The organism is Bacillus sp. sid0103 (assembly GCF_019219025.1).
In genome coordinates this window covers 1-110,032 of the sequence record NZ_JAHUWN010000025.1, presented here as the reverse complement: position 1 = coordinate 110,032, position 110,032 = coordinate 1, and the positions used below count along the sequence as shown (strand labels likewise).

Annotated in this window: 97 protein-coding genes and 8 pseudogenes; 82 read left to right on the top strand and 23 right to left on the bottom strand. The window is 38.7% G+C overall.

Going from position 1 to position 110,032, the window contains the following annotated elements; translation table 11 throughout:
- The first annotated feature begins 260 nt into the window (after positions 1 to 260).
- The 11 genes and pseudogenes from KW850_RS24085 (at position 261) to argC (ending at position 7,940) form a co-directional block, all read left to right on the top strand.
- A complete protein-coding gene (locus KW850_RS24085; protein WP_218350290.1) occupies positions 261 to 722 on the top strand; it encodes a hypothetical protein in 462 nt (153 codons plus the stop codon).
- Positions 723 to 1,050: 328 nt separating this feature from the next.
- Positions 1,051 to 1,515: a MarR family winged helix-turn-helix transcriptional regulator gene (locus KW850_RS24080; RefSeq protein ID WP_218350289.1), complete on the top strand. Its 465-nt coding sequence runs from the start codon at positions 1,051 to 1,053 to the stop codon at positions 1,513 to 1,515.
- A gap of 163 nt (positions 1,516 to 1,678) precedes the next feature.
- Positions 1,679 to 2,434, top strand: coding sequence for an SDR family oxidoreductase (locus KW850_RS24075; protein WP_218350288.1), 756 nt, complete (start codon positions 1,679 to 1,681; stop codon positions 2,432 to 2,434).
- 234 nt (positions 2,435 to 2,668) lie between these two features.
- Entirely contained in the window at positions 2,669 to 3,838 is a 1,170-nt protein-coding gene (locus KW850_RS24070; protein WP_218350287.1) for a YhgE/Pip domain-containing protein, read from the top strand.
- A 7-nt stretch (positions 3,839 to 3,845) separates the two neighbouring features.
- Positions 3,846 to 4,283, top strand: coding sequence for an Asd/ArgC dimerization domain-containing protein (locus KW850_RS24065; RefSeq protein WP_218350286.1), 438 nt, complete (start codon positions 3,846 to 3,848; stop codon positions 4,281 to 4,283).
- A gap of 82 nt (positions 4,284 to 4,365) precedes the next feature.
- Positions 4,366 to 4,542, top strand: a pseudogene (locus KW850_RS34335) (TetR family transcriptional regulator C-terminal domain-containing protein); the annotation flags it as partial.
- Positions 4,543 to 4,663: 121 nt separating this feature from the next.
- Entirely contained in the window at positions 4,664 to 4,807 is a 144-nt protein-coding gene (locus KW850_RS24060) for a hypothetical protein (RefSeq protein ID WP_218350285.1), read from the top strand.
- On the top strand, positions 4,804 to 4,959 hold the full coding sequence (locus KW850_RS34330) for a hotdog family protein (protein ID WP_374226386.1): 156 nt from the start codon (positions 4,804 to 4,806) through the stop codon (positions 4,957 to 4,959). Before KW850_RS24060 ends, KW850_RS34330 begins: the two co-directional genes overlap by 4 nt.
- A 21-nt stretch (positions 4,960 to 4,980) precedes the next feature.
- Entirely contained in the window at positions 4,981 to 6,324 is a 1,344-nt protein-coding gene (locus tag KW850_RS24055) for an SCP2 sterol-binding domain-containing protein (RefSeq protein WP_256358416.1), read from the top strand.
- Positions 6,309 to 6,659, top strand: coding sequence for a TetR family transcriptional regulator C-terminal domain-containing protein (locus KW850_RS24050; RefSeq protein ID WP_218350284.1), 351 nt, complete (start codon positions 6,309 to 6,311; stop codon positions 6,657 to 6,659). The genes KW850_RS24055 and KW850_RS24050 overlap by 16 nt, the downstream gene beginning before the upstream one ends.
- Before the next feature lie 225 nt (positions 6,660 to 6,884).
- Complete coding sequence (argC, locus tag KW850_RS24045) at positions 6,885 to 7,940, top strand: N-acetyl-gamma-glutamyl-phosphate reductase (protein WP_218350283.1); 1,056 nt, start codon at positions 6,885 to 6,887, stop codon at positions 7,938 to 7,940.
- Positions 7,941 to 8,783: 843 nt separating this feature from the next.
- On the opposite strand, the gene KW850_RS34075 is transcribed toward argC, so the two are convergent.
- Positions 8,784 to 9,833, bottom strand: a complete 1,050-nt coding sequence (locus tag KW850_RS34075) for a tyrosine-type recombinase/integrase (protein WP_308128843.1) — start codon at positions 9,831 to 9,833, stop codon at positions 8,784 to 8,786.
- 691 nt (positions 9,834 to 10,524) lie between these two features.
- Between KW850_RS34075 and KW850_RS24035 the strand changes: the two genes are divergently transcribed.
- Both KW850_RS24035 and KW850_RS24030 read left to right on the top strand, forming a co-directional pair.
- Positions 10,525 to 11,088, top strand: a complete 564-nt coding sequence (locus tag KW850_RS24035) for a recombinase family protein (protein WP_218350281.1) — start codon at positions 10,525 to 10,527, stop codon at positions 11,086 to 11,088.
- A 252-nt stretch (positions 11,089 to 11,340) separates the two neighbouring features.
- Positions 11,341 to 11,907 carry an MOSC domain-containing protein gene (locus tag KW850_RS24030; RefSeq protein ID WP_218350280.1) on the top strand — a complete coding sequence of 189 codons (567 nt, stop codon included), beginning with the start codon at positions 11,341 to 11,343 and terminating at the stop codon, positions 11,905 to 11,907.
- A 349-nt stretch (positions 11,908 to 12,256) separates the two neighbouring features.
- Here KW850_RS24030 and KW850_RS24025 read toward each other — a convergent pair.
- Positions 12,257 to 12,838 (bottom strand): annotated as a pseudogene (locus KW850_RS24025) (NmrA family NAD(P)-binding protein); the annotation flags it as partial.
- Positions 12,839 to 12,865: 27 nt separating this feature from the next.
- Here KW850_RS24025 and KW850_RS24020 point away from each other — a divergent pair.
- Together KW850_RS24020 and KW850_RS24015 are read left to right on the top strand one after the other, a co-directional pair.
- The gene (locus KW850_RS24020; protein WP_218350278.1) at positions 12,866 to 13,153 is read left to right on the top strand and encodes an SDR family oxidoreductase; all 288 of its coding nucleotides are present in this window, start codon (positions 12,866 to 12,868) and stop codon (positions 13,151 to 13,153) included.
- Positions 13,154 to 13,275: 122 nt separating this feature from the next.
- A pseudogene (locus KW850_RS24015) lies at positions 13,276 to 13,497 on the top strand (HAD hydrolase-like protein); the annotation flags it as partial.
- Between the two features lie 347 nt (positions 13,498 to 13,844).
- Here KW850_RS24015 and KW850_RS24010 read toward each other — a convergent pair.
- The 6 genes from KW850_RS24010 to KW850_RS23985 form a co-directional block, all read right to left on the bottom strand.
- On the bottom strand, positions 13,845 to 15,176 hold the full coding sequence (locus tag KW850_RS24010; protein WP_256358415.1) for an MFS transporter: 1,332 nt from the start codon (positions 15,174 to 15,176) through the stop codon (positions 13,845 to 13,847).
- 162 nt (positions 15,177 to 15,338) lie between these two features.
- Entirely contained in the window at positions 15,339 to 16,100 is a 762-nt protein-coding gene (locus tag KW850_RS24005; RefSeq protein ID WP_218350276.1) for an IclR family transcriptional regulator, read from the bottom strand.
- Between the two features lie 90 nt (positions 16,101 to 16,190).
- Positions 16,191 to 17,495, bottom strand: coding sequence for an MFS transporter (locus KW850_RS24000; protein ID WP_218350275.1), 1,305 nt, complete (start codon positions 17,493 to 17,495; stop codon positions 16,191 to 16,193).
- A gap of 416 nt (positions 17,496 to 17,911) precedes the next feature.
- The gene (locus KW850_RS23995) at positions 17,912 to 18,148 is read right to left on the bottom strand and encodes a CDGSH iron-sulfur domain-containing protein (protein ID WP_218350274.1); all 237 of its coding nucleotides are present in this window, start codon (positions 18,146 to 18,148) and stop codon (positions 17,912 to 17,914) included.
- Between the two features lie 47 nt (positions 18,149 to 18,195).
- Positions 18,196 to 18,552 (bottom strand): cupin domain-containing protein, encoded by a 357-nt coding sequence (locus KW850_RS23990; protein ID WP_218350273.1) that lies wholly within the window; start codon positions 18,550 to 18,552, stop codon positions 18,196 to 18,198.
- A 39-nt stretch (positions 18,553 to 18,591) separates the two neighbouring features.
- Positions 18,592 to 19,074, bottom strand: coding sequence for a flavin reductase family protein (locus tag KW850_RS23985; protein WP_256358414.1), 483 nt, complete (start codon positions 19,072 to 19,074; stop codon positions 18,592 to 18,594).
- Between the two features lie 321 nt (positions 19,075 to 19,395).
- On the opposite strand from KW850_RS23985, the pseudogene KW850_RS23980 reads away from it, so the two are divergent.
- Positions 19,396 to 19,725: pseudogene (locus tag KW850_RS23980) on the top strand (IS6 family transposase); the annotation flags it as partial.
- Between the two features lie 206 nt (positions 19,726 to 19,931).
- Here the strand turns inward: KW850_RS23980 and KW850_RS23975 are convergent.
- Positions 19,932 to 20,444 carry a flavin reductase family protein gene (locus KW850_RS23975; protein WP_218350272.1) on the bottom strand — a complete coding sequence of 171 codons (513 nt, stop codon included), beginning with the start codon at positions 20,442 to 20,444 and terminating at the stop codon, positions 19,932 to 19,934.
- Positions 20,445 to 20,712: 268 nt separating this feature from the next.
- On the opposite strand from KW850_RS23975, the gene KW850_RS23970 reads away from it, so the two are divergent.
- The 15 genes and pseudogenes from KW850_RS23970 to KW850_RS23900 all read left to right on the top strand — a co-directional run bounded on the left by KW850_RS23970 (position 20,713) and on the right by KW850_RS23900 (position 40,948).
- Positions 20,713 to 21,459 (top strand): IclR family transcriptional regulator, encoded by a 747-nt coding sequence (locus KW850_RS23970; RefSeq protein WP_218350271.1) that lies wholly within the window; start codon positions 20,713 to 20,715, stop codon positions 21,457 to 21,459.
- A gap of 439 nt (positions 21,460 to 21,898) precedes the next feature.
- Positions 21,899 to 22,441: a 3-hydroxyanthranilate 3,4-dioxygenase gene (locus KW850_RS23965; RefSeq protein ID WP_374226385.1), complete on the top strand. Its 543-nt coding sequence runs from the start codon at positions 21,899 to 21,901 to the stop codon at positions 22,439 to 22,441.
- The gene (locus KW850_RS23960; RefSeq protein ID WP_218350270.1) at positions 22,438 to 23,448 is read left to right on the top strand and encodes an amidohydrolase family protein; all 1,011 of its coding nucleotides are present in this window, start codon (positions 22,438 to 22,440) and stop codon (positions 23,446 to 23,448) included. The genes KW850_RS23965 and KW850_RS23960 overlap by 4 nt, the downstream gene beginning before the upstream one ends.
- Positions 23,445 to 23,897, top strand: a complete 453-nt coding sequence (locus tag KW850_RS23955; protein ID WP_218350269.1) for a RidA family protein — start codon at positions 23,445 to 23,447, stop codon at positions 23,895 to 23,897. The genes KW850_RS23960 and KW850_RS23955 overlap by 4 nt, the downstream gene beginning before the upstream one ends.
- Before the next feature lie 29 nt (positions 23,898 to 23,926).
- A pseudogene (locus KW850_RS23950) lies at positions 23,927 to 25,372 on the top strand (aldehyde dehydrogenase).
- Positions 25,373 to 26,521: 1,149 nt separating this feature from the next.
- A pseudogene (locus tag KW850_RS23945) lies at positions 26,522 to 26,856 on the top strand (IS110 family transposase); the annotation flags it as partial.
- A 586-nt stretch (positions 26,857 to 27,442) separates the two neighbouring features.
- Positions 27,443 to 28,888 (top strand): S8 family serine peptidase, encoded by a 1,446-nt coding sequence (locus KW850_RS23940; RefSeq protein ID WP_218350268.1) that lies wholly within the window; start codon positions 27,443 to 27,445, stop codon positions 28,886 to 28,888.
- Positions 28,889 to 29,646: 758 nt separating this feature from the next.
- Positions 29,647 to 29,847, top strand: coding sequence for a hypothetical protein (locus KW850_RS23935; protein ID WP_218350267.1), 201 nt, complete (start codon positions 29,647 to 29,649; stop codon positions 29,845 to 29,847).
- Positions 29,848 to 30,338: 491 nt separating this feature from the next.
- Positions 30,339 to 31,430 carry a HupE/UreJ family protein gene (locus KW850_RS23930; protein ID WP_218350266.1) on the top strand — a complete coding sequence of 364 codons (1,092 nt, stop codon included), beginning with the start codon at positions 30,339 to 30,341 and terminating at the stop codon, positions 31,428 to 31,430.
- 115 nt (positions 31,431 to 31,545) lie between these two features.
- Entirely contained in the window at positions 31,546 to 34,110 is a 2,565-nt protein-coding gene (locus KW850_RS23925) for an outer membrane protein assembly factor BamB family protein (protein WP_218350265.1), read from the top strand.
- A gap of 1,589 nt (positions 34,111 to 35,699) precedes the next feature.
- Complete coding sequence (locus KW850_RS23920) at positions 35,700 to 36,917, top strand: glycosyl hydrolase family 18 protein (RefSeq protein WP_308128841.1); 1,218 nt, start codon at positions 35,700 to 35,702, stop codon at positions 36,915 to 36,917.
- Between the two features lie 282 nt (positions 36,918 to 37,199).
- A complete protein-coding gene (gene rpiA / locus KW850_RS23915) occupies positions 37,200 to 37,868 on the top strand; it encodes a ribose-5-phosphate isomerase RpiA (protein WP_218350264.1) in 669 nt (222 codons plus the stop codon).
- Positions 37,869 to 38,070: 202 nt separating this feature from the next.
- Positions 38,071 to 38,664 carry a hypothetical protein gene (locus KW850_RS23910; RefSeq protein WP_218350263.1) on the top strand — a complete coding sequence of 198 codons (594 nt, stop codon included), beginning with the start codon at positions 38,071 to 38,073 and terminating at the stop codon, positions 38,662 to 38,664.
- Between the two features lie 1,172 nt (positions 38,665 to 39,836).
- Positions 39,837 to 40,106, top strand: a complete 270-nt coding sequence (locus KW850_RS23905) for a hypothetical protein (protein WP_218350262.1) — start codon at positions 39,837 to 39,839, stop codon at positions 40,104 to 40,106.
- Positions 40,107 to 40,321: 215 nt separating this feature from the next.
- Positions 40,322 to 40,948 carry a DNA-3-methyladenine glycosylase gene (locus KW850_RS23900; protein ID WP_218350261.1) on the top strand — a complete coding sequence of 209 codons (627 nt, stop codon included), beginning with the start codon at positions 40,322 to 40,324 and terminating at the stop codon, positions 40,946 to 40,948.
- A gap of 94 nt (positions 40,949 to 41,042) precedes the next feature.
- Here the strand turns inward: KW850_RS23900 and KW850_RS23895 are convergent, their stop codons facing one another.
- Positions 41,043 to 41,471: a cell wall hydrolase gene (locus tag KW850_RS23895; protein ID WP_218350260.1), complete on the bottom strand. Its 429-nt coding sequence runs from the start codon at positions 41,469 to 41,471 to the stop codon at positions 41,043 to 41,045.
- A 625-nt stretch (positions 41,472 to 42,096) separates the two neighbouring features.
- Between KW850_RS23895 and KW850_RS23890 the strand changes: the two genes are divergently transcribed.
- Positions 42,097 to 42,531 (top strand): hypothetical protein, encoded by a 435-nt coding sequence (locus KW850_RS23890; protein ID WP_218350259.1) that lies wholly within the window; start codon positions 42,097 to 42,099, stop codon positions 42,529 to 42,531.
- 101 nt (positions 42,532 to 42,632) lie between these two features.
- Positions 42,633 to 43,553 (top strand): patatin-like phospholipase family protein, encoded by a 921-nt coding sequence (locus tag KW850_RS23885; RefSeq protein WP_218350258.1) that lies wholly within the window; start codon positions 42,633 to 42,635, stop codon positions 43,551 to 43,553.
- A gap of 337 nt (positions 43,554 to 43,890) precedes the next feature.
- Here the strand turns inward: KW850_RS23885 and KW850_RS23880 are convergent, their stop codons facing one another.
- Complete coding sequence (locus KW850_RS23880) at positions 43,891 to 44,445, bottom strand: MerR family transcriptional regulator (RefSeq protein ID WP_218350257.1); 555 nt, start codon at positions 44,443 to 44,445, stop codon at positions 43,891 to 43,893.
- A 383-nt stretch (positions 44,446 to 44,828) separates the two neighbouring features.
- Between KW850_RS23880 and KW850_RS23875 the strand changes: the two genes are divergently transcribed.
- The 3 genes from KW850_RS23875 (at position 44,829) to KW850_RS23865 (ending at position 47,633) form a co-directional block, all read left to right on the top strand.
- Positions 44,829 to 44,987, top strand: coding sequence for a YuzK family famiily protein (locus KW850_RS23875; RefSeq protein WP_218350301.1), 159 nt, complete (start codon positions 44,829 to 44,831; stop codon positions 44,985 to 44,987).
- Between the two features lie 303 nt (positions 44,988 to 45,290).
- Positions 45,291 to 46,439, top strand: a complete 1,149-nt coding sequence (gene ftsZ, locus KW850_RS23870) for a cell division protein FtsZ (protein ID WP_218350256.1) — start codon at positions 45,291 to 45,293, stop codon at positions 46,437 to 46,439.
- Between the two features lie 396 nt (positions 46,440 to 46,835).
- Positions 46,836 to 47,633 carry a DUF2935 domain-containing protein gene (locus tag KW850_RS23865; RefSeq protein WP_218350255.1) on the top strand — a complete coding sequence of 266 codons (798 nt, stop codon included), beginning with the start codon at positions 46,836 to 46,838 and terminating at the stop codon, positions 47,631 to 47,633.
- A 138-nt stretch (positions 47,634 to 47,771) separates the two neighbouring features.
- Here the strand turns inward: KW850_RS23865 and KW850_RS23860 are convergent, their stop codons facing one another.
- Positions 47,772 to 48,974: a metallophosphoesterase family protein gene (locus KW850_RS23860; protein ID WP_218350254.1), complete on the bottom strand. Its 1,203-nt coding sequence runs from the start codon at positions 48,972 to 48,974 to the stop codon at positions 47,772 to 47,774.
- 341 nt (positions 48,975 to 49,315) lie between these two features.
- Between KW850_RS23860 and KW850_RS23855 the strand changes: the two genes are divergently transcribed.
- From KW850_RS23855 to KW850_RS23845, 3 genes are all read left to right on the top strand, one after another.
- Positions 49,316 to 49,576 carry a hypothetical protein gene (locus tag KW850_RS23855; RefSeq protein WP_256358413.1) on the top strand — a complete coding sequence of 87 codons (261 nt, stop codon included), beginning with the start codon at positions 49,316 to 49,318 and terminating at the stop codon, positions 49,574 to 49,576.
- A gap of 3 nt (positions 49,577 to 49,579) precedes the next feature.
- Entirely contained in the window at positions 49,580 to 49,933 is a 354-nt protein-coding gene (locus KW850_RS23850; RefSeq protein ID WP_218350253.1) for a hypothetical protein, read from the top strand.
- 253 nt (positions 49,934 to 50,186) lie between these two features.
- Positions 50,187 to 51,404 carry an MFS transporter gene (locus tag KW850_RS23845; RefSeq protein WP_218350252.1) on the top strand — a complete coding sequence of 406 codons (1,218 nt, stop codon included), beginning with the start codon at positions 50,187 to 50,189 and terminating at the stop codon, positions 51,402 to 51,404.
- Between the two features lie 166 nt (positions 51,405 to 51,570).
- Here KW850_RS23845 and KW850_RS23840 read toward each other — a convergent pair whose 3' ends face one another.
- Positions 51,571 to 52,140 (bottom strand): MFS transporter, encoded by a 570-nt coding sequence (locus KW850_RS23840; RefSeq protein WP_218350251.1) that lies wholly within the window; start codon positions 52,138 to 52,140, stop codon positions 51,571 to 51,573.
- Positions 52,137 to 53,578, bottom strand: a pseudogene (locus KW850_RS23835) (FAD-binding oxidoreductase). The gene KW850_RS23840 and the pseudogene KW850_RS23835 overlap by 4 nt, the downstream one beginning before the upstream one ends.
- A gap of 157 nt (positions 53,579 to 53,735) precedes the next feature.
- Here KW850_RS23835 and KW850_RS23830 point away from each other — a divergent pair.
- Together KW850_RS23830 and KW850_RS23825 are read left to right on the top strand one after the other, a co-directional pair.
- Positions 53,736 to 55,415 (top strand): Ig-like domain-containing protein, encoded by a 1,680-nt coding sequence (locus tag KW850_RS23830; RefSeq protein ID WP_218350250.1) that lies wholly within the window; start codon positions 53,736 to 53,738, stop codon positions 55,413 to 55,415.
- 259 nt (positions 55,416 to 55,674) lie between these two features.
- Positions 55,675 to 56,187, top strand: coding sequence for a DoxX family protein (locus KW850_RS23825; RefSeq protein ID WP_218350249.1), 513 nt, complete (start codon positions 55,675 to 55,677; stop codon positions 56,185 to 56,187).
- A 183-nt stretch (positions 56,188 to 56,370) separates the two neighbouring features.
- Here KW850_RS23825 and KW850_RS23820 read toward each other — a convergent pair whose 3' ends face one another.
- On the bottom strand, positions 56,371 to 57,099 hold the full coding sequence (locus KW850_RS23820; RefSeq protein WP_218350248.1) for a GntR family transcriptional regulator: 729 nt from the start codon (positions 57,097 to 57,099) through the stop codon (positions 56,371 to 56,373).
- Between the two features lie 191 nt (positions 57,100 to 57,290).
- On the opposite strand from KW850_RS23820, the gene KW850_RS23815 reads away from it, so the two are divergent.
- The 7 genes from KW850_RS23815 to KW850_RS23785 all read left to right on the top strand — a co-directional run bounded on the left by KW850_RS23815 (position 57,291) and on the right by KW850_RS23785 (position 64,328).
- Positions 57,291 to 57,599 (top strand): PTS sugar transporter subunit IIB, encoded by a 309-nt coding sequence (locus KW850_RS23815; RefSeq protein WP_218350247.1) that lies wholly within the window; start codon positions 57,291 to 57,293, stop codon positions 57,597 to 57,599.
- Between the two features lie 5 nt (positions 57,600 to 57,604).
- Entirely contained in the window at positions 57,605 to 58,975 is a 1,371-nt protein-coding gene (locus tag KW850_RS23810) for a PTS sugar transporter subunit IIC (RefSeq protein ID WP_218350246.1), read from the top strand.
- 61 nt (positions 58,976 to 59,036) lie between these two features.
- On the top strand, positions 59,037 to 60,365 hold the full coding sequence (locus tag KW850_RS23805) for a 6-phospho-beta-glucosidase (RefSeq protein WP_218350245.1): 1,329 nt from the start codon (positions 59,037 to 59,039) through the stop codon (positions 60,363 to 60,365).
- Between the two features lie 175 nt (positions 60,366 to 60,540).
- On the top strand, positions 60,541 to 60,849 hold the full coding sequence (locus tag KW850_RS23800) for a PTS sugar transporter subunit IIA (protein WP_218350244.1): 309 nt from the start codon (positions 60,541 to 60,543) through the stop codon (positions 60,847 to 60,849).
- A 94-nt stretch (positions 60,850 to 60,943) separates the two neighbouring features.
- Positions 60,944 to 61,648, top strand: a complete 705-nt coding sequence (gene chbG / locus KW850_RS23795; protein ID WP_218350243.1) for a chitin disaccharide deacetylase — start codon at positions 60,944 to 60,946, stop codon at positions 61,646 to 61,648.
- 183 nt (positions 61,649 to 61,831) lie between these two features.
- Positions 61,832 to 63,193: an FAD-binding oxidoreductase gene (locus KW850_RS23790; RefSeq protein WP_218350242.1), complete on the top strand. Its 1,362-nt coding sequence runs from the start codon at positions 61,832 to 61,834 to the stop codon at positions 63,191 to 63,193.
- 175 nt (positions 63,194 to 63,368) lie between these two features.
- Positions 63,369 to 64,328 (top strand): aldolase catalytic domain-containing protein, encoded by a 960-nt coding sequence (locus tag KW850_RS23785; protein WP_218350241.1) that lies wholly within the window; start codon positions 63,369 to 63,371, stop codon positions 64,326 to 64,328.
- A 217-nt stretch (positions 64,329 to 64,545) separates the two neighbouring features.
- Here KW850_RS23785 and KW850_RS23780 read toward each other — a convergent pair whose 3' ends face one another.
- The 3 genes from KW850_RS23780 to KW850_RS23770 form a co-directional block, all read right to left on the bottom strand.
- Positions 64,546 to 65,460, bottom strand: a complete 915-nt coding sequence (locus tag KW850_RS23780) for a pseudouridine-5'-phosphate glycosidase (RefSeq protein WP_218350240.1) — start codon at positions 65,458 to 65,460, stop codon at positions 64,546 to 64,548.
- Positions 65,457 to 66,566 (bottom strand): carbohydrate kinase, encoded by a 1,110-nt coding sequence (locus tag KW850_RS23775; RefSeq protein WP_218350239.1) that lies wholly within the window; start codon positions 66,564 to 66,566, stop codon positions 65,457 to 65,459. Before KW850_RS23775 ends, KW850_RS23780 begins: the two co-directional genes overlap by 4 nt.
- Before the next feature lie 167 nt (positions 66,567 to 66,733).
- Complete coding sequence (locus KW850_RS23770; RefSeq protein ID WP_218350238.1) at positions 66,734 to 67,795, bottom strand: BMP family lipoprotein; 1,062 nt, start codon at positions 67,793 to 67,795, stop codon at positions 66,734 to 66,736.
- 193 nt (positions 67,796 to 67,988) lie between these two features.
- Here KW850_RS23770 and KW850_RS23765 point away from each other — a divergent pair, with 193 nt between their 5' ends.
- The 9 genes from KW850_RS23765 (at position 67,989) to KW850_RS23725 (ending at position 79,079) form a co-directional block, all read left to right on the top strand.
- Entirely contained in the window at positions 67,989 to 69,632 is a 1,644-nt protein-coding gene (locus KW850_RS23765) for an ATP-binding protein (RefSeq protein ID WP_308128842.1), read from the top strand.
- Positions 69,625 to 70,308 (top strand): response regulator, encoded by a 684-nt coding sequence (locus KW850_RS23760; RefSeq protein WP_218350237.1) that lies wholly within the window; start codon positions 69,625 to 69,627, stop codon positions 70,306 to 70,308. Before KW850_RS23765 ends, KW850_RS23760 begins: the two co-directional genes overlap by 8 nt.
- 193 nt (positions 70,309 to 70,501) lie before the next feature.
- A complete protein-coding gene (locus KW850_RS23755) occupies positions 70,502 to 71,794 on the top strand; it encodes a CitMHS family transporter (RefSeq protein ID WP_256358412.1) in 1,293 nt (430 codons plus the stop codon).
- 98 nt (positions 71,795 to 71,892) lie between these two features.
- A complete protein-coding gene (locus tag KW850_RS23750) occupies positions 71,893 to 72,816 on the top strand; it encodes an AEC family transporter (RefSeq protein ID WP_218350235.1) in 924 nt (307 codons plus the stop codon).
- A gap of 147 nt (positions 72,817 to 72,963) precedes the next feature.
- Complete coding sequence (locus tag KW850_RS23745; RefSeq protein WP_218350234.1) at positions 72,964 to 75,345, top strand: polyprenyl synthetase family protein; 2,382 nt, start codon at positions 72,964 to 72,966, stop codon at positions 75,343 to 75,345.
- 206 nt (positions 75,346 to 75,551) lie between these two features.
- The gene (locus KW850_RS23740; RefSeq protein ID WP_218350233.1) at positions 75,552 to 76,343 is read left to right on the top strand and encodes a J domain-containing protein; all 792 of its coding nucleotides are present in this window, start codon (positions 75,552 to 75,554) and stop codon (positions 76,341 to 76,343) included.
- A gap of 749 nt (positions 76,344 to 77,092) precedes the next feature.
- The gene (locus KW850_RS23735; RefSeq protein WP_218350293.1) at positions 77,093 to 77,800 is read left to right on the top strand and encodes a rhamnogalacturonan acetylesterase; all 708 of its coding nucleotides are present in this window, start codon (positions 77,093 to 77,095) and stop codon (positions 77,798 to 77,800) included.
- Between the two features lie 150 nt (positions 77,801 to 77,950).
- Positions 77,951 to 78,637 (top strand): hypothetical protein, encoded by a 687-nt coding sequence (locus KW850_RS23730; RefSeq protein ID WP_218350232.1) that lies wholly within the window; start codon positions 77,951 to 77,953, stop codon positions 78,635 to 78,637.
- A 52-nt stretch (positions 78,638 to 78,689) separates the two neighbouring features.
- On the top strand, positions 78,690 to 79,079 hold the full coding sequence (locus KW850_RS23725) for an iron chaperone (protein ID WP_218350231.1): 390 nt from the start codon (positions 78,690 to 78,692) through the stop codon (positions 79,077 to 79,079).
- Positions 79,080 to 79,270: 191 nt separating this feature from the next.
- Here KW850_RS23725 and KW850_RS23720 read toward each other — a convergent pair whose 3' ends face one another.
- Complete coding sequence (locus KW850_RS23720) at positions 79,271 to 80,176, bottom strand: TetR/AcrR family transcriptional regulator (RefSeq protein WP_218350230.1); 906 nt, start codon at positions 80,174 to 80,176, stop codon at positions 79,271 to 79,273.
- Positions 80,177 to 80,495: 319 nt separating this feature from the next.
- Between KW850_RS23720 and KW850_RS23715 the strand changes: the two genes are divergently transcribed.
- Genes KW850_RS23715 through KW850_RS23705 form a run of 3 tightly spaced genes read left to right on the top strand, consistent with a single transcriptional unit; the run spans position 80,496 to position 83,481 of the window.
- A complete protein-coding gene (locus tag KW850_RS23715; RefSeq protein WP_218350229.1) occupies positions 80,496 to 81,149 on the top strand; it encodes an HlyD family secretion protein in 654 nt (217 codons plus the stop codon).
- Positions 81,150 to 81,157: 8 nt separating this feature from the next.
- On the top strand, positions 81,158 to 83,029 hold the full coding sequence (locus tag KW850_RS23710) for a DHA2 family efflux MFS transporter permease subunit (protein WP_218350228.1): 1,872 nt from the start codon (positions 81,158 to 81,160) through the stop codon (positions 83,027 to 83,029).
- A 53-nt stretch (positions 83,030 to 83,082) separates the two neighbouring features.
- Entirely contained in the window at positions 83,083 to 83,481 is a 399-nt protein-coding gene (locus KW850_RS23705) for a DoxX family protein (RefSeq protein ID WP_218350227.1), read from the top strand.
- Between the two features lie 253 nt (positions 83,482 to 83,734).
- On the opposite strand, the gene KW850_RS23700 is transcribed toward KW850_RS23705, so the two are convergent.
- Together KW850_RS23700 and KW850_RS23695 are read right to left on the bottom strand one after the other, a co-directional pair.
- Complete coding sequence (locus KW850_RS23700) at positions 83,735 to 84,391, bottom strand: Crp/Fnr family transcriptional regulator (protein WP_218350226.1); 657 nt, start codon at positions 84,389 to 84,391, stop codon at positions 83,735 to 83,737.
- A complete protein-coding gene (locus KW850_RS23695) occupies positions 84,388 to 85,023 on the bottom strand; it encodes a Crp/Fnr family transcriptional regulator (RefSeq protein WP_218350225.1) in 636 nt (211 codons plus the stop codon). Before KW850_RS23695 ends, KW850_RS23700 begins: the two co-directional genes overlap by 4 nt.
- 473 nt (positions 85,024 to 85,496) lie before the next feature.
- Here KW850_RS23695 and KW850_RS23690 point away from each other — a divergent pair, with 473 nt between their 5' ends.
- The 19 genes from KW850_RS23690 to KW850_RS23600 all read left to right on the top strand — a co-directional run bounded on the left by KW850_RS23690 (position 85,497) and on the right by KW850_RS23600 (position 105,326).
- A complete protein-coding gene (locus tag KW850_RS23690; protein ID WP_256358418.1) occupies positions 85,497 to 86,771 on the top strand; it encodes an MFS transporter in 1,275 nt (424 codons plus the stop codon).
- Positions 86,772 to 86,950: 179 nt separating this feature from the next.
- Positions 86,951 to 88,429, top strand: a complete 1,479-nt coding sequence (locus tag KW850_RS23685) for a 4-hydroxyphenylacetate 3-hydroxylase family protein (RefSeq protein WP_218350223.1) — start codon at positions 86,951 to 86,953, stop codon at positions 88,427 to 88,429.
- A 32-nt stretch (positions 88,430 to 88,461) separates the two neighbouring features.
- The gene (locus KW850_RS23680) at positions 88,462 to 88,986 is read left to right on the top strand and encodes an FAD synthetase family protein (RefSeq protein WP_218350222.1); all 525 of its coding nucleotides are present in this window, start codon (positions 88,462 to 88,464) and stop codon (positions 88,984 to 88,986) included.
- Positions 88,987 to 89,047: 61 nt separating this feature from the next.
- Entirely contained in the window at positions 89,048 to 89,611 is a 564-nt protein-coding gene (locus KW850_RS23675; protein ID WP_218350221.1) for an NADPH-dependent FMN reductase, read from the top strand.
- Between the two features lie 38 nt (positions 89,612 to 89,649).
- Positions 89,650 to 90,189, top strand: coding sequence for a 3-hydroxyanthranilate 3,4-dioxygenase (locus tag KW850_RS23670; RefSeq protein WP_218350220.1), 540 nt, complete (start codon positions 89,650 to 89,652; stop codon positions 90,187 to 90,189).
- A complete protein-coding gene (locus tag KW850_RS23665; protein ID WP_218350292.1) occupies positions 90,180 to 91,184 on the top strand; it encodes an amidohydrolase family protein in 1,005 nt (334 codons plus the stop codon). The genes KW850_RS23670 and KW850_RS23665 overlap by 10 nt, the downstream gene beginning before the upstream one ends.
- A gap of 22 nt (positions 91,185 to 91,206) precedes the next feature.
- Positions 91,207 to 91,680 (top strand): RidA family protein, encoded by a 474-nt coding sequence (locus KW850_RS23660; RefSeq protein ID WP_179196016.1) that lies wholly within the window; start codon positions 91,207 to 91,209, stop codon positions 91,678 to 91,680.
- Positions 91,673 to 93,139: an aldehyde dehydrogenase gene (locus tag KW850_RS23655; protein WP_374226384.1), complete on the top strand. Its 1,467-nt coding sequence runs from the start codon at positions 91,673 to 91,675 to the stop codon at positions 93,137 to 93,139. The genes KW850_RS23660 and KW850_RS23655 overlap by 8 nt, the downstream gene beginning before the upstream one ends.
- Before the next feature lie 71 nt (positions 93,140 to 93,210).
- On the top strand, positions 93,211 to 93,990 hold the full coding sequence (locus KW850_RS23650) for a 2-keto-4-pentenoate hydratase (RefSeq protein ID WP_218350218.1): 780 nt from the start codon (positions 93,211 to 93,213) through the stop codon (positions 93,988 to 93,990).
- A 45-nt stretch (positions 93,991 to 94,035) separates the two neighbouring features.
- Positions 94,036 to 94,824, top strand: coding sequence for a 2-keto-4-pentenoate hydratase (locus tag KW850_RS23645; protein WP_218350217.1), 789 nt, complete (start codon positions 94,036 to 94,038; stop codon positions 94,822 to 94,824).
- An 811-nt stretch (positions 94,825 to 95,635) separates the two neighbouring features.
- The gene (gene kynU / locus KW850_RS23640) at positions 95,636 to 96,904 is read left to right on the top strand and encodes a kynureninase (RefSeq protein ID WP_218350216.1); all 1,269 of its coding nucleotides are present in this window, start codon (positions 95,636 to 95,638) and stop codon (positions 96,902 to 96,904) included.
- A 24-nt stretch (positions 96,905 to 96,928) separates the two neighbouring features.
- Positions 96,929 to 98,350, top strand: coding sequence for an amino acid permease (locus KW850_RS23635; protein WP_218350215.1), 1,422 nt, complete (start codon positions 96,929 to 96,931; stop codon positions 98,348 to 98,350).
- A 48-nt stretch (positions 98,351 to 98,398) separates the two neighbouring features.
- Positions 98,399 to 99,247, top strand: a complete 849-nt coding sequence (gene kynA / locus KW850_RS23630; RefSeq protein WP_218350214.1) for a tryptophan 2,3-dioxygenase — start codon at positions 98,399 to 98,401, stop codon at positions 99,245 to 99,247.
- Positions 99,248 to 99,982: 735 nt separating this feature from the next.
- Positions 99,983 to 100,813: an alpha/beta hydrolase family protein gene (locus tag KW850_RS23625; protein ID WP_218350213.1), complete on the top strand. Its 831-nt coding sequence runs from the start codon at positions 99,983 to 99,985 to the stop codon at positions 100,811 to 100,813.
- 89 nt (positions 100,814 to 100,902) lie between these two features.
- Positions 100,903 to 101,256 carry a Na-translocating system protein MpsC family protein gene (locus KW850_RS23620; protein WP_218350212.1) on the top strand — a complete coding sequence of 118 codons (354 nt, stop codon included), beginning with the start codon at positions 100,903 to 100,905 and terminating at the stop codon, positions 101,254 to 101,256.
- A gap of 307 nt (positions 101,257 to 101,563) precedes the next feature.
- The gene (locus tag KW850_RS23615) at positions 101,564 to 102,397 is read left to right on the top strand and encodes an alpha/beta fold hydrolase (RefSeq protein ID WP_256358417.1); all 834 of its coding nucleotides are present in this window, start codon (positions 101,564 to 101,566) and stop codon (positions 102,395 to 102,397) included.
- A 186-nt stretch (positions 102,398 to 102,583) separates the two neighbouring features.
- Positions 102,584 to 103,720, top strand: a complete 1,137-nt coding sequence (locus KW850_RS23610) for an FAD-dependent oxidoreductase (protein WP_218350210.1) — start codon at positions 102,584 to 102,586, stop codon at positions 103,718 to 103,720.
- Between the two features lie 88 nt (positions 103,721 to 103,808).
- Complete coding sequence (locus KW850_RS23605) at positions 103,809 to 104,840, top strand: DMT family transporter (protein WP_218350209.1); 1,032 nt, start codon at positions 103,809 to 103,811, stop codon at positions 104,838 to 104,840.
- A 21-nt stretch (positions 104,841 to 104,861) separates the two neighbouring features.
- Positions 104,862 to 105,326 carry a flavin reductase family protein gene (locus KW850_RS23600; protein WP_218350208.1) on the top strand — a complete coding sequence of 155 codons (465 nt, stop codon included), beginning with the start codon at positions 104,862 to 104,864 and terminating at the stop codon, positions 105,324 to 105,326.
- Between the two features lie 192 nt (positions 105,327 to 105,518).
- Here KW850_RS23600 and KW850_RS23595 read toward each other — a convergent pair.
- Together KW850_RS23595 and KW850_RS23590 are read right to left on the bottom strand one after the other, a co-directional pair.
- Positions 105,519 to 105,638: pseudogene (locus tag KW850_RS23595) on the bottom strand (GerAB/ArcD/ProY family transporter); the annotation flags it as partial.
- 117 nt (positions 105,639 to 105,755) lie between these two features.
- Complete coding sequence (locus KW850_RS23590) at positions 105,756 to 105,977, bottom strand: YczF family membrane protein (protein WP_218350207.1); 222 nt, start codon at positions 105,975 to 105,977, stop codon at positions 105,756 to 105,758.
- A gap of 199 nt (positions 105,978 to 106,176) precedes the next feature.
- On the opposite strand from KW850_RS23590, the gene KW850_RS23585 reads away from it, so the two are divergent.
- From KW850_RS23585 to brnQ, 3 genes are all read left to right on the top strand, one after another.
- Positions 106,177 to 106,950, top strand: coding sequence for a L,D-transpeptidase family protein (locus KW850_RS23585; RefSeq protein ID WP_218350206.1), 774 nt, complete (start codon positions 106,177 to 106,179; stop codon positions 106,948 to 106,950).
- Positions 106,951 to 107,091: 141 nt separating this feature from the next.
- Complete coding sequence (locus KW850_RS23580) at positions 107,092 to 108,303, top strand: GNAT family N-acetyltransferase (RefSeq protein WP_218350205.1); 1,212 nt, start codon at positions 107,092 to 107,094, stop codon at positions 108,301 to 108,303.
- A gap of 147 nt (positions 108,304 to 108,450) precedes the next feature.
- Positions 108,451 to 109,764 carry a branched-chain amino acid transport system II carrier protein gene (brnQ, locus tag KW850_RS23575; RefSeq protein ID WP_218350204.1) on the top strand — a complete coding sequence of 438 codons (1,314 nt, stop codon included), beginning with the start codon at positions 108,451 to 108,453 and terminating at the stop codon, positions 109,762 to 109,764.
- Positions 109,765 to 110,032: the final 268 nt, after the last annotated feature.

The window sequence follows — 110,032 nt, the reverse complement described above, 5'->3', positions numbered from 1 at the left end:
GAGATTAGCTACATCTTGTGAATGATAACTAGGAGGAGCCGTGTGCGTGAATAGCGCAAGCACGGTTCTGCGAGGGGGGAGAAACACAATCTACCGCGAGGTAGAGAGGTTCTCTTCTACTCAACTAACTTAAGAAGAAGTAGGCAGACAAGAAAAGCGTTTTTTGTGGTGGTGGTGGGAGATTAGCGAAGAACAACTTACGACATAAAATGAATACTTAGAAAATGAATAGAGAATGCTAAGAAAGAGGAGGGCTAAAGATGTCAAATAAAAATCAGTGGCTACTTAATGCTCCTATGGTTTTATTAGTATGGTTAACACTCCCTTTTTTAGGGGTACGTAATATTAAGAAATTCCTTCCTGCATCCATTTTTATTGTAATTGTAGAAATTCTTCTTGCCCAAATTGGGAAGGAACGCAAATGGTGGGTTTTTTATAAAAAAAATTCATTTATTTCAGTGGCATTACCTTTTTATATTGGACCTTTTTTAATAGGTTCAATGTGGATTTTAAAATGGACATATGGAAATTTTAAACGTTTTATTACACTCAATGCAATAGTAGATGGTATGTTTGCCATTTTAATGATGGGTTTATTAAAAAAATTAAAATTAGTTACACTCGTCCGGTTTAATAAAATTCAATTTTTTCTTTATTTGTTTCTTAAGTCGTTCTTGTTATATGGATTTCAATACCTCATTGAAAAGAGAAATGCTGACTAGATTTGGTTAAAGGGATAAAATTGTTAGTTATGTTAAATTGATGGCATATGTGAAATTTTGCACTTAAGCTAACGGGTGCATTACTGGAACAACGGTAATGCTTTTTCTTATTTAAGTAACTGGGCAGTTTAGTGGAAGAGTCCAGATTGATCTTTGTTCAGCAATCGGGCCATATTCTTGAATAACAGTTAGATTGTATTGCGAAGAGATTAAGATGATTATAAAGATTGACATCGACACAATACGTGTATATACTCGTAATTATGAGAGAACAAAATTCAACAGTTGGAGTATATCTTCTTGATTGTAGGAAAGGTTGGTGAAAATTATGAGAGAGCAAAATTCAACGGCAGATTTTTCAGGGACGACCGATTATGCAGCAGAATGCGCTAGCTTGAATTTAAGAAAGGCGTCCCGGTTCATTACCAGTTTATATGATGAATATTTAAGACCAGTCGGGCTTCGGTCTACACAGTTGTCATTGTTGATGGCACTTGAACAGGCCGGGTCTGTCACCATTACATCTCTCTCCGAAATTCTTCTGATGGATCGGACCACATTGCCACGAGATCTCAAGCCGCTTGAGAGACAAGGCTGGGTGTCGATCACGGAAGGGGAGGATCGCAGGAAACGATTTATTGCTCTGACACCCGACGGCCGGGACCTTCTTAAGCGTGCGCTGCCGTTATGGGAACAGGCGCAAATCCGTATTCGAGACTATATGGGCGATGACCGTTATAAAGGTTTTCTTGGTCAATTGTCTGATATCGTTAAGCTGAACAGGCAAGATTAATTTTTTTATCAAAAAGGGTGTATATACACTTATTTTGATTCGGGGCATGGATTTCTGTCTCAGTATGCCGCTGCTTGCGATGAACATGTCTTAATGTTCCTTCGATAATGTATATGATCCCTTAGATGAAGGTAAATTAAATTATTTTTTGGAGGGTTTACAAATGAAGCTTACAGGAAACACGATTTTTATTACAGGCGGCGGTACGGGAATTGGCCGTGGTCTAGCAGAAGCTTTACACAAACTGGGAAACAAAGTTATCATCTCTGGGCGGCGAAAAGAGCGTCTGGAGGACACGATTAAAGCGAATCCCGGGATGTCCGGAGTAGAGTTGAATGTACAGGATCCTGACAGCATAAAGGCGGTCGCCAAGCAGTTAATCGAAGAATACCCGGATTTAAATGTCTTGTTTAACAACGCCGGCATCATGCTGCCCGATAACGCAGCGGGCGTGATCGACGAAGATGTTTTGGTTTCGACTGTCACGACAAACTTGCTTGGGCCAATCCGTATGACGTCTGCGTTAATGGAGCATTTGAAGTCCAAAGAAGAAGCAGTTATCATCAACACGACTTCGGTACTTGGATTCGTGCCGCTAGCGATGACCGCTGTATATTCGGCGACGAAAGCAGCACTCCATTCCTACTCGCTTTCTCAACGGTACATGCTTAAAGACACTTCGGTAAAAGTACTGGAAATGGCGCCGCCGGGGGTTCAAACGGATCTGATAAATCTCAACAATCCGCACGCGATGTCGCTTACGCAATTCATTGAAGCAACGATGAAGGTACTTGGTACGGATACAGACGAGGTTCTGGTGGAAGAAGCGAAAATGCTTCGAAATAACCCGGGCCCGAGCGAAGGCGCTTTTGTGACCCAGTTCAACGATATGATGTCTGAGCCGCCAAAGGGTCATTAATCCGCCATCTTGACGAAAATATACGATAAAATATAACATTCCACATATTGGCATTTTGTTCTTACTCAAAGCAAATTAAAAGCATGATTGAAAATAAGCGAAGGTGTATACACCGCAGTTCAGGGAGGAAAAGAGTTTTGAAAACCTATCGACGGATGGAAAAAGGAGCCGTACATTTTAAACACACGTTTAATTAATACAGACATTTAATTATGACAAAAGGAGAGATGTGCCATGAAAAATGCAATGATCGCATTGCTTCGCCAGCCCACTACGATTATCGGAGTTGTTGTGGCATTTATGTTTCAGATCATTTTTAGTATCGTATGGATGACAGGCTACAACGGAATTACCGACAACACCAAGAATTTGATTATCGCCATCGTTAACGAAGATCAAGGACTCGGGGCTAACATCGCTGACGAACTTGCCGGGAACCTGCCTTTCCGAATCGAGAGGATGGATTCGTTGTCCGCCGCCCAGACGAAGTTGAACAAACGAGACGTGCAGATGGTGCTGTATCTGGCATCCGATTTCTCCAAGCAGTTGCAAACTCCAGGTCAAACGGCGCAAATCCATTACTACTTGAACGAATCGAACCCGCAATTCATCAAGAGCATTATGCAATCGGTTGCCAGCAACGTTACGGCGATTGCCAATAAGCAGGCGATTGCCGCAGGAGCGCAGGCGAAACTGACGCAGGTAAGCCCGAATCTCCCGACTGCCCAGGCACACCAGATGGCGCAAGGACTGTCCGAACGCGTCACATCCGACATGCAGACGTCCAACAAAGTGAACGGTATGCACAACCAGATGGTGCCGATGATGCTCGTCCTCGCTTGCTTCGTCGGATCGATGATCAAAGCGCAGAACCTGCAGATTTCCGTCAACATCGTCTCACGGCAATACGGCAGATGGAACGCATTCGGCGCCAGAGTGATGCTCAACGTCATTGCGGCGGCGGCGGTCGGACTTGTCAGTACGACGATGGTTCATTTGCTCGGCGGGCAATCCGTCGTCAGCTTTGCCACGATGTGGGGCTTCGTGTCGCTCGTGTTACTCGCATTCATGTTTTTCGCTCAAATGTTCCTGATTCTACTCGGCAACGCGGGCATGTTTCTTAACATCATTATGCTTGCGACACAGTTGGTTTCTTCCGGAGCGATTGTACCGCGTGAGCTGCTGGGCTCGTTTTATAATCGGGTGAGCGACTATTTGCCGGCCACTTACGCGGTGGAGGGGATCATGAACCTGCTTTTCGGCGGTCCGAGCTTGGGTGCGAGCGCCATGACGCTTGTATGGATATTGGTTGTATGTCTCGCTATCAGCGCTGCCGGTGTTGCCGTCAGCCGCAGGAAGCGCAAAACCGCGCCAGCATCTGCTACCGCACCGGCCGAATGCTGACTTTCGATTGAAAAACAAAGAGGATTGGAAACGGGTATATGGCAAAACGCACAGTCAATGGAATTTGGTATCAGAAGCGGTCTATGGACTAACAGAACTACATCGAAAAGACATTAAGGGTACGAGACTTGTCGCAAATCCTGGGTGTTTCTCTTCATCAACAATCCTTGCACTTGCACCACTGGTGAGGGAAGGGCTCATTGATTTAGATAAAATTGTTGTAGATGGTATGTCAGGAACGGTTGGAGCAGGGAATAAGCTAGATCGTGCTCTGCATCAACCCGAAATACATAACAATATTTTATTCTACAACGTTGTGAACCATCGGCATAGCTATGAAATGGAACAGGAATTATCCGTAATTGCAGGACAATCCGTCCACGTGCACTTCACACCCCATTATGTGCTGATATCAAGGGGAATATTATATGAATGCTGCGATTGAGGCAGATGACGCAGACCCATTGCTTTCAAGAAAAAGTCCGTGAAGCAATGGATGGCTTGCTCGGAGTGGTTCGAATCTTGTTCAGAAAGGCATAGAGAAGGGTGAAGTTAAACAAGGCGTGGATCCCGAGTTTGTGGCGACCGTGTTTATCTCCACGCTGGAGGGGGCGCTAACACTTAGCAAACTTTACAAGAACCCAGAGTACATGAAAAGAGCTGTGCATCATCTTAAATCCTTTCTTGCTCAGAACTATGCCTAGCAGTCTAAAAAAGAAGCCGGCGATGGCTTTTTTTACCCTAAAAAAAAGACCGATCGGTTTCTAAAACTACCTATAATACTTAAAAGGCGATACTGCGAAATCTAACAAGGATGCTGTCATAGTGGATGTCGTCCGATCATCGATGAGCAAGAAGAAAGAAACTTTAAGTCTTGACCGTTACGATAAGCTTTCCGTACAAGTTCTGTCAGCCTTGGTAGAAAGCTTCACGACGGTGTACTTTGCGATGCTACTGATACAGCGATGAGAATAGCCTACGCATCTACCCTCAGCGAAGGGGAGACATTCACAACGCTAGAACTAAAAATCAATTTTACTAAGTCTGTATGGAATGCACGACTTCAAATAATTGGGCAGGCCATCAAACAGGGTAGTACTGACGGATGGGCGTTAAATTGAACGACTAAGGAGTTGAGTACCATGAAAAAGATGACAATAAATGATCATCCTACCGTAAAACAATATTACAAGAAAAAGGAAATTATGCAGGGAACCGAAGGCAGGCGCATAGATACACAATGGTTGCGGAATTTATGTCTACATGCAGGAGCCGACGATGTTGGATTCGTCTCTATTGACCGAAACGAACTTGGGGACCAACGAAAAGAAATTTTGAATCTGTTTCCTGAAGCCAGGACGCTCATTAGTTTCGTCTGTAAAATGAACCGCGAGCCCTTGCGTTCGACAGCCCGATCTATTGCAAATACGGAATTTCATCATGTTGTCGATAACGTAACGCATATCGGACATGAAATCGTGAAAGAGCTTGAAGAGCAAGGCATCAAAGCATTGAATCCGCCAGCAGGATTCCCGATGGAGCAGGAAAGTACCGGAAAAGCATGGGTCATCTCACATAAACCAATTGCGGTTGCGGCTGGACTCGGACAAATCGGCATCCATAGAAATGTCATTCATCCCAAGTTCGGCAACTTTATTTTGTTAGGTACGATCCTTACAAATGCAGATATGACTTCGGAAAGTCAGCCCATTGATTATAATCCGTGTTTGGAGTGCAAATTATGCGTAGCTGCCTGCCCAGTAGGAGCCATTGGCGCTGATGGTCATTTTAATTTCTCCGCCTGTTATACGCACAACTATAGAGAATTTTCCGGCGGCTTTACCGATTGGGTGGAGAAGATTACCGACAGCAAAAATTCTAAAGCATACAGGGACAAAGTAAATGATGCAGAAACAGCATCTATGTGGCAGAGCCTTTCTTTTGGGGCTAGCTATAAAGCGGCCTACTGTTTGTCCGTTTGTCCTGCTGGAGAAGATGTAATTGGTGAGTTTCTTGATGATCGTAAGAAATTTTTGAAGGAGGTTGTCAAACCACTGCAGGATAAAAGCGAAATGGTGTATGTAGTGCCGAATTCCGACGCTGAGGATCATGTCAAAAAGCGTTTTCCCCATAAACAAGTGCGGTCGGTGAGCAACGGCTTACGATCGAAATCAATCCGGGCGTTTTTGGGAGTGCTTCCCCATATGTTTCAAAGAAATCAAGCAAAAGATTTAGCGGCTATCTATCATTTTACATTTACTGGAGAAGAGAATGCTCAAGCAACGGTTATCATTAAGAACAAGACCCTTTCTGTGAAAAAGGGACATATCGGGGATGCAGATTTCCAACTTATTGCAGACAGTCAAACATGGATTCGGCTGATGGCCAAAGAAACAGGGATATTATCAGCCGTCATGTCAGGTAAAATTCGCACAAAAGGCCATTTAAAGTTGCTCAAGGCTTTCAGCAGGTGCTTTCCGTCATAAAAGAAGAGAAGATTTCAACAAAAAATGGGAAAAAGCACAATCGTTTTGTTAGGTTTGATACATTATGTATCAAACTTGTGAATTCGGCGGTAGAATTGGCAGTACGCGATATAGATGTTGACACTAAGACCACTGAAGGTTTCACAAAAGCAGAACAAATGCTCAAGGAAATTATTCTCTGGGGGCAGCAGAACGGTGAATTCACCCCTGATTACGATACCGAAGAGCTAGCGGAATATCTGCATAATGTATTGGTAGGACTAAGGGGAATGGCGAGAACCTCGACCGCTAAAGAAAAACTTCACAGCATAGCCAAATTATCGATGAATTTTTAGAAAGATGATTTAATTTTATTAGAATGATCATTCCCATATACACGGATTTTCTCATTCATCTCATGCTATTCCTCCCTAAACCAAAATTACTTGCTTGTCACGCATAGACCGCAATTTTAAGGAAGCATATTGAGCATGAACAACGGCTCGTGGACAACCATGATCATATTATTTTTCAATACCCATTATAACGGAAGATATTTTTTCATTAAGGAGTGAGATTAAATGATTCGAGCTGGAATCTATGGAGCATCTGGTTACATGGGTGCAGAAGCACTCCGTGTGTTATTAAGACATCCAAATGTAAGCGTGGAGTGGGCGACAAGTAGAGGGGATACTAGCATTGACGTTTTCAATAAAAACTTTTTTGGAAGAGGGATTCAATATACTCATCCAGATGATGTCACGCCGTGTGATGTAGTTTTTGTTTCAGTCCCTAGTGGGATGGCAATGGACGTTGCGGCTAAATTTTTATCTCAAGGAGCCAAAGTGATTGATTTTGGTGCTGACTTTCGATTGAAAAACAAAGAGGATTGGAAACGGGTATATGGCAAAACGCACAGTCAATGGAATTTGGTATCAGAAGCGGTCTATGGAATAACAGAACTACATCGAAAAGACATTAAGGGTACGAGACTTGTCGCAAATCCTGGGTGTTTCTCTTCATCAACAATCCTTGCACTTGCACCACTGGTGAGGGAAGGGCTCATTGATTTAGATAAAATTGTTGTAGATGGTATGTCAGGAACGGTTGGAGCTGGGAATGAGCTAGATCGTGCTCTTCATCATCCTGAAATACATAACAATATTTTATCCTACAACGTTGTGAACCATCGGCATACCTATGAAATGGAACAGGAATTATCCGCAATTGCAGGACAATCTGTCCACGTGCACTTCACACCCCATTATGTGCCGATATCAAGGGGAATATTAACCGTAAATCACTGTTTTCCTAAAAGAAGAGCAAAAAGAAAAGACTTGATAGAACTTTATCAAGAGTTTTATCGTAACGAGTTTTTCATTAAAGTAATCGATTTACCTTCCAATACGAATGGTTCGTGGAACTATGCTCCATATCCTTGGGTATCAGCTGTATCTTCAACAAATTTTTGCCATATCGGTTTGGACGTTGATGAATCCAGAGGTAGAATCGTTGTTCTCAGTGTCTTGGATAGCGTAGGAAAAGGTGGAGCATTGGTTGGGATTGAAAACATGAATGTTATGTTCGGTTTGGACGAGACAACAGGTTTAGATACATTTGGTATTCATCCGTATTGAAAAAGGTCGTTTTTGAGAGGAGTTATTAAGTTATTAAGTTATTTGGCAGGAATGTTAAGGAATAGAATTGTGAGATGTAGGAAGTATAACAATAAAATGGGTTAGCAATGGAGGTCTATTTATTTAAATAAAATGCTGGTATATCTCATTCTTTTATTTATAATAACTTCTCAACAAACTGTTTTAGCAGCTCCAATGACATTTGAGGATTGTATGACTCAACTTAATAATGAAATAGAAAAAGATATTAAAAAAAGTTTCCCTTTATTAGAGCAAATTGAGGGAGCTAATAATACTCGGAGATATGACTCCAACGATATAAGTAAAATGATATTGAATTCGAGAAAGAGAAATAAGGTCATAAAGTATATCCATCATTGACAGGGTTGGGGTCACTGGTTCAATTAGGGTCATCCTCCCTTTGGGGACAAATGGAAAAAGAGGAGCGTTTATATAAACCTCCTCAATTCCTTATTTAATCCTATTTATAAAATAAGAAAACTGGTCACACCTTTGGTCACAACTTGGTCACAGAATAGATGTCTTTATATTTAATTAGAAAAAATTAAATGATATATGGCTTATCAAAAAGTGCATTAAATTAAGATTCTACGGTATTATTTAATACTAAATGGAATCTAAAAAGATACCTACCCTCTAACTTCAAAACTGCTTGAGACCTGCGTGCCAGGTCTGGTGGGTTCGATTCCCACGCAGTCCCGCCAAATCAGTAATATCAAGAATTCTAACCAATTCTTTTCTTTCAAAGACCAGAGGACACTTGGTCTTTTTTTGTTAGGTGGTGCCCAAATGGTGCCATTCACATTTTGGTGCCTAGGGCATTTATTCAAGTATTCTATTTAGGCGGTCTACAGCGATTCCTTCAATGGAATCTGTTACATAAGAATAGGTATCCAATGTCACTTGAATTTTAGAGTGGCCTAATCGCTCACTGACCACTTTGGAAGGAACACTTTCCTTCAGCAGCATGGTCGCATGTGAATGTCGCAAATCATGAAATCGGATGTCCGGAAGGTTAGCTGCTTTTAACACTCTCTTAAATGCTCTCGTTAATTCAGATGGTATCATAATATTTCCTCTTGAATTACAAAAGACCAGATTGTGAGGGTTAAACGATTCTCCAAGGAATGTTTTTCGAGATTCATGCTCCTCTTTGAGCGACTTCATTAATTTCGTTAGTTCGGTAGTTAGCTTTATCCCTCTTGGTTTTTCATTTTTGGGGATTGGGTTGAAGAAATATTTACCATTGGCTTCAGTGATAGTTTGCCGAATATAGAATTTCTCGGCTTTAAAATCTACATTTTCCCAGGTTAATCCCATCAATTCACTTTTTCTCATTCCGGTGTGAGCAGCTGCATAAATAACTGGAAAATACACTGGTGTTTTTTCCTTAGCAATTTTCAGTAATAGGTTTAGCTGTTCGACACTATGCGTCTTCATTTCCCTTTTAACGGGTTTAGGTGGTTTTGCGCCTTTTGCCACGTTTTTGCTTGCGAATTCCCAATCTATCGCGTCATTTAAAGCTTTTGATAGGACACGATGGTGATGGGTCACAGATTGAGCGGACAAAACTTTTAATTTTTCTTTATAGTAGTTTTGAAGTTGAATGCTTTTTAGTTCAATTAACATGATGTGCCCTAAAGATGGTTTAAGATGGGTTTTGATAATCTTCTCATATTCGGCGATCGTTTTAGGCTTTAGGTTTGTCCTTACATAGTTTTCAATCCAATAATCTAAGTAAGTCCCTAATGACAATTTTTCTTTATTTAATGAATTGCCGCTTTTTAGTTCGAGCATCAGTTCTGCCATAGCTGATTTAGCTTCACTAATTTTCTTGAAGCCTCTTCTCTTTACTCTTTTACGATTGCCAATTGCATCTTTTCCGGCACACTTTAGGCTACATCAAGGTACTATAAAAACAGGTGCCAACAAACTTCAAAACTGTCAATGCGGTGCGTACAACCGTAGTGTGGTACGATACCCACGCAGTCCCGCCACCTCAATAATAAAAGTATTCTTAACAATTCCTTATCTAGAAAGATCAAGCAGAACCTTGGTCTTTTTTTATTCGTAAAAATATATTTGATACAATAATAGTGAATTTCACATGCAATTTTATACAAAGTGAAACAACAACCACAAAATGGACGATTAAAGATCGGAATCTGTAGATTGTATATGACTCCTGACCCGACGCCTTATAGGAGGCTTTTTATTAAATTTTTTAAGGCAAATGCTATTGAATGGTCCTAAAAAACAGAAACCTTTCCGAGCCCACCCGGGTCCCCCATCGTACTCGCATATTTAGGAGTAGAAAGTTTCTCTTTGGTATGAGTTATTTTTAACTACTTTAAAAATAAAAACGCAAAGAGACAATTATACTCAATAATGATCTTCCTGTTGGGCTGAGGCTTTGATCAAGAGTAGGCCTGTCAATAGAAGGTCATTTTTATTCCTTATATATAGTGTCAAAACTTAAAAGTTTCGACTCCAAAATATGGAAGTGATAAAATAAGGGTATTGAAAGGTGTCATAACTTATATTCATAAGTGAGGTGGACAAAATGAAGTATGGATACTGTCGCGTAAGCACTTTAGGACAGGACTTGCATGTGCAAATAGAAAGATTGCAAGCTGAAGGCTGCGATAAGATTATTGAGGAAAAATTCACTGGTACAAAGTTGGAAAGACCAAAGTTTAGTAAATTGGTTAAAGAATTAACTGAAGGTGAGACATTAGTGGTCACCAAGCTAGATCGGTTAGCCAGGAATGTTCGTGAAGGAATTGACGTTGTCGAGGAATTATTCAACAAGGGTGTTCGTGTCCACGTGCTGAATGTAGGTTTACTCGAAAACACAACCATGGGGCGATTCTTCCTTCAAACTATGTTAGCAGTAGCGGAAATGGAAAGAAATATGATTGTGGAACGAACCCAAGAAGGGAAAGCATTAGCTAAGCAGCGCGAAGATTTTAGAGAAGGCCGCCCGAGGAAGTTTAAAAAAGCCCAAATCGAGCATGCATTGAAACTCCTTGAAACCAACTCCTACATGCAAGTGGAAAATATAACAGGCATAAGTAAAAGCACGCTTATCAGAGCAAAGAAACGACAGGAGCAACTGAGCGAATGAAAAACGATGACAAGTAAAATGAGTCGATCATAATGGTCGATTTTTTTAATTTCGTCTACTGTTATAACGATTATCACTATTAATGTTTAAATTGTAATTACAGTTGCAGGAATATATGATCAAATTATCGTTGCAATTGGCTTGCATTCTTCAACTGACGGGGCAATTTAATTGAAGAAGCAATAATCAAATCATTATTGAATAAAATGAACAATCAGGAAGTTTAAAGAAATAGAAGGCGGAGGGGAATGAATGTTGGATGAAGAAAAAGAGAGTTCAATTTTAGGAGCAGTCATAGCGGTTAGTTTAAGTGATAAACATACATTTAGTAAAGAAAATCAAGAGAGTATAAAATTAGTTAAGGGATTTGGAGTTGAAGGCGATGCCCACTACGGTTCTACGGTTATACACCGTTCTAGAGTGGCACAAAATCCAAACCAGCCGAACCTAAGACAAGTGCATTTAATTCACAAGGAGTTATTTGAAGAGTTAAAGGACCGTTTTACTATTAACCCTGGACAAATGGGTGAAAATATTACAACTGTTGGAATAAATCTCCTTGAATTACCAACTGACACAATATTGTATATAGGTGAGACTGCAATAGTAAAAGTAACAGGTTTACGTAATCCTTGTGCTCAAATTGATAATTTTAAACCTGGTCTTTTAAAGGCTGTTTTAGATAAGGATTCTAATGGAAATCTAATACGAAAAGTCGGAATAATGGCGGTAATTTTGCAGAATGGTGAAGTAAAACCTGGTGATACCATCCGAGGTAAATTACCCCCGAAACCATTTAAAAAACTTGAACGTGTATAAAGGCAAACCTTACTAATAGAAGTTTAAATTATTAGTAAACAACATAAATAGTGGCATCGCTTTGTTGTTCAACTAAAGGGTGCATTAGTTTAAGTAGAACCCGTTCCACAACTCTTAGAATGTGCAAGATTGTCGTAACTTTACGATTTTAACGGCAATTTAAGAGATGTTGTTCTTGTCACCACAAACGGAGCCTTGATACATATCCTGGCTCCAGAGTTTATATTTTAGTTTATCAAAGCAGAAAATCAAGTGATAATGCTAGGATAACTAAATCGAAAAAACAAAGGGCTATCCGTATAGTCTTTATAGACTTTTTTAGACAGCTCTTTTTACTTTGAACTATATATTAACCGATAAATGCTTCCTTATTTGTTTTAGCAAAAGTCTCAAAAGAGGTTGCTTTATGTCCGGTTATTTCTCCTACCGTATTGGAGACATTTGCTGTGTGACCTAACTTCATAATCTGATAATGTTCTAACAAGCCTTCAACGATTTCAGTAGGCATGCCTGTTTTTTGCATAGAAGCGCGAGCAGCTTCAACAGGTACGTCTACGTACTTAATTGATTTTCCGGTTACTGAAGAAAGAATTTCCGCAATTTCGGCGCTGGAAAGTGCTTCTGGTCCCGACAAGTAATATGCTTTGTTCTCATGGCCTTCTTCCGTTAAGACCCGATAGGCAACCTGGGCTATATCGCGGGAATCAATGTAAGCCGCTTTTCCGTCGCCATGCGGCGCATAGAAGGCTCCATGATCACGAATTGTATGCGAGTTAAATTTAACTAAGTTTTGCATAAATGTATTTGGGCGCAAGAACGTATACGCCATGCCGGACTGCTCTATTTCTTTTTCGACTGTATTATGCCACTTTGCCAATGTATCCAATTCAGCCCCGCCGCCCGATAACTTCACAAGATGCTTCACACCGGCTTTTTTAGCTGAAGAGGAGTTTTTAGTATGAGTGCAGCTATATTAGTGATAGGAGCTACCGGAACAACAGGCAAAGAATTGGTGAAACTTCTGGCGAAGAACGGACATAAAACGCGTGTTACTGTTCGTCCCACAAGCAACACAAGCGAATTGCAAGCATTGGGAGTCGAGTTGGTTCAAGCCGATCTAAACGACTTCGACTCACTGGTAAATGCCATGAACGGTATCCAAAAAGTATATTTTGCAACACCTCTTGTTCCGAATATGGTGGAACTTTCTTCTTCGATTGTTCGTGATTTGGTGACACATTCTTAATTATAGCCTGCATTGCCACGGTTGGCGATTTTAAGTTTATTTCTTCGCAAACCTCACATCAAATAAAAAGAATTACCATTAGCATAAGTTAACATGGAGATCGATCCGATTGCAGAAAACCAGCCATCGGTATGTTTCAAAGGGCATCTACAGAACATCAACTAGCGTTAGATAAGTGTGTGGTAATAGGGGATCGTTGGACAGATATGGTAGCAGCACACCAGACAGGATGTCGGAAAATACTGGTGCAAACAGGTGCAGGCATAGATGCGATCGTTCGATATCGAAACAAATGGACTGATATCGAGCCTGATTATGTAGCAAAAGATCTGATGGCTGCTTGATTATTGTTTAGAGCCAAAATAGGACATGACATCTATCTGATGCTAGAGAATAAATTATCTAGTTACCAAAAAAGAAATCTGAGTAGGTCATACCATATTATTAAAAACGGATGAGAAATAGATTTCTCTCTTCCGTTTTTTTTTTTTGTCTAATGTTTTGTTGATTACGGTGTCATGCAATTCATGATCATTCGCACATGCAAAAGCAATGCTAGGAGAAAAAAATGGAATTCGTCGATATAACGATCAGGATCTTCAAATGATTTAATTTGTTTATGGATATAATAGATAACTCAAACCACCTGCAAAACAGGTAGTTTGAGTTCATAGCGTTTCCACAAATATGATCAATTAGTTTGATATTGTCTTTTTTGTAAGGAAGACATATTTAACATTAATATAAAATGGAGAGATATCAAGATGGCTATCACAACAAAGCTTAAAAGAAAACTATTTGTTATTTCCATCGTCTTACTTGCCATCGCTGGACCAAAGGCCATTCCTACAAAATTGGTTAAATTGTATAATCCAAGCCCAACGCCAATTTTCTCTGGTTTTAATGTATTTGGAATAAGTGTATATAGTGATACCTGGGTAGAAGAATAACTCATAATCGTTAAACTGAGTCCAATCAATATAACTACTAAATTCGAATTAGAAAAAATACCTAAACTTAAATACCCCACTAAGCCTACAGTAGATGATATATAGATCATTTTTACATTTCCAAATTTAGGTATCGTTTTACCTGTAATATAGCTAGATAAGATCCCAAATAAAGAACCAATAAATAAACAAATACCTACTGAAAATGTTAAAAACCCGTGTTTTCTCACTAATAACATTGGCAGAAGTAAGATAATTGCCAATCCGGCAGTATTATTAATAAATCCAACAGTTATTAAGCGAAGGTAAACTTTGTTTTTAAATAATTCAATATCAATAAATGGATATTTTGCTTTGGTCATTCGTGTCCTGAATAAGAAAAATAAAACGAATGAGAATACAAAAAGCCAGCTATTTATGTTTACCCCTAGTAAAAAGGTAGCGATCAATCCAAATAACAACAAAGCACCAAGAAAATCAAAGTGAAATACGTCATTTGAATAATGAGTTTCCTCTTTTGGCATAAATTTCATCAGTAATGTAATACCAACAATGGAAATGACCATAATTAAGAATAGATAAGGCCAACCAAGTGTATCATTAATTGCTCCACCAACTAGTGACCCCATACCAACAGCTAAAGCGATAGAAGAACTGATCATTGCTAATGCTCGAGGTTTTTCATCAGGAGTAAATAGTCTTGCTACAGTAACCATGGCGAGCGCAACAAAAGCAGATCCTCCACTAGCTTGTAGAAGCCTTGCAAAGATAACAACAACAAATGATTGATTGCTAAAACCTATGATGGAACCTAATATAAACAATATGATTGAAATGATAAATAGTTTTTTTACACGAAAACGATCAGCTAGTTTTCCATAAATCATAGAGCCAATAGCAGTAACTAAGGCATAACCTACTGTAATCCAACTTACTTTTGAATGACTAATTGATAAATCTTTTGCAATATCCTCAAGAGCTACATTAAATAAGACCGCATTCATCGTTCCTAATAGAACGACAAAACATAATGAATAAATTAACCATTTTAAGTTATTTGTTACCGTACTCAAATTTCCACACCTCTCAATTAAATAGTTTTAATACTATCAAACTAACCCAAAAAACGCAGCAGACCGCTATCAGTCTACTGCGTTTTTTGTCTTCCCGAATCCATTTTAAGGCTGGTACATCATAAATAAGCCTTTTGTCAATGGCAGCTTTTTGGTCCTTCTTCATCTAATTTCTTCCAAATGACTCTCGATGGTTATAGCCAATTCTACAAGGCGTTTACCAAAATAGTCCATACGTTCCTCTGTCACCCGACTAGACGGAGCCCCAAGACCAATGGCTGCAATGACCGAACCGTCGTTGGATTTTAATGGAGCTGCGACAGTGCAAGCACCGGATTGACGCTGTTCTTTATCTATGGCGAAGCCCCGCTGACGAACTTCGGCCAGACAAGTTTCGGCTTCGGCGATTTTATCATCGGATCCGTGTTCGGTTACGAACATGGGCATTGCCTTAAATAATTGAAGTCTAGTTTCCGAAGGTAACCAAGCAATGAGACACTTGCCCAACGAGGACGAGTATGCAGGGACCCGCTCGCCGATAGTAACACGGGATTGAACCAAGTGACGGGATGGAATCCAATCAATGTAAATCACGTCGCTCCCATCAAGGATGCCGATGGCCGCAGTTTCTCCATTTTCCGTGGCGAATTCCTGAAGAAAAGGCTTTGCTAACTCTCTAACCCGCAATTGAATGACGGCCGTCTGGCCCCATTCGAAGAGACGGATCCCTGGTTGATAACGATTAGTTTGAGGGTCTTTGACTACTACCCCCGAAGCTTGCATGGCTTGTAATAAGCGGTGAACCGTACTGTTAGCTAGACCGGTTTCGCGAGCAAGGTCGTAAACACCTGCTGATCTGAACTTAACAAGATGTTCGAGCAGCATAAAGGCACGATCAATCGATTGAACTTTTGATTCCTGCATTCCAACATACAACTCCTTCATTCCGTATTACGGAATTACGAGTTGATTGTATCACCGTTTCATCGCACTGTCAAACTCACTGAACCTTTCTTAACCTAGTCTTTCCTCTGCCGATGATACACTGTAAGTGACTTTTGCCTTCCTATTTCCGACAATTAAAATGATTATTCCTGTTAACAAAATCGAACTGCTAATAAGTAAAAAAGCGCCTGTAAAACCGCCCGTCACATCCCTGATTTTCCCTATAACCTGTGGCATGATAAATGAACCCGTATTTCCAATTAAGCTTATGGCTGCTACAGCAGAAGTAGCCGATATGCCTGAAAATAATTTGGTGGGAATCGTCCAAAACACCGCAAGTAAAGAATAAAAGCCAATACTACCTACTGTAAGTGCGCAAATTAACAAAACGGGGGATTGAAGCATCGCTCCAACAAACCAACCTACCGAACAAATCACTGCCGCTATGAACGCATGCCATATTCTCTCGTGGGTTTTATCCGAGTGTCTTCCCCAAAAATACATGGCGATTGCACCAATAAATGGGGGTATAGCTGAGACGAATGCGACCATGGAGTCTTCGAGATGAAGACCTTTGATAATCTGCGGCATCCAAAAGGCGTTTCCAGTGCTCAGCGTTTGTATACCGAAGTAAGCCAAACCAAAAAACAAGACCGTTGGATTTGTGAATGCTTTCAAAAAACCTATTTTGTGCTCCGATTTACGATCCTTTGATTTTTCCCCCAAATTATTTTGCAATATTTCTTTTTCTTCATGGGTCAACCATTTCGCTTCGAATGGACGATCAGAAAGATAAAAATAAACAACCACGCCAAGTAAAACAGATGGGATTCCTTCTAATAAAAAGAGCCATTTCCACCCAGCTACCCCTAATACTCCATCCAATTTGAGAACCACTCCAGATAACAACGAACCGAGCGTAGATACAATCGGAGCCCCGAGGAAGAATATACCGTTAATTCTAGCGCGGTGGGTTTCCGGAAACCAATGCGTTAAAAAGATGAGGACTCCAGGCGTAAAACCCGCTTCGGCAACACCGAGCAAAAATCGCAATACGTTCAAGCTTGAGCTGCTTTGAACAAACATCGTACAAGTAGAAACCACTCCCCATACAATCATGATGGTAGTTAGCCACCGACGCGTACCTAATTTATTTAATAAAGTTAAATTCGGAATCTCAAAGAGAATATATCCTAAAAAATAAAGTCCTGCTGCGAATCCATACATCTGAGCGGTAAGCCCAAGGTCTTTATTCATAGATAGCGAAGCAAAACCAATATTGGCCCGATCCAACCCAGCGAAAAAATAAACGATCAGCAGCAACCAAACATAGCGCCTGAAAACTTTCTTTATTACAAAATCTCTTGTAATCATTGCTTCCCGTCCTCCTATGATATTCGTCACATTAATCCTGCACATATAGCCCTTTTTCTGTGGAAATCTTGTTGAACATCATTATCACTCGTTTTTTCTATTAAGCAATAGCAACGTGGACGTAACGCTGTTTCGCGATCTGTTCGCCTTTTGCAATATAGACAAGGCCGGAGGATAAAGTACAAGGAGCAACTTAGCAATCCATTCAGCATTAGAGATATCGGTTTTTTCGTCTTTGGATGCTTGCATCATAACATACAACATTGGACATCCGTATTTATGAACATTCATTTCAGCGTAGCGTACAAGTAACTGATTGCATACACCTTCGCTCCCATCGATTAGAGCTTTAATTGATGGTTTCACTTGGAAGAGCTATCACGCTGATGTACATTGAACGAATCCTTAACGATGCACTAAATCCTGCTTTCATTCTGAGATGATTCGATTAAGCTATTTACCCGTGGACAGCTATTAAACCTGGCTAACCGATGCATTCCGTCACAGAATGGGACATTTTGGGACTTACTGCAGCGGCATAGTGTAAACTGCCCGCGGGTTTCAAAACGGTTTCCTTCTGCGTCAAGAAGTTCAATTGAACCTATAACATGAAGGGGTCCCTTATCCAGAATCTTAATAGTCGTAGCCGACATAGGTCACATCTCCCTAAATATAATTTTTTTATGCTCGCATAGAAAACCTAGCGATTTCGTGGCGGATCATAAATAGTAATAAAAAGCAAATCAACGTCGCCCACGTTTTCAATCGAATGTATGACCCCGAATGGAATCTTAACGACTGAACCAGGACCAACTTCCCACCGTTTGTCTATTATAGTAACTACGCCTTCCCCTTCAATAAAGTAGAAAGAATGGTTATCATAATCGATATGAACGGGGGAAAATCCTCCTGGAGCCACACGTACCAAATCCACACTATAAGCATCGGTATACTCTTTCCCAATAATCCCGAATTTAAATTCATACCCTTGCGAACCCTCGACTTGAAAGGGCTTCCATTCAAGATTATTAACAGATAAGACACTTCTCATTTTCATCCATCCCTCCGAGATAATAAGCAACTTGTTAACGGAATATTAGGGTTGAGGCACGAGCCTTTCACCCAACTGATGAAACCTTCCACGACTACATACCAACGGCTTCTCATCAGTTCGACGAATTTTAAGAACTTCTCCCACAAAGATGGTATGGTCCCCTCCATCGTATTCAGCCCACTTACGACATGCAAAGAATCCTAATGACTCGTTTAAAACGGGACATCCTTCAACCCATTCATAGCTTGGCAAAATCTTTTCAGCGTTTCGCCCGGCGAAATAGTTGGCTAACGCAGCCTGTGATTCCATAAGCACATTAACTCCAAATCTGTCCGAATACTGAAGTAGACCGTGTGCACGCGCGGTCTTGGCAACACTGAACAGTACGAGCTGGGGATCGACCGAAACTGACGCAAAGGAACTGGCGGTCATACCGTGCATGTCTGTGGCGGCTGGAATAGTAATAATTGTAACCCCTGTGGTGAATGATCTGAGTGCTTTACGAAATTCCTCAGCATCAATCATACATGTAACCTCCTTTTATTCGAAGTCTTTTTATAAGAATGGTGTTATTTATAGTTCATTGCCGCCACCTCCAATTCTTTTTCTGCTCAGAAATTCTCTGACAAGACAAACGCTTAAAACACGAGATTAATATTCCGTTATGTAATCTATACGTCCCGTAATGTGGAATATGTTATCCATTTTATCACGATATTTACTACCGGTCAAGGCCTAGTGAGACGGTTCCTGCGGTACTGATGCAGAAACTTCAGGACAATTGCAAGTAATCTCTAAATCTTAGACATACTGATACTATTACTCTAAAAAAGGTGTGTGATTGGTATGGAAAAGGAAAATTTGTTCAAATGGAAGCACTATCAGCCTAATATTATCTTATTAACGGTAAGTTGGTACCTACGATACAATCTAAGTTTTCGTGATTTGGTGGAAATGATGGAGGAACGAGGTTTGTCTATCGCTCACACCACCATTATGCGTTGGGTGAATCAATATGGACCTGAATTAGACGAAAGAGTACGACGTCATCTTAAGACAACAAATGATTCCTGGAGAGTCGATGAAACGTATGTGAAAATAAAAGGTCAATGGATGTATTTATATCGCGCAGTCGATTCAGAAGGGAATACCATTGATTTTTATCTAAATAGAAGAATAAAATCAGATTTTACAAAAACATAAACTTTAATCTATTAAAAACGCTTGGCATACGTATGCCAAGCGTTTTTTTATATGGGAAATATGGAACCTTTTTAACACTAGAGTGTTATATGGATAACAAGGGAAGCCAACCACCTATATGAAGGTCGTTGGCTATTTTCTATTATACATGTATGGGGGCGATCTTAAATAAAGATCCTCTACACAGACTGTTTTGGACGATAAAACTCTTTAGGGATAGGGCCGAAAGTTCTACGGTGATACAACATTGGATCTTTCTCTTTATTGATCTGAAGGTCTGTCACTTCTCCAATGAATACTGTATGATCCCCTGCTTCAATGGCTTTAAATGTTTTACATTCAAATACCCCAAGAACACCATCAATAATAGGCAATCCATTGCTCGAAAGTTTCCAATCGCATGTACTAAAACGGTCAGAGTGTTTAGTTGCAAAAGTTTTACAAAGTTCTACCTGTTCTTCTGCCAATACATGAATAGCAAATTTCCCACTTTCTTTAAATTCCTCAAGTAAGGAAGATCTGTGATCTATAGACCATAAAACCAATAGTGGATCAAGCGAAACAGAAGCAAATGAATTTACTGTCAGCCCTACTGGTGTTCCATCTTCTTTTTTGGTTGTTACGATTGTTACTCCTGTCGGGTAGTTTCCCATAATTTGTTTGAATAAATCTTGATTCGTTTCTTTTTGCATGTATTCATTCTCCTTTTCTTTTAAAATGGATCGTATGTTTTACTATCATAAACAGAATATTTGAAAATTTAAGCCTCCACGTCCAACATTATGAAATTTCATGAAATTTTTTTGATAAGGAAAAAGAAATGTAAGTTTCTACTATATTAATATTTGTAATGAGAGATATTCTATTTTATTATTATTATGCGCCTTTTTTGAATTTTCCGAAATGTTGATTCCCTCTTATTTATTTAAGAAGGTTTGAATTAAGGAGAGTGAGTTAATATTGATTAATTCAGTAAGTAGAGCTTGTCAAATTTTAAGTTGTTTTACGCAGGATGAACCTGTGTTAGGAAATGCAGAGATTGCAGAAAAGCTGGGATTAAGCACAAGTACCACACATCACCTTATTACAACCCTTTGCAAAGAGGGGGTTTTAATGAGAGATTTAGACAAAAAGTATAGACTAGGCTGGAAGATACTTGAATGGAATAATCATGTGATGTTTCAGCAAGATTTTTATGATAAAGCGATGCCATTAGTAAAGGAATTAATAGTGAGATTTAAAGGGACAGCGCATATTGCCATGTTCGACAAAGGGACGGTTGTTTTTGTGTTAAGGGTATCATCAGAGGAATCTACTCCGATTCAGACCTATATTGGGTCTAGGAAACCGGCTTATGCGACTAGCTCCGGAAAAATCCTGTTGGCGTACAATTCTGTTTATTTGCAGGAGACGATTAACAGGGGCTTGTCATATGAGGGGCCTAATACTATTACAGATATTAATCAATTGAAAAAGGAGCTTTCTGAGATTCGCAAAAAAGGCTATTCAATCAGTAATAGTGAAAATTCAGATGACATGTATGGAGTGGCAGCACCAATCTTCTCCTATTCAGGCGAAATTATAGCAGCGGTTAATTTAGTCGGCCCTCCGTCCTATATGCAGGACAGCAATCGTGATATGATTATCCGCAGTTTAAAAAGCACCGCACAATCTATTTCAAAAGAGCTGGGATATATTGAAATTTAAGAGGTATTTTTTAATGGGGAAAAATTAAGAGGCGGCTTGCCAGAACATGAAAAAGATTGCCACACACTTAGCCAAGATGGGTTAAGTGTGTGGCAATCTTTTTTATTCAGAAGAAAGCTATTAATTTCGGGCCCTAGATCCCGAATAATAAAAAATTGCCGAGAAAAAATACCCCTTTCTCGACAATCTGAAGAGCTTAAGCTCTTTTTTTATGCGCTCAATAAAGGTAAGATTGCAGTTAAAAATCGTTCTGATAAATTGGTTATTAATTATTAAGAAAAAATCTTTAAAAAATTCAACGAATTTCACATGGTGAAAAAACTCGATTTTTTAAAACCTACTTATTCACTATATTTATATTAGATATTAGTAAATTCCAAGATTCCTATCTTGCAGTTTACTAATAAAAAATAGAATAAAAAAATGGAGGAATAATAAAATGGCAAAAGCGACTATGACCAAGTTGAAAGCGTTTAATTTATTAAAATGGATTGAAGAAAATAAGGATCAGTTGAAGCCGCCTGTAAATAATAAAGTTCTTTGGGAAGATTCCGAGTTTATCTGTATGATTCTTAGCGGACCGAACAGACGCCGCGATTTCCATGTGGATCCTTCCGATGAATTCTTCTACCAAATTAAAGGTGATTGCTATGTTGAGGTTATTAATAACGGAAAGCGTGAAGTTGTAACTGTTAAAGAAGGAGAAGTATTTATGCTTCCTGCAAACGTGCCACATTCTCCGCACCGTGTTGCAGACACTTACGGCCTTGTTATTGAACGCAAGCGCGAAGAAGGAGAACTAGAGGATTTCGTTTGGTTCTGTGATAACTGTGATCAAGAAATGCACCGTAAAACTGTTCAATTAACAGATATTGAAACACAAGTAAAAGGAGCCATTGAAGAATTCAACAGCAGCAAAGATCTTCGCACTTGTGAAAAATGCGGTCATGTAATGTCCGAAGAAGTAGGTTTGTGGAAATGAGAGTAGATTTTCATACACACATCATCCCAGAAGATATTCCAAACTTTAAGGGAAAATTTGGAGGCGAACGCTGGCCGACACTTGAGAAGACCTGCTCCTGTGGTGCCAATATTATGGTCGCTGGTAAGGTGTTCCGTGATGTAACGGACCAGGTATGGGATCCTGAAAAGAGAATCAAGGATATGGATGAAGAAGGGGTAGATATTCAGGTATTGTCACCTATTCCGGTCACATTCTCTTATTGGGCAGATCCGAAAGCTGCGGAAGAAATGTCAAAAATCCAAAATGATTTTATTGCAGAAACCGTGAATATGTATCCAGACCGCTTCATTGGTCTGGGTACAGTGCCGCTGCAGGATGTGGAAACCTCCATTCGTGAAATGGATCGGTGCATTCATGAGCTTGGCTTAAAAGGAATTGAAATCGGAACAAATGTGAACGGGAAAAATCTCGATGATCCGGCATTTACGAAGTTTTTCGAAGCGGCTGAAAAATGGGAAGTACCGTTGTTTGTTCACCCATGGGAAACATTAGGCAGAGAACGGATGCCGCGCCATAATTTTATGTACACGATAGGCATGCCTAGTGAAACAGCTCTTGCTGCCGCTAGCTTAATCTGCGGCGGTGTAATGGAGAAATTCCCTAAACTAAAAGTTTGTTTCGCCCATGGTGGCGGGTCTTTCCCATATATCCTTCCGCGTCTTGATCAAGTCTGGAAGGTATGGCCGCACTTGCGCGTTATCAGCAAGCCGCCAAGCCATTATGCGAAAAACTTTTACTTTGACTCACTAAACTACGATCCATTAAACATTAAATATTTAGTAGAACGTTTCGGCCATGAAAAAATTGTCATGGGATCCGATTATCCATTTTTACTAAGAGAGATTCCTCCTGGAAAAGTAGTGGATGATACTCTTGAACTATCAGAAGAACAAAAACAGGCGATTTTAGGAAAAAATGCACTTGCCTTTTTAAATGTAAAAGTAAAGGAAGAGGTTAAATCATGAGTACACCAGAAGAAAAGCTGGCTGAATTAGGGCTGGAATTACCGGCATTACGGCCTGCACACGGAGACTATGTGGGTTGTGTTAGAACGGGAAATCTAATTTTTACCGCAGGTCAAGGTGTCGACCAGTACCACGGGAAATTGGGCCGGGATTTAACGGTAGAAGAAGGCTATTTAGCTGCACAACAGTCAATGTTAAACCTTTTAAGTGTTGTGAAAAATGAAATTGGCGAACTAAGCAAAGTAAAGCAGTTCGTCAAGGTACTCGGAATGGTCAACAGTACGGAAGAATTTACCGACCAGCCGAAGGTCATGAACGGCGCATCTGACCTGATCATGAAGGTGTTTGGCGAAAAAGCGAAGCACGGCCGCTCAGCAGTTGGCATGGCACAATTGCCAAACAATACAGCTATAGAAATTGAAATGGTTATTGAGATAGAGGAGGAGTAAATGTGTCGAAAGGGTTAACTGCAGAAAATATCATTATTATTCAAGATGCTAAACTTTTTATAGATGGAGAATACCGAGACGCACTTTCAGGGGAAACATTTGATTCCTATAATCCGGCGACAAATAGAAAGCATGCTTCAGTTGCCAATGGCGGAGTGGAGGATGCCAATCTTGCGATAGAAGTGGCACAGCGCACTTTTGCGAGCGGGGTTTGGAGCAATATGCCTGTTGAGGAAAGATCGAAAATCCTTTGCAGAATGGCCGATTTAATCATGGAAAATGTTGATAGATTAGCCTTGGTCGAAACATTAGACGTCGGAAAGCCGATTAAGGAAAGCCGCGGGTTCGATATTCCGCGCGCTGCATCAAATTTCCGTTTCTTTGCCGAAATGGCGAAATATATGGTTCATGAGCACTTTGACATGAGCGGCCATATGTCTTATGTACAATATGCACCAGCGGGTGTGACCAGTTTGATCATCCCATGGAATCTGCCGTTTATGCAAATGACATGGAAAGCTTCTGCCGCATTGGCAGCGGGAAATACTGTCGTCATTAAACCGGCATCCTATACACCATTAAGTGCTGTGTTGCTTGGAGAGATTGCCAATGAAGCGGGACTGCCTCCTGGCGTGTTGAATATCATCACCGGCCCTGGCGGTTCAGTTGGTACCGTTATGGCTTCTCATCCATTCGTTCGGAGAATCTCTTTCGTTGGAGAATCCAATACAGGTAAAACCGTTATGCGGAATGCATCTGAAAATTTAATCCCTGTTTCATTGGAGTTGGGGGGGAAATCCGCTAATATCGTTTTTGAAGATGCCGATTTGGATGAAGCAGTTGCCGGTTCGATTGAAGCGATTTTCCGCAACCAAGGCGAAATTTGTTTAGCCGGTTCCCGAATTCTTGTTCAAGAAAGTGTCTACGATCATTTTTTAGATAAGTTTGTAGCAGCCGTTAAGAAAATTAAAGTTGGCGATCCAACCGATGAAGCAACCGATATGGGTGCACTTGTGTCAAAAGGACATTTGCAATCTGTGGACGAATATGTGCAAATCGGCCTTGCAGAAGGTGCGAAACTTGCTTATGGTGGTAAAAGAATTACATAACTGTCTGATGGAAATTTCTATGAGCCGACCGTTCTATATGATGTAAATAATAAAATGAGAGTTGCCCAGGAAGAAATCTTCGGACCTGTTCCGGTAGTTATTCCATTTAAAACGGAAGAAGAAGCGATCCAAATTGCCAATGATTCCATCTATGGCCTTGCTGGTGTCGTTTGGACAAATGATTTAAGACGCGGCCATCGTGTGACCTCAAAAATTCACTCAGGTTTATTATGGGTGAATTGCTGGTACGTACGTGACCTTAGGACACCATTTGGCGGCGCAAAAGCAAGTGGAATCGGACGTGAAGGTGGCCGTCACAGCTTTGATTTTTATACTGAAGCAAAGACTATTACATTGAAAAAATAAAAAAAGTGCATTTTATGTTACGATCAAAAATTTTAATGTCCCGAGAGAACCATTCTCTTGGGACATTGTTAGTAACTACTTAGGACAAAAAAGATGGGCAGTTTTGAAATTCAGTGGCTCACGATTTCGTAATCGAGGTGGCTCTATTTGAATGATACCTGCCAAAAGTTTTTCAAGATCTGGTCACTTTGATGGTTTCCGTAACTCAGTGTACTGGGAGTAACTCTTAAAGGCGAGTGGGAAGTTCGAGTTCCTTCCTCCTGCATGGAGCAACTACCAGCCACTACCAGATGACCCACGGGAAGACCCGCCAGGAGATGATCCAGAACGTTAATCAAAAACAGGATAGCTTACCAGATGGGATTAAGAATGTGATAAGTGCATTGACGTATTAGGTGGGAGCAACGCAAATGGAACAATTAAAGAAGTAGTTGGCAAATATTATAAACATATTTTTACGGATGAGATGGGAACAGAAACGGGAAAAATTTCATCCCTGGCGCTGGCGGCGATAGCTTTTATTACATTGGTAAACATTGCAGTAAAAGACGATTTGGAACTGGAATAGTTTTTTCAATTTTTTTCCGTTTCATTTTCACAAGTAATCTTGTGATAATGAAACGGGAACTGAAGCTGTCATTTTCGCAGCTTTTTCTTCTTTCACTACCATGAAAGTACAAAACAGTGAAAATCTAAAAAAGACAATGCTAAAGTAGACCCAGCAATTATAATTTTTAAAAAAGCTGAGCCTAAAATTAAACCTCATGCCGCAATATCAGTATGGCCATAAAAATCCTACTTTCATTCTTTGTGGTGAAGAGATGATTTTTCGATTCATGGATGGCTACCATGAAAGTACAAAACAGTGAAAATCTAAAAAAGACAATGCTAAAGTAGACCCAGCAATTATAATTTTTAAAAAAGCTGAGCCTAAAATTAAACCTCATGCCGCAATATCAGTATGGCCATAAAAATCCTACTTTCATTCTTTGTGGTGAAGAGATGATTTTTCGATTCATGGATGGCTAACGGGGCAGTTTAGCATTCCTGTAGATCGTTAAATATCAGGTTTAAAAAAAATAGAGCCCCTCAGTAAGATACGAGTATAGAGTCCAATCTAACTCAGAGTCTTATGGAGGAAGCCCTAATATGAATTTTAAAATGCAAGACAAACAAAATCAACTAATAGAAAGAATTTCCGATATACATCTAATTGTAGGTGTGGATATTGCCCAACAATTACACGTTGCTCGAGCTGTTAACTTCCGTGGAATTGTAGTTGGTGATCCTCTTAGGGGTTCGTTAAACTATTAAAGTGGATTCAAAACTTACAAAAACTAAAAAACTTAGATTCAACAATAGTGGGGATGGAACCTACGGGACATTACTGGATTAACCTATCCAAATGGCTGGATAAACAAAACATTGAGGTAGTTACGGTAAATCCCCACTTGGTAAAAAGGAATAAAGAGAATCGTGACAATAGAGATTAGGTAGGGAACCAGAAGTACTTCTTTCTTTATACTTAGAAATATTACCTGGCTTACTTAGTGCTTATCATCGAGATCAGCAAAATGTAGTATGGACTCCTACTCAGGCAATTCAGGCAATAAGGGATTGGGCTATAGAGGTTATCGAAGAGCTTTGTTTACATCATGGAATAACAAAACATGATTTAATGACGTTGCTTTCTATCCAATAACACCTGTAGTAAATAAATAGGGCTTGTTGGAATTTAATCGAAAAAAAGTTATTAGAGCTACCATTTGGGCAGTTTTTTTGACCAAAAATCTGACCACATTTTAATCACAAAACATATATAATAGTATTTTATCCTGTTTACATAAAACGTTAAGAAGCCTGGTAAATCAGTGGGTTATTAATTAAAGTGTCTTTAAAATTTTAAAAAATCGGGAGGAAGCACTTGGAGTACGACTATTTAGTTTGTCAACAACCAATTCAGACTGAATATTTCAAATATTTTCGTTGACTGTTTTATATGAATTTAATTAATTTTCTGATAAAATCAATCTTGCCGATATTATAATTCATCTCTAGGAGGGGTAAAGATTGAAAAAGAAAGTTGCCATGTTATCAGTATGTTCAGCACTCACATTCTCTTTGTTTACGGGGCTCAATACAGACAAAGCAAGAGCTTCTGAGGAAACGACTCGTTATTTAATTGCTTACAAAGGAAATCTTCCATCTAATTTCTCAGAAACTGTAACTAAGGCAGGTGGTAAAGTAGAGCGCGTTATTAAAGAAATTGGAATTTTAGAAGCGGCTTCTTCTGATCCAGCGTTTCTATCTTCTATAAAACAAGATACTAATGTACAAGCTGCGGAGAAAGAATTAGAAGTATATTTAGAAGATGATCCGAATCCGGCAGACGGAATGCCGATCACGACGATCCCACAACCGGATTGGAACAATCCAAATCAAAACTATCATGAGTACCAATGGGACGTGAAACGCGTTACAAATGATTTTAAATCATTTGATATTAATAAAGGAAATCAAGATACAGTAGTTGGAATTATCGATACAGGGTTGGACTTTAACCACCCAGACCTAAAAGAAAATGCTGATTTAGCCGGAAGTAAAACGTTCGTTCCAGGAACAAAGGATGCGTGGGACCAAAACGGTCATGGTACACACGTTGCTGGTTCCATTGCAGGGAATGGTAAGGTGTTCGGGGTGGGGCCAAACCTGAAGGTACGTTCCTACCGTGTATTCGGAGCAACTGGTGGTGCAGAGGAATCTTGGATTACAGACGCAATCGTAGCAGCTGCTAATGATGGTGTAGCTGTTATCAACATGAGTCTTGGCGGATGGCGTTGGATAGCAAATAACTTGGATGAGAAAGGTGAATCTGCATCTATGGTTGCGTACCACCGTGCCTTGCAGTACGCAACGAAAAAGGGTGTGACGGTTGTAGTGTCTGCAGGAAACGACTCTCGCGACTTGAATAGTTTGCAGGATATGCAGTCCTACTGGGCGAAATACGGTCTAGATATTAAAGGTCCTTCTCGTGTAGCACCTGCGCAAATTCCTGGTGTTGTAACCGTTTCTTCATCAAACAAATGGTCAAATGATTCGATCGCGTTCTATTCAAACTACGGAAGCGTGATTGATGTAGCGGGACCTGGCGGAGACAACGGTCCAGTGTATGACGCGTTATTTCGTGAAAATCCTACCTTATACCGTGATTTTCCAACAGCGGAGATATTGAGTAAGCGTGATTTCATGTATCGTACACTTTCTACATGGCCGACTTACTTAGCTCCAAACGTAACGTCTAACTTGAGAGGGTATGCGCTCTTACATGGTACTTCCATGGCGGCTCCTAAGGTTGCCGGTATTGCGGGTGTCATTAAAGCAGCGCATCCTGAGTATACACCTGCACAAGTGCAAGCATCTCTTCGTCAAACGGCTGTGGACTTAGGAAAACCAGGACAAGATCCATTGTTCGGTTCTGGTGAAGCAAACATTTATAACGCACTAACAAGCAAATAATCTTTCATAGAAAAATACTGAAAAAATAAGTTTGCAGTAAATAAAGACTGCTTAAAATAAGATCCCTTATCGAGTACGATACAAAGAGAAGGGATTTGTTTGTCTAAACAAAGAAAATAAGAAAAAAACAAGAAGCTTATGGCCTCTTGTTCAGAGTGACGAGAAACCCAAAGGGTTTCTCGTTTCTTAAAAGAATGTTTATGGAATATCGTGTTCAATGTCATCACTAATTGTATCACTGTATTTTGTCCGCAAGTTTGTCCGCAAAATTTTTAGATATTAATTAAAAAAGTTTTATTAACAACCTTATAAAAAACCATTTGAGTAGCTTTTTTATTATTATTTTTTACTATTTAAATTCAAGTTGAATGGGCGGCTTGATGTAATAAGGGAAAAAACTCTGCAACATCTGCGCTTTAAAATCAATTATAAAAAGGTCTTTCATCAACCGATGGAGGGCCTTTTCTGTATAAAAAAAACCAACAGACTTTGAGTCTGTTGGCATTTTACTAATCCCTATTCCCATTCAATGGTCATAGTGTTAGCTTCTAAATGCAAATTTACTTTGACAGTGCCTGCTGTGACAGGCTAGCTGGGTTCGATTCCCAGGCAGTCCCGCCAATCTAAGGTTTTTAATCAATTACATTTTTTCTTACCTCCAAAATCTTTTGTAAATTTGAACGAAACTGTGTGAACCCGAGAAGTTAAAACTGGTGTGTTCTAGGCCTTCAAATTATTATAATTGGGAGGTTTTTTGTATGGATAAAAGTGTGAAACATGGAAGATTTACAACATCAAGAAATGTCACGGCGAGCTTCACAATGTTTGAAATGTTTGTGAGGTTCAAGTGGTTTAAACAGTCTGGGGGTTTAGCTTTCCACACTATCGAAGAGTATCAGAATCACTATCAATTGTTACTAGATTATCTGGCTCAAGACAAATCAAAAGAGAGCAAATGACGCTTGAAGTATTCCTTGAGTGGGTTAACTTCATTCTCGATGAGAAAGGACTTCGACTAACAACCACTAACATTCGAGTTAAAACTCCTACTTGATTGGGTAGTAACAGGAATGTTCACAAACTTCCCTGATCGCTTACAAGAAGTTTTAAGAGAAAGCAAATATTAACATACACTTTACAATCTCTCAGTTTCCTCTTTACATTCATGCATTAAAGTGTATGTGAACAAACAAGGATAGGAGTGGAAATGAGGATTATCAAAATCTATATTTAAACTATTTGAGTAGCCTGTTATCCAAGCTGTAAATCTAGTACCGTCAATCCAAGCAGTAGTCAGCGATGTACATAGGTAACAAAAGGGAACAACTGTAGAAAAAATACTATTTTTCTACGGTAAAGATGCATACACAGTGTTTGAATTCACGTTGGATAACTATAAAAAAATAATAGTTGCTACTAGTATTTGAATATCTAGAAAAGGAGAAACAACATGAGATCATCCGTAACAACCTGGTTTGCTGCAATCTTTTTCATCCTATTTAGCTTAATCCAGATTCCAAGTTCTGTTGATGCCCATACAGATAACAGTCAGGGTAAGTCAAACATAACGGCAGGGGCAGGAGTTCTTCATTATGAACTATCAGTAGACATTTTTGAATTGGGGAGAGTAGTAGATCTTGGAAATCTTCCCGAAATGAAAGAGGCTGAGTTGTCGGGTGTCCTAAGCAGGAAGAAAACGGGAATCGAAGACTATTTGTCTCGGAATCTTGAGGTTTTTGCAGACGGAGTTAAAACACACGGAGAAATTTCTGATATGGGACTTAAACAAGAAGGAGAGTTGAGCTACGCAAGGATTGATATCGACTTTCCTATTCAGGATGTGTCCAAGAAAACAGTTGAAATTCATTACAATATTTTCTTCGATGACAATGACCGCCTGCACCGAAACATTGCTCATTATGAGCTCGGAACTGAAACGGGCGAATTTATTTTAACAGCTAAGGAAAGAACATTCCAATTGGGTAAGGGGACTCTTTGGGGACAAGTAAAAAGCTTTGTACAGCTGGGCTTCCACCATATACTTATCGGCTTAGACCATATCTTGTTTGTGATTGCTTTGCTGTTATGTTCCAAAACGTTAAAAGATGTAATGAAAGTGGTTTCCGTCTTTACCTTGTCACACAGTGTAAGCCTTGGGCTTAGTGCCTTGCATTTGGTTTCGGTCTCGCCTGACCTTGTAGAGCCTTTGATTGCTCTCAGTATTGTGTTCGTAGCCTTTGAATATCTATTTTTCCCTTCCGGTCGTTACCGGTTGTGGATTGTATTTGGCTTCGGACTCATTCATGGTTTGGGATTTTCGGGAGGACTGGAAATAACGGGAGATCTTTCACTTCGAACACTGTTATCGATCCTATGTTTTAACCTGGGAGTAGAGGGTGGACAAGCAATGATTCTTCTAATCATGTTCCCTGTTATTCTGCTGGTTCGCAGAAACAAGTGGGGCAGCATGATACAGGGTACGGCGTCGGCCGCAATCAGTTTATTTGGCTTTGTTTGGTACGTACAGCGTTTCTTTGGATGAGAACTTTGTGGACACATTACTGAAAGGGGGAATGCCTAAAGGCCAAACAAATTATCCGGAACCACCCATACATAGATTCACTTAGGGGAGAAAACAGGTAAAGGAGAAATGAAAGATGCAACAGAAGTTTTGTAAATTAAGAAAGAAAATGCAGCCGTTCGTCGCTGTTGGCATGGCTGGATTGGCTTTATCCGTCTTCATCAAGCCAGTTCTCGCGGATAATGGATTTGCCACCGTTACAGGAACGGTGTATGTGGACAAAAACGGCAATGGAGTCCAGGATGCAAGGGAAAATGGGATTCCGAATGTCAGTGTTTCTGACGGGTCTCAAATAACCAGGACAGATGAAAACGGAGAATATTCCTTGGATATCAATCCTGAAAGAAGGTTGTCCGACATCGTTTTCATCACTGTCCCAAGCGGGTACAAGGTTCTAACGGACGCTAACATGACACCGATGTTTTACAGGGACTTGAAAGACCTGAAAGCCGATGAAAAAAGGGTCCAGGATTTCAACTTAATCGCTTCCCCTGAAACGAGCAAAGAGAAATTCACCTTTGCCAACTTAGCCGATGTACATGTTAAAGACAGCAGTATCAACAATCGCGAAAAATTTATGAATGAAGTGGCGCAACTGAACAAACTGAAAGGTTCCGCTGATTTCGTGCTGGTTAACGGTGATTTGACTTACTATGCAACCGATGAAGAATTTAAGGACTACACCGCTGCTACGGCCACTTCTGAATTGCCGTTCTATCCTGCGCCAGGGAACCATGACATCACGTCGGGCCCGGATTACAGATCACGCGTTGAACGGTATCGTGAATATTTTGGACCTGAGTGGTATTCGTTTGATTATGGCAACAAGCATTTTGTCATACTGGAAAACCATCTGGGCTTCACCCAGCCTGAGCAGCTGGAATGGCTAAAGCAGGATCTGGAGATGAATGCCAAAGATAAACAAGTAGTAGCGGTAGCGCATATCCAACTAAATGCGCCTGATACTCCTGTTAATGGAACGAAGGATTTCTTGGATGTTCTCGCCAAGTACAACACGAAGCTGTTGTTGAGTGGACATACTCATATCAACGATGTGTCCGGTGAAGTAATCCCTGGTGCGAAAAATATCGTCACCAGTTCCACCAATTCCAATACAAACGATTTTACACCATCGGGGTATCGTCTTATTAATATGAAGGAAGACAAAATCGAAACGGAATTTAAAATGTTCGGGATCAAAGACAGCCTGACGGTTATTCATCCAGCTCCAGGTAGAGAGATTCCTAACAGTAAAACAAAAGTGCAGTTCAATGTTTTTAATTCTACAAGTACAGTTGAAAAAGTGGAATTCCGAATTGATAATGATCCATGGCAAAAGTCAAAACAAAGTGGTGAATTCACTTGGTCCTCAGCTTGGAATGCCGCCAAAGAAGAACCAGGTGAGCATCAATTGGAAGTTCGTGCCACAGACTCAGAAGGTCATAGCTGGGAGAAGAAGTCTACATTCCAAATTTCGGAGAAAAACACTCCTGTGATCCCTAAGGGTGGTACCGATTGGTCGATGTTTAAGGGCAATGTTAAACATACTGGTGAGTCCCCAGATGTACTTTCGCCAAATTTAAATCTTGCCTGGAGCTATCAAACGCCGGGTTCCATTATTACCTCATCTCCATCTATCGTGGATGGCTCCGTGTATATTGGAACAAGGGATGAGAACGATGTAGAAGAGAACAGCATTCTGTCAATTGACCTGGCAACGGGTAAGCAACGTTGGCAGTTAAAAACAAATGCTCAAGTTCAGGTTTCCCCTGCTGTCTCTAATGGGATTGTCTATGCTTCATCCGTAAGGGGAACCATTTATGCCGTAAATAATGAAACTGGAACATTATTATGGGAGAAAAAGATCGGCATGGAACAGGACGGTATTCAGCGCGGCCGCATGTACTCTTCCCCAACGGTTGCCGACGGTATCGTTTACCAGGGGTATAGCACCCTTAATGGCAGTTTCATGATTGCCCTGAAAGGAGAAACAGGGGAAACGTTATGGGATAAGCGGATGGAAAACGACCAATTCATTGCAGCCTCACCGGTAGTGGAAAACGGGAAACTTTATACGATTGCCGGCAGTAGTTATCTCTATGCGATGGATGCGAAAACAGGAAATCTCATCTGGAAGAAACGTCCGAGCCTGTCCAGCTGGTCTCACTCTGCGGCAGCATTGGACAATGGTAATATTTATGTAGGGTTCAGAACAGGTATCCTTGCTTCTGTTAAGGCAATGGATGGAACGACGAATTGGACTTACCAGAGCCCTGATTCACTTGAAGGCGTTGGAAAATATATGCCACGCCAGATAACCCCTTCTTCACCAGCTATATCAAAAGGGATGGTGTATATGGGATTCCCTGATGGCCAAGTCGCTGCATTCGACGCCAATACGGGCGAAAAGAAGTGGAAGTTTGAAACGCAAGGAGGAATTGTATCTTCTGCGGCTGTAAGCGGGAATACGGTCTATATCGGTTCCAATGATGGTTTCCTTTACGGATTGAACCGGAATACTGGAGAACCTACATGGAAATTCAACATTGGAGCACCTGTAGCTTCCTCTCCGGCCATTTCGGGTAATACACTCGTAGTGGGTGCGTTTGATGGAAATTTGTATGCTTTTACTTCAAAATAAATATGATAATGAAATACATGAATCCCATTAATAAGTGATAACTAGACTAAACATTTCATCTGAAAGGGTGAAGGTGATATTTCTCATGGAAAACTCTTTTTAAAAGGGTTTTCTTTTTTGGGAAAAATATGTTTTTTTCTAAATTCACGAAACTTTATTTTGATCAAAGTTTTTACATATTCCTTCACAATCTCACGCCTATCTACTGTCAAGACTGTAAAGAACGTTTCCTTCAACCTCCAAATAATTATTCATTGGATGTTATTTTTATGAAAACAAAGGTTATGCCAAAAAACGTTTAGCCGAAACTAGGTAATTAGAGAAGGTAGAAAAAGAAAACCAAGGTTGATTCAAATATCCTGACATTCGATGGAAGTTTGTTAAGCTTATGACTGCTAAGAAAAGGTTTAATGAGTTTGTCCTCCTGACATTTCTTTTAATTAGAATATATTTAAAGTAAACTGGGAAAACAGCGATAAAAGGCGAATTTTTTTAAGGTAGTTCTCCCTTTTTTAATGGGGAACTGATTATTTTTCGTTAAGATACAAAAAGCTACATCCGTCAATATTATCTTATACTAAAATCAGCACTCCAAACATGTGGAGGCGCTGGCCATATGGGTGCAAAATCAATCATACTGCCACCAACTACATCTGTTCAAATCATAATAAGGTAAAATTAAAGTCTATGATATCAACGTTTTCATAATTAATATTTTATAATCGGATTCACTTTACAACCTTGACAGAGTTGTGTTTATATCTGGGGGATTCCTTCGGGCTGCTTTGGTGCCATGCTTGGTGCCCAAATTTTTAAAATTACAAATCACAAGATAACATTAGAAAGCAAGAAAGCTTGATTTATCACTACTTGAAGGTACATGAAGATACTATAAAAACAGGTGCCAGCAAACTTCAAAACTGCTTGAGACCTGCGTACCAGGACAGGTGGGTTATGGGGAAGAACTTGCGTATTGGTATTTACGTTAGGAGAGATGCATGCGACTACTTCTCCTAAAGCAAAGCCAGAAACAATTGCGATGGACGGAAAAGGCTGTGCTTTGATTCTTTTACTAGCTTCATCAAAAAGTTTAATTTTTGTCACATTTTCTTTTTTCTCATCCCCTTTAATCTATTAATTTCCCATTTGCAGCATTGGTAGGAGGGTTATTGAAATTTATGATAGCGATCTGACCCTGCATCTCCCAGCTTACTAATTGAGACATTGTCAGTCTCCCATTATTGTATTGGCTTTAAACAAAGCATGAAAAGTGATTAAAGCAGGGAAGTGTTCAAGAATTTTCATAGTTTATTATCGAACGAATACCCAAAAACTCGTTCGTGAGGTCGCTTATCAAGCTTTTTTAGAAATAGAAAAAGGAGAATAATTTCTGGAACCTTTTCATGATTCATCCTGCATTTAACCCTAGTTGGGAACACTTACACCTTACAGAGGACCCGTTATATGTCCCAATAAATTGCCTGATGGATAGTTGGCCACCGATACTTAAATATTTGGCGGGCGTGAATAAATAATACCTTTTCTCATCAACTTAAGAAATAAACAAATTTGAGAAGTGGGTGTAATAGGTGTCGCGGAACTGTCATCAGTTATTCACCATAATTTCTTTAGGCATGGTCTTTTTACTAATGTCATCCTGCAGTCATTCACAAATAAAAAATGGCAGCCCAAATAGTGTTCGAGAAAATACTTACGGTATCGAAAAGCCATCCCCAGAGAATATGCAGGATTTTCATCCAAGGTATTCAGAAACGCCCGACCAGAGAGTTCGGGTACACAATATTAATAAAATTCCTCGTGAAGTTTTAGGGTTTTACACAGAGCAGGAAGGAAGTTATCCTGGTTCTCAACCTACAGTTAACTCGCAATTCACCAATTTAAGCATCATTGCACCCTTTTGGTACAAGCTTGATGATAAGCGTCCAGGCAGACTTATAGATTCCGTTACAGCAGCTCATAAGAGGAAGGTTATTCAAAGCGCTCATGAAAAACATGTGAAGGTATATCTAGTTGTTCACAACCTCTTTTATGAAACCCTGGAGAAGGGCAAGCAAGTAGCGAGTAATGTACTTGATAACGATAAAAGTCGAAGTGTTTTCATTCAAAATGTACGAAATGAAATGAAACAGTTCAGTTATGACGGTATTAATATAGACATGGAAAATTTGTATTTAAAAGACAGAGATACCTTTAGTTTGATGATTAAAAAATTGTGTGATACTCTGCATCGTGATGGAAAAGTAGTCACGGTTTCAGTTCCGGCAAACACAGGTGATTCGCGTGCTAATCCCTGGTCACCGTGGTTTGATTACGCGAAGCTTGGTCAATTTGCAGATAGGTTAATGATTATGACCTACGATGAACACAACGCACACACAACACCCGGGTCAACGGCATCTGTTGATTGGACTGAAGCAACGATTCGTTATGCATTGAATAAAGGAGTACCACCATCAAAAATTTTACTCGGTATCGCTGGTTATGGATGGGACTGGGACAAAACAGCTAAAAAAGCCTCTTATTGCTCCTATGCACTGTTGATGGGGCGTAAAACAAAATATAAAGCTGAAATTTTGTGGGACCCCCGTTCGCAAACACCTCATTTCGGTTATGTCGATGTAAAAAAACATGTTCACGAGGCCTGGTTTGAGAACAGTTACAGTCTGCGGTTTAAACTAAACCTTGTGGAAAAATATAACTTACAAGGAATCGGGATTTGGAGACTCGGCTTAGAAGACCCTATGTACTGGAAGGCCATACCCGATAAAATAAAAGTAAAAAAATGATGAAGAGAGGTCCCCTGGTGAACTAAAGCTTTAACGCACCGGGGGACTGACCCATTTTGAGCTATTAATTATTTCTCATGTGCAATTTATTAGACGGAATGAAAAAACGCCCTTTATGTTTTTAGGACTAACTATACCCAAAAACATGAAGGGCGTTTTTGTGATGGATAAGATTTACTATATTAAGTGGAGCATCATTCATATAAACCTTTCTAAAAAATGAAATCAATAGTTGTAGTCTATAATATGAATTAGTAAAAATTTATAAAAGTAGGTGTCAAAATGAACGAAAAACAAATAGTCGGTGAAAAAGCAGCAGAGTTTGTAAAAGATGGCATGATTGTGGGGCTTGGTACGGGATCGACAGTTTTCTATACCATTCAAAAGCTTGGCCAGTTAGTGAAGGAAGGTCTTAATATAAAAGGTATCCCAACCTCTGTTCAAACGGAAGAATTGGCAAAAGAATGGGGCATTCCACTTACGAGCTTCAGTGAAATCGAAGGTATAGATATTGCAATTGATGGGGCAGATGAGATCAATCCTGATTTGGAACTGATTAAAGGTGGAGGCGGTGCACTGTTAAGAGAGAAAATCATAGCGAAAGCGGCCAAGAAATTTATTGTTGTAGCAGATACGTCAAAAAGAGTAGAGAAATTAGGGGCGTTTCGACTTCCGGTAGAAGTGTTACCGTATGGATTTGAAATGACGGAAAGACATATTAGAGCTATTGGTTTCGTCCCAGAAATCCGCCAAAACGGCGCCACTCCGTTTATTACCGATAATGGGAATTATATTTTTGACTGCCATTTTCCAGATTACTATCGCCCTGAAATATTAGAACAAAAGCTTAACATGATTCCCGGAGTTGTAGAAAATGGATTATTTGTTGGAATGACTGATCTTGTCATTACTATGGAACGAGATAACAAGGTTGTCATGTTAACAAGGTAATATCATTGTGCTTAAGTTCTCTAAACGAGAGAGACTTATTTGAATCTCTCTCTTTAGCTATTTTTTGTCTTTACAATATCGTTTTGCCTTAAAAAATATCATTGTTCACATCATATAACTATTAATTCGGGTAATAAGCCGTTTCACATTTAAGGAAAGTTAATATGATATTTCAGTACGTAAGGAAAAGAGGTGTTATTTATTGCATATAAAGAAACATAAACATAATGTAGTACTAAGTTCAGGTCCAATTGTACCTAATCCTAATACGGAGTTAATATCTGTCGAAATTCTGAATGTAGACCCTAACCATTCAAGAGACGTAATTGTTGAGGTGAAAAACTGGACAACCTGTCCTCCTAGTGAACTAGGGAAGTTTGTATTCCTTTGTGGGGTACAATTAAATCCTGTAGATTTACCTACAGATGATGAAAGTAGTGACAACGAAAGCAGCGATAACAATTTTGCAGGTGAAACTGAAGCTAGTCCTGTAGCTAGTGTAGTAATTCAAGATATACCTGATGCATTTCCGCCAATCACTACACCTCTCTTTTTCAGAATTCCAGCACAAAGTCGATTAACAATTTTAGCATTTCCTCCTGCTCCAACCCTTCCGCCAAGTCCATGCTATGAAGTTCGTATCGTCGCTCCTAATCCTGTAAATTTGTTATGCAGTAGTTTTGGTTTGAGTAGTAATGGAGTTCCACAAGAAGGCAATACAGTGTTGCATCATCAGTTCTTTCCAACAAATCCAATTATTCCACCCTTCACAGTCCTTCCACCAAGCCCATTATAAGAAACGTTAAAAAAGGTAGCCATTTTTAGGAACGGGTTCTGTCTTGAAGTGCAGACGGACTAATAATCATACAAAAACACATATGAATTTACTTCTTAATTCACACATAAAAAATAATCTATCCAACCAGGTGTAATGTAGTTTTTGTCCCTCATTAATTTTATGAAGGACAATTCATCAGGAATGTCATTAAGTTATGTCCTTCATCGGCGGTATGAAGGACAGTTTTTTAGATATCTTTATTGGACTTGACCTTCATCGGTGTTATGAAAGCCAGTTCATCATAAATTTTCATAGGTTTTGTCCTTCATCGGTGTTATGAAAGCCAGTTCATCATAAATTTTCATAGGTTTTGTCCTTCATCGGTGTTATGAAAGACAGTTCATCATAAATTTTAATAGGATTTGTCCTTCATCGGTGTTATGAAAGCCAGTTCATTATAAATTTTCATAGGATTTGTCCTTCATCGGTGTTATGAAAGACAGTTCATCATAAATTTTAATAGGATTTGTCCTTCATCGGTGTTATGAAAGACAGTTCATCATAAATTTTAATAGGATTTGTCCTTCATCGGTGTTATAAAAGACAGTTCATCATAAATTTTAATAGGATTTGTCATTCATCAGTGTTATGAGAGACAGTTGATCAGAAATCTTTATAGGATTTGTCCTTCATCAGTTCTATGAAGGACAGTTCATTAAAAAACTTAAAAGGTTTTGTCTTTCATCAGAAGTCAGGCGCTAATTATGCGTACTAGCTACATTTGTAGTGATACCTTTTTTCTATTTGAAAAGGTAGTTGAGTTTTACCAACTGTCAGACCAGTAAAGATAAATATTTCAAAAAAAGAAAGGGGTGGAAGGGCATGAATTTCTAAATTGTCAATACGAAACGTACCCTTCAAATAGTACTGGAAGTAGACTTGCTAGATCAAAAATAAAAATAGGCTGTTAACAAAAAGTACATAACATATACTGCAAGAATTTTCAGTATGTTATAATACTATCAAATTAATGAAAAGCACTAGACGTAAATTTCTTTGGGAATTGCTTTTTGAGAAGAAATTTATGAAATTCAACTGATCAAATAATACCCAAGCAACTAGTTAGCACCTACATAAGAATCTAAGGTATTTGAGCGGTAATCAAATAATGTTAGAAAGGAGTCAATGAATTGGTTATTCGAAGTAAGGCTGATGTTGAACAGTTTAGCGAGAGATTTGGGGATTTGGCCAACTGGGACGGTTCGAAGCACTACATCGCAATACAAGATGAGCAAAACAATGGTACCGTTACATTTATGCAATATCCTGATGGAACACTGACTGCGCATAGGAAGTTTCATAGGTATTGGGATATAAAAGAAGTTCCTGTTGATACGAAAGGTTTATGGCGGTATAGAAAAGTGCTAAATAGTTACTTGAAACATATCGATAATAAATAAAGGCGGCTCCTATATGGGGGTCGCTTTCTTCCTTTCCTAGTATTGGAATGTAATCGTTTTTACTAGGTTTATGGGTGTTCATCAAGTCTAGTGTAACTGTTTTAGGTGTACTTATATGTTCCAAATTCTGTATGGATGGATTACGGAATGTTTAATTATCTTTTTTTTTGTCGATAGTTTATAAGAAAATCATTTTTATATGGAGGGCATAAAGCGTGGGAGAATTTACAAAAGAATGGGTCCCATTAACACAGGATTTTTATGAACAGCCCACTCTTGAATTGGCAAAGTCCCTGCTCGGATGCCTTTTAGTAAAAGAAACGATGGAGGGAATTTCAGCAGGATATATTTTCGAAACAGAGGCCTACGTGGGTCCTGGTGACAAGGCTGCGCACAGCTTTAATAACAGGAGGACGGCAAGAACAGAGGTCATGTTCCAACGTCCTGGACTTGCTTATACATATTTAATGCATACACACTGCCTTTTCAATGTGGTTAGCGGTGGTGAAGAAAAGCCTGAAGCAGTATTGGTCCGGGCCTTGGAACCACGGTACGGAATCGGGCTTATGAAAAAGCGGAGAGGAATTGAGGAACCTACAAAACTGACAAATGGCCCTGGCAATCTGACAAAATCATTGGGCATTACAATGGAGGATTATGGTCACCACCTCACACTACCACCTTTATATATTGCCAAAGGCAATTGTCCGGAAAGTATATCAGTCGGCAAAAGGATTGGAATTGACAAATCTGGTGAAGCCCGGGATTACCCCTGGCGTTTCTGGATTACTAATAATCAAAATGTTTCAAGGCATCAAAAGTCCGAATATGTGATTATCTGAGCATTCAACATCAAAAAGACATTCCCAGTACGAATGTCTTTTACTAATTGAATTTCCTTGGAATTCTTTTCTGGATATTTCTATTAAGTTAATGTTAAAAAGTATTATAAACATTTTCGCAGGTATCTGGTTTTGGCTGGTAAAAACAATGATTTTTGAACTTCCCTACAAATGGCTGATTATACCAAGTAGGGGGACATTCACCTGGAGGCTTAAAGTACCACAAACTAAATTTTGCTGGCCAAAATCTTTCTCCATCTACCGCCCGCCGAGCTAAACGTTTTTCTCGCTCACGTGCTCTTTGATAAAAATAACCATGCTGAACAGCTTCGAAGGCATGCGGTTGGTAAATCATTTGTGGGATGGTTCGAATACCGATAAAATCAGAACAATTTGCCCGGATTCGATTGATCCCTACATTCCCTACCAGCATCATGCCCTGTTCTCCTTCTCCTTCGGCTTCGGCTCTCAGTAACCTCGCTAAAAGGTCAATATCTGAACTTCTTGCATTTACAACTGGCATCCGCTCACCTCCATATTTAGTAAAATTTTATCGACTCACTTATCTAAGGGCGTTATTAAAATAAGGAAGATTTGTCTTTATTTCCATTAAAAAGTTATAAAACACCCAGGGAATGCCAATGACAAAGAGACCCAAGAGTATAATCGGTTCCCACTCTAACACTGCAGTACCTTGGCCTGTGATTAATTGTTTGAAATTGCTCTTCCTGTTTACTTGCCAATACCATATAATTTCCCCCCTGGTACTCAAAAGGTGCAAATGAACGTATTGTATTATTTTTATGATGGAATCAGATGTTTATTGCGTATGATCAATAATTAATTAGACCGATTTTCCTCCCGAATTTAAAAAAGAGAGAAAAAGGAACTAGATCCTTCTCCTAACAACTTTTTAAATGGATATATCAACCAAGGAAGTCCTTTTTTACTATTTAAAATAGTGGCTGAGGCAGAAAGAAATGGTAAAAACGACTTTCGACGTTTATCCTTAATCAGGATACTATAAAGATACTATTACAGAATATTCATGTCCTTATGAATCCTACTTTTTTATAAAAGGTAGGATATTAAATGAAATTATGATCCTCCCTACATGAAGTAAATTCTTAAAAGGAAGTGAAAGTAAATTGCTTTATATTTGGAATATTGAAGAGATTATTAAAGATACATTAGATAAGCACAAATTAAATATTGATTATGAAATTAATAATAATCTCCCTGTACCTATGAGTTATAATGTTTCGACAAATACCATAAAATTTAATTATCTTCAAGTTAACGGTTATCTCAATAAAATTAGAATTAAAGAGACAGATAAAAACTTTGTTAGAATTATTCTCTATCATGTGATTGGTTATTACATAGATTTTAAGAATAATAAGCATGATTTAAGGACTTTAATGTATGGTGAAGATGACGAAATCGAAAAGCTAAAATCTGAAATTGAAAGGAATGCATGGGAATACGGCAGGACCTTGGTCCCTGAACAACTGTTAGAGTCCTATGATCATGTACGTGAATTAGATAAAGCTCTAATAAAGGGCAAATTAACGAATATTTAATCATCATTTTTACCCTTGGGTTTGCTGCTGGAAAACTTCATTTTCGTTGATTATGAACGAGTTTAACAGTTTAATATAAATTACTCGTGAGGTGGAAAAAATTGAAGGCTGATGCTGTTTTTGAAGGTGGGGGTGCTAGGGGAATTGCGTTTATTGGAGCGATTCAAGCATTGGAAGAGGAAAATGTAGAATGGCAAAGATTGGCTGGAACATCAGCGGGAGCTGTCATCGCTGCTCTTTTGGCAAGCGGCTACAAAAGTAATGAAATTAGAGATCATCTAAGCAAACTAGATTTTTCAAAGCTTCGAGGCAGGTCGTACATTAATCGAATTCCCATTTTCGGCACCTTATTAGAACTAATGCTTCATCTTGGAATTTATAAAAACGATTATTTGGAAGCATGGTTGGATTCGCTTCTTTTAGAAAAAGGGATTAAAACGTTTGCGGATCTTCCAGAGGAAAAATTGAAGATAATTGCTTCTGATGTTTCGAATGGCCAAATGCTTATTTTGCCAGATGATTTGGAGCGCTATGGAATGACTCCAGCTGATCTAAAAGTTTCAACCGCTGTTATGATGAGTGCCTCTCTGCCCTTTTTCTACCGCCCGGTTATTTGGAAATCAAAAGACCGTAAAAAATCCTACATTTTAGATGGAGGTTTATTAAGTAACTTCCCAATATGGATATTTGATACAGACAACCCTCGGTTTCCAACGTTCGGCTTCCGTTTTGTGAAAGATAAAGTTAACATAGATGCCGTTATACCAACGCCCCTACACCTTTTCAAAAATATATTTAAAACGATGCTTCAAGCCCATGATCTACGGTATTTGAACAAAGAAACGATTGAACGCACCATTCAAATTCCAACTGGTGACATCAACGCAACTGATTTTGAACTGGATAAGGATGAAATCGATTTTCTCTATATATCAGGCTATACTTCTACAAAAGAATTTTTGTCGAAGTGGGATTTTGAACAATATAAGGTTAATCGATTGAAAAGATTAAAGCATAAATAGCTGAAAAGGCCATTTCTGGAACTTTATTTAGAAAATAGATTAAAAGTGAAGGTAATCAGGTGCACAATAGCAAGAGCACCTAATAGATACGTACCTAGATAGAGTAGAACTTCCATTAGGTTTCCTCCTCAAATTTTTCATATTGAACGACATACCGTGATTATTTTTTCTATTTCTTTCTTCAATACTTTAGTCATTATAAACAAGGAAATATAAAAAAGTTGTCGAAATTCCTCATTTTAAATGAACTGTAAACCTCTTTTAATAAATGAAAATATTTTTCATAGATTGACTTATGTTTGTAAAAAAAAAGCCATGCGCCAAAGCACGGCTTTTCTTATTTCCACCATTTCCACCATTTCCTTTGCTCGGCGACTGCTATTTGTTTTCTTGTTTCTTCCGCAAACATATTACTTCGTTCCTTCTCCAATTGCTCCATACGTTCAACATACTTCAAAATTAGATTAATTTTTTCTTCTAGCTGAGCTTCACGTACTGCCTTCTCCTTCAAATGTTTGATTAAATCTAAGTTTACTTGCTCCAAATGTTCTATACGATCCAATAACTCATTAGTGTTAGTATTCTGCTCAGTATCACCATCATTAGTTGTCTGTAACGGTACCTCTTCCGTAAAGGTTACCGTTTTATCTTCTTCAGAGACCCATGTCATAACTGTTTCAGCTGAACGTTCCATCGTCATACCCTCTTGCTTACTGAATTCAATTAATTTACGGAGAGTGATAACATCTTTTTCAAAATAGGTTCTATGTCCTCTTTTATTACGCTTAACTTGATACCCATGTCCTTCCAAGAGAGTGGCATACTTCCGTAATGTACTGCTATCAATCCCAAGCAATTCCTGTACGTTACTAGGTGAATATATAATCGTCATACACTACACCTCCAATTTAACATTTCTATAAAGCGTTGAGAAATCCTTTATATAATTCGAAAATCAATCTTCTGAACTAGTCGATTTCCCCCTCTTTTGAAAGAACGATTCAATCGCTGATGATAAGGGTTGAGAATTGTAGGTTATGCACTAATTGGAAGGATATGGCTAAAAATGTAAGTATGTCAGTGATATATACCCGAGTTTGGATGACATTCCTTTATACAGCAAAATACACCGTTTTTTCGACTTTGTGTGTCTTAGAAATCAATGCTAAGATGAAAACCACGAAAAAGAACAATTCGCCTTGGGAAAAGAACTGAAAGGAATGATTTGTTATCAATCATTTACAATTAAGTTATACGAGCGAAATGGAAAAAGCGATGCGTAGTGCTCATGGTGTAGGTTATGAAGACTACAAAAGACATCATTCAGTTAGAATGAGAGTCGAAAAACGCCGCGAAAAAGATTATATTAATTGTCGTAGAATGGTTGCAGATTTAGACCGACTTGTTCATTATAATAATCGCTTAAAGGCTTGAATTAAAAGGGAAACCAATGTGAATGAACACTGGTTTCCCTTTTTTATTTCATATAAAAACAATAAGCATTTCCATATTAAGAAAGTGCGCTTTTCATAATTTGAGGGTGTGTTTTTTTTACTATTTTTTAATCCGATAAATAGGTTAATCTTAACTGGACAATAAAATTAAGGTTAAGTAGACTACAACTAAATCATAATAACCGCTTTTATTTTCCTATCAGGATAAAAGTTTTGGTCGGAGATAATTAGAAAGCAACAGCAATATATCCTGCCACCTAATCACTAAAGAGGAGGAATGAACATGTTAGAATTTGATACAACTATGGACCAACTCGCCACGATTAAAGTCATCGGTGTTGGCGGCGGGGGAAACAACGCCGTGAATCGGATGATTGACGAAGGAGTGGAGGGTGTAGAATTTATTTCTGTTAATACAGATGCACAAGCTCTTAATCAATCAAAAGCAGCAGTCACGATGCAAATCGGTACAGCGTTGACAAGAGGTTTGGGAGCAGGGGCAAATCCGGAAATAGGTAAAAGAGCCGTTGAAGAAAGCAAGCAGCAAATAAAAGAGGTGTTAGAAGGCGCAGATATGGTTTTTGTTACTGCTGGTATGGGCGGTGGGACGGGCACAGGGGCAGCGCCTGCCATTGCTGAAATTGCGCGCAACCTCGGTGCCTTGACAATTGGAGTTGTAACACGCCCGTTTAAATTTGAAGGCCGTAAGCGTGCTGCTAACGCTGAAAGTGGAATAAACGAAATGAGGAAAGCAGTAGACACCTTAATTATTATTCCCAACGATCGCTTATTAGAGATTGTCGATAAAAAAACACCCATGATTGAAGCATTCCGTGAAGCGGACAATGTACTACGCCAGGGTGTTCAAGGGATTTCCGATTTAATTGCTGTGCCAGGTTTAATCAACCTTGATTTTGCTGACGTGAAAACGGTCATGTCCCATAAGGGAACTGCCTTAATGGGAATTGGTATTGCCAAAGGAAAAGATCGTGCTGTTGAAGCTGCGCAAAAAGCCTTAAATAGTCCGTTACTTGAAACTTCCATCAATGGAGCTCATGGTGTGATCATGAACATATCTGGCGGGAATAATTTAAGTCTTTTTGAAGTACAGGAGGCAGCAGACATTGTTGCTTCTGCTTCTCATGAGGAGCTAAATATGATTTTTGGCTCAGTCATAAACGAACACCTAGATGAAGAAATTATCGTAACTGTCATTGCTACTGGATTTACTGAGAAAGAGGAGCCAATATTACAACCGCCTTCCCAGCCTCCAATCGAAGAAATGTCTAATCCATATCAACGGGAACAACGTATACACCGTGATCCGATAAACCGAGGCGAACCAGTTCAAGATTATGATAGACACTCAGAACAGCCAGAAGAATCTCTGGATATTCCTGCGTTCTTGCGCAATCGAAGACGACGATATTGATAAAATTTAACTATACATTTTCTGTGATTGATACATATACTCAACCATTAATACTTTTTTAGCACTTTGGAATCATTAGTTTTATTTTTTTTATTGTATTGCATTCTCAAAAATACATTGTGACCTCCTGACTAATGGGAATATCCATTTAGTTAAGGAGGTTTTTTTATGAAAAATAATGATTTTTCTAAAAATTTGAATTATTAGGATTATGGAAGAGACTAGTAAACGGGATTTAAGTGAATTTTTCGAAGACCACCGAGTGTTTGTATCAGATCAGCAATGATACTTTCAACATTACTACTAAAGTGTTTTTTTCTCGTTCGTTCATAAGAGATAAACAAAAAGAATAAACATCAAATTAGTGCGAGGATTTCTTTAGTGGGAGGAAAAAACATGAATGAGGTCTTTGAGCGAACAGCAAGATTTGAACATCGTTTTTGGCTGCAAATATTAGGTGACCATTCTAGGTTTATAAACGATGCACTTGCACCTACGCAAGAGGGGGAAATTGAAAAGACCTCAAATTTCATTCGAATATTTGACACACTTTTGGAGCGTGCAAAATCTTCAGATTTGGTATCACTAACAGATGAAGCAGAAACAGAGGTATTAAAATTTAGGGAATTTAAATTGGACTTAATAAGAAAACACCTGATAGGGAAAATCAAAATACACCTTTCACCCACCTTTATTAACCATATGGTAAACGAATTAGAGGAATACTTACGAATATTAAAACACTTACAAGCCGGGAAAGTTCCGCCTGTCTACCATGAGCTCCATCATCACCTATTATGGCTATTAGATGCAGCGGGGCACTCAGAGGGGATTTCCACCAATCTTGATGGAGTTGAAATGAAACTTAAAGAGAAAAGTAACTCATTTAAGAAGAAGTTTGAAGATTTTTACTTGAAAGCAGTCGAACTAGCAGGCTACTTAAGAACCAATTTGACTGCGTTTCCTGCTTTAGAAAGAATGAATGTAGAAAGTCAGTTAGAAATTAAGTTGTTTCAAAATTTTCTAGAGGAAATTGAAGAACTGAGACTAAGTAAGCATGCATTAGGTACATTCGCTCCTTTAATGGCCGATCATATGTACCGGGAAGAATGTTATTATCTGATGAAGTTAGCTGAATCAGCAAATCTTGACACTCCGAATTGTGATCCTGCTAAACCTCGACTTATGGAGTGAAATCAGTGTTCGGAGATTAGTAAATAGTTAACAAAATATGAATAGGTAAAAACAGGTCAAGAGATTGACCTGTTTTTTGCTAGCAATATGCAATTTCAAGTCACAGTGTCTTTAGTTATTGACCTCAATATTTTCTTTCTAATTTTTCCTAATGTCCCGTAGTGGCTCTGGGTCAATACTTTGATCATTCGCAGTTAAGTCAATTCCGTAATCTTTAGCAAAAACCATGTGGGTTTCACTAAGCGTGCCTTCTGTGTTTTCATCTAAATTGAATACTCTGGCTCCTCGAAGTCTATTTCTATCAGATCCAGGTAAACCATAGGCACCAAACCCTGTGCTACTGGAGTAGCCAAGCAAAATTCCATAATAATTACCCATATAGTTATTGACGTGATCATGTCCGCAAAATACGCCCTTTACATCGCCTCTCTCTAGCATGGCCGAAAACAAACCACTGTTGATTGGACCCGGACATTCCTCTTCATTTCTTTCACCTACAATATTGTGCTTTTTAACAGCAAGGGCATGGTTAGAATCAGATCTCTCATCTACGCTTGCATACCACATATATCGATGTTCCCAAAGAGGGATATGTATGAAAACGAGCGAAGGAACTTTATATCCCCATTGCTTCTCTATTCGCTTTGAGGTCTCATAATACCAGCTTACCTGATTAAAGCGCAGCCAATCCCATGAAGGGTATCCTTTAAAATCCTGACCAGCAATGGTTGGTGGGGCATACCTGCCACTGTCTAACAGCCAGAGATTGAATGCCGCTTTGTTACCTCTAGAGTTCTTAATGATAAGGTTCATGTTCCCAGTTCCAGTAACACCTTTTGCCCCTGGCTGATTCATATTATATTTATAGGACATGTAAATATTCAACATGTCTTCTTCATTAAGCCCGCTTTTAGGGGTAGAATCTTCATCGTGGTTCCCGAATGTTACCGCCCACTTGATACCTCTTTTTTCCATCGGTTGTGCAACATTGTTAAGGGCTTGTTTCATCTCCATTGGAGTATCACAACCACCAGAAATGTTATCGCCATTAAGCACGACAAAGTCAGGTTTCTCAGAGTCAAGCACTTTCTCCATTAGCTGGATGGTTCGCACATCAATACGCTCATCATCTTGTGTATCATTAAATTGAACGATTTTGAACTTTCCATCTGGTTTAAATTGGAGTGCAACATTATGATCCAATTTTTCTGCATGAGCTGTGCTGCTAAAAAAATCTACCGGTATTCCAGTTGAAGCAACAGTAAGGGCAAGTGCACCAATACCACCTTTTTTAATAAAGTCTCGTCTATCTATACCATTTTGTGAACCGACATTTTTCATAAAAGAACCTCCTTCTAACCTAGTAATGTACAAGTTAATAATAGAAGGTAAATGTTGAGAGGTTGTGAATATTAAGTAAAATGTAAGTAAATCAAGAATAATTTAACCACAAGCTTTTATTGGACAATTTAAGTGTGAATATATTAGTTAATTTGGCTTATTGTATCGCATTAATGACTATAGTGTAGTACAGAAAACAAAAAAAGATTGCTGCCTTTTTTGCATGCTATATTTCAGTTTGGATCGTGAGTTTTAAAATACATAAATTTTCCTTATTTTTCAAGAACATTGGACAACATTTTTTCCATATTCTATTGTATCAATGAATAAGGGTGTTCCATATGAGAATCAAAAGGGAAATACAAATGCAGCCACAACCCATGATTGGTCAAGCATGGACTGGAAGACATGTGATTTTGCTTCACTGTACAACCAATAATCAATTTCTCAATCTTTATAAAAGTTACCACGCCCCGATTGAGCCTCTACGTCAAAATTGTGCCGAAACATTGTCGCAATTACTAAGTATCGGATATCGTATCATGGCGATTACTCCTATTTCAGTAAATCATATTCAATATTTTTTGGTACTAGGAGATTAAATTATGAACTTTGAGATGCAAAAGGCGAATTTACTGGCTGAAAATATAAAGGGTTTTATAAAATACGTTAATAAAAGTCATGATAATAAAAACAGCACCAGGTTTACACCGGATAAACTGTACCAAATAAAACTTCTTAATGAAGAGTATAGATTTCAAATCCTAGCAGATGAACTTATTAGAATTAATCAGTTTGATTGGGATGGAAAGTATACCTATTATTTAGTTGATCAATTTAAAGAAGGGCTTACTATTATTGAGGAATATGTAAATAATCATTACGATGATTTATTTCTGTTAACGGGCAGACTCTACACGTTAAAAAGTCTCAGTCAATCCTTTAGCAGAATGGTATAACAGAACACCACCTTCATCTTTAAAGGGACTTTTCTAGGTATTTCTATTGTCACATGAAATGGATCATGTTACTATTAGATGAAATTAATTTCCTTTAACTTGGTCCAGAGAGTCCAAAAAGGCGAACGTAAACTTCATATATACTTTGTCACGTATATGAATGCCTTTTTGTCCTTTGGATGAAAGGGCATTTTATTTTTGCCAATTATCTTTTAATCTAAGTCCAGTGAGGCTTGAAAGGAGAACGACAGAAATGGATTATCGTAAAAAAACAGTAGTCGCTTCAGTAGCAGGATTAACATTAGAGGGCATGGACATCATGTTTATTTCCTTTGCCATGTCGATGATTATTGCAGAGTTTCATATTGATATGGTGGCTGGCGGCCTCATTTCTTCTATTACCAACCTAGGAATGCTGGCTGGCGGAGTGATTTTCGGTATCTTAGCAGATAAATTTGGGCGAGTTAGAATATTTACTTATACGATTCTGCTATTTGCAATCGGCACGGCGTTAACAGGACTAGCTTCAAATATTGAGCAAGTTTACATCTATAGATTTATTGCAGGCTTAGGTGCAGGTGGAGAATACGGTATTGGAATGGCGCTTGTAGCTGAAGCATGGCCAAAAAATAAACAAGGACGAGCCTCTTCTTATGTTAGCATCGGCGCTCAATACGGTGTGATTCTCGCTGCTCTCCTTAGCGCCATCATCCTTCCTTCTTGGGGATGGAGAGGATTGTTCTTCATCGGCTTGGTACCGGTTATATTTGCCTTTATCGTGCGAAAGAAATTAGACGAATCTCCCGAATGGCTAGCTGCAAATAAGAAAAAACAACTAGTGCCAAGGGAAAGGAAATTAAAGCAATTGTTTGCTACACCAAGAACTTCTGTAACAACGATTGCCTTAGCAATCATGGCAACTGTCCAAATTGCAGGTTATAATGGTTTGATGATTTGGCTGCCATCAATGCTTCAACAATCCCAAGGTTTATCCGTTTCAAATTCGGCACTTTGGACGATTAGTACGGCAGCAGGAATGATTGCAGGAATGTTAACGTTCGGACAATTTATGGATCGATTTGGAATGAAACGGTCATTTGGGATCTTCTTATTCGCTTCCGCGGGCGCTGTCTTTTTATACTCCTTTGCGTCAGGGAGTGCAGGCCTTTTAATCGGCGGTGCCATTGTTGGATTCTTCTCGAATGGTATGTTCGCTGGCTATGGGGCATTAATAAGCAGTTTTTATCCGGTTGAAATTCGCAGCACAGCAACCAACACGATTTTTAACTTCGGAAGAGCATTAGGAGGATTATCTCCTATATTAGTAGGATATATCCTTCAGCATGCGAATGTTACGGTTGCAATGGGGTATCTTGCATTACTTTACTGTATCTCCTTTATCGCAATGGTAAGTTTGAAAAAAGGAAAAACCACTCAGGAGCAAAACCATACCCTTTCTAAAGTAGTGTAATGTTAAAGTAAGAAAGGTTCATTAAACAGGAATTCTTCCTTAACTATAAAATTTCACAGAGGTTACAAATCATGAGGATTTGTGCCTCTTTTTTTATGCCTAACTTTTACGAATAAAATCAAACAAAGGCATTGGAATGTATCAACCCAATGCCTTTTTCATTCAGTTAAATAGGTAGTTGATTTTCAACTTGATCTTTTCGATCATTCGGTCGTTTCCAAACAATAAGTCCTGCAATCATATAAAGAATGGAGGTAAGATAGAACAAGCTGCCAATCGTTAAAAAATCGATCATATACCCCATAGCAATGATCCCGACTGCAGTCCATATGGAGGTCCATAAATGGTAGTGACCGATTTTCTTCCCAACTTGTTCGGTTGTTACTTGCCGAGAGATGGCTGTCTTTTCGGTTGTTTTTTGAATAGCTCCTAAAATACCCATCACCACTTGGATCGTATAAACCTGCCATAGTTCTGAGAGTATCGGGACAAATAACATCATTCCGGCCATTCCCCATGCATAAACGATTAGTAAGACCTTATCTCCCAACCGATCAGTTAAAAGGCCAATCAATGGATGGCAGAGAGCAGAGGTAAGGGCAAATAATCCATAGGCCCATCCGAATTGTGAATAGCTGTCCCCGAGATTTCGAAGCAGTAAAGTATAAAAGGGAAAAGCAATACTACTTGCCGTTAGCATGATACTTTGTGCACGTATTAGTTGCCTGAAGGTCATTGTCCATACTCCTTATAAAAGAAATTCATAAATGTTTCATCGGGATCGTAGAGTCGTTTTTTTCGAAAAAACTCTTTACTGCGCGGATAGGCTTTCTCCAACTCTTGTTTACTTGGATAGGAATAGTAGGGTAGGTAATAGCTTCCTCGATGTTTTAAAGTAACGTTAATAAGTTTCCGTAAAGCCTTTTGTGTTTTCGTTATACCGTCAGCGCTTTTATGCTGATTAATAAGCCATACGAAAGCAAACATATCTTCCTTTGCATAGGACATCACTGATTGTTGATTTTTTTCAACAAAGCGAACCGTAATATTTAAGACATTGAGATCTTCTTTCGTTAACACGTTGCGAAGATCATCGATATAGGGAGCAAATTCATCCACAGGAACAAAATATTCTTGTAATATCTCCGTACGGCTTGGATCCTCATACTCCATAAAATCAGTTGAGGTGCGCATAACATTATTTCTTGTTTCATAGTTTCCTGATTGTTTTATGGAAAGTTTTTTCTGGGTGGACCATAAAAGATTTTTTCCCCAATCACTATATCGGGCTAGTTGAAGAGAAAACTTCGGCAGTGCAACTATCTGATCGGGATTTTCTAATTTCTCAAATTCGTCTAATCTTCCTTGATTGGGAGCCAGGCGATAATTTGTTACATACATATCTGTAAAAAATGATCCGGTGCAACTGATATTCTTGCAATATGCATGCGAACATTTTGATCGCTTTGAACATGTTGGCGAAAATAATTTGAATACTCTCGGTAGTTCATCGGAACCGTTTCATACTGATACAACTCATTGTTCGTCAAATTAAGCGTGACATCTAAAATTACCCCGAACAATCCGTATCCTCCAATGACAAGGGAAAATAGCTCCGGATGTTTTGTCCGGCTAACTTGAATAATGGAGCCGTCAGCCTGCAATAGGTGAAAGGACGCAATGGTATCGATTAATGGTCCATAGCGTATATCCCGGCCGTGGACATTTACGCTCATCGACCCGCCGACCGTAAAAATATTTTGAGATTGCTGTACCTTTAAGGCAAGCCCATCAGGATTGATTTTCTCTTGTATATCTGCCCAAGTTGCCCCGCTTTGGACCGTGATTTGTTTTGCTTTTGGATCATAATCCAAGATTTTATTATACTGTTTCATATTTAGCATTATAGCTCCAGGATAATACGTTTGCCCGCCTTGGCTATGCTGCATTCCGGCGATAGAAATTTTTTCATTTTGTTTATGGGCCTGTTTTACCCATTGCTGTAATTGGTCCTTGCTTTCTCCGTGTTTGATTTCCTTTACTTTTGTAGGTAATAACCCAGCTACGTCATTCACGATCGGATGGGCGAGTTGAAATTGATACCTGTGAAAGGAACCAGCCCAAGCCATTCCATAAATAATTAACACCAAGAGAAGGAGTATTCGTGTTTTCATCAGCGTGTCCTTTCTATAAAATACTGATTTTAACCATACTTAGATAATATAACACTTGTATTTTCGTAGTCTATTTGGATTATAGAAAAACAATAATCTATCATGATAAAATATTCCTGATGAAAATTGGAATTTAAAAGGTTAGGAGAATAAAAGAATGAAATCCATTTTACTAAAAACAGGTCTTTTGACGTGTTTATTATTTCTGGGGCTGTCTTATGAAAGTGCTTCTGCGGAAATTGCTTGGCCTGCTAAATGTACGTCATTTGGAGAAGTGAAACCAAACCAAAACCCCGTCCCGCAGCACATCAACTGCTTACTGACCAATGCAGCTTTAGCAGCAAAGATTCCTCCCGAAGTGGTAAAAGCGATAGCCGCACAAGAAAGTGATTGGAGACAGTTTACTGCGGGTGGGCAGCCGTTTATTTCAGATGATAACGGAATTGGGATCATGCAAATTACTAATCAATCAAACCCTGATATTCAGAAAAAATTGAAAGATGATATTTATTATAATATCCAAACTGGTGTTGAAATTCTTAGTGGTATGTATCAACGCTCGGATCTTCCAAAAATAAAAGGGATGGGACCAGAGGTTATTGAAAATTGGTACTTCCCTGTATTGGCTTATAACGGAACTAAGCCTGTAAACAGTCCTCTGGTTCAATCAGATGGGTTGAAAAATACGAAAGCATATCAGGAAAAAGTCTTTGCCAGGATCCAACAAGACAGTTACTTAGGTGATACTAAATTGGGGCAATTCCCTTTTACTACAGGTGACTTTTACTATGATCCCAACAAAAAAGATAATATTGTCTTCCGGAAATTAGCATATACTCTTACGAACCAGATGCACACTTCTACTCACCTTTATCATAAGGGAGACAAGGTCACTGTAACGTTTGAGGGTGTAACGTTGAGGGCACAACCTAGTAGTACTTCTTCTAGTTTAAAAAAATTAGCCAAAGCTACACCTCTTATTGTTGATGGAGATTTTAAATTTGACCAATCTGTCAGCAGTGTAAATAAATTTGTATGGGTTCCAGTCAAAACTTCTGATCAAAAATTAACAGGTTATATTTCTTCTGCTTATATTAGTAAAAAGTTGGATGCTCCAATAGTCAGCCTTGTTGATGATAATGATCGTTCTCTTTCTGGTAAAACAGCTAGCAATGTCAGGATCCAAATAATGAATGGAACAAAGCTGATTGGCAGCACAGTTTCGGATTCAAACGGGAACTTCAAGGCAATTATTCCTATGCAAAAAGCTGGGACACAACTGACTGTAGCCTATAAAGATAAGTTGAATGCGTTAAGTTCATCAGCAAGAATGATAGTAATAGATAAAACGGCTCCCAATTTGCCAACTGTAAACAATGTTTCTAACAAGGCAGGAACTTTGACAGGGAAAACGGAAGCTTATGCTACTGTGACTGTGGTAATAGCAGGTAAAAAATATAGCGGAAAAGCTGATAAATATGGAAATTACAAAGTCACCATACCGGTACAAAATGCAGGGGCTAAATTATCAGTGACAGCAAAAGACAGCAAAGGAAATGTAAGTAAGGCTGGGATTGTATCTGTTATAAAAGTGGCGCCAAACCAGCCAACGGTAAATAAGGTCCGATACACTACTACAACAGTAACAGGAAAAACGGAGAAAAATGCAACGGTAACAGTAAAAATAGGTACCAAAAAATACACAGCAAAAGCAAATGCTTCAGGGAATTATAAAGTAAAAATACCGAAGCAAAAGGCAGGAAAAAAATTATATGTGTATGCAAAAGATTCCAAAGGTAGAGTAAGTGCAACGAGGACGGTAACTGTGTCAAAATGAATCAATTAATAAGTTGAAAGCCAATCCATTTTGGGTTGGCTTTTTTATGCAATCATTAAAATTAGATTAAACATCAATAATAACTGCTTTTAAAATAAAAATTATTCCTTACCACTTAATTAAATAAGGAAATAGGGATATTGGTCTATCTTATCTAATAAACTTAGTACTTTTCACTTGTTGACTAAAACATCGGTTTAAACGATAATGATAATCGTTATCAATGATAACAATTATCAATTATTTAGGGGAGGCTATTATGTTTATTCAATTTTTAAAGGAAAACCGTTATGTATCAATGCTGCTTACTTTACTTCGGTTCTATCTTGGTTGGCAGTGGTTAAATGCTGGTTGGGGAAAAATCTCTAGTGGAAAATTTGATGCAAGTGGCTTTATGTATGGAGCAGTAAAAAATATGTCTGGTGAACATCCTGCTGTTCAACCTTGGTGGGGGAATTTTCTAAAAGAGGTAGCATTGCCATATGTCGATTTTTTTAATGTAATAGTTCCTTGGGGGGAATTTCTAGTAGGTCTCGGATTAATTTTGGGTATTTTCACATCATTTTCTATACTAATGGGACTTACTATGAACTTTGCATATATGTTCTCTGGAACAACCAGTACAAATCCTCTAATGGTTTTACTAGGAATGTTTATATTAATTGCTGGAATAAATGCTGGAAAAATTGGATTGGATCGCTGGACCATACCGTTTTTAAGAAGATTATTATTTAAAAAAACAGAGAAAGAACAACTTCCCCAAAGTGCTTAAAGTTTTTTGAAATATGTATTCCTTTGCTAATCTATTAAAAAATACATAAAATATCCTCGCAGAAATAAAAACAGGGAAGCCGATTTATTAGCTTCTCTTTCTTTTTTATATTTGTGATTATCTTTGATAAAGAGCCAGAAAACCTGGCTCTTTTTCTCGGTTTCAGAGTCGATTGCACAACCTTTAGTAATTTCTTTCAATGACGAAATGGGCCAAATCGCCACGATAGATGGTTTTTGAATATTCAATGATCGATCCATCAAGAAGGTAGGCAAAGGTATCAAGCGCAAAGCAAGGGTCACCAACACTGATATGTAGTTTTTCAGCTGCCTCTTGGTCGGCAATAAACAATTCAAGAGTTTCAATTGTCTTGTGTACCTTTAAACCAAATTGGGTTCCCAATAGTTTATATAACGATTTTTCACACCCATGTTTATCTATAGCCGGGGTTTTATACCAGGGTAAATAGGCTGTTTCAAACTGGATTGGTTCTTCATTTACATAACGTATCCGCTCTAAAGCATTAACTGGTTCTCCTTCTTGAATCTTTAATTTCTCACTAAGATACTCATCGGCAGGAATAACTTCTAATTGTAATACTTTGATTGATGGTTTCTTTCCCTGCATGGAAATTTGACTGGAAAAGTGGTCAACTGTCGTGGTTAAGATTTGTTTTACTTTTTTTGCGGAAACAAAGGTTCCACTTCCTCGTTTGCGATAGACATAACCTTCCATCGTTAGTTGTTGTAAGGCAGTTCGTACGGTTGTCCTGCTTACTCCATATTTCTCACAAAATTCAGCCTCAGTCGGCAGCTGTGAGTCTGGTTTATATTCTCCCTCGTTTATTAATTGAATGATTGCATCCTTTACCTTGAGGTGCAGAGCACTTCCGTCTTTCGGTTCTTCTATCATAATGGTTTCCCCCTCGATACTTTTAGATTACCAAAAAAAGGTTACAAATGCACATGAAAAATACAATTTTATAATTTGTAATAACAAATTATAAAATTAGTAACAAATTAATAAAATTTGTATTGTAAATTGTCTGAATTGTATTTACAATAAAATTAGAGAATGTAATCGCTTTCTTAAGGGGGATATGAATGAGGATTTTATTATGCTGTTCCGCAGGAATGTCTACAAGTCTATTGGTTTCCAAAATGGAGGTAAGTGCCAAATCTCAGGGGATTAGTTGTGAAATTTGGGCAGTTGGTTCTACTGAAATAAATGACCAGATTAACAAGGCAGACGTACTGCTCCTTGGTCCACAAGTTCGCTATATGCTGCCTCAGCTTAAAAAGGCAGGAGAAAAGCAGGGTATTCCGGTAGATGCTATTAACCCACAGCATTATGGTCTTTGCAATGGAGAAGAGGTTTTGAAACAGGCAATTAATTTAATTAAAGGGGTGTAGTTCACATGATGAATTTTATTGATAAATTTATTATGCCTTTCGCAAATAAGCTTGGTAACAATAGGCATCTTCTTGCCATCCGTGACGCTTTGGTGGGGATGATCGCGATTACCATGATTGGTTCGTTAGCAGTATTATTAAACAACCTAGGAAAAGTACCTGGTATTGGTAAATATTATGAAAAATTTATGATATCTCTTTTCGGTGAAACGTGGACAACATTGGGGGGAGATATTTGGTGGGGCACCCTTGCCTTCATGACCATATTTGCGGTTTTTGGGATCGCGAATAAATTGGCAAAGTCTTACGGGGACGATGGATTCGAAGCGATGCTTGTAGCAGGTGCGTCCTTCTTTGTTCTGATTCCTCAAGTTGCCAACGTATCCATTACTCCAGAGGGTGGTGAGGCCGTTACCGGTGGAGCGTGGGGATTTATTGGCTGGAATTATTTCAATGCCACAGCCCTTTTCACAGGTATTATTGTTGCGATTGTCGCGACTGAAATCTTTGTTCGTTTAGCTAAAATCAAGTTTTTAGTCATTAAATTGCCTGATGGAGTTCCGCCAGCGGTATCTCGTTCATTTGCAAAGCTTCTTCCAGGAATGGCAACCATTTTTACCATCGGATTGTTTGGGCTTATTTTACGCAAATTTATTAGTGATGGCGCTTATTTAAACGATTGGATCAATAAAGTACTCGTTTCACCGCTTACGGGTGCAGTAGATTCAATGCTGTTTGCTATTTTAATCGTATTCTTGGTGCACGGATTTTGGATTCTCGGTCTTCACGGTCCAAACATACTTGGAGGAATTACAACTCCTTTAATGACCAAACTGGGGCAAGAAAATGTAAATATGTACGCACAAGGTGTACAGGATTTAGGAAAATACCACATTTTATCTGGATCTTTCTTAGATGCATTTGTGTATCTTGGGGGTTCTGGTGCTACTTTAGGATTATTGGTAGCGATGTTTATCGCCGGTCGCAGGCGTAATAAGCAATTAATTGCGTTAGGTACTCCTCCAGGGATATTTCAAATCAATGAACCTATTCTTTTCGGATTGCCAATTGTTTTGAATCCCATCTGGTTCATTCCGTTTATACTAGGACCAATCATCATGACCATAGTAGCCTATACATCTATTAGTTTAGGTTTGGTTCATCCAGTTGTTGCTGATATCCCATGGGTGACACCTGCGATTGTAGGAGGATTACTAGCAACTGGCGGGCATGTTTCAGGTGCTTTTTTAGCATTAGTGAATTTAATCATTTCGGTCGCTATTTATCTGCCTTTTGTTATCGCTCAGGGACGAATAGAGGCAAGAAGAGAAAAGGGTGAAACATCATCCCAACCTACTGATACCTTAAATATGTAAATAAGGTATGTATTGGAGGTTTACAACCAATAAATAATTGATCATCCAGAGGTGTGAAAAAATGAAAGAAGGTTTAAAAATCGTAACGATAGGCGGGGGATCGAGCTATACCCCCGAACTTATTGAAGGATTTATAAAATATTATAACGAACTGCCAGTCCGTGAATTATGGTTGGTCGATGTTGAAGAAGGCAAGGAAAAGCTTGGAATTGTCGGTAATCTTGCGAAAAGAATGGTAGAAAAGGCAGGAGTTCCGATTAAAATCCATTTGACGTTAGACCGAAAAGAAGCGTTAAAGTCTGCGGATTTCGTTACCACTCAATTTCGTGTTGGTTTGCTTGAAGCGCGTATGAAGGATGAGAGTATTCCGTTGAAGCACGGTGTACTGGGTCAGGAAACAAATGGACCTGGAGGTTTATTTAAAGCACTTAGGACCATTCCGGTCATCCTTGATATTTGCCGGGAAATGGAAGAGGTCTGCCCGAATGCCTGGCTTATAAACTTTACAAATCCTGCTGGGATGGTCACAGAGGCTGTCCTTCGTTACAGTAATATTGATAGAGTTGTAGGATTGTGTAATGTGCCAATTGGAATGGAAATGGGCGTTGCAAAACTATTAGAAGTAGACCCTAACAATGTTAGAATTGATTTTGCAGGATTAAATCACATGGTGTACGGATTAAATGTTTTTGTCGATGGTATATCCGTTAAAGATCAAGTGATTTCTTTAATTAATGATCCAGAGAAAAGCATTACAATGCAAAACATTCATGCCATGGGTTGGGAGCCAGAGTTTTTGACGGCGTTGGATGTTTTCCCGTGCCCATATCATAATTACTATTATAAATCTGGAGATATGCTTGAAAAAGAATTGAAAAATTATCAAGAAGGAGGAACACGTGCCAAGGTCGTTAAAAAGCTAGAAGAAGAGCTGTTTGAGTTATATCGAGATCCCCATTTAGCCATTAAGCCGCCTCAATTAGAAAAGAGAGGCGGCGCCTATTATAGTGATGCAGCCGTAAGACTCATCCATTCGATGTATACAGACAAACGTGACATCCAGGCAGTTAACACCATAAATAAGGGAGCAATCTCAAGTCTCCCATTTGATTCCGCTGTAGAAATCAGCTGTATCATTACAAAGGATGGGCCAAAACCGATTGCTGTAGGTGATTTACCAATACAAGTTCGTGGACTTGTTCAACAAGTGAAATCTTTTGAAAGGGTAGCGATTGAAGCGGCAATCAGTGGGGATTATGCGACAGCGTTACTTGCCATGACAATAAATCCTTTTGTCCCAAGCGATCGCGTCGCAAAAGTCATATTAGACGAAATGCTCGAAGCCCATAAAGAATATTTACCACAGTTCTTTAATCATAGGCTGGGTTAAAGATCATTGTTGATTTTGTATCCAAGTTGATTGGACGCGGATACAGCGAGACTCCTGCGGGAGTACGGGACAGGGGAGAACCCGCAGGCGCTTAAGCGCCGAGGAGGCTCCCCGAACCGCGGAAATCAACAGGCAACTTTAACACTGCCTAATTATCAGTAGGTGAGGGAGAAGAATGGAAAATTTAGAACATGTAATCTTTCAAATTATTCTCCATGGCGGCAACGGCCGCAGTGCTGCCATGGAAGCAATGCTTGCAGCAAAGCAAGGCGACTTTGTAGGTGCAAGAGAAAAATTAAAGGAAGCAGATCACGCATTAAATGGGGCTCACCATATTCAGACATCACTCATTCAAGGGGAGATAAGGGGAGAAAAAACGGAGGTCTCTTTACTTATGATTCACGCACAAGATCATTTAATGAATGCGATGACTGTGAAGGATTTGGCTGCAGAAATGGTTGAACTATACTATAGAATAAATTGATTTGATAAGAGATAGTAATATTATTTTCCAGAAAGCGATATAAATATCTTGTCTCTTTACGTACACGCCAAAAAATTAGTAAGGTGATTAAATCTTGATTAAATTAATCGTTAATGCGGACGACTTTGGGTTTAGCCATGGCGTAAACCATGGCATCATCGACAGTTATTTGTATGGAATTGTCAATTCAACCACGATGATGATGACCATGGCAGGGACCGAACATGCCATTCAATTGGCAAAAGAATATCCAAAATTGCGGGTTGGAATACATCTCGTCCTAACATGTGGGAGACCATTAGAAGACAATGTACCATCATTGGTTGATGATACTGGCCATTTTAAATCCTTGTCTACTTTTAACCCAAAAGTTATTTCATTAGAAGAACTGGAAAGGGAGTGGACAGCTCAGATCGACCGATTTATCCGATCAGGACTTAAACCAACTCATCTTGATAGCCATCACCATGTTCATACATTGAAAGAATTAAATCCAGTTATTAAGAGTTTATCAGCGAAATTCAAACTGCCGGTAAGGAAGAATGGATTTGATTCCATTGATGGTGTGGACTCTTTCTCTGACGTATCATTGTTCGATTTCTATGGTGAAGGTGTTAAACCAGATTATTTTACAAAGTTGAAGGAACGTATTAAAGATGGCATGACCGTTGAAGTGATGTGTCACCCAGCATACCTAGATAATAACCTATTTCACGGGTCATCTTATGCTTTTCAGAGATTAACAGAGTTAGAAATTCTGACATCAGTTCAAATACCTAAAACCATGATCTTAATTTAAACTGTTTGACGAGCAAAAGTGGAGTAGACTCAGTAATAACCTCTTGGTCACCTAATATAAATAGGTGGCTTTTTTACGTTTTTAAAGATCAGGAGTTGGCAGGAAATTGCGAATTGTTTGTAAAAGTAGAGTAAAAGAGTAATAATGATTAATAATTACAGATAAAGAGAGGATGTAAAACTTTTGGAATGGATAAAAGCTTTAAGAAACCTTCTGCCTATTGAACAAATAAGTGATAATCCAACCATTTTAGAACATCACAGCAAAGATGAATCCTATCATCAACCTGTGAATCCAGATATTGTTGTTTTTCCAAAAAGTAAGCTGGAGATTTCAGAAATTATGAAAATAGCTTACAAGTATCAAATACCCGTTGTCCCTTTTGGGGCTGGTTCCAGCCTTGAAGGCCACCCTATTCCTGTTTCAGGCGGGATCTCGATGGATTTTCAGTTGATGAATCACATCATTGAAGTAAGGCAAAATGACCTTCTCGTAAAGGTACAACCGGGTGTAACTCGAAAACAATTGAATAAAGCACTCAAAAAGTATGGCCTTTTCTTTCCTGTTGATCCCGGTGCAGACGCGACGATTGGCGGTATGACTAGTACGAATGCCTCGGGGACAACCACTGTAAAATATGGTGCAATGAAAGATGTCGTAAGAGGTCTTGAGGTAGTTTTAGCGAATGGAGAAATTGCAAACATCGGTGGGTTAGCAGCTAAATCTTCGTCTGGTTATAATTTAACTCCATTATTTGTTGGCTCAGAAGGAACATTAGGCGTTTTTACAGAAATCACTTTAAAAGTTTTCGGAATTCCTGAAGCAACACTTGCATGTAGAGCAGTATTCCCTTCTGTTGATCATGCCATTAAAGCGGCAAATGCAATGGTCGGCTCAGGCATCCCAATTGCCCGTATTGAACTAGTCGATGACCGTTCTATGAAACAAGTTAATATACATAACGAAACCGTATATCCTGAGCAGCCCACTTTATTTATGGAGTTCCATGGAAATGAAGAAGGTATAAAAGCAGATGTTGCATTCGCCAAGGAATTAGCGGAGTTAGAAGGTTGTAGTCAGTTTAAATTTGAAACAGACTCTCTGAAAAAAGCGCAATTGTGGGAGGCACGTCATACCTTAGCTTATGCATTTAAACACGGTTATCCTGAAAAGAAAAATATGAGTACTGACGTTTGTGTGCCATTATCCAAGTTACCAGATGCGATTTCTCATGCAAGTTCCTTACTTGAAAGTTATGGATTGGTTGGAGGAATCGTAGGGCATGTTGGGGATGGAAACTTTCATGCGTTAATTATGATTAATCCGAATGACCCAGTTGAGTCAGATAAGGCACATACCGTGAATCAAAAAATTGTAGAATATGCGATTGATTGTGGCGGTACAGCTACAGGTGAACATGGAATTGGACTAGGGAAGATAGATTATTTATATAAAGAACATGCCAGTTCAATTCATCTGATGAAAATGATAAAAGACCAGTTTGATCCACTTGGAATATTAAATCCAGGAAAAATGTTTAAATAATGGAAAGGTCCGAGCGTTCTTTCTATTTTTCTTCGAGTTTATCAATCTTCGGAAAATAGGTTGACACCTTCGGACAAACCATGATATAAACACAATAAGAAATTTTAGTGCTTAAAAGCGTAAAAGTATGAAATAATAATAATAAAAGCGGAATTAAACAGGGGGAAATACGATCATGGAACAAAGTAGCAAAATTATTGACTGTACTATTCGTGATGGAGGATTAGTAAACAATTGGGATTTCAGTGTTAAATTTGTTCAAGACTTGTATAATGGCCTTAGTGAAGCAGGTGTTGAATACATGGAGATTGGCTACAAAAATTCTCCTAAGCTTCTTAAAGCGACTGAGCCCAATCCATGGAGATTTCTTGACGATAACTTCTTAAATGAAATTATCCCTGTGAAAAAGTTCACCAAGCTATCGGCTTTAGTAGATATTGGGCGGGTAGACCCCAATGATATTTTACCTCGTGAACAAAGTGTTTTAGATATGATTCGAGTGGCTTGTTATATCCGTGAAGTTGATAAAGGATTAGAACTTGTCCAAATGTTCCATGATTTGGGTTATGAAACTTCCCTAAACATTATGGCATTATCGAGTGTACCTGAACAACAGCTCATTAAAGCGTTTGAATTGGTGAAGGAAAGCCCTGTAGATGTGGTCTATATCGTTGACTCCTTTGGCAGCTTAGATCCTGTGGATATAGAGCATCAAGTGAAAAAATTCAAAGAAATGATTCCTAACAAACAGCTTGGGATCCATACGCATAACAATATGCAATTAGCATTCGCTAATACATTAACGGCGTTGCGTAATGGGGTTTCATTTCTGGATTCGTCTGTTTATGGCATGGGTCGTGCTGCTGGTAATTGTAACACAGAGCTTCTTGTTAGCTATATCCAAAAACCAAGCTATGAGCTTCAGCCAGTTCTTCGTGTGATTGAAGAACATATGCTGGAAATGCGTGAAAAGTGGGAGTGGGGCTACATCATTCCTTATATGATTTCAGGTGTCCTTAATGAACATCCACGTGTTGCCATGGCTTACCGGGACAGTACGGACCGTGATAAATTCGTCGATTTTTATGACAAAGTAACTTCACCTGAAAGTACACTAGCACCTGCTACAAAATAAATTAGAATGCTCAAAGTACCTCTATTCTTGAGGTACTTTTTGTCTTTCCTAAATCGATTATATAAACAGTTTACCCCAACAAAAGTGGTGACAAAGGCCGGGGATTTACTGATTTTTAGTAGCATGCTGCCTCATGGATATAAAAAAGCTTGTAGACTTGTCAAGTACCTTGATTTTGTCTACAAGCTGAAAGCATCTGCCTAATTTTTTTAAATTCTTATTTCATTGCATTAAAACTTACAGCAAGTTTTGCTCCAACTACTGCATTGTTTTTAACTAGAGCAATGTTTGCTTCAAGGCTTTTGCCTCCTGTTAGTTCTTTCACCTTTCCTAGTAAGAATGGCGTTACTTCTTTACCGGAAATGTGTCGTTCTTGTGCTTCATTTAATGCCGATTCAATTACGTTATTAATGGTTTTCTCATCCATGGCAAATTCTTTAGGAATTGGGTTGGCAATAACTGCTCCACCTTTAAGGTGTAAATCCCATTTAACTTTTAAAGTTGAGGCGATTGTATCTACATCGTCTGCACGGAAGTTTACTGAGAATTCACTATTACGGGTATAGAAGGCAGGGAGTACGTCGGTTTGATAGCCAATAACCGGTACACCTTTTGTTTCAAGATATTCCATCGTTAACCCTAAATCCAAAATCGATTTGGCACCCGCACAAATGACAGCCACGTTTGTTTGCCCTAGTTCTTCTAGGTCTGCAGAGATATCCATGGTAGTCTCGGCTCCTCGGTGAGCACCGCCAATACCCCCAGTAACGAAGATATTAATTCCTGCTGCTTCTGCGCAAATCATTGTTGCCGCTACTGTTGTTGCCCCTAGTTTTTTTGTAGCGATTAAATAAGCTAAATCACGTCTTGATGCTTTTGCTACATCTGTACTTTTTCCGAACATTTCTAACTCTTCATTGGATAAACCGATTTTAATTTTTCCATCTACAATGGCAATTGTTGCCGGGACGGCTCCATTATCTCGGATAATTTGTTCCACTTCACGAGCGGTTTTCACATTTTGTGGATAAGGCATACCATGGGAGATAATCGTAGACTCTAAGGCAACGATTGGTTTTCCTTGTTCTTTTGCGGCGCGCACTTCTTCAGATAAAGTAATATATTGTTTCATGATAATTCCTCCATGTCTTTTTGTAGTTGTGCTGCTGATAAATCCTGCCGGACTGTATAGGGTGATTGCAGTGTTTTAGCCGCATTAATACTTCCAGCTTTGGCAATTTCGATTAAAGTTTTCCCCTCTAACCAGGAGTAGATAACAGCAGAGGAAAAAGCATCTCCTGCCCCGGTAACATCTACAATTTCATTAATTTCAATAGAAGGAACATGAAATATTCCTTCTTCTTTATTGCCAATCATTGAGCCTTCTTTTCCATTCGTGATGACTACATTGGATATTCCTAATGAAAGCCATTTTTCTAAAGCGTTCTTCCAATCTTCTTCATTTGTAATTTTCATGTTAAAGTAAGTTTCCGTTTCATCACGGTTCGTAATAAGCCATGTCACACCATCTAAGTCATCTGGTAATCGATTCATCTTTGGTGATGAAACTGGTATTAAGACGATAGGTAAGCCATGGTTTTTTGCAAAATGACATAAGAATTGTATGGTCTCTTTCGGACAGTTTAAATCGACCATTATACATTTGGACCTGCTTAGTAATCCATCATTTTTAAGCATTAAGTCAGGTGAGATCGCCTCATATACTTCCATATCGGCTAATGCAATAATTAATTCTCCATTAGAGTCCAAAACAGCCGTGTAGGAGCCTGTTGATTTTTCAGGGAATGAGGTCACGTTTTCTAAGTTCATATAAAGAGATGATGATTCTTCGATAAATGACCAGTCCATATCATTGCCACATGTCGATATAAGTGACACTTCCAGCCCAAGCCGTCCTATGTTTTCAGCGATATTTCGTGCCACCCCGCCCGCATTCTGAGTGGAGTATATCGGATTGGATGTACCTAATTGAGCCATATCTTTGATGTGAAGTTTACGATCAATATTTGCTCCACCAATACAAATAACCTGTTGTGATTCATTTAAAATATAGGCTCTGCCTAAAATAGTTCCTTTTCTAATTAGACCAGAAATAATATTTGCAATGGAGGGCCGAGATAATCCTAATACAGCCGCAAGCTCCTGTTGAGAAATATAAGGGTTCTTTCGTATTAAATCGAAGATCACTTGTTCTTTCTCTGTCAATTTTTCAGGCATAAACCCACCTCTCAAACTAATGTTTAAAATATAAACTTATGTTTAAATTGTACATCTAAGTTTTTAAAATGTCAAACTATTAAAAAAGGTAAGCGTCATCACACTGATTTTCTCCATTAAAAAACCCGCATAGAATAAAATCTATACAGGTTTTTTAACTTTTTTTATTATTTTGCACTAAATGTTTTTAATTCATCACGTGTTTCAGGAACTTTTACTGCACCTGTTTTAATCTTTTCAGCCCATTCTTTGACTGTTGCTTCAATATCAGCTTTGTTTGAAGCTTTCGCATTGATAGGTGCTAAGCCAACACCATCTTCAGTTAAACCATATAATGCAACTTTGCCGCCAGGGAAATTTCCATCTTTTGTCTTTGTTGCAAGGTCTTTAACAGCTATATCAACGCGTTTTAATGCTGATGTGAGGACAACATCTGGGCCCATATCTGCTTGGTCACGGTCTACACCAATTGCCCAAATTTCTTTGCCAGGGTTTTTTGCCTTACGGTCAGTGGCTTCTTTGAATAGACCGACACCAGTAGCCCCAGCTGAGTGGAAGATTACGTCCGCTCCTGAAGAATACATTTTAGAAGCGATTGCTTGACCAAGCTCGGCCTTGTCAAACGCACCTGCATATTGTACGTCAACTTTTACCTCTGGTTTAGCAGCTTTTACACCGGCTAAGAAACCAGATTCGAAACGTTCGACAACAGGAATTTCCATACCGCCAATAAATCCAATGTGATTAGATTTTGTTGTTTTGGCAGCTGCGATTCCTGCAAGGAATCCTGCTTCTTGCTCTTTAAATAGAATGCTTGCAACGTTTGGCAGCTTTACTTCAGCATCAACAATCGCAAATTTAGAATCTTTTTGTTGCTTTGCAATTTCCTCAACAGCGGCTGGCATTAAGAAACCGATAGCGTATACTAAGTCAAACCCTTGACGAACGAGAGTATTTAAGTTTGTTGTGTAATCAGCATCCGATTTGGATTGAAGGTAATCATATCCGCCTTTTCCTTTTTTTAAGTCATTTTCTTTACCAAAATTTTGGAGTCCTTCCCAAGAAGATTGGTTAAATGATTTGTCGTCAACACCGCCGATGTCTGTAACCATAGCTACAGAGAAGGCATTTTCTTTGCCTTTGTTATCATTACTTTTTCCACATGCACCTAATAAAGTACCTGCAGCAAGGACTAGTGATAGTGCAATGCCAATTTTATGTTTTTTCAAGATATCTTCCTCCTAATATCATTCTTTGATGTAGCATTAATTTTTCGATAAACATTTGTTTATCTAATAAACTAATGTTTGTAATTATACTTTTAATTGAATGTTAGGTCAACTAGTAAAATAGTTTCTTTTTTTCAAATTGTTATACTTCCAAAAAAGAAATCTTTATCATTTAGGATATAATGGATTTTGAATCAATTCATGCAGATCAACGAAGGAGGAATATTGCCTGAAAACAATAAAAGTATCACTACAGATAAAAATATTTGGGCTGGTTCTATTACTGGGATTATTCTTAATCCTACTCCTTACATTATTTTTCGGATATAGGGAAAGTCAACAAATTGAGGAAAACAGGGGCAGGATGGCGCTGGAAATCTCGAAAACGGTATCATACATTCCAACTATAATTGCTGCGTTTCAAACAAGTGATCCACCCAAAACGATACAGCCTATAGCAGAGAAAATTCGCAAAGAAACAGGTGCTGAGTTTGTTGTCATCGGAAACAAAAATGGTACTAGATATTCTCACCCTTTAAAATCGATGATTGGAAAGAAAATGACTGGTGGGGATAACCAAAGGGCGATTAAAAAAGGGGAATATTATGTATCTAAGGCCAAAGGTTCACTCGGGCCATCTATAAGAGGTAAATCTCCTATTTTAAACAAAAAGGGAGAAGTGATCGGAATCGTTTCTGTAGGATTTTTGCTTGAAGATGTCCATCAACAAATAATGAACAATGTCATCAAGGTACTTCTTGTTTCTCTTTTCGCGTTTTTGATTTCCCTTTTCGGAAGTATCCTGCTGGGGCGGAATATCCGCAAAGATACAATGGGACTAGAACCATATGAAATTGCAACACTTTATAAAGAAAAAAACGCTGTGCTTCATGGTGTGAAAGAAGGGATTTTGGCCATCGATAAAGAGGGCTACATAACTATGATGAACCAGCCGGCCAAAAGACTATTACAAATTAAAGGATCAGTCCGCCATTTGAAAGTAGATGGGCTGTTTCCTTCAGATTATTTATATGAAGTATTAAAATCAGGTAATCCACAAGTTGATAAAGAAATGATCTGGAAAGATAAAACCGTTATCGTCAATTGTACTCCACTCTTTCAAGAGTCAGCGATAAGTGGAGTGGTTGCTTCTTTTCGTGATAAAACTGAAATCGAGCAAATGTTAAACACCCTATCAGAAGTAAATAGATATTCGGAAGATCTCCGTGCGCAAACACATGAATACACCAATAAATTATATGTGTTATTGGGTCTGCTTCAGCTCGGAGAAAATGAACAGGCAATCGATATGATCCAAACTGAAACACAGGTCTTACAATTTCAAAATTCTATTGTTTTTAACCATATCGAAGACACGAAAGTACAAGCTATCCTTTTAGGGAAATTGGGAAAAGCTTCTGAAAAGAAAATAAAGTTTGAGATAGTATCTGATAGTTATTTAAAGGAATTGCCATCCCATTTTAAGATATCCAACCTAATTGTGATTCTTGGAAACTTAATCGACAATGCCTTTGAAGCTGTCTCAGGTATAGATTCTCCTAATGTAAAATTTTTCGCTACTGATATCGGTAGTGATATCATTTTTGAGATTGCAGATAATGGGAAGGGCATAACAGACAGAGAAGTTCCACTTCTATTTGAAAGAGGTTTTACATCTAAAAATGGGGATGAGCCGAGGGGGTTTGGCTTATCAAATGCTGAAGATGCTGTGTTAGAAATGAATGGTATGATTGAGGTGCAAAGTACCCCCGAAAGTGGAACTGTCTTTACCGTGTACCTTCCAAAGGAAAACGAGAGGAGCGAAAAACTTGAATAGGATAAAAGTAGCCATTGCAGAAGATGATTTCCGAGTTGCCGATATACATGAAAAATTTTTAAAAAGATTTAAGGAAATCGAAGTTATTGGAAAATCATTAACCGGTGATCAGACGCTTCAAATTTTGACTGAGAAAACGCCAGATCTATTAATTCTAGATGTGTATATGCCTGATATGCTTGGTTCTGATTTGCTTCCAATCATCCGAGAGCGTTTCCCAAAAGTGGGTATTATTATGATAACGGCTGCAACTGATAAAGCATTCATTGAAAAAGCATTAGGTTATGGAGTAGAGCATTATTTAATCAAACCTGTAAATAAGGATAGATTTGACGAAGTCATTTTAGAATATATAAAAAAGCACTCCCTCATAACTTCCAGACAAGATATAGATCAGAATTATGTTGACCTCCTATTTGGCAATAAAAAGATTGAAAAGGTAGGAAAGGGCACAGGATTGCCTAAGGGAATTGATGAAATTACTCTAGGAAAGGTGAAAGGCGCTCTACAGATGAAAAGTCAAGGCCTTTCTGCTGAAGAAGTGGGGAAGGAAATTGGAGCTTCCCGGATTACAGCACGCCGATATTTGGAATATCTATCTTCCATTAAGGAAGCAAAAGCGGAAGTGGTATATGGAATTGTCGGGAGACCGGAAAGAAAATATTATCCTGTTTAGTCAGGATGCCAAAGGGCATCCTTTCTTTTATGAGTAATTTACCACGTAGTATTTTAAGTTGTTAAATATAGTCACACCATGAACAAAATGAACAAAATAGATAATAATGTACGATAATAACTTTATTTTGGAAACGTTTTCACCCTTGAATATTTAGATTATTATTAATTTACTAACAAAAGGGGTGAAGATGATGCTTGCGACTTTAGGATTTTTAATGATAATTATTTTTATGGTATTAATTATGACAAAACGCTTATCTGCTATGATTGCTTTAATGGTCGTGCCGATTGTATTTGCATTAATAGGTGGATTCGGAAAAGAAATGGGGCCTATGGCGCTTGAAGGTATTAAAAGCGTGGCACCAACAGGAATCATGATCCTTTTTGCGATTCTCTTCTTCGGCATCATGATAGATGCAGGAGTGTTTGATCCTATCATTTCGACAATCTTAAAATTAGTAAAAGGAGATCCTGTTAAAATAGCGATTGGAACAGCAGTCCTTGCGTTATTAATCTCGCTTGATGGTGATGGAACCACTACATATATGATAACCATTTCAGCTATGCTTCCATTGTATAAAAGAATTGGCATGAAACCTTTGGTCCTAGCCGGAATTGCTGTATCTTCTTCAGGGGTTATGAACCTTCTTCCGTGGGGAGGACCTACTGCTAGAGCAATGACGGCATTACATCTTGAGATGGGGGATATTTTTACTCCCGTAATCCCTAGTATGGTAGGCGGAGTGTTGTTTGTATTGTTCATGGCTTACTGCCTTGGTAGGAAAGAGCGTAAACGGATTGGTGTATTGGAAATTGATTATAGCACTTTGTCCTTGATGGCTGCTACATCAGAGGAGGCCTTCCTTAAACGTCCAAAGCTAATTCTTGTAAACTATCTGCTAACCATTCTACTTTTAGTTGCATTAATCCAAGAATTGCTGCCTACTACCGTATTATTTATGGTTGGATTTGCGATTGCGATTACAATCAATTATCCAAATCTAAGTGAACAAAAAGAACGAATCATGCACTATGCCGATAATGCATTATCTGTTGTTTCAATGGTGTTTGCTGCAGGTATTTTTACGGGTATTCTTTCAGGGACGAAAATGGTGGATGCCATGGCACATACAATGATTACTCATATTCCAGATGGTCTGGGCTCCCATTTTGCTCTCATTACAGCAATCATTAGTGCTCCATTTACATTTTTCATGTCAAACGATGCATTTTACTACGGTGTTCTACCTTTGCTTGCTAAAGCGGCTAGTGGGTATGGAATTGATCCCGCTATGATTGGAAGAGCATCGCTAATGGGATTACCAGTCCATTTATTAAGTCCTTTAGTACCATCCACATATTTATTGGTCGGCATGGTTGGAGAAGATTTTGGAGATCTGCAGCGCTCTTTTCTAAAATGGGCATGCGGCTCGACAGTGGTGATGATTTTAGTTGCGCTTATTTTATCAATTATTCCTATCTAACTATCAAAATGTTATAATTCCTGAAATAGTCCAGAAACTCTTTATGAAGAGTTTTTGGACTTTATTTTATGTAAATGGAGTTAAAAGAGGAGATTTTTATGGATGTATTCTTTCTAATCTTATTGAATGTCATATTGCCTGTATTTTCATTAATCGGTGCTGGTGTATTTCTACATCGAAAATTTAAGTTTGATATGAACACTTTATCGAAGTTAAATACTTATTTTCTTATGCCATGTGTCAGTTTTGTAAATATTTATCAGAATAATGTTGGTGGAGAAACACTTTTGCATATACTTGGATTTTTAGTGTTACAATGTTCATGCTTAATGATTATAAGTGCTTTAATATCTAAAGCAGCAAAATTTGATAGCAGTCTTTCTTCAACATTTAAGAATAGCGTGGTCTTAAATAACTCAGGAAATTTTGGATTACCCGTAAGTCAACTTGTTTTTCAACATAACCCATTGGGTGCATCCATACAAATTGTGGTGATGATTTTTCAGAATTTGCTTACCTATACGTATGGTTTACTTAATTCTGTTTCCGTTGATCAACGTGGATATACAGCAATGAAGGAGTTTCTAAAAAACCCCGTCATTTATGCTTTTATATTAGGATTGTTTCTCCACGCCTTGCATATTAAACTCCCAACATTTTTATGGACTCCGATTAATAACACTTCCAATGCTTTTTTGGCAGTGGCACTTGTTACGCTAGGTGCACAAAGTGCATATTTAAAAATAACTCGTTTCTCTTTACCACTGTTTCTAAGTTTATTTGGTCGTTTAATCCTATCTCCAGCAATAGCATTCATCATTATTTTATCATTGAAGTTGGATGGCACTACAGCACAAGCCTTGTTTATTGCAAGCTCTTTCCCAACATCAAGAAACAGTGCTCTTTTCGCTTTAGAATATGGAAATCATCCAGAATATGCAGCACAAGTTGTTTTATTGTCTACTTTGCTTAGTATGATTACAGTAACCACTGTTGTTTTTTTATCAACCATATTATTTTAATCCTGTGAAGACCGTTTATTAACTTAAACGGTCTCGTTGTTTACACACTATATTGTTAAACCATGCATCTTTAAATATAATGGGAATAGTTTGATAGTTAAAAAGAATAAAATAATAAAACAAAAAGACAACCTTAAGAAGAAGGTAATGATTAGTATGAATGAGGAGTTAATAAAAAACGCGAATGTAAGCTATCAGCTAGCTGAGCAGAAGGCTGCTCATTATTTTAAATCACTTTCTAAACAGGTTATCGAAAAGACCTATGTCCAAACCATAACAAAAGATATTCAAACGTGGAAACATAACCATATTCATCATTATTCGATATTATCCTTCTTTTCACGTACAAAAGGAAAACCTGATACTCGAGTGTATCACAATTATATCCAATGGCTCGATTACACAGGTAAACTAGATAATTATCTGGATCGAAGCATTTCCTATATTTTCATGCGCGATCTTGGCAAAGCCCTTGACTCACCTGAGACACAGGCGAGGGTCCAGCGTGTCGTTGACAGTTTGAAAATTCAGCTGACGCAGTCTACCGCAGCAAATCGAATGAACACCAAGGAGCCATTTAGTATGGCTGTGTTGTACCGGTGGGCTCAAAAGGAAGGCATTGAATCCACGATGATCTGGGTGTTAAATAAACTAAAGTCTGTATCCGATAATATTCCTAAAGGGATGGATGCTGAAAATGCTCAGCGGAAGCTCATTAAAATTATTGCAGGAGTCATCATGCATGAGGTGGAAGAGATGGGCGATCAGATTTCGCCTGAGGAACGGTCACAGAAACTTGATGCTGCCATTAGACTAGGCTATTCCTATGGTTTAACCTACCCATTTATTGACGATCTTCTTGATTGCGGAATCTTAACATTTGAAGAGGAAAAACAATATTCCAATTTGATTCGTACTACCCTAAGCACGGGAACGGTTCCGGTATTAGGTAAATGGCCTGGGAAAAACGTGAATCTGATCCGATATATTCATTCAGAACTCCGCTCAGCCTTTGAGTATATTAAGTCTCATCTGCGACCAGAAACTCGGACGAAATTTTTTGAGCAGGCCTATGTGTTTTTTCATTCTCAAGAAGTGGACCGTGTAAAGAGTCTATCCAATGCAAATTACACGAATGAAGAGCTCTACATCCCGGTGATTTTAAAATCCTCTTCCTCACGATTAATTGCCCGCTCCGTCATTAGTGCTCGGGAGGATGAAGGTTTTGACATGCGAACATTTTTTTATGGAATATACAATCAGCTGGCCGATGATTTTGCCGATATGTTTGATGACTTGAAAGAAGGCAGGGTAACACCGTATACCTACTATATGACCTATCATGAGAAGAGAATGGACCTCATAAACCCTTTTGAATTATATTGGACGGTCATCTCTAATTTGATCCATAATGTGTATCATTCAGATCGCAAGTCCTGTGAAGTGATTCTCGACCGTGCAATCAATGGATTGAAGCGATTTAAAGAGCGTATGGGAACAGAAAAATACCACAACGTTATGAAATTATTTTCTTCTGGCCATCCAAAATTTAATCGGGTTATTCAAACGATGGTACGTAAAGCGGATGATGTTGATTTTTTTGATAAACTACTGCGCGACCATATGATTACCACCCTGAAAGAGGAACGGAAGGAGCAGGAAGATTTTTTAGAAACGATTAAAACAGTTCGAAATCAGATTAATAACATTTTACCTATATCTAAAAAAGGGAAGATGGACCCGATTATTGCCGCTGCAAATTATAGTCTCGAAGGTGACGGCAAGCGATTGAGACCAATCATGACTTGGGTAATGGGGGTTAACGAATATGGATTAGAAAAGTCTGCTATTGTTCCACTCCTGAAATCATTGGAATATATGCATACGGCATCCTTAATCTTCGATGATCTTCCATCCCAGGATAATGCCTCGATCCGAAGAGGGCGTCCAACTCTCCATCAGGTATATAATGTTTCCATAGCCGAACTAACTGGTCTCTTTTTAACCCAGAAGGCCATTGAGGAACAAACCGCTCTGGACCAATTTGATCCAAAAACAGTCCTTAACTTAATCCAATATTCGGCTCAAATGACAGCGGTAATGTGTAAGGGACAGGCGATGGATTTGGATTCTAAAGGGAAGCAACTGACACTGGAACAACTGAATAAAATGTGCTTTTATAAAACCGGAATAGCCTTCGAAGCTTCATTGATCATGCCTGCCATTCTTGCCCGGGCAAAAGAGTCAGAAATGGAAGGTTTGAAAAAATTCGCCCATCATGCCGGGATTGCTTTTCAAATTAAGGATGACCTTCTAGATGTCGAGGGCGATAGTATAGTACTAGGAAAACTCATTGGTAAAGATGCTGAAAACAATAATTCAACTTTTGTATCCATCCTAGGTTCTGATGGTGCTGGAAAACAAATGTGGGACCATTACTGCCTTGCAATGGAAGCATTACAAGAAGTGCCAAGGAATATCTCCTTTTTGAAGCATTTATTAAACTATATCGTTCATCGTGACCATTAATAGATTTTCATGAAGACCGTTTAAAAATTTAAACGGTCTAATTGTTATGTATTTCAATATATATATATTTATCAATTTGTTTCCAACTAGTAAATTGGAACTGACTGGCTCCTTATGAGACTCATATGTTAGTCTAATTTATCCATTCACATTATAAATTCACTCATATAAAATAATGATAAAAAAAGAGGGACTGAAGGATCATTTTGAACACAGATCAAGCTTTTGACTTGTTAAGAGAAGCAGGAGTCACAGAAGATACTAGTATTCAAACGGTTAGACGTTGGTTTCGTGAAAGAAAGATTCACTTTAAGGGTGCTGGACAACGGGATACAGGATACATATTTGACAATACCGATCAAGCGTTTTATTTGTTAAAGGATGCAGGCATAGCCGAGAGTACAGCTGTTCAAATCGTTCGTCGTTTATTGCGTGAAGGCAAGATTGAAAACGTGGGTACTGGCAACCAGAATACTAAGTCAAATGAAACAACTTCAAATCGGGTTGTCAATCGTCCTTCCCATCAGGATAAAATCGTTCATCAATTAAAAGTAAGAATAAAGGCACAGGATGAGCATATAAAAGGAATTGAGCAACTTCATCAGACCTCAATTGCTACTTTAATTCAACAAATAGACATGTTAAAAAAAGAGATTGTTAATCATGAAAAAGAGAATAGTGAGTTACAAAGGGAAACTAAAAAACTACTTAAAGAGAATATTGATTTGACGAATGAGTTGTTGGAATTAAAGGGTGAATTATTCAAAGGAAACAAAAACGACTCAGATAAGACGGAAGACATTCCTCTTTCTTCTCCCGTGACGAATGATTATCGCCAAAAACTAGGGCTTTCAAAAAGGGCGACTGATAAAGAAGTCATAACAAGGTATAAAAAATTATTAAAAATCACACATCCCGACCACGGTGGTAATGCAACTGCGTTTCATTTTATTAAAACGGATTATGATCAATTTAGAAATAGTATCAATCTGAAATAGATTCTATGGGGTTAGGGTCGTCAATCCCGACTATTGATGACCTTCCGTCCTTATTTTGGAGAGTTAGGGTAATCAATAAGCCCTATTGGTGACCTTCGGAGCTCATTTTTGAGTGTTAGGGTAATCAATAAGCTCGATAGGTGACCGTCCGAGCTCATTTTTGAGGATTAGGGTAATCAATAAGCCCTATAGGTGACCGTCCGAGCATATTTTTGAGAGTTAGGGTAATCAATAAGCTCGATAGGTGACCGTCCGAGCTCATTTTTGAGGATTAGGCTAATCAATAAGCCCTATAGGTGACCGTCCGAGCATATTTTTGAGGATTAGGGTAATCAATAAGCCCTATAGGTGACCGTCCGAGCATATTTTTGAGTGTTAGGGTAATCAATAAGCCCTATAGGTGACCGTCCGAGCTCATTTTTAAGGATTAGGGTAATCAAGAAACCTAGATTGCCAACCGTTCACCATCTTTTTTTGAACTAGGGTCATCAATAACATCTATTAACGTCTATCACACAGGCTTTTAGGTCGCCAATCGTCTTTATCCTCCCAGGTGTAGGCAGTTCCCCTCTTTCGAACGAATTACAGTCACCAAAGATGCATAAACAGCAAGTCATCACCGCCATAATAAACTATGGCGGTTTAAGATACAGGAGGAGAGTATGCGGAATAAGGGTAAAGGAAAAATAGTATTGGCAACCTTGTTTTTATTAGTTTGCTTATGGATTTCTAGAAACAACTTTGTAAAAATGACGAATGCCGAGCACACCCACAAAGACTGGATAACCGTTTATCTGGCTGGAGATTCAACTGTGTCAAATTATACAAGCAAGGCAGCACCTCGAGCAGGTTGGGGTCAGGTTTTTCCAATGTTTTTTGATGATAAAATTGTAGTCAAAAATGAGGCCTCATCTGGCAGGAGTTCAAAAAGTTTTATTGATGAGGGGAGACTTAAATCCATCCTAAAACAGATTGAAAAGGGTGATTACCTGTTTATTCAATTTGGCCATAATGATAAAATTAAGGATTCAAGACGGTATACAGAGCCGTACTCAACCTATAAAAGCTATTTAAAACAATATATTGATGGTGCCCGAGCCAAACAAGCCATCCCGGTACTTGTGACTCCCGTTGAACGCCGACATTTTACGGCCGGAGGTTTAGAGCTTGATTCCCACGGAGCATATCCAACTGCTATGAAGGAGCTTGGGCTGGAAGAACATGTACCTGTTATTGACCTTACTGCCAAAAGTAAGGTATTGTTCCAGAAACTCGGTCCAGAAAGGACTAAGGATATTTTCCTCTGGCTAGAGACTGGAACGAACAAAAATTATCCGAAAGGCATTCAGGATAACACCCACTTTCAGGAGAATGGAGCTAAGGAGATTGCCCGCCTTGTGCTTGATGGCATCAAGGAATTGAAGCTAACACCGCTTCAAAACCACATTTTAAAGTGAATGTAACTTTATAGTAGAAACTTAAGGAAATGGCAGTTGCATGCAACTGCCATTTTTCTTTGTCCTTATTATCAATAAAAAAATGCAAAAGCATGAAAAATTTTGATATGCCACAAACTATTGCCAAACACATTGAGAGAAGGGAAAGCATTGAAAAGGACACTTTCAATCTTAGGTTGTCTAATATTTTTACTAACAAATACAGTATCTGCTGAAAAATCAACCGAGCCAATACAATCCTTAGTCGTTGCAAACAAGAAAGAAGGGGTCTATTTATACGCGACACTAAATCCAAGAGAAGAAATATACACTGATTTTCGTGTCAAAATTGGGAAAGAAGTGGTAGAAGCATTTGGGTGGGCGGCAGCAATGAGTGAAACACGTATACCTGAATTACATGTGATCGATCTTAATAAGGATGGAATAAAAGAAGTCGTGGTTATTATAACCCTTGGTACTGGCACATGGGTAGTAGAGAAGGAAGCACATATCCTCCAACAAGTAGAAACAGCAAATGGTGGGAAGGCTTACGAGGAGATGGACATCGACAACCCAGTCCACACGATTGAACGCGATTTTGAAATCACCGCTACAAATAATAAAATCCAAGTAAAGGGACGCAGTCATGTATGGAAAGCTGCCAATGTTTGTGGGGAAACCTATTTTCACCATCGATTTCCACTCTATCAATCCGTGAACTGGAAGGTTGAGGGAAATAATCTTATCGCCGATGTGGGTTTGACCATCACTTTCAACTGCGTACCGGCCGGATTTCGCCTAAAGTACATGCAAAAAGGCCAAATCTATGTGGCAAAGAAGATTGAAGTGAAATTATAGAAATCATGGTAAAATAATAATTATTAAGCCTATTTTAGGAGAGGAGAAAGTTATGGAAGGAAACAAAATTACCTATCAATCTATTGATCATTACATTGAACAATTTCCTCCCGAGGTTCAGGACAAACTGAATTCGCTAAGAAAAGTGATCAAAGATTCTGCACCAGATGCCGAAGAAAAGATAAGTTATCAAATGCCTGCTTTTGCCTATAAAGGAAATCTTGTTTATTTCGCTGCCTATAAAAATCATATAGGCTTCTATCCAACGTCTAGTGGTATTGCTACATTCAAACATAAATTATCGGAATATAAAACTTCTAAAGGGGCGGTTCAATTCCCTATTGATAAGCCGCTTCCGTATGAATTAATAAGCGAGATTGTCAAATATAGAATAGCTGAGAATAGGATCAAAGCAGAGAACAAATTGAAAAAGTTAAAATAATAAATTAAATTGGAACAAAGATTTTTACATGAAATAAAAATGATAGGTGTAGAGATCCAAAGAACTTTATGGCTGGTCAAAAACCCTCAAAGATTTCAACTGATTTAACGAAAAGAAACCAATTATCACCTGTAACTTAGAGCATGTTTTTGATACAAAATCAATCAAAACATGCTCTTTCTGTGAATTTTCTATACAATTGGGTAAAAATTCATTTTTGCTAACATTTGCTCGTACCTGTTAAATTCATTTGTGTTAGTTATTTCACTTACTGTTTTCAAAGTAGTTAATGCACTTTCAATTAAAAATTCTCTAGGATCTTCTTTACTATTCATCAGTTCTTCTTGTATAAAATATAACAAATTTATATACGTGGCACTTTTAGGATTTTCCGCTTCAAATTTCTTTTCAATCACTTTTTTTACATTCAATGTGGCCATGGAAAATTCATTATTAAAAAAATCATGGTAATCTGATTTTGGAAGTAGTTGATTTATATCCTCTGGTACGAATAATTGGATGTCCTTTCTACTTATATCATCCAGAATCGTCATAACACGCTCCAAACAGTAAGCAGCAATTTGCCGTAATTGTAACGTTCCGTGCAATACATTACTTGTATTCAAAATATGTTCCATCATTCCTGAAAAAAGAACGGCACAATCGATCATATATTTTGCTTGGTTGTTTGGGAAAATATTTAAAAAACGTTCATATATCCATTTTAAATATAAATATCTCCCTTGCTTTATAAATTTAATCAGCTCTGGTTCATTAGATACGAGCACATCCTCAATGAGCTGATTTAATTTATTTTTTCTGTTATGTTCTATCATAAAATGGACCTGTTCAATGAAAATGTCTTTGTCTGTAATGTCTTCCCCAATGAGTAATTTATCTCTCTCCATTTTCATGTTATCTAGTATAAGATTATAAACCGCTTTAAACAATTCCCCTTTGGAAATAAAATAATTATAAAAAGACCCCTTTGAAATTCCGCTATGATTCAAGATATCTTGAATGGATGTAGCGTGATAGCCCTTTTCAATAAATAGTTCATGTGCTTTATCTATGACATTCCTTTTTTTCTTATTCATCCATTTTCCCCTTATGTCAAGTCTGTCTTTTTCTCTATTTTAATTATACCACAATAGACCATTAGTATACTTTTGTACTAATGGTTTATTTATTTATTGCTTGAGTATTCTGAAAATGGTAGGATAGGTTCTATAATTAAAGTACAAAAATATACTTTAAGTACAAATTTTATGAAAAAGGAGAATAATGTACATGTCAGAGAAAAGAACGTAACCAACAAATGGCAAATTCTTATTTAGCAATGTGGTATGAATGGATGAACTAATACATTTGCAAAAATGGGTTTTATCAAAGCGCACTTGAGGAGGAGTAAGGTTAATGAGCACGAAACGTTTACTTTTATTGAACATTATTATGTTACTTGTATTAGTCGGAGCAGGTGTAGGGGGGTATGCCTATTACAATCGAACTGCCAACTATTTAACGACAGATAATGCGCAAATTGCTGGCCAACAAGTAACCATAGCTGCTCCTGCATCCGGGAAATTAACTGATTGGAAAGGCAATGTTGGTGACCGTTTTACGAAGGATTCTACTATAGGAACAATCACAACAACAGGGAAAGATGGAACACCTGAAAAGATGAAAGTTACACTTCCAACAGATGGAACGATTGTACAAAATAATGCCGTGCAAAATTCCTTTGTTGCTGCAGGAACGCCGCTGGCACAAGTATATGATCTAACTAAATTATGGGTTACTGCAAATATTGACGAAACGGACATCGACGAAATTGCTGTAGGTCAAAATGTCGATATCTATGTGGATGCTTTTCCAAATAGCACGTTAAAAGGGAAAGTCCAACAAATCGGCTTAGCGACAGCGGGAACATTTTCTTTATTACCAAGTTCAAATACGACAGGTAATTACACAAAAGTTACTCAAGTTGTTCCAGTTAAAGTAACGATAGATGATAATAAAGGTGTTGCAATTGTTCCGGGCATGAACGTAACCGTGCGAATTCAGAAGTAGGTGATAATATGTCAATATATATCACGGTTTATATTACACTAGCCATGTTGTTATTGCTTTTCATCAATTTTAGGATGATGAAACAAAAAAAACCCAACCATGATCAAACGAAAATGATGAGGCAAGAGGTTAAGGAGAATATTGGTAAAACTGATTTTAAGGTTGAAGAGTTTAAGGAAAGTAGTACTCGAACGGAACAGAGTGATCCGAAAGTCCAGAAGAATTATCAACAAGATTTATCAGATCAATTGGAAAAAACGCTGGAAGATTCAGCTATTTCTGAATCAGCATTGAAAAACGTAAAAATTGAGGTTCAGCAGAAAGAAGAAATGAACCAACCAATACAACCAGTTAAAGACGCAAAAAACGATGCAGGAACAGGAAAATTACTTGCGGCTCTGCTGATCGGTGCTTTTGTTGCTATTCTAAATCAAACCTTACTTAATGTGGCCATCCCACATATTATGAATGATTTAGGTATTTCTGCAAGTACCGTTCAATGGCTCTCAACCGGTTATATGTTAGTGAACGGGATCGCTATTCCTATATCAGCCTACCTTATTGAAAAGTTTGGAACAAGGAAGCTATTGATTGCGGCTGTTTTTCTATTCACCTTAGGGTCGTTAGTTTGTTCCTTATCAGCCAACTTTAGTATGCTGATGATTGGAAGGATCATTCAAGCGTGTGGTGCTGGTATTATTATGCCCCTGTTAATGACTGTTTTTTTCACATTGTTTCCTCCAGAAAAACGTGGAAAGGCAATGGGAATTATGGGTGTAGTTATGATATTTGCTCCTGCAATTGGTCCTACATTATCCGGGTGGCTCATTGGACATTATTCATGGAGATTATTGTTTGACATTGTCATTCCAATCGGAGTCCTTGATTTAATTCTTAGCTTCATGTGGATGAAGGACGTAACCAAGGTAACGAATCCTAAATTTGATTTCCCAGGATTTTTATTTTCGACATTAGGTTTCGGGTTCTTGTTATATGGCTTTAGTGAAGCAGGGAATAATGGCTGGACCAGTACTATCGTAGTATCAGCATTGTTCATAGGTACTATTTCAATTATCGCCTTTGTCTGGCGTGAACTGACTACCGAGAAACCAATGCTTGATTTACGGGTCTTTAAATATGATATTTTCTCGCTGACGACCATAATAAGTATGTTTGTTAATATGGCTATGTTTGGTGCAATGATCTTACTCCCGATTTATTTGCAAAATATTCGCGGCTTTACGGCATTACAATCCGGTTTATTGATGCTTCCAGGTGCAATCGTGATGGGAATTATGTCACCAATTGCCGGTGCTCTTTTTGATAAAATCGGTTCAAAATGGCTTGCGGTAATCGGCTTAACAATTACGGTAATTACTTCATGGGGATTTACCAGTCTTAGTATGACTACAAGCTATAGCCATATTCTTTTTCTATATGTGATGCGGATGTTTGGTATGTCCTTCATCATGATGACAGTCATGACAGAAGGTCTTAACCAATTACCTCGACAACTGGGGGCGCATGGTACGGCTGCCTCAAATACGGCAAGGCAGGTGGCTGGAAGTATTGGGACGGCGTTTCTTGTTACTGTCATGACGACAAGGCAAGGGATGCACGCAGGTGATTATGGTGGTGTCATCACAAGCTCCAATCCTTTTATAGCTAGTAATTTTGCGCATCTTGGGCAGAGTTTGGGGGCTTTAACACACATGCCGGCTGATGCGGGAGGGCAGCTTGCAACCTTTTTGATTTATGGTCAGACCATGCAACAAGCTACAATTGATGGAATTAATGATACCTTTATGGTTGCAACGGGAATTGCATTTGTAGCTTTGATTCTATCATTCTTTATTAAACGGTCACGAGTTAAAGAATAGTCGTGGAAATCAAGGTCCACTCATATAATTTCCATTGAAAGTAGGATTAAAAAATGGCAGATTTAGGTCTTTTCATTATTCGATTGGCTGTTGGTCTTACGTTTGTAGGACATGGAGCCCAAAAGTTATTTGGTTGGTTCGGTGGACCGGGTCCAGTCAAGTTCGGTCAATGGTTAGGGTCGATTGGAATCAAGACGGGTGGAATAACTTGGGCGATTTTAGCAGGATTATTCGAACTAATTGGAGGTCTCCTTTTTTCGGCTGGCTTGCTGACATGGCTTGGGGCAATACTAATCATTATCGTTATGATTGACGCGATTTTTACCGTCCATCTCAAAAATGGCTTTTGGCTTACTGAAGGAGGCTATGAATACAACTTCATTTTGATTGCAGTTGTCCTTGGTGTGGCCCTAATTGGACCTGGGGATTACGTATTATTTTATAAGCCATAAGGCACAAATTAATGAATTTGTCCTACTCTAAATAAAATCCGGGTGAATTCTACTAAGAATTCACCCGGATTTTTTACTTTTTCCCTGTTTATATTCCACTTATCCCACACGGTGCAAAAAATTCTAAGAGTAAATTGATTGTATTTATCTTGGTGCTCAATAATTGGCATATGACCTGCTTCTTTGAAAATGAAAAGTTCAGTCTATGATGGGTTCGCTTTCTTATAAAATCTACTTGTGTATCTAAGAATACTTAAATTGTTAACATTAAAATATCCAAGTTTGAAATGTTTATCGCACCAGAGTCTCTTAGTTCTTTTAATCGATTGATATCCAGGATGTCGATTGTACGGTTTGAGATTTGGATCCATTTTTGGTTCTTCCACTTATTAAGTATTTTATTTACCGTGATTCGAGAGGTCCCTATGTAGCGGGCAAACGATGTCTGATCAATGGAAACATTACCATTTTCGCTTATCAATTTTAAAAGGAAATGAGCCATTTGCTGTTCAACAGGGGAATTGAGAAAGGCAATAATTTCTGCCAGTATCCTAAATTTATAGATTAATGAATTGGTAAAAATACCTGCTGCCTCAGGATGTTCTTTACAAATCATCAATAAAGCTTCATCTGAGAAAAAATAGATTTCGGATTGACCGTTTGAAATGGCAGAGGTTAAATAGGGTTCATTTCTAGCACCATGTTCCCCAAACAACATCCCTTCAGGAACATAATTAACGGTTCGCTCCACTCCTTCATGAGAAAGGAGGGTAATCTTTATTCCACCCTTAGCTAAGTAGAAAAAGCCCTTGCCTTCACTTCCCTGATTGTACACGACTTCATTTTCCTCAACCTCTAGTTTTTTTCCATATTTTATAAATGGCCGCCACGAGTATCGAAGATTTTTCATGTCAACACCTTACCAAGAATCCTTTTTAATTCGTCCGGTTTCTTTATTAAAATTTTTTTCCCATGGATCTCAATGATTTCTTCTTCTTTCCATTGTTTTAAAATCTTATATAACGTTATTCTCGTTAAGCCAGTGCATTTTGTAAGGTCTTGTTGTGTGAGCGGAACTTCATAATTCTTAAATTCGTAACAAATATTTAGTAGAATCACTGCCAATTGTTGATCTGGTAAGAGAGAGTCCAAATATATTTTATCAGCTAGGATGTGCATTTTATGTATGACGGTTTTGATAAAAATGTTAAGGATAGAAGGCTGATTCTTAATTAATTTTTGAAAATGTTCACAGGAGAAATAATAGAGAATTGAGTCATTAACCGCTGTGGCCGTCGTAAAATGGGGCTGTCGATCCATCGCTTGAACTCCTAATAGTTGCCCGGGGATGGCGATGTTTAACAAACGCTCTTTTCCAATCGGAGTTGTAGTGGTCACTTTAATTAACCCCTTTTGGATATAGTAAAATCCATCTCCTAGACTCCCTTGCTGGTAAATACAAGCTTTCTCCTTGAAAAATTGTCTAGTACCAAACTGTAAACAAGATTCCCAATTAAGATCACTGTCAAACAAGATTGCCACCAAATCAACTCCTAAGTGAAATTTTTAAAAAATAATCTATAAAAATTTAAATCTGAGAAATATGTAAATTAAACAAATCTGATGACCCTGTTGTAATTATTTGTTAGCGCTTACAATTAGATGTAAGAAAAAAGTTTATTTATGTTAACTACTTAACAATAGTGTAAAAGATTCAAGATATAAAATCAACATTGGGTGGCTGGATTTTAAATTTTCAGTCAAAACCATGTTTTTACCCAATTTGATAAACGATATAGTTTTAACTCTAAGGAGTCAAAAAATGGGAGAAACAATATGGTTAGAAGATAAAAAAGGAGGGCTAAAGAGAGTTTGCACCTGGGACATAACAATAGAGACGATAGGAGCAAATTATAAAAGGGGATGGTTGGATGAACCGGGAAGTACAATCAGTAGTACCTCAAGATTTATCTCAAAAGAACAATCTAAACGCTACTAATCTTTCATTGAAGAGTATGCCTAAAGCTACGTTGCTTGTTGTTGTGTTGTGCTGGTTTGCAATGTTAGCAGATGGATATGATTTAGGAATTTATGGTGCCGTTTTACCATCATTAATGGAATACAAAGATTGGAGTATGACACCTGCACAGGCAGGGGCTATCGGTAGTTATGCTCTCATTGGGATGTTGATTGGGGCAATTTGTGTAGGGACAATTACTGATATGATCGGCCGAAAGAAGACATTGATCTTTTGTATCATTTTATTTTCCTTATCGATGTGCCTAGTTGCCCTATCTACATCGCCTGAGATGTTTGGATTATTTCGGTTTATTGGCGGTCTTGGACTAGGTGGGGTAATACCTACAGCATCCGCATTAACAATTGAGTATTCTCCTGCACAACATCGCTCAAAATTGTACGCGATTATGTATACAGGATATCCAATTGGGGGAGTCCTTGGTGCATTATTTTCCATGTTTTTTATTGAAGAACATGGATGGAGATTAATGTTTTGGATCGGTGTCACACCACTTTTAGTCATTCCGTTTATTATTAAATTTCTTCCTGAGTCAATTAGTTTCCTAATCGCAAAGAAAAAAGTTGCTGTAGCTAAAAGTATCGCTCAAAAATATCAGCTTCCCAATGACTTTGTCCAAAGCAATATGAAGGATGAGATTATAGGCTCACCGAACAAATTTGCAGCAATCGCAAGTCTTTTTGCACGGAAGAATATTCGAGCAACCATGTTTTTTTGGGTCACCTTCTTTTTGGGTCTGCTTATGATTTATGGGTTGAGTACATGGCTTCCGAAAATGATGAGAGAGGCTGGATATCCACTTGGACCAAGCTTAGGATTTTTACTGATGCTCAATCTATCAGCAGCGATTGGTGCTTTAATAGCGGGTACTGCTGCAGACAGCTGGGGATCTAAAAAAATCATTAGTATTTCCTATTTCTTAGCAGGAGTCTCCATAGCTCTATTAAGCATTAAAACATCTATGTTACTAGTTTATTGCTTAGTGGGAGTTGCAGGTTTTGGAACGATTGGGACAACTCTTATTCTAAATGCCTATATTTCCAAATATTTTGAAGCAGAAAACCGGGCCACTGCATTAGGCTGGGCGCTTGGATTTGGCAGGATTGGAGCCATTTCAGGACCGATACTAATTGGGTTTTTTATGAGCTCAAATTTCGATTTCTCACTCAATTTTTATCTGTTTTCCGTTGCAGGTGTGTTAGCATCCATCACCATCCTATTTATTCCTAAAAGAGGGGATATGAAGATCTAATAACTCTTAATTAATAAATGAAGTTGAAAAGCATCTCAGTCCATTTCAAATGGAGAGATGCTTTTTATTATTAGAAAAAAGTGAAAAGTATAACTTTTTAGAAAAAATGTTAATCAGACTACAATGACTCAAAAAAATCAATTCTATAATGAAAATATGAATTAAAAGGAGGATGTTTTATGGGAATTCGTACAGGAGCACAATATATCGAGGCGTTAAAATCCCGAACACCAGAAGTTTGGTTATCAGGAAAAAAAGTGAAAAATATCTTTGAAGAGCCTGTTTTTCATCAGCCCATTCTTCAAATTGCAAAGCTATATGATATGCAGCATGACTCCAAGTATCAAGAGGACATAACTCATATTTGTGAAGAAACGGGACAAAGAATTTCGAATGCATTCTTGGTTCCAAAAAGCTATCAGGATCTACAAGCACGGAGAAGAACGTTTGAAGAATTTGCTAAAGCGACATTTGGTTTAATGGGCAGGACTCCTGATTTCTTAAATGTCGTCGTAACTTCGATGGCGAGCAATTCCGAGTTTTTGGATAAATACAATCCTGAATGGGGAAAAAACATTCGCTCCTATTTTAAGCATATCCGTGATAACGACTTATTTTTAACTCATGCCATCATCAATCCGCAAAATGACCGCAGTAAATCTTCACACGAACAACAAGATATGTTTACCCATTTAGGTGCGGTTAAAGAAACACCTGATGGCTTAATTGTAAGAGGGGCTAAAATGCTAGCTACCCTTGCACCGATCACGGACGAAGTGATTGTTTATTCTTTTCCTGGTTTTAAGCCTGGTGATGAACGTTATGCACTTGCGTTTGCACTTCCACTGGATACGCCAGGTCTTCGCATTATCTGTCGTGAAGCGATGCAGGATGGAAAGCGTTCTGTTTATGACCACCCATTAGCATCAAGATTTGAAGAAATGGATGCGGTCCTAGTATTTAATGATGTTTTAGTGCCTTGGGATCGTGTATTCCTTTATAACAATGTAGAAGCTGCCAATTTACTATATCCGAAAACAGGAATCGCTCAGCAGCCAGCCCACCAGTCTGGTGTAAGAGGGTTAATTAAATTACAATTTGCAACCGAAGTGGCTTGTAAAATCGCCGACTCCATCGGTGTGGATGGATACTTAAATGTACAAAATGATTTAGGAGAATTAATCCAATCGGTTGAATCGATTAGGGCATTGCTCCGAATTTCTGAGTATGAACATGAAGTAACTGCTACTGGTGAAGCGATGCCAGCTTATGCACCACTTGAAACAATTAGAGGATTGCTCCCAAAAATGTACCCACGTGCGATTGAGGTGATGCAAATTATTGGTGCAGGTGGACTATTAATGTCTCCGACTGATGCCGATTTCGAGAATCCTGAATTAAGAGAGGATTTAGAGAAGTATTATCTTGGAAGAGAGGGCGTTTCAGCAGAAGAGCGTGTTCACCTCTTTAAATTAGCATGGGATTTATGTGGTGAGGCATTCGGACAAAGGGTTCTTCAATATGAACGTTATTATACTGGAGATCCAATTCGTAAAAGAGCGATTTTCTATAACAATCACAAAAGGAATAATTCCTTTGAGCTGGCTGATGAAGCAATGAAAATATTTAATCGAAAAAATGAAGTTACTAGCTTATAAACATTAATCAATAGTATGAGGAGGTGTGAACGATGCAAACGCTAAAAGATGGAGTTCTGACACTAGCAGGTTCTGTGATTGCGATAGGTGCATTTGATGGTGTCCATAAAGGACATCAAGCCGTGATTAAACAAGCTGTGGAAAAGAGTCGGGTTTCTCAGGTTCCTAGCGTTGTCTATACTTTCGACCCGCCTCCTCGAAATTTTTTTAAGGGCGTTCAAATTTTGACACCAATTCAGGAAAAGGTTAGCAGGATAGCGAAGTTAGGTGTTGATTATATTATTGTTGCCAGCTTTGATGAATGGTATGCGACTCGGCCTCCTGAAGATTTTATCTGTGAATTATCTAAGTTAAACCCGTTAGAGGTTACAGTGGGTGCTGATTTTCATTTTGGAAAAAATAGAGAAGGCGATGTGAATCTTTTAGAAAAGTATTTTCATATCAATATCACTCCACCTGTGTATTGTAAAAGCGGAAAACTTATTTCATCGACCAGAATCCGTCAGTTAATTTCAGATGGAGATTTCCAGCAGTCCCATTCGTTATTAGGACTGTAAATGGAAGTAAAGAGATTGAGACTACATGATATCCACACATCAATAGAAGGGAGTTAACACTATGAAGTTATTAGGAATATCAGGCACCATCATTGGAGCAAGAACAAGTATTGTTGTTCAAAAGGTATTAGAGGAAGTAAAGAAACATCATCCTAACGTTGAAGTAGAATTGCTTGATTTAAGAGATTATGATGTGCAGTTCTGTGATGGACGAAATCCTTCAAACTATACAGGTGACACGAAAAAAGTTCTAGATATTGTTAATTCTGCTGACTTCTATATTATCGGAACACCGATATTCCAAGGATCTTTATCAGGCCCGCTCAAAAATTTGTTTGATTTAATCAATCCAAAGGATATTCGCAACAAAGTAATCGGTTTTATTGCAACAGGCGGTACATATCAGCATTACCTTGTTATCGAAAACCAATTGAAGCCGATCGCAGGATTTTTCCGAGCCTTTGTGGCACCAGGTTATGTCTATGTCAATAACGATCATTTTGATGAAGAAAATGAAATCATCGATGCTGAGGTTCTTACAAGAATTACTGCGTTAGCAAATGAAGTGGTCTTCATGCAGGAGGCATTAAAATCATCAGAAGAAAAATTCGCAACTGTAAATTGATAAGCTTTTGTATTAAAATTTGAGAGGAGAAGATTGCTATGACAAACTCTTTAAAACCGATTAATCTATGGGGATTTATTGAAGAAAATAAGGAATTACTTAAGCCACCGGTAAATAATAAAGTAGTTTGGAAGGATTCAGAACTAATGTTTATGGTCCTCGGAGGTCCAAACAAACGCCGTGATTTCCATGTTGATCCATCAGAAGAGATTTTTTATCAATTAAAAGGCGATTGCTACGTTGAAATTATTAATGCGAACGGTAAAAGAGAAGTAATTACGGTGAAAGAAGGGGAAGTATTTCATCTCCCTCCAAACGTACCTCACTCACCACATCGGGTCGCTGATACAATCGGAATCGTCATTGAACGTGACAGAGCTGAAGGTGAATTAGAGGATTTTGTTTGGTTCTGTGATGAATGTGATCATGAAATGCATCGCGTTACCGTCCAATTGACGAATATTGAAGTGCAGGTAAAAGAGGCGATTAATGGATTTAACAGTAATTTAGAACTTCGCTCTTGTAAGAACTGTGGACATATTATGCCAGAAGAAGCGAGTGAATGGAAATGCGAGTAGATTTTCATACACATATCATCCCTGAAAATTTCCCTGATTTTGCAAAAAAGTACCAAAATGACAAGTGGCCGGTTCTCAAGCCTACTTGCTCATGTGGTGCTAATATCATGGTATCCGGAAAGGTGTTCCGTGAAGTGACAGACCAAGTTTGGAGTCCTGAAAAAAGGATTTCCGATATGGATAGGGAAAATGTAGACATACAAGTTTTATCGCCAATTCCTGTAACGTTTTCCTATTGGGCACCTACAGAAGAAGCGGTGGCTATGGCTAGATTTCAAAATGATTTCATCGCGGAAACAGTCGCGCAGCATCCTACCAAGTTTATTGGGTTAGGGACGGTTCCTCTGCAAAATGTCGAAGAAGCGATTCGTGAACTAGACCGCTGTGTACATCAACTTGGCTTAAAAGGGATTGAGATTGGTACTAACATTAATGGCAAAAATTTGGACGATGCATCGTTAATCGATTTCTTTGCGATGTGTGAGAAATGGAATGTTCCAATATTTGTTCATCCATGGGAAACGCTTGGCGGGGATCGTTTTTCCTCCCATAACTTAATGTATACGGTTGGAATGCCAAGTGAAACAGCCTTAGCTGCCGCAAGTTTAATCCTAGGCGGTGTCATCGAGAAATTTCCTGGACTAAAAATTTGTTTTTCTCATGGCGGAGGGTCACTTCCTTACATTCTTCCTAGACTTGATCATGGTTGGAATGTATGGCCGCATTTGCAGCTCACGGAGAATCCGCCAAGTTTTTATGCAAAGAAATTTTTCTATGATTCAATCGTAAATAACCCTGTAAATATTAAATTCTTAGTCGAAAAATTTGGTGCTGAACAAGTCATCATGGGGTCGGATTACCCATTCTTACTTCGGGAAACTCCACCAGGGAAGATAATTGATGACACCCTAACTCTAAGCGAAGAACAGAAACGGGCCATGTTAGGTGAAAATGCACTTAGATTTTTAAATTTACCGGTTAATTTATTAATTTAATAGGAAATGAGATGAGAAGATGATAGACAAGGTGATCACCCCAGAAGAGAGATTAGAGGAACTTGGATTAAAGCTTCCAGCGCTCCGCCCCGCATCAGGTAATTATGTAAGTTGTGTTCGGACAGGGAATCTTATTTTCACATCAGGACAAGGTACAGATGAATACCGTGGGAAACTTGGTGAAGATGTATCAATAGAAGTTGGCTATCAAGCCGCAAGACAATGTATGCTTAATCTATTAGCAGTAGTCAAGAATGAACTCGGCGACCTAAGCAAAGTGAAACGGATTGTTAAAATCCTTGGTATGGTGAACAGCTCGCCCGATTTTAAAGACCATCCTAAAGTAATGAATGGATCCTCCGATTTGTTGGTGGAAGTGTTTGGTGAAAAGGGAAGGCATGCAAGATCAGCTGTTGGGATGTCACAGCTACCACACAATAACGCTGTGGAAGTTGAGATGATTGTAGAAGTTGAGGATGGTGATCTCGGTGAGTAATGTCCTAGAAAAACAACTTCAAATTAACGATGCCAAGCTGTTTATTAATGGAGAATATGTAAGCGCTATTTCAGGAGAAACCTTTGACACGATTAATCCAGCTACGAATCAAAAATTAGCTGCGGTTGCAAGTGCAAGTGAGCAAGATGTAGAAAGAGCGATTCAGGTCGCAAAGCGAACCTATGATAGTGGTATTTGGAGTAAAATGCCAGTAGAAGAAAGAGCAAAAATCCTGTGCAGAATGTCAGATCTTGTCATGGAACGAGTCGATGAGTTAGCGCTAATTGAAACATTAGATGTGGGTAAGCCCATTAGAGAAAGCAGAGATTTTGATATCCCGCGTGCAGCATCAAACTTAAGATTCTTTGCCGAAATGGCAAAATACATTAATCACGAGCATTACGAACAATCCAAGCATATGAGCTATACCAAATATGCACCAGCAGGTGTCACAAGCTTGATCATTCCTTGGAATTTACCATTCATGCAAATGACTTGGAAAGTCTCTGCTGCGTTAGCTGCTGGTAATACGGTGATCGTTAAGCCTGCTTCCTATACTCCACTAAGTGCGGTCATGTTAGGTGAAATTGCCAACGAAGCAGGATTACCGCCAGGCGTGTTGAATATACTAACAGGTCCGGGTGGAACAGTAGGAACGGCCATGACCATTCATCCGTACGTTCGCAGGATTTCATTTGTCGGGGAGAGCTCCACTGGAAAAACAGTTATGAGAAACGCAGCATCCCAGTTAATTCCTGTATCATTAGAATTAGGTGGAAAATCAGCCAATATCGTGTTTGAAGATGCTGACTTAGATGAGGCAGTGGCAGGTTCAATTGAAGCGATTTTTAGAAATCAAGGGGAAATCTGTTTAGCTGGTTCTCGATTACTAGTGCAAGAATCGGTTTATGATAAATTCCTAGAAAAGTTTGTTACAGCAGCAAAGAACATCAAAGTGGGCGATCCATTGGATGAAAAGACAGATATGGGCGCACTGATTTCCAAAGGTCATCTAGAAACAGTTGATAACTATGTGCAAATTGGAATTTCTGAAGGTGCGAAGCTTGCTGTAGGCGGCAAGCGTGTGGCAGGATTATCACAAGGAAACTTTTACGAACCAACCGTGCTCTATGATGTAAATAACAAAATGAGAGTCGCACAGGAAGAAATCTTTGGACCGGTTTTAGTTGTCATTCCATTTAAAACGGAAGAGGAAGCGATTCAAATCGCCAACGATTCGATTTATGGGTTGGCTGGTGTAGTCTGGTCGAATGATTTAAGGCGTGCACATCGTGTAGCTTCTCAAATCGATTCAGGCTTATTCTGGATCAATTGCTGGTATTATCGTGATTTAAGAACGCCATTTGGAGGGTCCAAGGCAAGTGGTATCGGCCGAGAAGGTGGACGTCATAGTTTTGAATTTTACACAGAGGCCAAGACGATTACAATGAAATTATAATATTAAAAGTAAAAGGTGGCTGAATGGCCACTTTTTATCTATTATTATGGAAAAGGAAGGTGTAGGAAGAAATGGGAGAATTAGTAGGAAAGATTGCAAATGAATTAATTGATGCAGAAAATCATCAATATTCTGTCGCACCGCTGACGGAGCGCTATTCCGAGTTGACTATAAGCGACGCCTATCAAATCCAATTAGAAGTAATCGGTAAAAAGTTAAAAGCAGGAAATGAAGTGATAGGGAAAAAGGTTGGGCTTACAAGTAAAGCAATGCAGCAAATGCTTGGCGTCGATGAACCTGATTATGGCCACCTGTTAGATGATATGAAAATAGATCATGAAGCAAAGGTGAAAATTGCTGAATTTATCAGTCCGAAGGTTGAAGCGGAAATTGGTTTTATTTTGGAACAAGATTTAGTGGGTCCAAATGTGAATTATCTAGATGTGTTAATGGCTACCAAATATGTAGTACCTACCATCGAGATTATTGACAGCCGTATTTCTGACTGGAAGATCAAATTGGTTGATACGGTGGCCGATAATGGCTCCTCAGCGAGAGTAGTGGTCGGGGATAAGATGAGCACCATTGAAGGCTTGGATTTGCGATCCCAAGGAATGGTCCTTTATAAAAATGATGAGCTCGTCGCTACAGGAGCTGGGACGGCCGCTCTAGGACACCCGGCACAAGCAGTCGCATGGTTAGCCAATAAATTACATGAATTTGGGATTACACTTAAAGCAGGTGAGTTAATTCTTCCTGGAGCACTTTCTGGTGCCATTTCAGTAAACGAAGGCGACATGATTGTTGCAGATTTTGGCCCATTAGGAACTGTATCTGTAACATTTGAGTAAGAGAGTTTTTTCTCGAATAAAAATATTAAAAGTGGAGGTTCCATTATGACACTGTTGCAAGGAACAGAACAAGAAATCGTAAACTACCTATTAGCTGCAGAAAAGGACAAGCGGGAAGTTGAGAAAATCACCACTAGTTACCCAACTCTAACATTTGAGCAAGCCTATGAAATACAACAAAAATTAATTGAGCAAAAAGAACAAGAGGGGCTTCGAAGAATTGGTGTAAAACTCGGTTTAACAAGTAAGGCAAAGCAGGAGATGATGGGTGTCCATGAAGCTATCTACGGGTATTTAATGGATGATATGCTTGCACCTGAATGGGAACCAGTCCAATTTAGCAGTTTCATTCATCCTAAGGCAGAACCCGAAATTGCTTTCTTAATTAATGAAGATATCCAAGGCACTAGTGTTACCGCTGATGATATTTTAAAGGTGACGAAATATGTAGCGCCTGCGATCGAGGTTATTGATAGTCGTTATTTAGATTTCAAGTTTACACTCGTAGATGTTGTTGCGGATAACTGTTCTTCCTCAAAATTTATTGTAGGTAACAAATGGGTATCACCGGATGCACTAAACCTAAAAGAAATTGGTGTTTATATGTCAAAGAATTCAGAGGTCGCAACAACGGGAAGCAGTGCTGCTGTGTTAGGCGATCCAGCTGCTGCGGTTGCTTGGGCTGTAAACAAACTTGGAGAAACTGGTCGGGGATTAAAGAAAGGCGATATCGTTCTTAGCGGCGCTATAACGGAAGCAATTAGCTTTCAACCAGGTGATACCATTTTGGCACAATTTGCGGACTTAGGCAGTGTTTCTTTTTCTAGCAAATAATCGGATGCTACTTAATTTAATTAAAGGCTGTTTTCGTAAACTTTGTTGTTTTTATAGACAACCAATTTCCTTAAATACTTATTTCTATGAAGAATTAACTATTTTTCGAAAAAAATTACTAAAATTTGATAATCATAGAGATTAATGGTGCCTGTGACATAAGAAAAATGGAGTCGACGGTAACGAATAGAGGTTAATCGTGCCCGCCACCTTGGAAAAATGGAGTCCACGGTAATGAAAAGGGGCTAATCGTGCCCGTCATCTAAGAAAAATGGAGTCGACGGTAACAAATAGGGGTTAATCGTGCCCGTCATCTAAGAAAAAATGGAGTCGACGGTAACGATTAGAGGTTAATCGTGCCCGTCATCTAAGAAAAATGGAGTCGACGGTAACGAATAGGTGTTAATCGTGCCCGTCACCTTAGAAAAATGGAGTCGACGGTAACGAATATGTGTTAATCGTGCCCGTCACCTTAGAAAAATGGAGTCGACGGTAACGAATAGGGGTTAATCGTGCTCGTCAACTTAGAAAAATGGAGTCGAGGGTAACGAATAGGGGTTAATCGTGCCCGTCACCTTGGAAAAATGGAGTCCACGGTAACGATTAGAGGTTAATCGTGCCCGTCACCTTAGAAAAATGGAGTCCACTGTAATGAATGGGGTTAATCGTGCTCGTCATCTTAGATAAATAGAATCGACGGTATCGACTAATGGTTAATAAAATATTCCCTAACGAAACAGTTTTCCTTTTTACAAAAAGCAATAATCTTTCATAAAAAAGCCTAATTAATAAAAGATCGGAGGATACACTGTTGTTAACTTTAGAGTATGCACAACAATTGGATAATGCAGATAGCCTTAATAGATTTAGAGAAGAATTTTACATAAAGCCGAATTCCATTTATATGGACGGAAATTCACTGGGGCTTCTTTCGAAAAGAGCAGAAAGGACTCTTTTGGAGTCTTTAAATGATTGGAAAGAGCATGGAATTGACGGTTGGACAAATGGGAAACACCCTTGGTTTTTTTTATCGGAAAAACTAGGAGAGATGATCGCTCCGTTAGTAGGTGCTTCAGCGAATGAAGTGATTGTAACTGGTTCCACAACGGTCAACTTGCATCAGCTTGTTGCGACTTTTTATAAGCCAGAGGGGACTCGGACGAAAATTTTGGCGGATGAATTAACCTTTCCATCAGATATTTATGCGCTGCAAAGCCAGCTTCGCATTCACGGATTTGATCCAGATACACATCTTGTTCGTGTTAAAAGCCGCGATGGACGCTTTTTAGAGGAAGAAGATATTATCGAAGCGATGACCGATGATATTGCACTCATTATTTTGCCAACTGTCCTTTATCGAAGCGGCCAAATCCTGGACATGAAACGGTTGACGGCTGAAGCAAACAAAAGAGGGATATTAATTGGTTTTGATGGATGTCATTCGATTGGAGCGATACCGCATTCGTTTAGTGAATGGGGCGTGGATTTTGCATATTGGTGCAATTACAAACATTTAAATGGTGGTCCAGGAAGTGTGGGCGGTTTATATGTGAATTCTAAACATTTTGGTACATCGCCTGGTCTGGCTGGCTGGTTCGGTTCGAAAAAAGAGAAACAATTCGATATGGAGCACACGCTAACACCGGCTGATTCCGCAGGGGCTTATCAAATTGGGACACCACATGTTTTGAGTCTTGCCCCGTTACTAGGCGCCTTGGAGATTTTTGCAGAAGCAGGAATTGAAAATATTCGCGCTAAGTCATTAAAGATTAATCAATTTTTAATGGACCTACTAAATCGAGAGGCAGCAGGCATGGGATTTACAATTGGAAACCCAATTGAGGATTTCCGCCGTGGGGGTCATGTAAGTTTGGAGCATATAGAAGCAGCGCGAATTTGTAAAGCGTTGAAAGAAAATGGGATCATTCCAGATTTCCGTGCTCCAAACATCATTCGTCTTGCTCCTGTCGCGCTTTATACCTCCTATATGGATGTTTGGGAAGTCGTCCAGATTCTTAAGAAGATTATGAATGAAAAGCAATATGAAAAGTTTAAAAATGAACGTGAAGTCGTTGCTTAATCTAATGGGATGAGGAGGAATTATATGGCGAACAATGATTTGAAAAATGTAAATGGCTCAGAAAACGGGTTAAAACGAGAGTTAAAAACTAGTCAACTGACAATGATTGCGATGGGGTGTGCAATCGGAACAGGACTTTTCCTTGGCAGCGGTCTTGCGATCAGTACTGCTGGCCCAAGCGTATTAATCAGTTACGCGATTGGTGCCTTCATTGTCTTACTTTTAATGGGATGTTTATCAGAAATGACGGTGGCCCATCCAACCTCAGGGTCGTTTGGAACCATATCTGAGAAGTATATAAGCCCGTTCGCAGGTTATCTGGTCCGCTATTCCTATTGGATTGCAAACGTTCTTGCCGTTGGGGTAGAAGTAAGTGCCATTGCAGTATATATGAAGTATTGGTTTTCAGATGTTCCTGGGTTTGTATGGATTTTATTGTTCGCCGCTGTCCTAATTTATGTAAATGCAACAAGTGTCAATACCTTTGCGACATTTGAGTATTGGTTTTCGATGATCAAAATTAGTGCTATCGTTGGATTCATTCTTCTTGGAGCATATGTTTTCATTGGAGGGTCTGCTAAGCCGGAAATGGGACCTGAGAACTTTGTTAATGAAGGTGGTTTCTTACCGTTCGGCATGTGGGGAATGTGGGTTGCAATCTTTATTTCTCTATTTAGCTTTTTAGGGACGGAATTGATCGCCGTTACTGCTGGAGAAGCGAAGGATCCAGATGTTGCGGTACCTAAAGCTTTGAAAGCAACTGTCTTCCGTTTATCTACATTTTATATTATTACTCTTGGCATCATGCTAATGATTGTTCCGTGGAAATCAGCCGGAGTGGAGGAAAGTCCTTTCGTAAAAGTGATGGAACTCTTAAATATTCCAGGTGCAAGTGGAATTATGAATTTTATAATTTTAACAGCAGCTCTCTCGGCCATGAATAGTCAGCTTTATGCTTCGACACGAATGATGTTTTCTCTATCACGAGGAAATTATGCACCTGCCTTTTTAGGTAAATTAAGCAAAAAAGGAGTACCGTTAAGTGCTCTTGCCATTTCTACATTGGGGATATTTCTTGCTGCAGCGGTAAACGCATTATTACCTGACTCGTCGTACGCCTTTATGATGGGAATCTCCATGTTCGGTGCTATCTTCACATGGTTTATGGTGTTTGTTTCACACTTGTTTTTCAGAAAAAAGTGGGAGAAGTCAGGTGGCCGGAAATTGCCAGTTAAAATGCCCGGATTTCCTTACTTGACGCTATTAGGAGCGGTTCTTCTATTCAGTTTAATGATCACCACTTGGTTTACAGGTTTTAAAATCATGCTCCAATTCGGTGTTCCATGGTTACTATTTTTAACTGCTGCCTATTTTATTCTTAATAAAAGAAAAAACAATCCTGAAAAGAACGAGTCAGATGCTATACTTAACAAAAAGGTAAATTAGAACGTAAAAGTAAGTTTACACAAAAAGAGGATACAGCGGGAGGATATTATGAACTCACAAGAAAAAAGCGCAAACAACGGTCTAGAGAAATCGATCCAAACCGATTTTCAAAAATCGATGTCCTATGGGGATTATCTTCAACTTGATAAGATCTTATCTAGTCAGCATCGGGTATCCGATCACCATGATGAAATGTTATTTATCGTTATCCATCAAGCAAGTGAATTATGGATGAAACTAATCATTCATGAATTGTCGGCGGCAATTGATCATATTCAAAATAATGATTTGGAGCCATCATTCAAAATCCTTTCCCGTGTTTCGCGAATACAGCAGCAATTGATCCAGTCATGGAGTGTTCTTTCGACGCTGACACCTGCTGAGTACTTAGAGTTTAGGGATAAATTGGGTCAATCGTCAGGATTCCAGTCTTATCAGAATCGGTTGATTGAATTTGCCTTAGGGAATAAAAATGCCCATACATTAGCAGTCTATCAGCATCAACCAGAGCTATATGAAAAAATGCAAGCGGCCCTGCATCAACCAAGTATTTATGATGCTGCAATCCAGGCACTCGTTGCACGTGGATTACCTGTCGATCATGAAGCTCGTAATCGGGATTTGTCCAAAAACTACGAGCCAAACGCAAGTGTTGAGGAGGCATGGCTAACCGTCTATCGAAATGTTGATCAATACTGGGATTTATACGAGTTGGCAGAGAAGTTAGTGGATATCGGCAATCAACAGCAATTATGGCGATTTAACCATATGAGTACCGTAGAAAGAATCATCGGCCATAAGCAGGGGACAGGTGGGTCGTCAGGAGTGTCTTATTTAAAACGAGCACTAGACCAACAATTTTTCCCAGAGCTTTGGAGTTTAAGAACGAAGCTTTAGATTGAATAGCTTATAAGGACAAATTGGCCGCAGACCTTGTTATTAGGTTTGCGGTTTTTTTCATAAGTTCAAAGGTGTTCCTGATGCCCGTTAAGAGGGAAAAATCAGTCACAGCGCTAACTAGTGGAAGCGACCAATGCCCGTGAAGGGAGAAAAATTGGTTCAACAGTAACCCTAGGAAGCGTATGATGCCCGTAAAGGGAGAAAAATTGGTTCAACGGTAACCATAGGAAGCGTATGATGCCCGTGAAGGGAGAAAAATTGGTTCAACGGGAACCATAGGAAGCGTATGAAGCCCGTGAAGGGAGAAAAATGGGTTCAACGGTAATCATAGAAAGCGTATGATGCCCGGGAAGGAAGAAAAATGGGTTCAACGGTAACCATAGGAAGCGTATGATGCCCGTAAAGTGAGAAAAATGGGTTCAACGGTAACCATAGGAAGCGTACAATGCCCGTGAAGGGAAAAAATTGGTTCAGTGGTAACCTCTTCAAAAATTAAAGTAATATTATGTTAAGTAGTTTACATTCCAAAGACGGTTTAGTAGTTACATTTATTTATGTATAAACATTATGGTTTTAACTATTTTTTACAATAAAAGAATAGTAGAGATTTTTATCTAATTTTAATTTATGGTGACCATGGATCAATATCTTTGTAGATAAATTGCATTTTAGTTTGATAGGAATTCGAAAAGTTTTCGATAAAAAATAATTTAAGTAAAGGGGCGTATGGCTATGAAATTTTCCTTAGATAGAAACGTCAAGAGTTTACAACGAATTGCCTATGGGGAAAATGAAAACCAATTTGGGGACTTAAGGCTGCCAGAAGGTAATGGTCCCTTTCCAGTTGCAATTCTGATCCATGGAGGCTTTTGGAGAGCAAAATATGAGTTAGACCAAATGGATAAGTTTGCAGAAGATTTAACTTCTCGAGGCATTGCAACATGGAACATAGAATACCGTCGAGTTGGGCAAGAGGGAGGAGGTTGGCCAGGTACTTTTTTGGATAATGCACAAGCGGTAGATTTTGTTCGAACCCTTGCAGAATCCTATCCGCTTGACTTAGATCGTATTGTTACGATCGGACATTCAGCTGGGGGACATCTAGCTCTATGGATTGCTGCGCGACACAACCTTCCTCCGAATAGCATTTTAAAAACTTCCGAGAATCCTTTGTCTTTAAAAGGAGCAATAAGTCTTGCAGGTGTTTGTGACCCTGCACTTATGCACGATATCCATGTATTGCGAGAAGTGAAAACTGGAGTCAGTGATAATCCAACACGAGACCTATTTGATGGAATGCCAAAATACCTTCATAGTCGGTATGCTGAAGGTTCACCCATAGCTCTTCTACCCATCTGTGTTCCACTTGTGCTTATTCATGGTTCACTTGATATCAATGTACCAATTGGCATTAGTGAGCAATTCGAAAAAACTGCTAAGTGCTCAGGCGATGATGTTATCTTAAAAGCTATTTCAAGTGCAGAGCACTTTAAGATTATTGATCCAGAATCAGATGAGTGGCCTATAGTGGTTGAATCAATTGTAAACTTGTTGAATCAATAGCACACATGAACAAGTAAACATCCATCATGAATTGGCTGCATAAATATGGTCTTTATTTAGACAATATAATATAGAGGTGGGAATTTTATATGAATAAAACTCGAAATACTATTGAACGAGAGATTTCTAATTTTATTAGTTACTATATTAAAGAAACTTTAGGAAGAGGTCCACGTGATACTGAAATAAAAATAACAGATAATGTTCTGGTTTTTTTAATAAAAGGGATATTAACTCAAATGGAAAAAAATATTTTGAACAGTCAAGAAGGGAAAAATGTAGTATTAAGAGCTAGACAACTATTTGTAGAAAATACAAACGATGAATATATCGCATCATTTGAAAGAATAGTTGGGTTAAAAGTTTTAGAAAATTATGCAGCGTGGGATTTGGAAAATGATTCAGCTGTAGGTGTTCTTGTATTTGAAAAAAAAATTTTATAAATTAAAATGAAAGCGCTTGATTTATAGATTAAATTTTCATATAATTGTGAATATAATAAAAATAAAAAAGGCGAAGATGAAGAATCTTTGCTCATCCAAGAACCATTGGGTGGCTTCTTGACACGAATAATCAAGGGCAGACCATGGCTTATAAAACTAATTGATTAGTTTTTATAAGCTGTGGTCTGCCCTTTTTTGTAATTTCGAAAAAAAGGGGGGAAATGAAGATATCTTATTAAAATGTATTTTTTGGTAGTGCTAATGGAAGGCTTAACTGTTTAATTATGAGAATGGAGATGAATTATTGATGAATCAAGTAAATAACCAACTTAAATCTATTAAAGTTAATGGTCAGCAGATTACGTACGATATTCACGGTGACGCGAATGGTCCGGTAATACTATTGCTAAGTGGTTGGTGTCAAGACCACAGGCTATTCGACAAATTGGTTAAGCCGTTGGCGCAAAAGCATAAGGTGCTTCGTATGAACTGGCGCGGGCATTCGGATCCAGTGCGTCTCCCGGGAGATTTCGGTATCAGAGAGCAAGCTGATGACGTCATTGCAGTATTGGATGCACTAGACATCCAAAAAGTTGTCCCTGTGTCAACTTCCCATGGTGGATGGGCCAATATTGAGATCTGCCAACGGCTTGGAACGGCTAGAGTACCTCAAACTGTAGTCATAGACTGGATCCTAGTAGAGGCAGGAGAGGAATTTATAAAAGATTTGCAGGATATTCAGCATCCAGATCGCTGGATGGCTGGTCGGAAAAACCTGTTTAACCATTGGCTCGGCATCAGCACCAATCGCAACATAATTGATCACCTAAACAAAGAGATGGCCAGTTTCGGTTTTGACATGTGGGATAGGGCCTGCAGAGTAATAGAGAATGCATACCAAACTTGGAAATCGCCACTTGAGCGAATGACTGCACTGGATCCAAAACGCCCAATTGTGCACATTTATTCGCAGGCTCCAGTAACCGGATATGAAGAGATGCAACAGAGATTTAAAGATGAACACCCGTGGTTCGACTTCAAACAAATCAGTGGAAAGACACATTTTCCTACGCTCGAGTCCCCGGAAGCGGTAGCGAATCATATCAATGAATTCATATCTGCAAACTCATTAATTAGGTAGAAAGGATTCTTATAAAACATCATTGACTGATCCTTCATTGCCCCTATGTTTCATCTTGAGTTATTAGCATGAAAAATAGGGGCATTTATTGAAGTGAAACTTTTGATACACATGAAAGTCTCTACTAGTATTTGAATAAAAGTGGAGCTTCGGAAATGAGGCTACAAAAAAGGAGGATGGGATAAGTTGGGTAAAAAGAAAATTATCATTGCTGGTGCCGGATTATCAGGTTTAACGTTAGGAACAGCACTTGCTCAACGTGGTTGGGGTGTTATTATCTTAGAAAGATCCTCAGAACTTAGAGAAATTGGGGCAGGTCTTTATACATGGGAAAATGGATTAAAGGTATTAGAATCAATTAACGTATATGATGAAGCGAGTAAAGATATAGAGTTTATTACGAGTTTAGATATGATTGACAATAAGCGAGAATTAATACATTCTACTAAATTTTTAGAAGATAATCGTTTTTGCGTTATTCCCCGTAAAGATATTCACAGCGCTTTAGCTCGAGCAGCTCTGAAAGCAGGGGTACAGATTGAAACAAATGCTTGTGTAGTGTCTGCAGATCCTTCAGGAACAATTACATTGGATAATGGTAAAACATTCAGGGCTGATCTTATTGTGGGAGCGGATGGTGTCTATTCTACTATTAGAAATTCACTTAATATTAAACACACTTTTGAGCCAATGAACAACGGAGCGATAAGAGCATTGATTCCAAGGCTGAATGAGGACGAATATGGACGTGCCATGGAACATTGGAATGGTTATCGCCGTATTGGTATTGCACCATCTACAGATATATTCCGCTATGTATACTTGACAGCGCCTTCCACAGATGAGGAAGCACTTTCAGATCCGATAAATAAGAGAGTATGGTTATCCACGTTCCCTCATTTGGAATCCGTTATAAATAGAATTGAATATGCTAGATTAGATCGTAACTTTATTTATATATTCTTAAAGTCCTGGACAAAGGGAAGAGTAGCATTACTTGGCGATGCTGCACATGGTATGGAACCCAATTTAGGTCAAGGAGCAGGAGTAAGTATAACTAGTGCTTTGGAGTTAGCCAAACAACTGGATCAATATGATATCGATATAGCACTTCAGCGTTGGGAAGATATAATGAGACCAATTGCGGAAAAAACTCAAATTTGGTCTAGGATATATGGTGCAGCTGCTTCAAATTGGCCAAAGGATTTATTAAATATTCGCTCTGAGATTATCAGAAAAGTGATGGAGTCTGAAAATATCGATCATATGTTAAGTCTGGCAGCAAGACATGTTACCGGATCAAAAGAAGTATTTGTAGGCTAAGATATACACGGATGGCTATAAACGCATGAAGGATGTTGATGACGATTAATAGGGTGTATTCTAAACCAAATAAAAGGGGCGGTTAGATATGAATAATTATGAGAAACAGCATGAAATATCAAAAACAAAATCTGGTAATTCTCAACTCAAAGGAATTTTAATTGTTCTATTTGCCTCAGCTCTTTTTTCTAGTCTAGGGACCTTAACTAACTTTGCCTATGAAGCTGGGATAAGTCCTGTTGCATTTGCCACTTGGCGTGAAACAATTGGAGCAATTACTATGGTAGTTCTCCTTGTTTTTGGTATAGGACGGCCAGATCATACAGAACGTACTCCTTTATCAAAGATTCCTAAATGGCAGTTACGTAACTTATGTATAGCGGCTATTATGTTTATGTCTTACAGTCTTGCGATATTTTATGCTTTCGTTCATTTAACAGTTGCGTTGGCACTCCTTTTGTTTTACATCTATCCAGCTCTGGTGACAGTGATCTGTGCTATCACCGGGCGTGAATCGTTTACGCGACCAAAGTTTATTGCTCTGTTGTTTGCTTTAGGGGGAAGTACGCTGGCTATTGTTGGACAAATGCTTGGAGGGGATGCTGTTCGATTTGATTCACTTGGAATTATCCTCGCACTTGGAGCGGCGGTAGGAATGTCGATTTATTTTCTTGTTGGCCGTAAGGGTTATCCAAGTATTCCAGCTTCGTACGCGACAACTCTTTTTCTAACAGCAGGTGCTGTAGTTTTTGCTGTGATTGGCTTTGTTTTCGGAGAAAAGGAGTCACTCATCCAACCTTTCCATGATGCTTCACTTTGGCCAATTTTGCTATTCGCAGGGATTGTTGGAGCTGCAATTCCTACAATGATGTTATTGACAGGTATTCGAATGATCGGTGCATCAAGAGCCTCAATTTTGGCTATATTTGAACCGATTTCTGGTGCAATAGTTGCTTCAATGTTTTTGGGACAAACTCTTTACTTCAATCAAATAATCGGTGGCGTTCTTATTCTGAGCGCGGCTATTATTTTGCAGCGCAACATAGAACCTAAAGTTGAACGTTCTGTGGAAGTTCCAGTAGATGACTTGTTGAATTCCACTTCAATAAGCTCTAAATAAAAAAACAGGAGTATATATAAAATGGATGATCGTCAATTTCGTAGTGCAATGGGGAAATTTGCGACAGGCGTAACGGTTATTACGACAGAATTAGATGGAGAAGTACATGGTATGACAGCGAATGCTTTCATGTCCGTGTCACTCGATCCAAAGCTCGTAATCATCTCAATTGGAGAAAAAGCGCGAATTCTTAACAAAATCAAAGAAAGTAAAATCTTTTCAGTAAATATTTTAGCTGCGGATCAAAAGGAACTTTCAATGATTTTTGCAGGTCAGTTGAAGGAATACCGTGAAGTCGAGTTTGATCGTCTTGATGGAAAACCAGTTTTATCAGGTGTAGTGGCACAAATTGCTTGTGAAGTATCGGCAGAGCATCTTGAAGGGGACCATACATTATTTATTGGGAAAGTGACCGATATTCACCTTAAAGATTCAGAACCGCTCGTTTTTTATAGCGGTCGTTATCGTTCATTATTAGAAGAATAACTTGCCACATAATAGTGCATATCCATAGATGTTTTTTGTGGGACGTCTCCCGTAAAACAAATGAGGCCAGTGAAGAGGGAAAAATTAGTTCAACGATAACAAAGGGACCGGGCAATTTTTTGCCTGGTTTTTTTATTTGTAATTAAAGGGTTAATTGAATTTTGATAAGTGTACATATTACATAAAATAGTGTTATTTGGTTTCTTGTTTGTTCAAATACGGCAAGAGCATAGTGAAGGTAATCATCTCACCGAAAGGGAAAGTCATAATTGTTGGAAATAAGTTTTTAAATATTGGGCCCCAGCCCCTTTCTAAAACAGGACAAAAGAAAAGGCGAGGTCAGTATCGATATGATATATTTGACGAGATTGTCTGTGCTTTTCTCTGGTCCCCCACTTTGTTTACACAAATAAAAAAGAAGGAATTATGTTAGGCTTCTTTCTGTCTATTAAAGAAATTGTAGGACTTTGAAATAATAAGAGGGAGGAATAACAATATAATCAGAATAATTTCTTCGCTTTTTATTTTTTGTTTTATTTTAATAAAGGCATGGATAACTTCATTTATATCAAGACCCTGAAGTATATCCATTAATACATCAAGAGCTACTACGAGTGTAAACAATAACAAGAAAATCAAAATCTGTTTCATGAGTATCCCCTAGTTTAATTTTTATCTTATTATTTGATGATATTTTACTATATATCCAAAAAATATATTTAAAATGAAGGGGCAATATTACCTAACTTTCGCCCGATTTGTAATATCTTTATATATATTTGTAATGTGTACAAGCCATTCCGACATAGGATACACGGATTAGTATTTATGTCGTAATGGAGGGGTTAGATTGCACAAAAAGTGGTTGATTTTTTTTGTATTTGCTTTTTTTCTGTTGTCTAGTTTTTTTGTTGGTGTTCCGTCAAGTTTGGCAACCTCTGGTGGAAAATTGATTATTATTAACAAGACAACAAACAGGCTTGCTTACTTTGAAAACGGTCAGTTTAAAAAACAGTTTAAAGTTGGAACCGGGAGAAAAAGATCGTATACACCCGAAGGCAAGTTTAAGATTGTTAATAAGATCAAGAACAGGCCGTACTACAAGGGACATATACCAGGTGGTGACCCTCGTAATCCGCTAGGTAACCGCTGGCTCGGTCTGAATGCCCGTGGAACATGGGGGACAACATATGGGATTCATGGAAACAACAACCCAAGTTCCATTGGCGGGTATGTAAGCAGCGGCTGTATTCGGATGTATGATAATGAGGTAGAATGGCTGTTTAATCAAGTGCCAACTGGTACCCCAGTCATCATCACATCATCAGGGAAATCTTTCAATGCGATTGCAACAGCCAATGGATACAAAGTGAAAGGCGGGTCAAGTGCACCTTCCGTTCCTGTTAATTCTAGTGGAGAAATCCTTAAAAAAGGCAGTCGGGGTCCAGCCGTCCAAGAACTTCAGCGTAAGCTTACTTCCCTTGGTTTTAGTACAAAGGGTGTAGATGGTGTCTTTGGAGGAAACACCGACAGTGCAGTCCGCAATTTTCAAAAAGCACATAAACTTACAGCGGATGGGATTGTTGGTCCAGCAACCAAAAAAGCACTCGGCATTAAGAATTAACTGAATCGGTGACCTTAAGTTGCTCAAATGGATGAGCAGCTTTTTTTATTTATATTTGCTTCAGTTTTTTTCGGAAGGTTTACATAAATTTATACAAAATACATGAACATAGAGTAAGAGTGTAAATTTGGAGGGAATTGTATGAGTCGACTAGACAGGCTCAAAATGGAGAAAGTAGAACCCAAACATTGGCGGCAATTCAATGAACTCTTACGGTATGTGTTCCAAGTGACCAAAAAAGACTTACAGAAAGTAGGCTGGGAGGAACGTGAAATTGCATTAGCAAAACTGCCTGTTTTGGAGCAGGCAGATGTGTTGGGCTGGTTTGATGGAGAAAAACTTATATCCCAAATTGCTGTCTATCCGTTTCAGGTCAATATATATGGTCGTACCTTTGAGATGGGCGGCTTAACGGGTGTTGGGACCTATCCAGAATACGCAAATTTGGGATTGATGAATAAGTTGATATGGCAGGCACTTGCCGATATGAGAGAGAGGAAACAATCGATTTCTTATTTATATCCTTATTCCTTGCCTTTTTATCGTAAACGGGGCTGGGAGATTGTTTCCGATAAGATGACCTTTGAAATAAAAGACTATCAATTGCCGAAAGTAAAGAAAGTATCAGGATATGTCGATCGGCTCAATACCGAACATCCCGATATAAAAAGCGTTTACCAGCTTTTTTCGAGAAGACGACATGTGGCCATGATTCGAAACCATTTAGCTTGGGATGAATTCTGGCGCTGGGAATTGGATGAATTAACGGCAGCTGTTTATTATGATCGATCCCATCAGCCGCAAGGGTATTTGTTATATTGGATTTCTCAAGATGTCCTGCACGTTAAAGAAATGATCTATATGAATGAAGAGGCACGAAAAGGCCTTTGGAATTTTATCAGTGCTCATTTCTCTATGGTTACGAAAGTTGTCGGTAATATTTATACAAATGATCCATTGGCCTTCTGGCTGGAGGACGGAGATATTAAAGAAACCATTGCCCCCTATTTCATGGCACGTATTGTGGATGTCACTCAGTTTATCGGCCAATTCCCGTTCAAGGCGCCAGGCACTGAAATTCACATTACATTTCAGGTTGATGATCCAATCCTTGAATGGAATAATGGAGTATTTACACTTCATGTATCGGCTAATGGGGAAGGGGATCTTAAACTTAGTGTGGAGCAGCCGGATATATTCGTTAGTATTCAGACATTGACAACGATGTTATTCGGGTACAAACGCCCAGCCTATTTGGCGGCAATCGGCCGTCTTAACTGTAATGAACAAACGGTGGAAATTTTAGAGAATTTAATTGAACGAGAAACACCATATTTCTCTGATTATTTTTGACGTTGGTAGTGTCTGTTTTTCCTCTTTCGAAATCGGAAGAGGAAATTTATCATTCAATCGTTGGAAGTTTAAAAAAAATATACCATTATGGGGTAAATTTGGTTTATTATAATGGAATAATATTTTTATTTAAAAAGGAGTTTATGAATGAATTTTTCTGCTAAACAGATTATCTTTATTAGTTTTATGTTATTTTCCATGTTTTTCGGGGCTGGTAACCTGATCTTTCCACCATTTTTGGGACAAGCAGCGGGGAATCATCTCTGGACGGCACTTGCCGGTTTTATTATTTCAGCAGTAGGACTCCCTATTTTAGGGGTGATTGCAGTAGCTAAGGCTGGCAGCTTTAATGAGCTAAACCTGCGGGTCCATCCTTATTTTGCTTTCCTCTTTCCTTTTCTCATCTATATCGCGATCGGACCAGGACTGGCGATTCCTCGTGCGGGAAGTCTTGCATTTGAAATGGGATTAGCGCCTTTTTTGCCAGAAAATGTTGTCGGAAGTCCGGTGTCATTGCTTATTTATAGTATTGTCTTTTTTGGCTTAGTAGCCTGGTTATGTATGTACCCTTCAAAGCTTATCGACCTATTTGGGAAATTATTGACGCCAATCCTACTTGCCCTGATTGCAATTATTTTTGTGAAAAGCTTAATTGACCCAATCGGTTCCTTCGCAGCACCGAAGGATAATTATGTTTCAAATCCTGTCTTCCAAGGATTTTTAGATGGATATTTAACAATGGATGCATTGGCTGCCTTAGCATTTGGTATTGTCATTGCCAATACATTGAAATCACAAGGAGTACTAGATAACAAAAAAAGATCCGTATATATGATGTACGCTGGATTAGGTGCAGGGTTGCTATTAACCGTGATCTACCTTATTTTAGGTTATTTAGGAGCAGCCAGTTCATCCTTAGGAAAAACGGAGAATGGGGCCCAAATATTGTCTAATGTTATGACCCACTTGTTTGGACAAAGTGGGACCTTGATATTAGGGCTAGTATTTACGATTGCCTGCTTTTGTGTATCGATTGGTTTGGTTACATCCTGCAGTCAATTTTTCGCGAATGCTATTCCAAAAATTACGTATAAAACGTGGGTAATCATCCTAGCAGTTCTTAGCACTGCCATTGCTAATTTAGGATTAACGCAAATCTTACAGATCTCCGTTCCGATTCTAGGTTTGATTTACCCGATTGCAATCGTGATGATCTTGTTAGGCCTCATCGATAATTTAATTAAGAATTCCCGGCAGATTTATATCACTGTTGTCATCTTTGTTGCTCTTTTTAGTATTATTGATACGATTAATAAAACATTCCTCGCCAATGAATGGAGCGGGGCACTTGATATTCTTCCCTTTTATACGGAAGGAATAGGATGGATTATCCCAGCCCTGCTGGGTTTAATAGTAGGATATCTTCTTGGGATGTTTAGTGAAAAACCTTTGGTACAGTAGTCAAAAAGGATATTGATGACCGAAAGAAAGAAAAAAGAAAGGGTAAGGTCGTCAATAGGGCTTATTGACGACCCAAAGAGAGAAAAAAGAGAGGGTAAGGTCGTCAATAGGTGTTATTGACGACCCAAAGAAAGAAAAAAGAGTCAAGTCCTATATTTTGTGTAAATTGTATTTCCTATGGTTACAATGTTTTTCAGCTTTTATGAATTTTGATGGTTTGGAAGGGGGTACCCCCTTCCAAACCATCAAGATTTCGCGCGCTTCGCGC

Bases quoted from the DNA above. Each gene is read 5' to 3' on its own strand.
- KW850_RS24080 (WP_218350289.1), top strand. From the start codon at position 1,051: ATGAGAGAGCAAAATTCAACGGCAGATTTTTCAGGGACGACCGATTAT.
- KW850_RS23805 (WP_218350245.1), top strand. From the start codon at position 59,037: ATGAAAGAAGGTTTAAAAATCGTAACGATAGGCGGGGGATCGAGCTAT.
- KW850_RS23830 (WP_218350250.1), top strand. From the start codon at position 53,736: ATGAAATCCATTTTACTAAAAACAGGTCTTTTGACGTGTTTATTATTT.
- KW850_RS23810 (WP_218350246.1), top strand. From the start codon at position 57,605: ATGATGAATTTTATTGATAAATTTATTATGCCTTTCGCAAATAAGCTT.
- KW850_RS23705 (WP_218350227.1), top strand. From the start codon at position 83,083: ATGGCAGATTTAGGTCTTTTCATTATTCGATTGGCTGTTGGTCTTACG.
- KW850_RS23780 (WP_218350240.1), bottom strand. From the start codon at position 65,460: ATGAAACAATATATTACTTTATCTGAAGAAGTGCGCGCCGCAAAAGAA.
- KW850_RS23670 (WP_218350220.1), top strand. From the start codon at position 89,650: ATGACAAACTCTTTAAAACCGATTAATCTATGGGGATTTATTGAAGAA.
- KW850_RS23975 (WP_218350272.1), bottom strand. From the start codon at position 20,444: ATGCAAAAAGAAACGAATCAAGATTTATTCAAACAAATTATGGGAAAC.
- KW850_RS23990 (WP_218350273.1), bottom strand. From the start codon at position 18,552: ATGAAAATGAGAAGTGTCTTATCTGTTAATAATCTTGAATGGAAGCCC.
- KW850_RS23995 (WP_218350274.1), bottom strand. From the start codon at position 18,148: ATGTCGGCTACGACTATTAAGATTCTGGATAAGGGACCCCTTCATGTT.
- KW850_RS24005 (WP_218350276.1), bottom strand. From the start codon at position 16,100: ATGCAGGAATCAAAAGTTCAATCGATTGATCGTGCCTTTATGCTGCTC.
- KW850_RS23825 (WP_218350249.1), top strand. From the start codon at position 55,675: ATGTTTATTCAATTTTTAAAGGAAAACCGTTATGTATCAATGCTGCTT.
- KW850_RS23710 (WP_218350228.1), top strand. From the start codon at position 81,158: ATGTCAATATATATCACGGTTTATATTACACTAGCCATGTTGTTATTG.
- KW850_RS24020 (WP_218350278.1), top strand. From the start codon at position 12,866: ATGAGTGCAGCTATATTAGTGATAGGAGCTACCGGAACAACAGGCAAA.
- KW850_RS23600 (WP_218350208.1), top strand. From the start codon at position 104,862: ATGGATGATCGTCAATTTCGTAGTGCAATGGGGAAATTTGCGACAGGC.
- KW850_RS23965 (WP_374226385.1), top strand. From the start codon at position 21,899: ATGGCAAAAGCGACTATGACCAAGTTGAAAGCGTTTAATTTATTAAAA.
- KW850_RS23755 (WP_256358412.1), top strand. From the start codon at position 70,502: ATGCTTGCGACTTTAGGATTTTTAATGATAATTATTTTTATGGTATTA.
- KW850_RS23745 (WP_218350234.1), top strand. From the start codon at position 72,964: ATGATTAGTATGAATGAGGAGTTAATAAAAAACGCGAATGTAAGCTAT.
- KW850_RS23580 (WP_218350205.1), top strand. From the start codon at position 107,092: ATGAGTCGACTAGACAGGCTCAAAATGGAGAAAGTAGAACCCAAACAT.
- KW850_RS23735 (WP_218350293.1), top strand. From the start codon at position 77,093: ATGACGAATGCCGAGCACACCCACAAAGACTGGATAACCGTTTATCTG.
- KW850_RS23690 (WP_256358418.1), top strand. From the start codon at position 85,497: ATGCCTAAAGCTACGTTGCTTGTTGTTGTGTTGTGCTGGTTTGCAATG.
- KW850_RS23650 (WP_218350218.1), top strand. From the start codon at position 93,211: ATGGGAGAATTAGTAGGAAAGATTGCAAATGAATTAATTGATGCAGAA.
- KW850_RS24075 (WP_218350288.1), top strand. From the start codon at position 1,679: ATGAAGCTTACAGGAAACACGATTTTTATTACAGGCGGCGGTACGGGA.
- KW850_RS23685 (WP_218350223.1), top strand. From the start codon at position 86,951: ATGGGAATTCGTACAGGAGCACAATATATCGAGGCGTTAAAATCCCGA.
- KW850_RS24035 (WP_218350281.1), top strand. From the start codon at position 10,525: ATGAAGTATGGATACTGTCGCGTAAGCACTTTAGGACAGGACTTGCAT.
- KW850_RS23845 (WP_218350252.1), top strand. From the start codon at position 50,187: ATGGATTATCGTAAAAAAACAGTAGTCGCTTCAGTAGCAGGATTAACA.
- KW850_RS23785 (WP_218350241.1), top strand. From the start codon at position 63,369: ATGGAACAAAGTAGCAAAATTATTGACTGTACTATTCGTGATGGAGGA.
- rpiA (WP_218350264.1), top strand. From the start codon at position 37,200: ATGAACGAAAAACAAATAGTCGGTGAAAAAGCAGCAGAGTTTGTAAAA.
- KW850_RS23865 (WP_218350255.1), top strand. From the start codon at position 46,836: ATGAATGAGGTCTTTGAGCGAACAGCAAGATTTGAACATCGTTTTTGG.
- KW850_RS23605 (WP_218350209.1), top strand. From the start codon at position 103,809: ATGAATAATTATGAGAAACAGCATGAAATATCAAAAACAAAATCTGGT.
- KW850_RS23860 (WP_218350254.1), bottom strand. From the start codon at position 48,974: ATGAAAAATGTCGGTTCACAAAATGGTATAGATAGACGAGACTTTATT.
- KW850_RS23880 (WP_218350257.1), bottom strand. From the start codon at position 44,445: ATGACGATTATATATTCACCTAGTAACGTACAGGAATTGCTTGGGATT.
- KW850_RS23645 (WP_218350217.1), top strand. From the start codon at position 94,036: ATGACACTGTTGCAAGGAACAGAACAAGAAATCGTAAACTACCTATTA.
- ftsZ (WP_218350256.1), top strand. From the start codon at position 45,291: ATGTTAGAATTTGATACAACTATGGACCAACTCGCCACGATTAAAGTC.
- KW850_RS23720 (WP_218350230.1), bottom strand. From the start codon at position 80,176: ATGAATAAGAAAAAAAGGAATGTCATAGATAAAGCACATGAACTATTT.
- argC (WP_218350283.1), top strand. From the start codon at position 6,885: ATGATTCGAGCTGGAATCTATGGAGCATCTGGTTACATGGGTGCAGAA.
- KW850_RS23850 (WP_218350253.1), top strand. From the start codon at position 49,580: ATGAACTTTGAGATGCAAAAGGCGAATTTACTGGCTGAAAATATAAAG.
- KW850_RS23875 (WP_218350301.1), top strand. From the start codon at position 44,829: ATGCGTAGTGCTCATGGTGTAGGTTATGAAGACTACAAAAGACATCAT.
- KW850_RS23985 (WP_256358414.1), bottom strand. From the start codon at position 19,074: ATGATTGATGCTGAGGAATTTCGTAAAGCACTCAGATCATTCACCACA.
- KW850_RS23895 (WP_218350260.1), bottom strand. From the start codon at position 41,471: ATGCCAGTTGTAAATGCAAGAAGTTCAGATATTGACCTTTTAGCGAGG.
- KW850_RS23725 (WP_218350231.1), top strand. From the start codon at position 78,690: ATGGAAGGAAACAAAATTACCTATCAATCTATTGATCATTACATTGAA.
- KW850_RS23775 (WP_218350239.1), bottom strand. From the start codon at position 66,566: ATGCCTGAAAAATTGACAGAGAAAGAACAAGTGATCTTCGATTTAATA.
- KW850_RS24000 (WP_218350275.1), bottom strand. From the start codon at position 17,495: ATGATTACAAGAGATTTTGTAATAAAGAAAGTTTTCAGGCGCTATGTT.
- KW850_RS23840 (WP_218350251.1), bottom strand. From the start codon at position 52,140: ATGACCTTCAGGCAACTAATACGTGCACAAAGTATCATGCTAACGGCA.
- KW850_RS23800 (WP_218350244.1), top strand. From the start codon at position 60,541: ATGGAAAATTTAGAACATGTAATCTTTCAAATTATTCTCCATGGCGGC.
- KW850_RS23680 (WP_218350222.1), top strand. From the start codon at position 88,462: ATGCAAACGCTAAAAGATGGAGTTCTGACACTAGCAGGTTCTGTGATT.
- KW850_RS23635 (WP_218350215.1), top strand. From the start codon at position 96,929: ATGGCGAACAATGATTTGAAAAATGTAAATGGCTCAGAAAACGGGTTA.
- KW850_RS23820 (WP_218350248.1), bottom strand. From the start codon at position 57,099: ATGATAGAAGAACCGAAAGACGGAAGTGCTCTGCACCTCAAGGTAAAG.
- KW850_RS23930 (WP_218350266.1), top strand. From the start codon at position 30,339: ATGAGATCATCCGTAACAACCTGGTTTGCTGCAATCTTTTTCATCCTA.
- KW850_RS34330 (WP_374226386.1), top strand. From the start codon at position 4,804: ATGAGAATAGCCTACGCATCTACCCTCAGCGAAGGGGAGACATTCACA.
- KW850_RS24030 (WP_218350280.1), top strand. From the start codon at position 11,341: ATGTTGGATGAAGAAAAAGAGAGTTCAATTTTAGGAGCAGTCATAGCG.
- KW850_RS23750 (WP_218350235.1), top strand. From the start codon at position 71,893: ATGGATGTATTCTTTCTAATCTTATTGAATGTCATATTGCCTGTATTT.
- KW850_RS24085 (WP_218350290.1), top strand. From the start codon at position 261: ATGTCAAATAAAAATCAGTGGCTACTTAATGCTCCTATGGTTTTATTA.
- KW850_RS23590 (WP_218350207.1), bottom strand. From the start codon at position 105,977: ATGAAACAGATTTTGATTTTCTTGTTATTGTTTACACTCGTAGTAGCT.
- KW850_RS23960 (WP_218350270.1), top strand. From the start codon at position 22,438: ATGAGAGTAGATTTTCATACACACATCATCCCAGAAGATATTCCAAAC.
- KW850_RS23700 (WP_218350226.1), bottom strand. From the start codon at position 84,391: ATGAAAAATCTTCGATACTCGTGGCGGCCATTTATAAAATATGGAAAA.
- KW850_RS23675 (WP_218350221.1), top strand. From the start codon at position 89,048: ATGAAGTTATTAGGAATATCAGGCACCATCATTGGAGCAAGAACAAGT.
- KW850_RS23925 (WP_218350265.1), top strand. From the start codon at position 31,546: ATGCAACAGAAGTTTTGTAAATTAAGAAAGAAAATGCAGCCGTTCGTC.
- KW850_RS23665 (WP_218350292.1), top strand. From the start codon at position 90,180: ATGCGAGTAGATTTTCATACACATATCATCCCTGAAAATTTCCCTGAT.
- KW850_RS23715 (WP_218350229.1), top strand. From the start codon at position 80,496: ATGAGCACGAAACGTTTACTTTTATTGAACATTATTATGTTACTTGTA.
- brnQ (WP_218350204.1), top strand. From the start codon at position 108,451: ATGAATTTTTCTGCTAAACAGATTATCTTTATTAGTTTTATGTTATTT.
- KW850_RS23815 (WP_218350247.1), top strand. From the start codon at position 57,291: ATGAGGATTTTATTATGCTGTTCCGCAGGAATGTCTACAAGTCTATTG.
- KW850_RS23615 (WP_256358417.1), top strand. From the start codon at position 101,564: ATGAATCAAGTAAATAACCAACTTAAATCTATTAAAGTTAATGGTCAG.
- KW850_RS23625 (WP_218350213.1), top strand. From the start codon at position 99,983: ATGAAATTTTCCTTAGATAGAAACGTCAAGAGTTTACAACGAATTGCC.
- KW850_RS24055 (WP_256358416.1), top strand. From the start codon at position 4,981: ATGAAAAAGATGACAATAAATGATCATCCTACCGTAAAACAATATTAC.
- KW850_RS23620 (WP_218350212.1), top strand. From the start codon at position 100,903: ATGAATAAAACTCGAAATACTATTGAACGAGAGATTTCTAATTTTATT.
- KW850_RS23855 (WP_256358413.1), top strand. From the start codon at position 49,316: ATGAGAATCAAAAGGGAAATACAAATGCAGCCACAACCCATGATTGGT.
- KW850_RS23935 (WP_218350267.1), top strand. From the start codon at position 29,647: ATGGATAAAAGTGTGAAACATGGAAGATTTACAACATCAAGAAATGTC.
- KW850_RS24070 (WP_218350287.1), top strand. From the start codon at position 2,669: ATGAAAAATGCAATGATCGCATTGCTTCGCCAGCCCACTACGATTATC.
- kynA (WP_218350214.1), top strand. From the start codon at position 98,399: ATGAACTCACAAGAAAAAAGCGCAAACAACGGTCTAGAGAAATCGATC.
- KW850_RS23955 (WP_218350269.1), top strand. From the start codon at position 23,445: ATGAGTACACCAGAAGAAAAGCTGGCTGAATTAGGGCTGGAATTACCG.